The organism is Azonexus sp. GW821-FHT04F04 (genome assembly GCF_059420025.1).
Map to the genome: position 1 here is coordinate 170,797 of NZ_JBWKSX010000001.1, position 111,357 is coordinate 282,153.

The window sequence follows — 111,357 nt, forward strand, 5'->3', positions numbered from 1 at the left end:
GGCCGACCTTCTGCTTGCTCTGGAGGTGGCCGAGGCTCTGCCTGAACGCTACTTCATTCTCGATTTGTCAGCCGATCTGCGCCAGCGCCAGCAGGAAACGATCGCAGCGACGGCGCCCCATCTTTTGCCCCGGGTGGAGTGGCTGGATCGCTTGCCTGAGCATTTTTCCGGCGCTGTCGTTGCCAATGAACTACTTGACGCCATGCCTGCCCACATCGTCGCCTGGCGGGAAGATGGAATTCTCGAGCGCGGCGTTGTCGTTGACGAGTCTGGTGGTTTCACGTGGAACGAGCGCCCGGCAAGCGGCGCCCTGCTTGCTGCTGCCGAAGAGATCGGTGAGCAATGCAGCCTGCCACCGGGGTTCGAGAGTGAAATCAGTCTCGCCACGCGGGCCTGGGCGGCAGAATGGGGGCATCGCCTGGACAGGGGGGCGCTGCTGCTGATCGATTATGGTTTCCCGCGCCGCGAGTTCTATCACCAGCAACGTGGGCGCGGAACCCTGATGTGCCATTACCGTCATCATGCGCACCCCGACCCGTTCTATTTGCCGGGTTTGCAGGATGTTACGGTCCACGTCGATTTCACTGCAATTATTGCCGCAGCCCACGCCAGTGGGCTTGAATTGCTTGGCTATGCCAGTCAGGGACAGTTCCTGCTCAATTGCGGGATTCTCGACTGCCTCGCTGCAATTCCTCACGCCACGCCGGATTACATTCGAGCTGCCAGCGCGGTCGGCAAGTTGCTGATGCCGCACGAAATGGGCGAGCTGTTCAAGGTGATCGCCATCGGTCGTGGACTGGATGAGCCACTTCTCGGCTTTGCCAACGGCGATCAGAGCCGTCGTTTGTAGCTGTAGCTATTAACGCTTGGCCAGCTCGCGGAAACGATTGGGCTGGCCGAGAACAAGGCGACCGAAATCATCCAGCAGCGCCTGGTCGACAAACTGTGGCCGGACGTTGTAGAGGGCGCTACCGAGTCGTTCGAGGTTGCGTGTTTCGAGGGTGATGACGCCCTTTGAAAAATCGGCCCGCCAGCGTGCGCTGACGCTGACTTCACTGCGAATTTCAAACTCGGCGCGTTCGACATAACTGCGCTCGTTCTTGAATTCCTTGTAGGTGAACGGCAAGCCGAAGTCAAAAATCATCGCCCGGAATCGCTCTACGGACGGCCCGTCACGTTCGACATGGAGCGTCGTGCTGCCGCTCAGGTGATACGAGAACGTGACCAGCTCGACCAGCGCGCCGGCGCTTTGCGACTGGGTCCGGTAGTCGGCGAAGCCCTCTTGCCAGCTCAGCTGATTCAGTTCGAACTGTTCGATCAGCGGGTAATCGCGCGGGACATCCGGCTTGATGATGTTGAGTTGCTGAACCAGTTCGTGCAGATAGAAGAAGAGGTGTTTCAGCGCCTGGTCGATTGCCTCGTTGATCGAGGTGCGTTCGGCCAGGGCGCTATGGATTTCACGCTGTCGTACTTCAGCTCGCTGTCGTAGCTGGTCGAGGAAGCTGCTGCCGGGTTCCGGGTTGTTTTCTTTTTTGGGGGGCGGCTCGGCTGTCTTGGCTCCGGCAACTTCAGCTACTTTGACTTCGAGTGGTTTGGCGGCGGGTCTGGCGGGCGCGATCTCCGGGAAAACGAGTGTCGGGTCAGTCATGCCGGCGCCGGAGTTGGCCAGATATTCCCGACGTGCGCGCCGTTCAGCGGCATCCAGATCGAAAGTCTCAATGTCGGCCAGCAATGCGGCTTCAAGCTCGGCGATATCCCTGCCCGTACCGGTCTTGCGCTCGCGTTTGGCGCGGATGGCTTCGAGAATGGCTGACAGCGGTCCGGGTTTTTCGGAATTACTCATTGAATTGGCGAATAGTTCGACTACAGTGGACCAATAATGTGTCCGAATTGGAGTGAGTGCAAGATGGATGTTTCTTCTGTAGGCAGTTTGACCTCCGCCATGTCGCCCGTGGAGATCAGGGACGCCGCCAATACGGCGGTTCTCAAGAAGGCGATGGACATTCAGGCCCAGAATGCGGCGCAGCTGCTGGAGGCCTTGCCGCAAGTGCCGAGCAACCCGCCGAACCTGGGCAACGCGGTCGACGTCAAGGTTTGATTTCGGCCAGCCAGTCACGCAAGGTGGCCGCGACAAGCGGCCATTCTTTTTCGTGGGTTACGGCGTGGCCCATGTCGCGGAAAATATGGACGTGTTCGCCGTAGGTGTGCCCGGTGGTCTGAACCAGGAAAGCAGGCACCAGGACGTCGTCTTCGGCGCCGAGGATGAGCATCGGCGGCCGATGCATGGCGTAGAGGTTGGGCAGGCTGAACATCGACATATCCCATAGCGCGCGGTGCGATTCCGGTTGCATCCGGCTCAGCCAGGCGGCCAGCATCGTTTCATCGACCTCGCCGGCAAACAACGCTTCACGCAACGTTCCGGTGTCGGTGTATTTGCCGTCCATGATCTGATTGATTTCCTGGAACAGCTGCGGCTTGTTGAACATCAGGTGGAACTGGGAGGCGATCAGGCCTTGCGGTGGCACCGAACAGACCAGGGCGACGGCCAGGGCTTCGCGATGTTCGAGATATTTCTGGACCACGAAGCCGCCCATTGAATGACCGATCAGGACCGGCGCTTCGCCCAGCCAGTCGACGATGGTCTTGACGTCATCGACGTAATCGCCAATCGAATGCCAGTTGATATGTTCAACACCTGCGCTACCGGCGTGGCCACGCAGTGACAGGGCGTAGCAGGGGTAGCCGGCCTTGGCGAGAAAAGGCATGAAGGTTTCGGTCCACATCCAGCCGCCGGCAAAGGCGCCGTGCACGAACAGTAGTGCTGGTTTGGTGGTCTTGCGGGAAGGCAGGCAGGAGAAGACTTCGAGGCCTTCAACGATTTGAGTTTTTAGCATGGGGCTCTGTTCAGGGTGAGGCGTGATTTAATGCGGCTTTCACCCTGCGGTACAAGGCAAATGCTGAAGTGGATTCTGACGCTGGTCGTGGCGATTTTCTTGCTGGGCATCATCGGCCCGCATCTGGCGCGCTTTATTCGGTTCGGCAAATTGCCGGGAGATTTTGCATTCCGCTTTCGTGGTCGAAGCTACACGTTTCCGGTAGCGACCACGATCATTTTTTCGTTATTGCTCTGGCTGCTCTCCCGAGTCATTTAACAATAGCTTGAGCGCATCGACCCGTGCGGTGTAAATGCGTTCGGGAATTTTGGCCTTGTCCGTACAGGCCTGCGCGATTTTTCCAGCTTCGACGGCGTTGACCGCAGCGAGTGCTGCAAGCAGGTAGCGCGGGCTGTCGTAGGGGCGGTTTTCCCAGCCGAGTCGGCCGGTGTAATCGCACAGGCAGGCATCGAGCAGTTGCTGGAAGCGTTCCGGCCGGCGGAAGGCGTCGGTTTTTTCAAATAGCGTGACGATGGTGCTGGCCTTCAGGTCGGCGGCGCGATGAACGTTGCCGTGATAGCGCGCCATGAGTAGCGCGAGGTCGCGACAGTCGCTCGGCACGCGCAGGCGGGCGCACAGTTTTTCGCTCAGGGTCACGCTGCGCTCTTCGTGGCCGATATGGCGCGGCAGGATGTCGGCCGGCGTCGTTCCCTTGCCAAGATCGTGGGTCAGCGCGGCAAAGCGAACCGGCAAGGCGAAGCCGCGTTTTGCCGACTGGTCGACGACCATCATGGTGTGGATGCCGGTGTCGATTTCAGGATGGTAATCGGCGCGTTGCGGTACGCCGAACAGAACATCGAGCTCGGGCAGCAAACGCGCCAGGGCGCCACACTCGCGCAGAACTTCGAACATCCGTGACGGCTTGTCTTCCATCAAGCCCTTGGCCAGCTCCTGCCAGACCCGTTCGGCGACCAGGTGATCGACTTCGCCGTTGGCCACCATGTCGCGCATCAGCGCCAACGTTTCCGGGGCTACCGAAAAATCGCTGAAGCGGGCGGCAAAGCGGGCAATGCGCAGGATACGCACCGGATCTTCGGCAAAAGCCGGGCCGACATGCCTCAGGATTTTGGCCGATAAATCGGGTTGACCGTGGAAAGGGTCGATCAGCGTGCCATCGGCCGCTTTGGCCATGGCATTGATGGTCAGGTCGCGGCGGGCGAGGTCTTCTTCCAGCGTAACATCCGGTGCGGCGTGGAAAGTAAAGCCATGGTAGCCATGCCCGGACTTGCGCTCGGTGCGGGCCAGCGCGTATTCCTCCTGGGTCTTCGGGTGGAGGAAAACCGGGAAATCCTTGCCGACCGGACGGAACCCCTGCTTGAGCAGGGCTTCCGGGGTGGCGCCGACGACGACGTAATCGCGGTCGGCGTTGGGCCGGCCGAGCAGTTCATCGCGGACGGCGCCGCCAACGATGAATATCTGCACAGTCGGTGGCGCGCCCTCAGCGACCGGCGCGATAGCGGAAGCCGTCGAGCTTGCCCTTTGGCGTGTTGAGCGCGATGTAGGTCGGTGCGATGGCTTCCAGCGCCGTCGGGTTCCAGTTGGCGGGCTGCTTGCTGCCAGCTTCGGCCACGCTGTCCTTTTCCATCGAGCGCAGGTTGTCCGGCGACAGCATCGGGCTCGGCGCCAGCCACATCAGGCCAGCCTGCAGGTAGGCCCAGCCTTCGGACAAGGGAACGATGGTGGCAGTGCTGCCAGCCAGCTTTTTGGTGTAGTCGACCAGTTCGCGCAGTGTGTAGGTCTTCGGGCCAACCAGCTCGTAGACCTGGCCGTAGGTGGCGACATCATTCAGGCTATCGACGAAGGCATCGGCGACATCGGCCGCCCAAACCGGCTGGAAGCGGGCATGACCGAAACCGAGCGGGAAAAACGGGACTTTCTTCAGAATGCTGGCGAACATCGACAGGAAGGAGTCGCCGAGTCCGAAGATGACCGACGGGCGGAAGACGGTGACGTCCAGCTCACCCTGGGCAGCGAGCACGAGGGCTTCGCCGTCGCCCTTGGAGCGCAGGTATTCGGATGGGCCTTTGGGGTCGGCGTTGAGCGCGCTCATGTGCACCAGGCGGCGGACACCGGTAGCCTTGCAGGCAGCTATGATTTTCTTCGGCAGTTCGACGTGGGCATTGGCGAAATCGGCGCTGTAGGGCAGGACGACATCGCGGCTGTGCAGGATGCCAACCAGGTTGATCACGGCATCGTGGCCACGCATCAGTTCGGCGAGGGTTTTTTCGCAGTGGATATTGGCTTCCGGCATGCTGACGCCCGGCTGCATGATCAGCGCCTTGGTGCGTTCGCGGCGACGTGTCGGGACGGTAACTTCAATACCGCGCTGCGACAGACGGTTGACGATATAGGTACCGACGAAACCGCTACCCCCCAGCAGCAAGACCTTTTTGATGTCCATTTGAAATCCCGAAAGCTGAATACGTAAAACCCGGATTTTAAGGCAATTTGCCGCTTTCCGGGCAGACCTGTGGCCGATGGCCGCTGACTGGTTGTCCTCAGCCGCCCGTCGTTTGCCGCAAGGCGGCGCTGGCCGCTGTTTCAAACAGGGAGCTGGCCGAACTGATGTGGGCCTCGCCATCCCGCAACTGGCGGTCAAGTATGGCCGGATGGACGGCCATGGCCAGCGCAGAATCGGGATTGATCAACAGCATCCGTTGGCTGGTCGGGCTGATATGGCAGACTCGTGCGACGCGTTTTTCGCCACCGGGCATGAGGAATTCGAGCCAGTCCCCTTCTTTGCAAGGCAGATGGCGCGCAGGTGCCGGCTGGAACTCGGCAAAATCCAAAGTCGCCAGAACCGCTTCGCCAACACGCAGTTCGCCGCTGATCGGTGCACTGGCTGGCGCGAAAATGCCACTGGGGAAAAATCCGGCACTCGGGTCATCACTGACGACGGCTGCGGGGAGCGCCCGCAGCGCCCGGGTCTGCAGTTCGAAACACTCGTCGAGGAAGGCTGACTCCGCTTCGGGCGAAAGACCGACGCGCTTCATCCCTGCCCTCAGGCGCTTCAGAATGTCGGGCAGTCGGCGGGCCAGCGTTTTGCGTTCATCGCTGTCAGCCTTGGGCTGAATGGTCCACAGCAGATCGTCGATCAGGGCAAGGCTCTCCTGCCACTCGCTGCTCTGTTCGCCATGATCGAGCCAGACGGCTTGTAGCAACTGTCTGCCGGATTGTTCGATAAAGTTGCGGATGACCTTTGGCGGATTGGTCGCGATGAATTTTTCGATGGCAGGTCGCACTTGGCTGGCTGCATCGTCGCCGCGCTCAAGCTGCTCGATCAATGGCAGGTAGGGCTTGGTGGCCTCGACAATCGTCGCACCGCGTTCGGCCAGCAGCGTATCGAGCTGGGCTCCTGCCTTCTCGAAGGCGGCCATGTCGCTGGTATTTTCGCTGCGCAACCGGGTGGCGATTTCAAACAGGCGGGCGCACACCGGGTGACGGGCCGATACGTCACTCGGCAGGCCGAGTACGGCCTGCCCCATGCGGTCGATGACCAGTCGGGCCGGGTGTTGCTCATTGGCGAACAGCGAGCTGTCCTTCATCGCCACCTTGAGCAGCGTGATCTGCAGGCTGGAGATCACTGCTTTCAGGGTGTCCGGCAGGGCCGGATTGGCGAAAATGGACTCAAAGATCATGGCCAGTGTATCGATGGCCAGGCTTTCACCGGCCGTCGTCGGAATGCCGAGCTGGGCAGACTTGAGGACTTTGGGCTGGCTAGGGAAGTCACCGTCAGGGGTGAAAAGGGCCGGAATCATGCCCTCCGCCGTTCTGGCCGGCGCAAACTTCTGGTCGAAGGCGCCTTGGCGATCAAGTTCGTCCAGACGCAAAACGAGGCGTTCGAGCGTTGCCTGGTTGAGTAGCGAAGCCGCAGCGCCGCCGCTCACAGGCATTTGCGGCGAATCGGCGAGGCCGGGTACTCGGGCGAGTAGTGATTGCTGCAGGGCAAGGAGCGCGTTTTCGCGAACGCCGGGACCTGCGTCGGGTGTTGTCGGGCTGTCCTGGCTGCCGATAATAGTCGGCTGGGCGGCGTCGATCCCCTTGCGATCCATGAAGTCGTTGATCTCGGCATAGAGGGCCGGCAGACCCTCGAGCAGGCTGGCTTCGATGCGGTCGAGCAATTCCAGCTTGTTGTCGATGGCGAAGGCACCGGCCGCCGCGAACATGGCGGTCAGACCTTGAGCGATACCTTTCGGTCCGACCGGATTGGCACTTTTTGGCAGATCCGGGCGCTTGAGCAAGGTGACGAAACGCAAATGGGTGCGCCACAGGCTGCCGCCGGTCGATTCGAACAGCCGGGCGCTCATGTCGTCGAGGCGGATGCCCAGTTCCAGATCCTCTTCGCCGACCAGGGTGATGCGCGAAGCGGTCAGCCCGTCGACTTCTTCCGCGAAGGCGCCGCGTCGGCTGGTCGAGGCCATTTCATCGAAATAGGCGGCTGCGCCGTCCTGAATGGCCTGGATGGCCGGGGCTGAGAGCAAGCCGCTATCCTGCAGCAAGGCACCGAGGTGCTTGAGGAAAAGGGCCCGAGTGTCGCTCAGGAGATGAAATGAGTCGGACTGCACCGCCATGTCTGTTTCCTAGGGTAGGTCTGCGTCTTTCATGCCTTCGGCGGTTTTGGCACCAACCACGCCGAGGCGAGTTTTCAGGGAATCTGGCTTGCCGTTGAACTGGGCAGAATAATAAACCGCGTTGCTCATCACTTTCTTGACGTAATCGCGCGTTTCGCTGAACGGAATGGTCTCGGCGTAGATGGCGCCTTCGAGCGGCCGGTCGGCGCGCCATTTCTTGGCCCGGCCGGGACCGGCGTTGTAGGCGGCGGAGGCGAGGACCGGGTGGTTGTCGAGGTTTTCCATGACCAGACGCATGTAGCTGGTACCGAGCAGGACATTGGTTTCAGTGTCGTTGACGCGGCCGTGGCTGAAATCGCGCAGGCCGATCTTTTTGGCGACCCATTTGGCGGTGGCTGGCATCAACTGCATCAGGCCGGAGGCGCCGACGTTCGATTTGGCGTTGGTAATGAACCGGCTTTCCTGGCGCATCAGGCCGTACACCCAGGCGTCGTCGAGCGACTGGTTTTGGGCGGCCGGGCGCACGGTATCGCCGTAGGGGGCGAGGAAGCGCAGTGAGAAGTCGTGTTCGCTACGGGTCTTGTCGGCGGTATTGATGGCGCGATCCCATATCTGGTTGCGCTTGGCCAGGTTGGCCGCGGCAAGCAGCTCGCGGTCATCCATGCCGCGTAGCGACCAGATCCACTCCTTGACTGCCTCGGTGCGCAGATCGAGGCGGAAGAAGGCCAGGGCGCGGCGGATGCCCGGGTTGTCGATGGCCGCTTTGGTTTCTTCGGCGGTTGTTGCCGTGGCCTTGGGGGGCAGCGTGATCTTGCGGTCAAGTTCCTCGTCGGCCAGATTGCCGTAGAAATTGGTCTGGCCGGCGATTTTCTCGAACAGGGCGTCGGCCTCTGTCGTGCGCCCGCCGGATTTGAGGGCGCGGCCGAGCCAGTAGATCCACTCCGGCCGGGCAGCGAGTTCAGCCGGCATGGCCTCAATGGTGTCGCGGACAACCCCCCATTCCTGGGCGCGCAGGGCGGCACGTACCTTCCACTGGGCGCCTTCATCGGACAGCGGGGCTTTGCCGGCATTGGCATACCAGCCAACCGTTTCGGTCAGGTGCTTCTTGGCGCCGTGCAGGGCGATCTGGCTCCACGCCCACTGGCGTTCGGAATCCTGCAATTTGCCTTTGATCTTTTCGAGTTCGCCGGCGGCGATGCGCGGGTCACTGGCGGCGAGGCGCGAGATGGCGAAAGCGGCGAGTTCGCGCCCGGCCTGGCTGGTCGACCAGTTTCCCGGCTGGCGGACAAGGTAGCTCATGGCGCTATTGATGGCGCTGTCAAAAGCCTTGCTGTCCGGCATCTGGCTTTCGGGCAGGTAATTGAGCGTGGTTTTGGCCCAGCCCGGGCGATTGGCTTCGACCTGGCGGCGGGTGCGCGCCCAGACTTCATCGGCGGTAATGCGCTGGTTGCTGACGAGCGCATCTAAAACCGGCCGGCAAGGTTCCGGTGGCTCGAGCATGGTCAGCCACAGCTTTTCGGCCTCGGCGAGTACCTTGCGGTCGTCGCGGGCGAGACGGGCCTGCTGGCTGTAGCAGACGATATCGGGTTCGGGGGCGAGCATTTTGGGGAACTCGGCATCTACCTCGTTCCAGGTCAAACGCTTGCCGAGCCAGCGTATCCAGTCGGCGCGCAGCTTTTCGGCGACGTAGCTGCCTTCGTTGCGTTGCAGGAAATCACGCAGGTTGTTCGGGTCGCCCTTCTCCATCCACATGCGTAGCCGGTAGCTCTCGACGTACACGGCCAGTTCATGGTTGCCGAGCTGGCTGCTGGCGCGCTCCAGCTTGTTGATGTCACCGGCCCGGAAAGCGTCGCGGGCGGTCAGGAAAGCGGCGTCGCCATTGCTCTGGGCAAGGACTGAAAACGGGAGTGCGAGGGCGATGAGGATGAGGCGAAACTTCATGCTAGATTAGTGCCATGGTTGAACCGAACGAGGATAACACGGCCCGGCGCCGGGCATTGCGACGCGACATGGTGGCGCGACGTGCGGCGTTGAGCGAGGCGGAGCATGGCGGGCTCTCGGCGCGCATTGTCGAACACTTGCTGGCCGCCTTGCCGGTGCCCCGCGTCGTCGCATTCTGCTGGCCGATCAAGCACGAGCCGGATGTCCGGGCGGTGGTTGAACGGTGGGCGATGTTCGGGGCGCAGGCAGCCCTGCCGGTCGTGGTCGTCGAGGAGGCGCCGCTGGCCTTCCGCCTGTGGACGAATGAAACGCAGCTGGAGCCGGATCGCTACGGGATTCCGACGCCGGTGGCTGGTGATTTCGTGCGGCCCGATCTGATTTTGCTGCCGCTCAACGGTTTTGATGCTGCCGGATATCGACTTGGTTACGGCGGCGGCTATTTCGACCGGACGCTGGCCGCGCTCTCCCCTCGCCCGCTGGCCGTTGGCGTCGGTTTCGAGATCAATCGGCTGGACAGCATCCGGCCGGAAAACCACGATCAGCGTCTCGACTGGATCGTCACCGAGGCCGGCAGCTTCAAAATTTCAGCCGCCTGAGCTGCCACACGGCAAAGCTTGTCGCCAGCCCGGCCAGCATGACCAGCGTGGCCTGGCGGAAATCGTAAAGTCCCGTTTGCAGGGCGAGATTCAGCGTGTAACTGTGGTGCAGGGCAAGGAGCAGCGTGCCGATGCTTAATGCCACCCACAGGCGCCAGCGCTCGCGCGGCAGATCGCGCTGCAGCGAAGATTTCAGCGCAAAACCCCCGATCAGCGCCTGGCTCAGGGCGGCGACGAACAGGAAATAGAGGCTCAGCAGGTAGGTGTTCATGCGGCCCGGCAGGCGGTGGTGAATCGCTTGAGCGCTTCTTCGAGCGTGCTGCGCGGGCAGCCGAAGTTGAGCCGCAGCCAGCCTGGTGCACCGAAATCGGCGCCATCGGAGAGGCCGAGGCCGTGCGCTTCGAAATGTGCGGCGGGCCTGGCCAGCCCGAGCTCGCGGACGTCGATCCAGGCCAGATAGGTGGCCTCGACCGATTTCATTTTTGGCCCTTTTTCCCGGTTGACCGTGGCAATCACCAAATCGCGGTTGCCGCGCAGATAACCGATCAATTCGCGGTGCCAGTCGCCGCTGTCGCGGTAGGCCGCTTCGCAGGCGGCCAGCCCGAGGACGTTCACGTGCGGGACGATGCCGTGCATGGCGTGCTCGAAGCGGTGGCGCAAGCTGGCGTCGGGAATCACCGCGAAAGCGCAGCCGAGGCCGGGAATATTGAAGGTTTTCGACGGTGCCATGAGCGTGATGCTGCGCTTGGCCGCTTCTGGCGACAGGCTGGCGAAGGGGATGTGGCGCTTGTCGGCGTCGAGGATCAGGCCGCAGTGGATTTCGTCGGAGCAGACGATGAAATCATTGGCTTCGGCCAGCGCGGCCAGTTCGAGCAGTTCATCGCGGCTCCAGCAGCGGCCGACCGGGTTGTGCGGGTGGCAGAGCAGGAACAGATCGGTGGCTGGCGTCAGCGCAGCTTGCAAGGCGGCATGGTCAAAACGCCAGCCGTCGTCGGTGCACGCCAGTTCGGCTCGGTTGAGTTTGCGGCCGGAGAAATGCGGGGCGGAGAGGAAAGGCGGATAGATCGGCGTCGCCGTCAAAATCTCGCCGTCGACGGCCCGGCAGGCAACGTTGAGCCCGGTGACCAGCCCCGGCAGCCAGACGATCCACTCGGCTTCAATTCGCCACTGGTATTCGCCTTCAAGGTGAGCGAGCACTGACTCTGTGAGCGATGGCCACGGTCCGCCATAACCGAAGACGCCGTGCTCGATGCGCCGGTGCAGGGTTTCGATGACGGCCGGTGGCGCGGCGAAATCCATGTCCGCGACCCACAGTGGCAGGACATCACGCCCGGCGTACTTGCTCCATTTGATGGAGTCGGAGTGGCGCCGGTCGATGGGCTGGTCGAACGGGCTCAAACTTCGAGGTGCTGAAAGAGCACGGTCGACAGGTAGCGTTCGCCGCAGGACGGAATAATGACGACGATGTTCTTGCCGGCATTCTCCGGGCGTTTGGCGACTTCCACCGCGGCCCAGCTGGCGGCGCCGGAGGAAATGCCGACGAGCAGGCCTTCTTCGGTTGCCATGCGGCGGGCCATGGTCAGCGCGTCGTCGTTCTTGACGCGGATCACCTCGTCGTAAATGGCCGTGTTGAGCACGGCCGGGACGAAGCCGGCGCCGATGCCCTGAATCGGGTGCGGGCCTTTGGTGCCTCCTGAAAGCACCGGCGAGGCGTCGGGTTCGATGGCGATGATCTGCACCTTCGGGTTCATGCCCTTGAGTGCCTCGCCGACCCCGGTCACCGTGCCGCCCGTGCCGACGCCTGCGATGAAGATGTCGACCAGCCCGGCCGTGTCGCGCCAGATTTCCTGGGCCGTGGTGCTGCGGTGCACGGCCGGATTGGCCGGGTTCTCAAATTGCTGCGGGATGAAATAGCGGCTGTCGGCGGCGGCCAGTTCGGTCGCCTTGTTGATGGCGCCACCCATGCCGTCCGGTCCGGGGGTCAGGATCAGCTCGGCGCCGTAGGCCTTGAGCAGCAACTTGCGTTCGCGGCTCATCGTTTCCGGCATCGTGAAAGCGCATTTGATGCCGCGCGCCGCGCAGACCATGGCCAGCCCGATGCCGGTATTGCCCGAGGTCGGCTCGAGGACGACGGTATCCGGGCCGATCTTGCCGGCCGCCTGGGCGGCATCGAGCATGGCGACCGCGATGCGGTCCTTGACGCTGCTACCGGGGTTGAAGAATTCCAGCTTGGCGAGAACCGTTGCGCCGCAACCGGCGGTGACGCGGTTGAGCTTGACCAGCGGCGTGTTGCCGACCAGTTCAGTGACATCGTTGGCGATTTTCATGGGAAGGCTCCGGAAGGGGATAAGTGATTGTAGGCGAGTCTGCGCTTGTCGTGGGTGGGGCAGCAGCCAGCGCGGGCATCGTGCTATTTCTTCCGGTAAATCTGGTCGAAAGTGCCGCCGTCGGTGAAATGGGTCTTCTGCGCCGTCAGCCGCGTGCCGCGCGTGTCGACCACCTTGTCCACCACGGCCACCGGTGGCTCGGCGAGGATGGACAGGCAGGGCGACGGCGCTGCCGATGGAGATGACCCCGGAAAGCAGGGTGAATCCCACGGTCAACCGGGAAAAACGGCTAAATTTGAACATGCTGAACTCCAGTCCTTTGAAATAATTTTGTGATGACTGAAGCCTGGATTGCGGTCAATTTTCTGAAAACGAATTGAGTTTGACATACACATAACCAAAGCGAATTAATGCGTATGGCGTTATCCGCGAAGGCTCGTGGCGAACCTCCTGCGTATGACGTTTGGCTGATTGACGGCCGCTTGTCGCCCTGACATTGTGGCGTCTTCGGCAGGCTCATGTCATGGGCTCGATGCCGAGCAGGTCAGCCCCACCCCGGGATGGCCCAGGCTGAAAGGAATCCGGAGATGCGCAAACTTCTCACCCTTGGTTTCGCCACCTTGCTCGCCGCTCCGGTGCACGCGGCAACCACTGCCTATGATCTCTACCTGCTTGCCTGCGATGGCGCCAGCGACTGCCAGCGCGTGGCCAATGTTGAGCTCGGGCCTGACGGGCACAAAAACGAGCACCCGACACCAGGTATCCAGGTCCGCATCGAACAGCTATCGGTCCTGCCCGAAGCCGCTGTCGTCCGCATGGTCATGACCCTCAATCCGACGCAACTGGGTGTAACGGGTGGGGCGGGCGGTCAGGTCAGCATCGAAGTCGACTCGACCATCATGCGCCACAGCTACTACAGCCCCGTTGTCGTACTTTCGACTACCGGCAAGGTCTACCAGCTCTGGGGGCGGCAGGTGACGAGCGGCGCAGCGGCGAAAAATCTGGCGCAGCGGTAGACCTCCGTCCGCCTTGGCTGCGGGGATGCGGACGCCATAGCAGTAGCTGAAGGTTTTCCTGCGCGATTGCTACGGTCAACCGGGAAAAGTGGCGAAAATTGAAATCGGCCACCGGCTCAGGCCGAGGGCGTGCCCAGGCAATCGGCGAGCAGATCCTGCAAATCGGGGTGGGCGGCGGCGCTGATCAGCAGGCTGTCACGCAGCGGGCGAAGCGGCTCGGTGATGGCTGCCGGTGCTGTTTCCCAAGCGGTGAGCATGGCCCACGGGTCCAGCGTGAGCAGGACGGCGGCGAGGCTGAGGGCCAGCCGACGTTCGACTGTCGCCCGCGGTGCCGAGCGGCGGAGGCTGGCATAGAGCTGGTGCCAGACGAGCCGGGCAGCCTGCGGCAGGCGGACGGGAATGCAGTGCCCGCCAGCGAGCAGCGCGCCGGACGCGGGGGCGGCGCGCAGGTAGGCGTGGTCGGGCGTGGTGGTGCCTGACCAGGCTAGCCCGGGCGTCGATACGGCAGCGCCAAAGCGGGGGCCGGCAACAAGAATGTCAGCCGGCATGGCCGGCAGGCCGGGCAAGGTGATGGCGGCGTGGGGAGCAAGCGGGTTCGTGGTGTCGTTTACCGTTTCGGCGCTGGCTTCGGGGGCGGCGCCGAGGGGGAGCGTGGCGGCCAGTGGCTGGCTCAGGAAAGCCTCAGGCGCCAACAGTTCAAGGTACGGCGGGATAGCCAGCTCGCCAGCAGGTTGACGAAGACGGGCGCCGAGTTCGTTGAGCCAGGCGATGCAGCCGAGGTTGCCGGCGAGCAGCAGCCCGCTTTCGAAGGCGCCGAGGTTGTGCAGTTCGACCAGAGCGCGGGCGCTGGCCTTGTCGGCGACGTGAAAGCCGAGCTTGCGCAGCATGCTGACCTGGCGGGCGGTCGATTCGGCAAAATCCATTTGCGCCCGCATGGCGTTTTCGGCCGCGCTATCACCCTCCCGGCCGACCAGTGTTTCGGCTTGCTTGCCGGGCACCGGGTAATAGACCCGGTACCAGTAGGCGTAGCCGGTGCCTCGGCGCAGTTGCAAGGTGCCCGGAGTACCGGGTAGCAAGGCGCCAACGGTGAGTGACTGCTCTCTAAGCGCGGTATATTGCTGGCGAAAAGCAGGCTGGTTCGGGCGAAAGAGCGCCGGGGTTTTCATGGCTTACCCAATAAAAAAGAATATTGTAGGGTAAGTATAATGCAGTCGAAAATGGTTACCCAATGAAATTGTCGGTTATGGGGTAATTTGGGTCAAAAAGACCGGTTTGCCACGGTCAACCGGGAAAAACAACCCAAACTGAAATGGCTGACCGGGTCCGAGTGGGCTCTTCCTTGTTTAATTCACTGCCCGAATTTCCGCCCAAACCAACGCCTTGGCGCCGATGGATTAGGATGGCGACTTTGCCGATTCCCCTGCCCTACCTGATGTTTGACGATTCTCCCCGTGCCGAATTTCTTGGCGGTGTTCGCGCCGAGCTGCCCTTGCTACTCGGCGTGGTGCCGTTCGGGCTGATTTTCGGGGTGCTCGGGTTGGCGGCGGGTTTGCCCGGTTGGGCCGTGGTCCTCAGTTCATCCCTGATTTTTGCCGGCTCCTCGCAGGTGGTGTTCGCCCAGCTTTGGGGCGGAGCAACGCCGCCGCCGGTGATGGTGGCGACGGTGGGTGTAGTCAATCTGCGCCACCTGCTCTACAGCGCTGCGGTGGCCGACTATTTGCGCGACCTGCCGTGGCGCTGGAAGTTGTTGTTGGCCTATCTGCTGACCGACGAGGCGTTTGCCGCAGCGATTGGCCGCCTGCGCGACGGCCCGGCGACGGCGCATCGTCACTGGTTTTTGTGTGGTACGGGCTTTACCTTGTGGTCAGGCTGGCAGTTGTCGACGCTGGCCGGAGTCCTGCTCGGAGCGGCGATTCCCGAGAGCTGGTCGCTCGACTTTTCCATTGCCCTGACTTTTATAGCCCTGTTGGTGTTGTCCGTGCATCGGCGCAGCGATGCGTGGGCAGCGATTGCTGCGGCGGCGGTGGTACTGCCGGCGTTGGTTCTGCCGCACAAGCTAGGCCTGCTGGTGGCGGCCGGGGTAGGCATCGTATTCGGTTTGTTGATGCGTCGCTTCGACGGGAAAAAGCCGTGAGTACGACCATGCTGCTGCTGACCATGGCGGCCTGCGGCCTGGTGACTTTCCTGATTCGCCTGTCCTTCATTGCCTTCGGCCATCACCTGCCGGACGATCCGCGCATCGAGGCGGTCTTGCGCTACGTGCCGCCGGCCATCCTCGGCGCCCTGATCGGGCCGGAGATTTTCATGATCGGCGGCAATCTCAATGCCACGCCGGATAACCCGCGGTTGTGGGCAGCGCTGGTGGCTTTGCTGGTCGCCCGTTTGACGCGCAGCGTGCTGGCGACGATAGCGGCGGGGATGGGGGCGTTGTGGGTGGTTCAGGCCTGCTTGGCCTGAGGATGCTGAAGTTTAGATTTTGGGCCATTTTCCCGGTTGACCGTGGAAGCCAACCGGGTGGGATTTCTTAGCCCAAAAACAGCTTGTAAGCCGGGTTCTGACTTTCGTCCCAGTGGGCGTAGCCGAGCTTGGTCAGAAATTCCTTGAACTGCCCCATGTCGCCTGGCGGCACCTGCATGCCGACCAGCACGCGGCCGTAGTCGGCGCCGTGGTTACGGTAGTGGAAGAGGCTGATGTTCCAGCCGGCGCTCATCTGGGTCAGGAAATTCATCAGGGCACCCGGTTTTTCGGGGAATTCGAAGCGGTAGAGCAATTCGCGCATACCCTTTTCGCAGACCGCCGGGGCGTGGCCGCCGACCATGTGACGGATATGGTTCTTGGCCATTTCGTCATCGGTCAGGTCGAGCGTCGGGTAGCCGTGCTTTTGCAGGCTGTCGACCAGCTTCAGCGATTCCTTGCGGTCGGCAACCTGGACGCCGACGAAGACGTGGGCTTCGCTGGCGGTGTGGTAGCGGTAGTTGAATTCAGTGACGTTGCGTTTGCCGATCAGGGCCAGGAATTTTTTGTAGGCGCCGGGTTTCTCGGGCAGCGTGACGGCGAAGACGGCTTCGCGCTGTTCGCCGAACTCGGCCCGCTCGGCGACGAAGCGCAGGCGGTCGAAATTCATGTTGGCGCCGGAAGTCACCGCGATCAGGTTCTTGTCCTTGAGCTTGTGCTGCCGGGCATACTCTTTCGCGCCGGCCACGGCGAGAGCGCCGGCCGGTTCGAGAATCGAGCGGGTGTCCTCGAAGACGTCCTTGATCGCGGCGCAGATGGCGTCGGTGTCGACGAGGATGACTTCGTCGAGGTATTCCTTGCACAGGCGGAAGGTTTCCTCGCCGACGAACTTGACGGCGGTGCCGTCGGCGAACAGGCCGACCTGATCGAGGCGAACGCGCTTGCCGGCAGCCAGCGACTGCTTCATCGCATCGGCGTCGAAGGTTTCAACGCCGATGACCTTGATTTCCGGACGCAGGCGCTTGATGTAGGCAGCCACCCCAGCGGCCAGTCCGCCGCCGCCGATGGCGCAGAAGACGGCGGTGATCGGGCCGTTGTGGCGCGAGTGCTGCCGCAGGATTTCCATGGCGACGGTGCCCTGCCCGGCGATCACTTCCGGATCGTCGAAGGGATGGACGAAAGTCAGCTTCTCGGTTTTCTCGAGTTCGATGGCGTGGGCGTAGGCTTCATCATAGGAATCGCCATGCAGCACGACTTCACCGCCGCGCGAGCGCACGGCATCGATCTTGATGCCCGGCGTCGAGGTCGGCATGACGATGACGGCCCGGCAACCCAGCTTCTTCGCCGACAGTGCGACGCCCTGGGCGTGATTGCCGGCCGAGGCGCAAATGACGCCGCGTTTCAGTTTTTCGGCCGACAGACTGGCGATCTTGTTGTAGGCGCCGCGCAGCTTGAAGGAAAACACCGGCTGCATGTCCTCGCGCTTCAAAATAATCTTGTTGCCGACCCGGGCGGAAAGGTTGCTGGCCAGGTCGAGCGGCGTTTCGATAGCCACGTCATAAACCTGTGCGTTGAGAACTTTTTCGAGATAATCCGGGTGCATTTGGCGCAACTCATTAAGGCAAAAGGGAGATTCTACGGGTGGAGTGGCTAAACGTCACGGCGGAAAGCGGTCTCTGGGGCCTGCTGGCGGCCAGTTTTCTCTCGGCCACGGTGCTGCCCGGCGGCTCGGAGGCGTTGCTGTGGGGCTTTTTGCGCCTGCATCCGGCAGAGTACGGCCCGGCGCTGATGCTCGCCACGCTCGGCAATACGGCCGGCGGCATGACCTCCTGGTGGTGCGGCCGCTACCTGCCGCGCTGGCAAAAACTCGAAAACCTGCCGCATCGCGACAAGCTGGAACGCTGGGGCAGCCCCACCTTGCTGCTCGCCTGGGCACCGGTGATTGGCGATGCGTTGTGCCTTGCCGCCGGCTGGCTAAGGCTGCACTGGCTGCCCTGCTGCCTGTTCATGGCGATCGGCAAGTGGGCCCGCTACTGGCTGGTTGCCCAGACGGCGGTGAGTTGATGGTGCGGATGTTGGTGCCTGGCGCTATGTGCCACCGGCGACTCGGGGGTCGGGTACTTTAGGCAGCGGTTCCGGCACGTGGCGGACGAAGCCCTGAGCGTAGTCGACGCCAATTTCCTGAACGATGCGGTCGACGGTGGCGTTGCAGACGTATTCGGCGACGGTGATCAGATCATGGGCGCGGGCCAGTTGCACGATGGCTTCGACGACCGCGTAGTCGCGGGGATCCTGGTCGATATTCTTGACGAACATGCCGTCAATTTTCAGGAAATCGATCTTGAACCGTTTGAGGTAGGCGAATGACGAGAGCCCGCTGCCAAAGTCGTCGAGGGCCAGCGTGGCGCCAATGGCATGCATTTGCTCGATGAATTCGAGTGCCTGGCCGAGGTTGGCGACGGCGCAGCTTTCGGTGATCTCGAAGCAGAGCATGGCGGGGTCGATGCCATGCTGTTCGATCTGCTGGCGGACGAAGGCCGGGAAATCGTTGAGGCTCAGGCTGGCGCCCGAGACATTGACGGCAAGGTGGCGGAACGGAAACGGCTGGCCGCTCTTTTGCCAGTCGCTCATGTATTGACAGACGTTCTCGACCACCCAGCGATCAATGTAGGGCATCAGGTTATAGCGCTCGGCGGTGGCGATGAAGCGGCTCGGCGAATTGATCTTGCCGAGCGGGTCGGAAAGGCGGAGCAGCACTTCAGCGGTGACCGGCAGCCCGGGCTTCAGCGGTTCCTGACGCTGGTGAAAGAGCAAGAAGCGCCCTTCCGAGATGGCCCTCGTCAGTTGCGGCATGGTTCGGAAGTCTTCGCTGCGCTGGCGATACCAGTCGTCGCTCGGGGTGTAGATCTCGACGCGATTGCGCCCTCTTTCCTTGGCGGCGTAGCAGGCGGTGTCGGCAGCGATCAGCAGATCGGTCACGCTCATCATGTCGGGGCCGGAGCGCACGACGCCAATTGACGCGCCGAGCCGGAAGCTGCGACCATCCGAGAAAAACGGGAAAGCGCAGATCTCGGCGATCAACTGGGTGGCGCGGTGTATGGTTTCCTGCGGACTGCTGTTGCGCATGACGATGCCGAATTCGTCACCGCCCAGCCGGGCAAGGAAACCGTAGGGAAAGCGCTCTTCGATCATCCGCGTCAGGCGGATCAGAAGTTCGTCGCCGGCGGCGTGGCCACAGGTGTCGTTGACGACCTTGAACTGGTCGAGGTCGAGGTAAAGCAGGGTCGCCGGATCTTCTTCCAAGTCTTCACTTTTGAGAACTGTTTCGAGATGAGTCTCGAAGGCGCGTCGATTGAACAGTCCGGTCAGCGAGTCATGGTTGGCCTGATACGAGAGATCGGCAATGCGCGCTTTGACGGCGTCGGTCATCATGTTGAAGTTCTGCGCGAGGATCGCAACCTCGTCCTTGCCGGAAATCGCCATGCGCTCTTCGTAATGCCCATTGGCCACGTTAATGCTGGCCTTGGCCAGGGTGACCAGATGCCGGGTCAGCAGGTAGCCAATGATCGACAGCAAGACGAGCGACAGGACAATTTCGGCCAGCGCGATCAGGCCGCTCTGCCAGAGCAATTCGGCCGAGGCCTTGTCCATGAAGGCGGTGGACATGCCGTAATGGATGTGACCGTAGATCTGGCCAAGGTAGTCGACGGGAAAACGGACGTGCCGGATCTGCCCCTCGCTCCGGTTGATCAGCGGCAAGGCCTCGCCAGGCGGCCACCCGGACGAGGCGAGGATGCGGCCATCAGGATCGGTGACCGCCAGATAAGTGATGTCGGAGGCCTTGCGCCAGCCATCGAGAATGTCGCGCAAGGTGGCGTAGTCCCGGGAGGCCAGCGGTACCGCAACAGCCGTCTTGTAGGCCAGCTCGACAGCCTGGACGCGCGCATCGAGTTGTTGGGAAAGATGGTGCTCGATCAGGCGTACGCTGTTGCTGACCAGCAACGCCAGCATCAGCGCCTCGATCATGACGCTGGCGAGCAGCAATTTGGCCCGCAGCGAACGCCGGATATTGAACATCATGACGGGTGCCCGAGCAGAGCCTTGGACAGCGTGACATAGGGGGCGAGCGACTCGAGGTCCTCGGGCGTAATCGCCGCGTAGTCCTCATAGCCGGTGTCGCGGAAGAAGGCCTGGCCTTGCGCGGTGGTTCCGAATTTGAGCAATGCAGCGCGAACCCGCTTGAGCTCGGCCTTGCCCAGTCGATGGTGGGCGAGCGTCATCAAATGCGGGACGCTGACGTCGATGGGCAGAATGCTGACCTTGGCCCTGACATCCTCCGGCACCTGATGCAGCGGGGTGTGTGTCGTCAGGGCGGCATCCAGCTCGCCGACAGCCACGGCGGCGACAGCGGCGCCATGGGTAGCGCGTTCGAACAACTGGTAATCGCGGCCCATCTGCATGCCGTGGTCGAGCAACCATTTGACCCCGCCAATCGAGGAAATCGAAAGCCGGCTGGACAGCCCGATGCGCTTGCCTCTCAGGTCGTCTAGAGAACGGATGCCGGAGTTCGGACGAACGACGAAGACCGGCTGTAGTACAGCCTTGTAGCGAACCAGTGCTTCGTAGGACTGCAGGCACATTACGCCGAAGTGTGGACCGGTGATCAAAAGGTCGTATTCGCCGGCCAGCGAGCTGTTGAGAAAGGTGAAGTAGTCCGCGGCGGTAAAAAGCTCGATCGGCCGCCCCAACTCGATCTGCAAATATTGGCGCAAGGGCTGATGCGTTTTGAACAGCGCCAGCGTCGAATTGAAGGGCATGATGCCCAGACGAAGCGGACGGGACTCCACTCCTTCCGCCAGCAAGCTCCGCGTGAAGGGCAAAATGCCTAGCCATCTGAGGATGTGTCGCCGATGCATTTAGAATACCTATAACTTTTGGAATATTTTACTCCCCTCATCAATATAAGTAGAACATTTGGGGCTAATTTCTGTCGGAAGGTACCCGTGCTCGTTGCGTACCCCTCCGGTACGCTAAAATTCCACCTTTAACGCTATTGATTCTGGTCGCCTCATGACTGCTCGCTTGCGCGAAATACCTTACAACTACACTTCGTTTTCCGATCGCGAGATCGTCATCCGCCTGCTCGGCGCCGACAACTGGGCGGTCCTGGACGAACTCCGTTCCGAGCGCGTCACCGGCCGTTCGGCGCGCATGCTTTACGAAGTGCTGGGCGACATCTGGGTCGTCCAGCGTAACCCCTATCTGGAAGACGACCTGCTCGACAATCGCGAGCGGCGCGATGCGCTGGTCAACGCCCTGCACCACCGGCTCAACGAGGTCGAAAAGCGGCGCGAAGCGACCGAAGGTGAGGACAAGGAACGGGCGGCCAAGGTCAAACGTCTGGTTGACGCGGCGCGCATCGCGGTCAACCGCTTTGCCGAACGATTTGGCGAAACCTGGGATCTGCGCCGCAAGGTCACGCGCATCCTGAGCAAGCACACGCGCAAGGACAACATCGCCTTCGACGGCCTGGCCCGCGTTTCGCACGTCACCGATGCGACCGACTGGCGTGTCGAATACCCCTTCGTCGTCCTCAATCCGGACACCGAGGAGGAAATCGGCCACCTCGTCCGCGGCTGTATCGAAGCCGGCCTGACCATCATCGCCCGTGGCGGCGGTACCGGCTACACCGGCGGTGCCGTGCCGCTGACGCCGTACGCGGCGGTCATCAACACTGAAAAGCTGATCGACATCGGCCCGGTTGAAGAACTCGTGCTGGCCGGCCATGAAACGCCCTACGCCACTATCCGCACTGGCGCCGGCGTCGTCACCGACCGTGTTTCCGAAGCTGCTTCGCTGGCTGGCCGCGTCTTCGCGGTCGATCCGACCTCGGCCTCAGCCTCCTGCATTGGCGGCAATATCGCCATGAACGCCGGCGGCAAGAAGGCCGTGTTGTGGGGCACCGCGCTCGACAACCTGGCTTGGTGGAAGATGGTCGATCCGGACGGCAACTGGCTGGAAGTCGAACGTGTCAATCACAACTTCGGCAAGATTCACGAGCAGGAAAACGTCGAATTCCGCCTCAAGCGCTTCGACCCGAGCGGCAAGAAGCTGCTCGGCGAGGAAGTCTTGACCCTGCCGGGCGCCGCCTGCCGCAAGATCGGGCTGGGGAAGGACGTCACCGACAAGTTCCTCGGTGGCATTCCGGGTGTGCAGAAGGAAGGCACCGACGGCATCATCGTTGCTGCCCGCTGGGTGCTGCACAAGATGCCGCCGGTGGCACGGACTGTCTGCCTCGAATTCTTCGGCCAGGTCCGCGAAGCCGTGCCGGCCATCGTTGAAATTACCGACTACTTCAAGCCGGGCGGGGCCGGGCATGCCGCCGGCGTCCAACTGGCTGGTCTGGAGCACCTCGACGAGCGCTACGTGAAGGCCGTCGGCTACGCCACCAAGGCCAAGCGCCACGGTCGGCCGAAGATGGTCCTCATCGGCGATCTCGTCGGCCACGACGAAAATGCCGTGATGGCCGCCGCCTCCGAAGTCGTCCGCATGTGCAACCTGCGCGCTGCCGAGGGTTTCATCGCGGTCAACGCTGAAACACGCAAGAAATTCTGGCTCGACCGTTCGCGCACTGCCGCCATTTCGCGCCACACCAACGCCTTCAAGCTCAACGAAGACGTGGTCATTCCGCTGCCGCGCATGGGCGACTACTGCGACGGCATCGAACGCATCAACATCGAATTGTCGACGCAGAACAAGCTGGCGCTGTGCGACGCCCTTTCAGAATTCCTCAAGGGCGACCTGCCGCTGCATCGCGGTGATACGACCTTAGATACCGATGTGCTGATCGGAGACCGCCGGCAGGCCGCTCTCGATTACGTCGAGGCCGTGCGTTTGCGCTGGGAATGGCTGCTGGAAAACCTCGACTTGCCGCTGGCCGAAGCAGAGTCGCGTTTTGCCTCGTATGGCGTGGTGGCCGGCGAACTGACCAACCGGGCCGAAAACCCGACGCTGTTCCACCGCCTGCAGGATTACTCGGTGCGCACGTCGTGGAAGCAGGAACTGCATGTCCGACTGGCCAAGATTTTCGACGGCGGCGTTTATCGCCCGATCATCGAGCGCATCGAAGCGATCCACAAGGAAGTGCTGCGCGGCCGCGTCTTTGTTGCGCTGCACATGCACGCTGGCGACGGCAACGTGCATACCAACCTGCCGGTCAATTCCGACAATTACGAAATGCTGCAGACGGCCAACAAGGCAGTCGAACGCATCATGCACATCGCCCGTGGGCTGGATGGCGTGATTTCGGGCGAACACGGCATCGGCATCACCAAGCTGGAATTCCTGACCGAAGAAGAACTCGGCCCCTTCCGCGCCTACAAGCAGAAGGTTGATCCGGAAGGCCGCTTCAACAAGGGCAAGCTGATGCCCGGCGGCGATCTTGGCAATGCCTACACGCCATCGTTCAGTCTGCTCGGTACCGAGTCGCTGATCATGGAACAGTCGGAAATCGGCAAGATTTCGGACATGGTCAAGGACTGCCTGCGCTGCGGCAAATGCAAGCCGGTCTGCTCGACGCACGTGCCACGGGCCAACCTGCTCTATTCACCGCGCAACAAGATTCTGGCGACCTCCCTGCTGGTCGAAGCCTTCCTTTACGAAGAACAGACCCGGCGCGGCATCTCGCTCAAGCATTTCGACGAATTCAACGATGTTGCTGACCATTGCACGGTCTGTCACCGTTGCGTCAAACCTTGCCCGGTCGACATCGATTTCGGCGATGTTTCGGTCGCCATGCGCAATTTCCTGCGCAAGCAGGAGAAAAAGCGCTTCAGCCCCGGCACCTTCGCCGCGATGACCTACCTCAACCTGAAAGATCCGGCAACCATCAAGCTCATGCGTTTCGGCATGATGGACTTCGGCTTCAAGGCCCAGCGCCTCGCCCACAAGGCGGCCAAGGCGCTTGGTTTCGTTCAGGATGGCCGCGCCCATCCGCCGGCGACGGTTGGCGCGCCGACCGTCAAGACGCAGATCATTCACTTCCTCAACCGCCCGATGCCGGGCAATCTGCCCAAGCGCACCTCGCGCGCCCTGCTCGACATTGAGGATGACAAGGTTATCCCGGTCATCCGCAATCCGCGCAAGACGACTGAGGAATCGGATGCCGTCTTCTACTTCCCGGGTTGCGGTTCCGAGCGCCTGTTCTCGCAGGTTGGTCTGGCAACGCAGGCCATGCTCTACGAAACCGGCGCCACCACCGTGCTGCCGCCGGGCTACCTGTGCTGTGGCTACCCGCAGACGGCCTCGGGCGATGAAGACAAAGGCCTGAAGATCACGACGGATAACCGTGTGCTCTTCCACCGCGTGGCCAACACGCTGAACTATCTCGACATCAAGACGGTGATCGTTTCTTGCGGCACCTGCATGGATCAGCTGCAAAAGTACCAGTTCGAGAAGATCTTCCCGGGCTGCCGCCTGCTCGACATCCACGAGTACCTCATGGAAAAGGGCGTCAAGCTGGAAGGTGTCAGCGGCACGCGCTACATGTACCACGACCCCTGCCACACGCCGATGAAGGCCTACGCACCGCTGGCTGTCACCAAGGCGTTGATGGGCCAGGAAGTGCCGCTGACCGACCGTTGCTGCGGCGATGCCGGTTCCTTCGCCTATTCCCGGCCCGATGTCGCGACGCAAGTCAAATTCCGCAAGCAGGAAGAAATCGAAAGCGGCGCTGCCAAGCTGCGGGCTGACGGTTTTACGGGCGACGTCAAAATTCTGACTTCCTGCCCGGCCTGTCTGCAGGGCCTGTCCCGTTACGATGATGACGCCGGCACCAAGGCTGATTACATCGTGGTCGAACTGGCCAAGCATCTGCTCGGCGAAAACTGGATGGCGGATTACGTCGGCAAGGCCAACACGGGCGGGATCGAGCGGGTTCTCCTTTGATTTTTGCCCATTTTTTCCGGTTGACCGTGAAATAGCAGGTTCTTTTGCTATCGCGACTTGTGATATTTATTCTCCGGTGTAATCCTTTCACGGAAAACCGGAGTCAGATAACGTGGGTAGCGAAAATCAGTCTTGTGAATTGTGCATGAACCCCGGCGGAGCCATTCTTTGGCAGTCGGGGTCCTGCCGCGTCGTGAGGGTGGATGATCCGTACTACCCGGGCTTTTGCCGCGTCATCTGGAACGATCATGTTCGCGAAATGACTGATCTTGAAGCAAGCCAACAGGCGCTTCTGATGCGCGTTGTTTTTGCCGTCGAATCAGTCGTGCGACAGTTATTCAATCCGGATAAAATCAATCTGGCCAGTTTTGGCAACATGGTTCCCCATGTTCACTGGCACGTCATCCCGCGCTGGCAGGACGACAGACACTTTCCGGAACCGGTGTGGGGAAGCGTCCGGCGGGAGGGCCTGACGCCACGGCCGGCGGTCAGTGACGCCGTTCTGGCGCAGGCTGTCGCCGCAGCGTTGGCAAATATCGAATAAGGCTGGGGATCATGAATTCAACCGCCATGGAAGTACCCGTAATTTCAGATCTGCAAAGCGGGATGAACTATCTCTCGCAGTTGTCGCTGGCCAATCCGATACTTGCCGAGCGACAGTTGATGTGCTTCATCGACTCGCTGCTCCTGGCGCCGCCCGAATCCGGAATTTTGTTGGCGCTGCTTGAGCAGGCGCGGGCACCGATGTGTTTTGTCGAAGAAGAAATGGCGCGGCGTTACCACAACAAGGCGCTGCCTCTTGCTCCTGAAGAGGAGTCCTATTTTCAGCAGGTTGTGACCGCCTGGCGCAAGATGGGCAAGGCTTATGCGCTGTCTGCCCGACTCGAGGAGCCGGATGCGGAGAATGCTCAGTATGTGACCATGATGGCGACGATTCTGCATCGCTGCCTGTATTACACAGGAATGGTCATCCTTGAGCACTACCGCGCCCGCCGCGATTTGCCGCCGGGAATCTGGCTGGACTTGCACGGTTACTATGAGACGGCCGAGGAATGGGGCATTGCCTACACGCCGGTCGAGGACGCCCTCGAAAACAGCCTGCAGGCGACACATTGCGCTGCCGCCTACACGACGTTGCTGCTCATCGACATTGCCAGCCCCTACAGCAACAGCGTGCGCAATCTGAACCTGATCCGGCGCTGGGCCGGCATGTGGGCACCATTGGTTTCCATTCACAAGCTGGAAGACGATCTCGAGGCTCCGGCCTACGTCATCGAATTGATGAAAGATGCGCCGCTGCATCCGACGGCTGTTGCTGACGAGCCGTCCGCCGATACACGGCGCCTGGACACCACACGGCTCGGTTTGCAGATCAATCACATGCTGAGCCAGTTGCGTCAACGCATCACGCCATCCCAACTCGGTCTGGGCGAGGAAACCAGCGGTCACGTTATCGGCTTGCTCGATCATCTTTCCCGTCCCTGGACTCAGTCTGCCTCGCCGCGTCGTTTCCGCCGTTTCGCCACCGAGGGAATTGCTCGCGTCGCGGTTGGCTTCGAGGCGATCCACTTTTGCATCACCGGCAAGGAGTTCGAGCAGCCGGATTCGGCCGCCGCCTTCTCGCGCGGCGAATTCGACCAGTTGTTCACCTTTGGTGAGCGTGTTGATTCGGAACAGACGCCGGCCATCCGGCCCTTGGTTACGTTCCCCATTGACGAATGGTCGGTGATCAATCATTCGGCGAATGGTTTCCGGCTGGGTCGGAGCTGCGCAGGAATGCGGATATCGCACGGCCAGCTGATGGTGGTCTGTCCACACGATGGTGATCATTTCCTGCTGGTCCAGGCAACCTGGCTGATGCAGGAAGACAATGGCGGACTGATCGTCGGCGTGGCAACTCTGCCCGGCATGCCGGCCGGCATTGCCGTTCGTGTTGCTGCGTTGAAGGCGGGCAACAACGAGCGCTTCGTGCGCGCCTTCCTGCTGCCGCCGGTGCCGGCGATCAAGGAAGAAGGGTCGATTGTCCTTCCGCCGGGGATGTATCAGGCCAGCCGGATACTCGACGTATCGTCTGGAGAAGAGACTCCCTGGCAGATAAGGATGAACCATGTTCTTCAGCGCGGCACTGATTACGATCGAATCAGCTATCAGGTGATTTGACTTGTCCCGGCGTAGCTCTGCGGCGAGTGCGCTAAACTAGCGTCCTCATTCTGGAGAAAACTATGGCTGGTATAGATCAAGACACCCCGATACCGAGCGAAATCAAGCTGCACAAAAAATCCCGCCGGCTGGAGCTGATCTACGCTGATGGCGAAAATTACTCGCTGGATTTCGAGTTTCTGCGTGTCTATACCCCCTCGGCTGAGGCCAGAGGGCATGGTCCCGGCCAGGAGACTTTGCAGACGGGCAAGCGCGATATTGATCTCGAACGTATCGAGCCGGTTGGAACCTATGCCCTGCGCCTGGTCTTTTCCGATGGTCACGACAGCGGCCTTTATTCATGGGACTTGCTTTACAACCTGGGCAAACATCACGACGAGCTCTGGCAAGAATATCTAGCGCAAATTGAAAAGCAGGGACTATCGCGCGATATTGACACTTCATCACGTCCAGCAGCGGGAAGCTGCGGCCACCACCACTGAAATCATGAACAACGAAAAAACCCATTTTGGTTATGAAACTGTTGCCGAGCAAGAGAAAGCTCGGCGCGTTGCCGACGTATTCGATTCGGTCGCCAGTCGCTATGACCTGATGAACGATCTGATGTCAGGCGGCATGCACCGTTTGTGGAAAGCTTTCACCATCCAGCGCAGCGGCGTTCGCGAAGGTTCACGTGTTCTTGATGTGGCGGGGGGGACCGGCGATCTTGCGCTGGCTTTTGCCAAGCGGGTCGGCAAAAGCGGTCAGGTTTGGCTGACCGATATCAACAATGCAATGCTTGCCCGCGGCCGCGACCGGCTCCTCGACAAGGGGTACATGCTGCCGGTTGCGCAATGCGACGCGGAGAAACTCCCCTTCCCTGATGACTGGTTCGACTGCGTCACGGTCGCCTTCGGATTACGGAACATGACTCACAAGGACGCAGCCCTTGCTGAAATGCGACGCGTCCTGCGCCCCGGTGGTCGTCTGCTGGTGCTGGAGTTCTCTCAGGTCTGGAAGCCACTGGCACCGCTCTACGATTTTTATTCTTTCAAGGTTATCCCGCGCGTTGGCCAGCTGGTTACCAACGATTCGGACAGCTATCGCTACCTCTCGGAATCCATTCGAGTCCATCCTGGGCAGGAGGAACTAAAAGCAATGATGGAGCAGGTCGGTCTGGAAAAAGTCGAGTACTTCAATCTCGCTTTGGGCGTTGTCGCCCTCCATCGCGGGTTCAAGTTTTAGGTTTTGCAATCAATGGATGTACTCAATTCACTGGCCATTCGTGTCCTGAACCATCTGATCCAGGCCGAAAGTTGGGCGCAGGGCCGACTGGCAGCGCATTCCGGGGCGCAGGTGCTGATTGAGTCTGGTCCATTCATGGTCAGAATAGGTATTGATGAATCCGGCTTGTTCCGGGCAGGTGACCTGACACATGAACCCGATGTCAGTATCACCTTGCCCCCCGACGTACCGGCCCGTTTGTTATTTGACCGCGACTCGTTGTTCTCCTCGGTAAAACTCGGCGGCTCCGCTGATATCGCTGAGAGCCTCGCATTTGTTTTACGTAATTTGCAATGGGATGCCGAGGCTGATATTGCTCGGTTGATTGGGGACATTCCGGCTCGTCGTTTTGTCCAAATCGCTCAGGCGATGGCTGAGGCAATGCGGCAATCCATCACCAGAGTTACCGAGAATTTTTCGGAATATGTGGTCGAAGAGTCGGGTGTTTTGACACCTAGCCGGGATCTTGCTGAATTCGGCAGAGCAGTCAATAGCTTGCGGGATGATGTCGGGCGACTTGAAAAACGGATTTCCCGTCTGTAATATTTTTTGCGAGTGAAACAAAAAAGGCAGCCTAGGCTGCCTTTTTTGTTCCGGAGTCCCGGAATTAGTGCGTGTGCTTGCGCAGACGCTGGATTGCTTGCAACTGGGCGACAGCTTGTGCCAGTTCTGCTTCAGCAGCAGCGTAATCCATTTCAGCGTTCCGATTGGCAAGTGCTTCTTCGGCGCGCTTCTTGGCTTCCAGTGCCTTGGCTTCGTCCAGATCGTGCGCACGAATCGCGGTATCAGCCAACACGGTAATCATGTCGGGCTGAACTTCCAGCATGCCACCGGAAACATACACCAATTCAAACTCGCTCTGGTTCGGTACCTTCAAACGAATGGTACCCGGCTTGATGCGAGTCAGAAGCGGTGTGTGACGCGGAAGAATGCCGAGTTCCCCGGCTTCGCCGGGAAACACTGCGATTTCCACCAGACCGGAGAATATCGATTCTTCAGCACTGACGACATCACAATGAACAGTCATAGCCATTACTAGCTCCTATACGGCGTTGCGTTATTACAGCGTCTTGGCCTTTTCGAGGACTTCCTCGATACCGCCAACCATGTAAAACGCCTGTTCCGGCAGGTGGTCGTACTCGCCAGCACAGATGCCCTTGAAGCCCTTGATCGTTTCCTTGAGGGAAACAAATTTGCCCGGCGAGCCGGTGAAGACTTCAGCAACGTGGAACGGCTGTGACAGGAAGCGCTGAATTTTGCGGGCACGGGAAACGGCCAGCTTGTCTTCCGGAGACAGTTCGTCCATACCCAGAATCGCGATGATGTCGCGCAATTCCTTGTAACGTTGCAGATTCATCTGCACGGCACGGGCAACGGCGTAGTGTTCTTCACCAACGACTTGCGGGTCGAGCTGGCGGGAGGTGGAGTCGAGGGGATCAACAGCCGGGTAGATACCCAGCGAGGCGATGTCACGCGACAGCACGACCGTGGAGTCCAAGTGCAGGAAGGTGGTAGCAGGCGACGGATCGGTCAAGTCATCGGCAGGCACGTAAACGGCCTGGATGGAGGTGATCGAGCCGACCTTGGTGGAGGTAATACGCTCTTGCAGACGGCCCATTTCTTCAGCCAGCGTCGGCTGATAGCCCACGGCAGAAGGCATACGGCCAAGCAGTGCGGAAACTTCCGTACCGGCCAGCGTGTAGCGATAGATGTTGTCGACGAAGAACAGAATGTCGCGGCCATCATCACGGAAACGCTCGGCCATGGTCAGGCCGGTCAGCGCAACGCGCAGACGGTTGCCTGGTGGCTCGTTCATCTGACCGAACACCATCGCAACCTTGTCGAGAACGTTGGAGTCCTTCATTTCGTGGTAGAAGTCGTTACCTTCACGGGTACGCTCACCGACGCCAGCAAACACGGACAAGCCGGCGTGCTGTTTGGCGATGTTGTTGATCAGCTCCATCATGTTGACGGTCTTGCCAACGCCGGCGCCACCGAACAGGCCGACCTTGCCGCCCTTGGCGAACGGGCAGATCAGATCGATAACCTTGATGCCGGTTTCGAGCAGGTCGATGGACGACGACAGTTCGTCGAACTTCGGAGCCATCTGGTGAATTTCACGCAACTCGTTGGAGTCGATCGGACCAGCTTCGTCGATCGGACGACCCAGCACGTCCATGATGCGGCCGAGGGTGCCCATACCGACCGGCACGGAAATGCCAGCGCCGGTGTTGTTCACTTTCATGCCACGACGCAGACCGTCGGAGGAACCCATGGCGATGGTTCGAACGACGCCGTCACCGAGTTGTTGTTGTACTTCGAAGGTCAGGCCGTCTTCTGCCATGCCGTTTGCTTCAGCAGCATCCAGCTTGAGGGCGTCGTAGACCTTCGGCATCGCGTCGCGTGGAAAGTGGATGTCCACCACGGCGCCGATACACTGAACGATTGAACCTTGACTCATATTCAAATCCCCAAAAATAAAAATCTACGCGTCACACCGCGGCGGCGCCGCTGACGATTTCCGAAAGTTCTTTCGTAATCGCAGCCTGACGGGCCTTGTTGTAAACCAGCTTCAAGTCGCCGATAACGGTCTTGGCGTTGTCCGATGCCGACTTCATGGCAACCATCCGGGCAGACTGCTCGGAGGCCATGTTTTCAGCAACGGCCTGATAAATCAAAGCTTCGACATAACGGATCAGCAGATCATCGATAACAGCCTTGGCATCGGGTTCGTAGACGTAATCCCATTTGTGCGAGGCAGTACCGACCGTCGTGCTGGACAGCGGAAGCAGCTGTTCGAACACCGGCTCCTGTTTCATCGTGTTGATGAAGCGGGTATAGCCGATATACAGCGCGTCAATCTCGCCCTTCATGTAGGAATCAAGTTGAACCTTGACCGGCCCGATTAGCTTTTCCAGGTGGGGCGTATCGCCCAATCCGGTGACATGCGAGACGACTTTCGCGCCAGCACGTTGCATGAAGCCGAGACCTTTGTTGCCGATGCAGGTAGCCTGAATCTTGTTGCCCTTGGACTCGAACTCCTTCATCTTGGTCACGGCCAGACGAAGAAGGTTTGAGTTCAGACCGCCGCACAGCCCCTTGTCCGAGGTGATCAGAATCAAGCCGACAGCGGCTTGTTCACGATTCACCAAGAACGGGTGGCGGTACTCGGTGAGAGCATGAGACAGGTTGCCTGCAACGCGCCGGATCTTCTCGCCATAGGGACGGGCAGCCCGCATCCGGTCCTGCGCCTTGCGCATTTTGGATGCGGCCACCATCTCCATGGCCTTGGTGATCTTGCGCGTGTTTTCGACGCTCTTGATCTTGTTGCGAATTTCCTTGCCGCTAGGCATGGCGTTCTCCTAGATCAGACCCAGCTGCTCTTGAAAGCGACGATGCCGGCGGCAAGTTGCTTCTCGGAATCGGCGCTCAGATCGGCCGTCGTCTCCATGGTGTTCATGAGGGCAGCACAATTTGACTTGAGGTAACCGATCATGGCCTTTTCGCACTCCAGAGCACGCTTGACTTCGACATCATCGAAGTAGCCCTTGTCGGCTGCGTACAGCGTGACAGCCATTTCGGAGATGCTCATCGGTGAGTACTGTGCCTGCTTCATCAGCTCGGTCACCAGGCGACCACGTTCCAGCTGCTTGCGGGTTGCTTCGTCAAGATCGGAAGCAAACTGGGCAAATGCTGCAAGTTCGCGGTACTGGGCGAGAGCCAGACGAACACCGCCGCCGAGCTTCTTGATCAGCTTGGTCTGGGCTGCACCACCGACGCGGGACACGGAGATACCGGCGTTGATAGCGGGACGGATACCGGCGTTGAAAAGGTCGGTTTCAAGGAAGATCTGACCGTCGGTAATCGAGATCACGTTGGTCGGAACGAAAGCTGACACGTCGCCGGCTTGCGTTTCGATAACCGGCAGAGCGGTCAAAGAACCGGTCTTGCCCTTGACTTCGCCATTGGTGACTTTCTCGACCCACTCTTCCGAAACGCGAGCTGCGCGTTCGAGCAGACGTGAGTGGAGATAGAACACGTCGCCCGGGTAGGCTTCACGACCCGGCGGACGGCGCAGCAGCAGGGAAACCTGACGGTAGCCCCAAGCTTGTTTGGTCAAATCGTCATAAACGATCAGTGCATCTTCGCCGATGTCGCGGAAGTATTCACCCATCGTGCAGCCAGCGTACGGTGCGAGGTACTGCAACGCAGCAGATTCCGAAGCCGGGGCGGCAACGACGATGGTGTTTGCCATCGCGCCGTGCTCTTCTAGCTTGCGAACGACGTTGGCAATGGTGGAAGCCTTTTGACCGATAGCAACATAAACGCAGAACAGACCTTTGTCTTTCTGGTTGATGATGGCGTCGACCGCAACAGCCGTCTTGCCGGTCTGGCGGTCACCAATGATCAACTCGCGCTGGCCGCGGCCAACAGGAACCATGGAGTCCACACACTTCAGCCCGGTTTGCACTGGCTGGGAAACCGACTTACGCCAAATAACGCCTGGCGCAACCTTTTCCAGCTTGTCGGTCAGCTTGGCATTGATCGGACCCTTGCCGTCGATCGGCTGGCCGAGGGAGTTGACCACGCGGCCAAGCAGCTCACGACCAACAGGAACTTCCAGAATGCGACCGGTCGTCTTGACGATGTCGCCTTCGGAGATGTGTTCGTATGCACCAAGAACCACAGCACCGACGGAATCACGCTCAAGGTTGAGCGCCATGCCAAAAGTGTTGCCGGGGAATTCCAGCATTTCGCCCTGCATAACGTCTTGCAGGCCGTGCACACGGCAGATACCGTCGGTGACGGATACCACGGTGCCCTGCGTGCGCACTTCCGATGCGCCTTGCAGGTTCTGGATCTTGCTCTTGATCAGTTCAGAAATTTCGGAAGGATTCAACTGCATGAAATTCTCCTAGTTGTTCAGCGCCGTAGCCATGGCGTCGAGCTTGCCGCGGACTGAAGCATCCAGCATCTGGTCGCCAACGATTACCTTGATGCCACCAATCAGGGTCGGATCAACCGACACCGAAGTTTCGAGCTTGGTCTTGAATACGGCTTCGAGTTGGGGCAACAGGGCTTTCACCTGGTTATCTTCGATCGGAAAAGCCGAAATGATTTCGGCTTGCTTGCTACCTTCCTCCGCGCGCTTGTAGCTTTCGTACAAACCCGCGATTTCCGGCAACAATCCCAGACGGTCATTGTTGGACAGTAGCTGGATGAAGTTCGCCAGCTCCGCATCTACCGCCGTACCGCAGGCAGACCGGAAGAGGTCGACCAGTTGCGGGGCCGCCACATTGGGATCGCCGATAGCCGCACGGACGTCGGGACTGGCGGCCACCTGGGCGAGCGTTGATACTTGCTCGGCCCACTTGGCCAGATTGCCACTTTCCTTCGCCGCCCGGAACAGGGCTTCGGCGTAAGGACGGGCGATAGTGACGGATTCAGCCATCGCTTACAGGTCCTGTTTCAGGGCGACCAGCATGTCAGCATGCGCGGACGCGTTGATTTCCTTGCGCAGGATCTTCTCCGCACCGGCAACCGCCAGTTCGGCAACACGCTCACGCAAAGCTTGCTTGGCGCGTTCGACTTCCTGATCGATTTCTGCTTTGGCACCGGCGACGACCTTGTCGGCCTCAACCTTGGCAGTGCCCTTGGCTTCTTCGACGATCTGTTGCGCACGCTTTTCGGCTTGAACGATGAGGTCCGAGGATTTCTCCTTGGCTTCCCGCAACGCGTCAGCGGAACGCTTGGCAGCGAGTTCTTGCTCGTGCTTGCCTCGTTCAGCTGCAGCCAGGCCATCAGCGATCTGTGCTTGACGGTCTGCCATCGCTTTTTGCAGCGGCGGCCAGACATACTTCATCGTGATCCAGATGAAGAGAGCAAACCAGATTGCCTGGCCAATCAGTGTAGCGTTGATATTCACGCTAACCTCCTGGTTATAAGGGTTTCAGGGGCGCGGATTAATGCGACAGCAGAGCCAGGAACGGATTTGCGAAGAGCAGGAACAGAGCGATACCAACACCGATCATGGTCACGGCGTCGAGCAGACCGGCGACGATGAACATCTTGACTTGCAGCGTGGGGATCATTTCCGGCTGGCGAGCAGCACCTTCCAGGAAACGGCCACCCAGGATACCAAAGCCAATAGCGGTACCCAGAGCGCCGGCGCCGATCAGGATGGCTACAGCGATAGCGGTGTTGGAGAGGACGGTTGCGAGTTCCATGTTTACTCCTCAGTAAGGTAGGTTTGTTGCGGGGTTAAAGTTAAAAACTACTAAAAAGACTGCTACTACGACTTAGTGCGACTCTGCCGCCATCGACATGTACACGATGGTCAGCATCATGAACACGAAGGCTTGCAGGGTAATGATCAGGATGTGGAACAGTTCCCAAGGCAAAGCCAGCGGCAACTGATAGATTCCGAGCAGGGCAATCAGAATGAAGACCATTTCACCGGCGTACATGTTGCCGAAGAGTCGCAGGGACAACGAGATCGGTCGGGCGATTTCTTCAACGATACGGAACAGGAGGTTGATCGGCGCGAGTTTGAGACCAAATGGAACCGCGAAAACTTCATGCATGAAGTGGCCGAAACCCTTGATCTTGAGGCCCATGAAGAGCGAGATAAAGAAAACGGTAATCGACATTGCAAACGTCAGATTGGGGTCGGTGGTCGGGACAAATTTGAAGGGCATTTCGTGATTGCCGGTTGCCGCCTGGAGCGCGACGGGCAGGAAATCTACCGGAATCAAGTCCATGGCATTCATGACGAAGACCCAGACAAAAATGGTAATGGCCAGCGGCGTAACCAGCGCGCTCTTGCCATGGAAAGTATCGCGTACCTGTTGGTCAACCAGACCAACTACCATCTCGACAAAATTCTGCCCGCCGGACGGAACGCCGGAGGTGGCTTTGCTAGCCATTAAGGCCATGAAGCCGAAAACCACGAGACCCAACAGGCCGGAGACCAGCAAGGTGTCTATATGAAAAGTCCAGAAACCGCTACAAACCCCATCCACCTTGGCGCTGTCTGCACAGACAGCGAGATTGGTCAGGTGGTGTTGAATATAACCAGTTGTGCCGCCTTCTGCGCTCATGTTTTCTCCAGTCAGCCTAGCGATTCTTCAGCAGTGCCATCCAGTAGATGACAAAGGTTGATGCGTATCCAAGGAAGAGCGGAAGAACCGCCACTTCCTTGTACCCTAAAAACACCAGCGCAAAGCCGGCGAGAGTCAGCAAAAACTTGAATCCCTCCCCAGCGGCTTGCGCCTGATAAACCTTGACCGGGTCTGTACTCGAACCCATTCGCAATGCTCTCAGGACGTAGCCGAGATTGGCGATGAATCCGATTGATCCCCCGATCAGAACCGAGACTGCTGCATTGACGCTAACAAACAGGCCTGCCGCAATGGCTAGGATGGTTGTCAACGCTGCTTGGCGGCTGAGTATCCAGCTTACCTGCGGATGCAAGACATGCCTCGATCAATAACCGTGCGAGTGTAACGGAGTCTTATAGAGGAGTCAATTTCCGCAGTGCAAAAATTGAGGGTTTTCCCGTACTTTCTGTGGGTTACGATTAGTGACATGGCTTACGAATTCAGTCGTGAAATGAGGCCGTCGAGTTGATCCAGGCTCGAAAATTCGATGGTGACTTTGCCAGCGCCCTTTTTGTTGGAGCGAATGGCAACGTTGGTACCCAGGCCGTCGGACAGGCGTTCCTGCAGGTTTAGCAGGTCGCGATCGATGGTTTTTTCGGGCGCATGCCTGGGTGGATTCAACAGTTGCTGGACCAATCGTTCGGTTTCGCGGACTGATAGTCCCTTTTGCACAATACGCTGAGCAACGCCGACTTGCTGGCCGCTGGAAATTGGCAACAGGGCACGGGCATGGCCCATGTCGATCCGGCCGGTCATCAGCAATTCCTGAACCGGTGCGGTCAGTTGCAACAAACGCAATAAATTCGAGGCGGCGGGGCGAGAGCGGCCAACGGCATCGGCGGCCTGCTGGTGGGTCAGGCCGAATTCGTCGATCAGGCGTTGCAGGCCTTGTGCTTCTTCGAGCGGGTTGAGGTTTTCGCGCTGGATGTTCTCGATGAGCGCCATGGCCAGTGCCTGTTCGTCCGGAATGCTGCGAACGAGAACTGGAACTTCGGTCAGCCCGGCGAGCTGGGCGGCGCGCCATCGGCGTTCGCCAGCGACGATTTCGTAGCGCTCGGAACCGGGCGAGCTATCCACTGCGCGGACCAGGATCGGCTGCATGATGCCCTGCGCCTTGATCGAGGCAGCCAGTTCGGCCAGCGAATCCTGATCCATGTGGGTGCGCGGCTGGTACTTCCCCGGACGCAGACGTTCGACCGGCAGATTGCGTTGTTCGTCGCCCTGTGGCTTGTCGCTACCGGAAAGCAGCGCGTCGAGGCCGCGGCCGAGTCCTTTCATCTTGATCATTGGGCGACCCTTTCAAGAATTTCCTGGGCGAGCGCGCTGTAGGCCTGCGCACCCTTCGAGTTTTTGTCAAAGGCGATGACTGGCTTGCCGTAGGACGGTGCTTCGGCCAGCCGGACGTTGCGCGGCACGATGGTCTTGTAGACCTTGTCGCCGAAATGGCTTTCGAGTTCGCTGGAAACCTGTTGGGTCAGCGTGCTCTGGCTGTTGTACATGGTGCGCAGCAGGCCCTCGATTTCGAGGCGCGAATTGAGGTGGTGGCGCACTTTGCGCAGCGTTTCGACGAGATCGGACAGGCCTTCCAGTGCGTAGTATTCGCACTGCATCGGGATCAGCACGGAATCCGCAGCGACCAGGGCATTGACGGTCAGCATGTTGAGCGCCGGTGGGCAGTCGATAAGCACGAAGTCGTATTCGGCGTGGTTTTGCGCCAAGGCTTTTTTCAGACGGTATTCGCGTTGGTCGAGCTCGATCATTTCGACTTCGGCGCCGGCCAGTTCGCGGTTGGCGGGCAGGATGTCGAAGTCGAAAGCGGTCGCGATGCAGACTTCGAGTAGCGTCGCGGCACCGATCAGCAATTGATAGACCGTCGGCAGTGCCTCTTTCTTGGTAATGCCCGACCCGGTCGTCGCGTTGCCTTGCGGGTCCATGTCGATGAGCAGGACGCGCTTGCCCTCGGCGGCCAGCGACGCCGCCAGATTGACTGCGGTGGTCGTCTTGCCGACGCCGCCCTTCTGGTTGGTTATGGCGAGTACTTTCATGACCCGGCTTTCAAAATGATCAAATGTCGTTCGGCATTCAGCCCTGGTACGCAGAGCCGGATGATTGCTTCAACCGAAATGTCGGCCGGCAAAGCATTGAGTTCGTCGTCCGGTCGCACGCCTTTCATGGCCAGCCAGCGACCGTTCGGGGCCAGCAGATGGCGGGTCAGGCTGATGAAAAGGCCGATTTCGGCAAAGGCGCGCGAGCTGATCTGGGCGTATTGTCCCTGCATTTCCTCGACCCGGGCGTGGTGCACCGTAACATTCCTGAGCGCCAGTTCGATGGCTGCTTGTTGCAGGAAGGTGGTTTTCTTTTGCACGGTATCGACCATGCTGACTGAAAGTTCCGGTCGGGCGATGGCCAGCGGAATGCCGGGCAGCCCGCCGCCACTGCCGACATCAAGTAGATTACCGGCGCCGACGTGCGGCAGGATGGCCAGCGAATCGAGCAGATGGTGCGAAATGGCCTGGGTCGGGTCGCGTAGCGCGGTCAGGTTGTAAGTCTTGTTCCACTTGAGCAGCAGGTCGCGGAAGGCGAGCAGCTTGCTCTGCGCCTCGGCTGGCAGCGTTATGTCGAGGGCGGCCAGGCCGCTGGCAAGGGCGTCCTGGCTCATGCGGCTTGCGACAGGTTGTGGCGCTTGAGGTGGATCAGTAGCAGCGAGATTGCGGCCGGCGTGATGCCCTGAATGCGCGAGGCCTGACCGATGGTCTGCGGCTTGTGCTGGGCCAGTTTCTGTTTGACCTCGTTGGACAGACCGGCCACCGTGGCGTAGTCGAGCTCGATCGGCAGCACTGTGTTTTCGTAGCTGGCCGACTTGGCGACTTCCTCGGCCTGACGGTCGATGTAGCCCTGATACTTGGCGGAGATTTCGAGCTGCTCGACGACCGCCGGGTCCATTTCGATTTTGGGCAAAATTTCTGGTTGACCGTGGAGAGGCAGCGTGAGCAGCGCTGCGTAGCTGACTTCGGGCCGGCGCAGCAGTTCGAACAGGTTGTATTCGTGTTCGATGGCTTTGCCCAGCACGCGGATGCAGTCTTCGGCCGGGGTCAGCTTGGGATTGACCCAGGTCGATTTCAGGCGTTCCTGCTCGGTAGCGATGGCGTCGCGTTTCTGGCAGAAGGCGGCCCAGCGGATATCGTCGACCAGGCCGAGTTCGCGGCCTTGTTCGGTCAGGCGCAGATCGGCATTGTCTTCGCGCAGACTCAGGCGATATTCGGCCCGGCTCGTGAACATCCGGTAGGGGTCGGAAACGCCGCGCGTGATCAGGTCGTCGACCAGCACGCCGAGGTAGGCTTCGTTGCGTTTCGGGCACCAGCCGGCTTCGTCGCGGACATAGCGCACAGCATTGATGCCGGCCAGCAGGCCCTGCGCAGCGGCTTCTTCGTAGCCGGTCGTGCCATTGATCTGGCCGGCGAAGAACAGGCCGTTGATCGCCTTGCTCTCCAGCGTGTCCTTGAGGCCGCGCGGATCGTAGAAGTCGTATTCGATGGCGTAGCCGGGGCGCAGGATGTGGCAGTTTTCCATGCCGCGGATCGAACGGACCAGCGCCAGTTGTATATCGAAGGGCAGGCTGGTCGACACGCCGTTCGGGTAGATTTCGTGTGTGGTCAGGCCTTCCGGCTCGAGGAAGACGTTGTGCTGATTCTTGTCGGCGAAGCGGTGAATCTTGTCCTCGATCGACGGGCAATAGCGTGGCCCGACACCTTCGATGACGCCGGTGTACATCGGCGAGCGATCCAATCCGCTGCGGATGATGTCGTGGGTCTTCTCGTTGGTCTCGGTGATCCAGCACGGCAGTTGGCGCGGGTGCTGAGCAGCGTTGCCGAGGAAGGAAAAGACCGGCATCGGGTTGTCCGAATGCTGTTCTTCCATCACCGAAAAATCGATGGTCTTGCCGTCCAGGCGCGGCGGCGTGCCGGTTTTCAGGCGGCCTTGCGGCAGGTTCAACTCTTTCAGCCGGGCCGCCAGCGAGTTTGATGGCGGATCGCCCATGCGCCCGCCGGTGTAGTTCTCCAGCCCGACGTGGATCTTGCCGTTGAGGAAGGTGCCGGCGGTCAGGACGACGGCCTCGGCCATGAAGCGGATGCCCAGCTTGGTCACGGCGCCAGCGACGCGCTCGCCCTCGACGATCAGGTCGTCGCAAGCTTCGGCGAAGATGGTCAAATTGGCCTGATTTTCCAGTCGACCGCGGATGGCTTGCTTGTACAGCACGCGGTCGGCCTGGGCGCGGGTGGCGCGCACGGCGGGACCCTTGGAGGCGTTGAGAATGCGGAACTGGATACCGGCCTCATCGGTCGCCGCTGCCATGGCGCCGCCCAGCGCATCGACTTCGCGCACCAGATGCCCCTTGCCGATGCCGCCGATCGACGGATTGCAGCTCATCGCCCCGAGCGTGTCGAGATTGTGCGTCAGCAGCAGCGTGTTCGCACCCGCCCGTGCCGCGGCGAGCGCAGCCTCGGTGCCGGCGTGGCCGCCGCCGACGACGATGACATCGAAACGGGTGGGATAGAGCATGGGTTTGGCTTTGTTGCAGCGCAATAGCGGACTGCGGATTTTACTTCAGGGCGCTGAAAACTCGAAGGTTTTTGCCACTTCCTTGCCCTCCCCTGCGAACTCAAGTAAGTTTGCGAAATGAGTACAAGCCAAGCCAAAGGGCCCAGCCCTCTTGATAACGAGGAGATGCTGCTGGTTTTGCAGCAGTCGCTGACCAAAAAGAGGGTTCTGATTGTTGATCGCCATTCGCCGGCGCGCGACTCGTTGCGTCTGATGCTCGGTGCGTTGGGCGTGACACTGGTGCACGGGGCTGGCAACTCGGCCGAGGTCATCCGTCAGGTCAAGGCCAACCGTTTCGACATCGTGCTTTCCGACTTCGTCCTCGACGACGGCCGCGACGGCCAGCAACTGCTCGAAGAGTTGCGCCACGCCCACCTCATCCCGTTGTCGACGGTGTACATGATCATCACCAGCGAGCGCGGCTATACCAACGTTGTTTCGCTGGCCGAACTGGCCCCCGACGATTACCTGATCAAGCCGTTTACCGCCGACCAGTTACAGGCCAGGCTGATCAGATCGATCTACAAAAAACACGTACTGCGCCACATCTACGAGCAGATCGAGCGCGGCGCCCTGCAGGAAGCCATCGCTGCCTGCGACCGCGTCATCCATCAGCAGCCGCAATACATGTACGACGCCCTGCGGTTCAAGGGTGATCTGCTGCATACGCTGGGCAAGACCCATGAGGCTGAAGAGATTTTCCGGCGTGTCCTCGAAGGGCGCGTCGTTCCTTGGGCCAAGATGGGGCTGGCAATGGCCCTGCGCGACCGGGGGGCGCTCGACGAGGCCGAACAGCTGGCGGAACAGGTCACCGTCGAGGCGCCTGACTACCTGTCGGCCTACGATTTCCTGGCTTCGGTGCACGAAGCACAGGGCAAGCTGGAGGCGGCCCAGCAGACCCTGCAGCGGGCGGCCGATGCTTCGCCGCACAATACCGTGCGGCAGCGGCTGGTCGGCGATGTGGCCGCCCGCAACAACGATTTGCTGGCGGCCGAAAAGGCTTACGGCAAGGTCATCGAGCGGAGCAAGGGATCGAGCCTGCGGACGGTGGACGACTTTGCCAACCTGTCGCGCGTGCTGGTCGAGCGGGGCAACGTAAGCGCCTCGCGCAAGATTTCGGCGGAGATGAAGCGCGAATGGCGCGGCGACATGCAGGCCGAGCTGGCGGCGCTGGTGACCGAAAGTCTTTGCCTGAACAGCGAAGGCTCGGCCGACAAGGCTCAGCATCTGGTCGATCAGGCGCTGGCCTTGCAGAAAATGATCAGCGAAGAGGCGGCCGAGAAAGGCAAGCATGTGTCGCAACGGCTGGCGGTCGATCTGGCCCACGCCTGCTACGCCACCGGCAAGCCAGACGAGGCGGCGAAGATCATGCGCCAGGTGGCGGCCGAAAACCATGAGGACAGGAACCTCATCGACCACATCACCAGCGTTTTCGAAAAAACCGGCCAGCCCGATGCCGGCAAGGCGATGCTCGAACAGGTCGGCAAGGAGATTGTCGAGCTCAACAACAAGGGCGTCCTGGCGGCCCGCAGCGGTGACCTTGAAGGCGCTGTCCAGCTACTGATCCAGGCCGTCGAGCAGGTGCCCAACCTGCAGTTTCTGGTCAATGCCGCCAAGGCCATTTTTGCCTTGATGGACAAGAAAGGCTGGGATGAAGCATTGGCAGCCAGGGCACTCGACTATCTGCAGCGCGCCCAGCGCAAGGACCGCAAGAGCGCCAAAGTGGCTTCGGCCCGCGAGCTGTACGTCACGGTCGCCAAGAAATACGGTATTGCCACCGACAACACTTGAAAAATCAGGGCGGCAACATTTTGAAACCAATTTGTTGCGCCGCTGACTCATCCTTTCTCGTGCTGGCGCGTTGATTACACACCGGCCCGCCTTTTCGTGCGGGTGGCGCTTTTCCTTCGGGAGTCCACGATGCTGCAATCCATGCAAAAAATTCTTCTCGCGCTGACCATGGCGGTTGCCCTGCCCGCCCTGGCGCAGAGCGATCCACCGGCCCGCGTCGGGCGTCTGGCCCATATTGAAAATCAGGTCGATTTTCGGGTTGACCGTGGCGATCAGGGCGGACCGGCCACGCTCAACTGGCCGATCAGCAGCGGTGCCGTGCTGGAAACCGGCCAGCGTGGCCGGGCCGAGGTGTGGATCGGTTCCACCGCCTATCGACTGGCCGACGACAGCGAGGTCGAGTTTCCCGTCGTCGACGATGCGCGAGTCGATGTCCGCGTCAGCGGCGGCAGTCTGGCAGTCAGCATTCTCGACCGCGACCAGGTTGATGACGTGGTGATCGCCACGCCGGATGGCAACGTCCGTTTCCTGACGCCGGGGCGCTATCGCATCGACGTCTTCGCTGATCGCAGCGAACTGAGCGTGCAGGCCGGCCGTGCCGTTTTCGATGACGGTCAGCGGGCGACGCCGGTTGCTGCCGGCCAGAAGGTCAGCCACTGGAGCGATGGCAACGAGCAACTCGATGCCGACCGCAGCAACGATGCCTTCGACCGCTGGGTCGCCAATCGCGAGAATGTGACGCTGGCCAGCCAGTCGCGCCGCCACGTTTCGCCGCACATGACCGGCTATCAGGACCTCGATGCCTACGGTGACTGGCAGACGGCGCCCGACTACGGTTCCGTCTGGTACCCGCGCACCGTGGCCGACGACTGGGCCCCCTACCGCTATGGCCGCTGGGCCTGGGTTGCCCCCTGGGGCTGGACCTGGATCGACCAGGCGCCATGGGGTTTTGCGCCTTTCCACTATGGCCGTTGGGCGATCATCCATGGCCGCTGGGGCTGGATCCCCGGCCGTCTCGTCGCCCGCCCGGTATATGCTCCAGCCCTCGTCGCCTGGATCGGCAACCCGGGCTGGAGCGTCAGCTTCAGCTTCGGCGCCGCCCCCGCTGTCGGCTGGTTTCCGCTCGCGCCGCGCGAAGTATACGTCCCGGCACATCGGCACAGCCCCAACTATGTTCGCCAACTCAATGTCGCTTACGTCCGCGACGTCAGTGTGATTGATCGTGCCGTGCATGGCGGTCCGCAAGTTCCGTTTGCCCATCACCGCTTGCCGCGTGCCGTCACCGTCGTGCCGGCCAACATGGTCCGCGAAGGCCGTTCGATCACGGCCCGTGAAATTCGCCGTCCAGACCGCCCGGAACTGGGGCGTGCTCCGCTCGCCCGCCAGGCACCGAGCGCCGACTGGCTGGCTCCGGCTCAGGGAGCGGTTCGTCCGCGTAACGACGAACGACGCGAACCGATCAACCGGCCGCGCCGCGATTTCGGCATCCAGGGTCCGAGTGGCCAGGAGCGTGGCGCACCGCGTTCGGAACCGATGCAGCGGGGCGCCGAACGTCCGGCTCTCCGCCAGCAAATGCCGGAAGCAGGAAATGGCCGCGATGGCGAAGCGCGCCGTGAAAGCAGGCATGGCTCGCCCGACAAGCGCCCGGGAAATGAAAATCGGGGGCGTCCGCTTGACGTTGCCCCAGCCAGCGGGCCGCAACATCGTGAGGCTGTGCCGCCGGAAATGCGTCAGGCGGTGCCGGATGCCGCCCAGACTCAGCCACTCGACGGGCGCCGTGGCAGTTTCCGCCGCCCGGCCGAAAGTCAGCCCGGGCTCGAAGGTGGCAGAACGCCGGTTCAGGATGCTCCGCCGATCCGCCGCGAGATGTCGCCGCCGGAACAACGTCAGCCAGCGCCTGACGTTGGCAGGTCCCCGCCCGTCGATGTGTCACCGCTGCAACGTCGCGAAGGTTTCCGCCGTCCGGGTGAAGCGCGCCCCGAAACGGAGCTGCGTGGCCGCTCACCTGAGGCCGCCCCGGTGCCAATGCGCCGCGATATGCCAACGCCCGAGATGCGGACAGAAGAGCGTCAGCCCCGGCCGATGACGGCGCCACAGGAAAGGGAGCAGCGTCGCGAAGCGCGGGAAATTCAGCGCGTGGAACCTCCGGCGCCGCCCCCCCGCGAACGGGAAGCACCTCAAATCATGCGCCAGCCGGAAATGCAGAGGCCGGCTCCGGAAGTCAGGATGCCCGCCCCGCCACCGGTGCGCGAAATGCCGCAACCACGCGCTGAGCCGCCGCGTCAGGCGCAGGAGTTGCGGGCACCGGCCCCTATGCCGATGCCGCAGCAACGGGCTGAGCCACCGCGTCCGGAATTCCGTGCACCGCCGCCTGCCCCGGCACCGATGCCCCAGCCGCGAGTTGAGCCGCCGCGTCAGCCGGCGCCACCGCAAGGTGGCCAGCCGGAACAACGCCGTCGTCACGGCGATGACGACGACCGTCGTGGGCGTTAAGCCTTAAATCTTGTGACCGAGGCCGAGGTAGGCCTCGATCACCCGTGGGTCGGCGGCCAGTTCGGCGCTTGGCCCGGCCAGCGACACCTCGCCGGTTTCCAGCACATAGCCGTAGTCGGAAACCTGCAGGGCGGCGCGGGCGTTCTGCTCGACCAGCAGGATGGCGACGCCGGTCTGCTTGAGCGCGGCGATGATGCGGAAAATTTCCTTGATGATCAGCGGAGCCAGTCCGAGGCTGGGTTCGTCGAGCATGAGCAACTTGGGCCGGGCCATCAGGGCGCGGCCCATGGCCAGCATCTGGCGTTCGCCGCCGGATAGCGTGCCGGCCAACTGGGCGCGGCGTTCCTCAAGGCGCGGGAAGAGCTCGAAAACTTCATCCATCGTTTCCATCTGGTCGCGGTGGCCAGTGCGGTAGCGATCGAAAGCGCCGAGCAGCAGGTTGTCCTCGACGCTCATTTCGGCGAACAGCTCGCGTTTTTCCGGGACGAGTGTCATGCCGTGGCGGACGAGGTGCTCAACCGAGCGTTCCGGCCATTGGGCCTGGCCCATGTAAATGATCTCGCCCTTCGAAGGCAGCAGGCCCATCAGGGCCGAGAGCAGCGTCGTCTTGCCGGCGCCGTTGGGGCCGATAACGGTGACGATCTCACCGCGCCGGATGGTCAGGCTGACCTCGTGCAGCGCTTCGACCTTGCCGTAGGCGACGCGCAGGTTTTTGACGTCGAGAATGACCTCGTGGTCGTGCAGGTGGGCGTGTTTGGTCATCATTCCACTCCGCCGAGATAGGCTTCGAGCACCTTCGGATTTTGCTGGACCTCCTCGGGCAGACCTTCGGCGATCTTCTCGCCGAACTCCATGACCACGACGCGGTCGGCCAAACCCATGACGAAGTCCATGTCATGTTCGACGAGCAGGATGCCCATGCCTTCGGCGCGCAACTTGCGAAGCAGTTCGGCCAGCGCCTGTTTTTCCTTGTAGCGCAGGCCGGCGGCCGGTTCGTCGAGGAGCAGCAGGCAGGGGTCCGAGGCCAGGGCGCGGGCGATTTCAACAATCCGCTGCTGGCCAAGCGCCAGACTGCCGGCCGGGTCGAACATGTGTTCGGAGAGGCCGACGCGTTCGATCTGACGCGCCGCCTCGGCCAGCAGGCGGTTTTCCTCAGCGCGGTCGAGGCGCAGCGCGGCCGCGATGACGCCCTTGCTACCGCGCAGATGGGCGCCGATGGCGACGTTTTCGATGACCGACATCTGGCCGAGCAGGCGAACGTGCTGGAAAGTGCGGCTCATGCCGCGCCGGGCGATTTCGCGGGCAGCCAGTTCAACGGTCGATTCGCCGAGGAAGGCGATTTTTCCCTCGCTGGCCGGGTCGACCGCAGAAATGCAGTTGAACATCGTGCTCTTGCCGGCGCCGTTCGGGCCGATCAGCGCCATCACCTCACCGGCCTTCACGGTCAGCTCCATGTTGTTGTTGGCGACCAGGCCGCCAAAACGCTTGGTCACCTCGCTGGCGTCGAGCAGCAGGCCGCCGGCTGCGGTCGACGGGCGCTTGGGCAGAGTTTCGGCCGCGGCAATGGTGCGCTGCTGCGGACGGGTAGGCAGCAGTTTGACAATGACCGGCCACAAGCCGACGCGCGCTTTTTGCAGCACGATGACCATGGCGATGCCGAAGACGATGATTTCAAAATTGCCGCTCTGGCCGAGAATCTGCGGTAGCCAGTCCTGCAGCCACTGCTTGAGGACGGTGATCAGGCCGGCACCGAGCACGGCGCCCCAGACATGCCCCATGCCACCGACGACGACCATGAACAGATATTCGATGCCCTGGGTCAGCGAGAACGGCGTCGGATTGACGAAGCGCTGCAGGTGGGCATAGAGCCAGCCCGAGGTGCTGGCCAGCAGCGCGGCGATCAGGAAGATGACTATCTTGGTGCGCTGGGTATTGACGCCCATTGCTTCGGCCATCACGACACCGCCGCGCAGGGCGCGAATCGCCCGGCCCTGGCGCGAGTCGAGCAGATTGCGGATGGCGACGATGGCGAGCAGCACGACGAACCAGATCAGGTAGTAAAACTGGTTGCCGGACTTCAGTTCCCAACCGAACAGCGATACGGCGGGGATGCTCGTTATGCCAGTGTGGCCGCCGAGGAATTCGACGTTGCCGAACAGGAAATACAGGCTGATGCCCCAGGCAATAGTGCCGAGCGGCAGGTAGTGGCCACCCATGCGCAGCGTGATAAAGCCGAGGAAGAGCGCGACGGCGGCGGTGATGGCCAGTCCGATGAACAGCGTGAGCCAGGGTGACAGCCCGTAGGTGGTGGTCAGGAAGGCCGTCGTGTAGGCGCCGAGGCCGACGAAAGCTGCCTGCCCGAACGAAGTCAGGCCGCCGACGCCGGTAAGCAGGACAAGCCCGACAGCAACGATGGCGTAAAGGCCGATGTAGTTGAGCAGGGTGATCGAAAACTCGGGCAGGAGACGCGGCGCGACAAGCAGCAGGCCGATGAAGACAGCGAAAGGCAAATGGCGCAGCCAACGCCGGTTGGCCCGTTCGGGTCGGGAGTCGGGATTTACCTCGTCGGTATGTTCATCATCGTCCTCGACATGACGTGCTGTCAGCGAACGCCAGAGCAGCACCGGGATGATCAGCGTGAAGACGATGACTTCCTTGAAGGCGCTGGCGTAGAACGATGAATACGATTCAAGCAGGCCGACCAGGATGGCACCGAGCGCGGCGAGCGGGTAGGAAACCAGGCCGCCGATGATGGCGCCGACGAAGCCCTTGAGGCCGATCAGGAAGCCGGAGTCGTAGTAGATGGTCGTGATCGGCGCGATCAGGATGCCCGAGAAGGCGCCGATGGCGGCGGCCAGCGTGAAGCACAGCTTGCCGGCGAGGATCGGTGGAATGCCCATGAGGCGTGCCCCGGTCCGGTTCATCGCGGTGGCGCGCAGCGCCTTGCCGTAAATGGTCCGCTCGAAGAAGAAATAGAGGCCGATGATGAGCAGGGCCGAGGCGACGACGACGAGGATGGTTTGGCCTTGCAGCGGAGCGCCGGCCAACTCGAAACTGAGGTCGGTAAAGGCCGGCGTGCGCCAGCCTTCGGCGCCGAAAAAGAGCAGGCCGAGGCCGATCAGGGCCAGATGCACGGCGACCGATACGATGAGCAGAACGAGCACCGGCGCACTGGCCAGCGGCTGGAAGGCGACGCGGTAGATCATTGGCCCGAGGGGGACGACGAGCATCATCGACACGACGACCTGCGCCCACAGCGGAAGTTGGGTCGGCGGCATGGCGAACAGGGCGCCGGCGAAAAGCAGCGGAATGCCGACGTTGATGATGAGCACCGGCGGCAATCGGGCGTAGCGCTTTTCGCGCATCAGATGGACGCTGTCGAGGACGGCTACCGTGACGCCCAGCCCGAGCAGTAGCCAGACCGTGCCGGGAATCTGCCCGGCCTGCAGGGAAGCCAGCGTCAGAGCGCCGAATGCGACGAATTCGCCCTGCGGAATGAAAATGACGCGGGTGACGGCAAAGACGAGCACCAGCGCAAGGGCGAGCAGGGCGTAGATGGCGCCGTTGGTGATGCCATCCTGGCCGAGAAAAAGGAGAATCTGGAGGTCCATGCGACCTTGCTTGCGGGAGGGATTTAAAAGTCACTCCCGTGCCAGCGGGAGTACAAGACGGCGCCCGCCGAGGCGGGCACGGCAAATTACTTGATCAGCTTCCAAGTATTTTTTTCGATGCGCACCATGACACGGGCGCGCTGGTCGAAACCAAGGTGGTCGCTGCTGCTCATGTTGAAGACCCCGTGGGCGCCGGGAAGGTTTTTAGTGGCTTCCAGCGCGTCGCGCAGGGCGGCGCGGAACTCCCCGGTGCCCGGCTTGGCTTTCTTCAACGCGACGGGCGCGGCATTGGCGAGCAGGATACCGGCATCCCACGCGTAGCCGCCGAAAGCGTTGATGCTCCCCTTGCCGTGTACCGCTTCGTATTTGCCGACATATTCGGTGGCTGATTTCTTGACCGGATTGTCGGTCGGTAGCTGGTCGGCAACGAGTACCGGGCCAGTGGCCAGTACGGTGCCTTCACAATCCTTGCCGCAAACACGCAGAAAGTCGTTGTTGGCAACGCCGTGCGTCTGATAAATGGTGCCCTTGTAGCCTTTTTCCTTGAGCGACTTCTGCGGCAGCGCAGCCGGGGTGCCGGCTGCACCGATCAGGATGGCGTCGGGCCTGGCTGACATAGCCTTGAGAACCTGCCCGGTGACCGAGGTGTCGGTGCGATTGAAGCGCTCGTTGGCGACGACCTTGACCTTGCGCACCTCGGCCAGCTTCGAAAACTCTTTCCACCAGCCTTCGCCGTAGGCATCAGAAAAGCCGATGTAGGCAACGGTCTTCACGTTGTTGTTGGTCATGTGCTCAATGATGGCGGTCGTCATCTGGGTATCGTTCTGCGGCGTCTTGAATACCCATTTGCGCTTGGCATCCATCGGTTCGACGATGCGCGCCGAGGCTGCCATGGCGATCATCGGGGTTTCCGCTTCGGCGGCAACGTCGATCATGGCCAGCGAATTCGGTGTCGTCGTTGAGCCGATGATGAGGTCGACGTTGCTTTCGCTGATCAGCTTCCTGGCGTTCTTGACCGCTGTCGTCGTGTCGGACGCATCGTCGAGGACGATGTAATTGACCTTCTGGCCGGCGATGGTCTTCGGCAGCAGGTCGATGGTGTTCTTTTCGGGAATGCCGAGGGAGGCAGCCGGGCCGGTAGCCGACAGCGTTACGCCGATGTTGATGTCGGCCAGCACCGTCGCGGCCAGCGTAGAAAGCAGTGTGCCGATCAGTGTTTTCTTCATTTTTGTCTCCCTAACGTGAATCCGTTTTGCAAAGGTAAAAACCTATTGCCAAAAGGGCTTTCACGCAAGCCGACTGGTCAAGAGGGCGTGATAAAGTCCGTTTTTTGCGCACAGCAGGATCAGCCATGTTCTCTGGAATCATCGCGGCGGTTGGCCGCATTACGCACCTCACCCCGCGCGAGGTCGGCTACCGTCTGCATGTCGATGGCGGCGGCCTCAAACTCGACGATGTTTCGCTCGGCGATTCGATTGCCCACAACGGCGTTTGCCTGACCGTGGTGGCCCGCGAGGGCAATACCTTTGCCGTCGATGTTTCGCCGGAAACCCTGTCGTGCACCGTCGGCCTCGATGCGCCCGGCCCGGTCAATCTGGAAAAGGCGCTGCGCCTCAACGACGTGATCGGCGGCCATCTGGTCTCCGGCCACGTTGACGGTGTGGGTGAAGTGCTGCGTTTCGACCCGGTCGGCGACAACCGTCTGCTCGAAATCCGCGCCCCGAAGGAAATCGCCAAGTTCATCGCGCGCAAGGGATCGATCGTCGTCGACGGCACAAGCCTGACGACCAACGAGGTCAAGGGCACCGATTTCACGATCAACCTGATTCCCCACACGCTGGAAAACACCACGCTGAATCGCCTCAAGCCGGGCAGTAAGGTCAATCTGGAAGTGGACCTGATCGCCCGCTACTGCGAGCGTTTGCTGGCTGCCGAGCGCGAGTAGGCGCCATGCCCTACCGGTTGGCGGTCGTTGCGCTGCTTGCCGCCCTGCTTGGCGCTTGCGCCGCCTACGGCGGCTTCGGGTTGCCAGCCGGCGCCGCGCGGGTCGAGGACATGGAACGCGTCATGGGGCCGCCGGCCGTGCGCTGGCGCGAAACCGATGGCGGCGAGACGCTGGTCTATCCGCGTGGCTCGATGGGTTATCACACCTTTTTTGTCCGTATTGACGCCCGGGGCACCGTGCTGAGTCAGGAAAACGTGCTCGATACCCGGCACTTTGCCCGCATTCGGGCGGGCATGACGACCGACGAGGTGGTCCGCATCCTGGGGCCATCCGTGGCCGCATGGACCGTTTATTACGAGGCGCGTGACGAACTGGTCTGGGAGTGGCGTTATTGCGACGACTGGAACGAACCGGCCCGTTTCGACGTGTTGTTTGACGGAACCTCGCGGCGGGTGCGCTCGACCCTGGCCTCGCCGGAAAGTCTGCGCGGTAGTTTCGGCGACGATGACCACCGTAGTTGGTGCAGTCACTGAATTTGTCCGCCGTGGCAAATCCTCGCTTGAAAAACCCCCACCCCGCCCCCATAATTCGAAGCATGGTTGTAATTCCGGCAATCTGGAGGCGTTCTGGACAGGGGTTCGATTCCCCTCACCTCCACCCAAGAGCATTCCGCTGAGTGTTTTTGGTTGGGGGTGTACTGGCTTCGACAGGGCGGGCAAAGGTGCGCAGGCAACTCGTCAGGCGATCGACGTTAATGAAGCAAATCCATAATTGCCAATGATGAGCAATTCGCTATTGCCGCCTAAAAACGGTTAGCCGGGGCCGCTGAAGCCTTGTTACTCAAGACAGCCGGCGGGGACTTCGGTCCCCGTCGTCACGTCCGGCTTTTGTTTTTAGTTGTCGAGCCGGAAGACGATGGGCACGAGGACCGTTGCCTCGATTGCCTCGTCGCCCCGTTTGGCCGGCACGAAGCGCCAATTTGCTACGCCTTGCCGTGCCGCCTCGTCCAGCCTGTCGAAATTACTGCTTTTTTCGATGTCGACCGTAGCAGCCCGACCGTCCGGCATGACCCGAACCTTGAGCAGCACCTTGCCCTCCTCTCCCAGTCGCCGCGAAAGCGAAGGGTATTTTGGCTCCGGATTGTTCAGGTAAGCGGCGTTGAAGCGGGCAGGGGTTACTACGGGCTGGGCTGACGCGGTTATGTGTGTGGTGGCCGGTTGTGAAACGGGTGGGGCGGCAACCGGGGCAGGAACTGAAAAGGCCGGTGGAGCGCTGGCCTGTTCGGCAGCCAAGGCGATGACCGGGGGTGCTGTCCGGGCTGGCTTTTCCCGCGGGGCGGGTTTGGGCGCCGCGACCTTTTCCGGTGGCGCCGGCGGCACGGCCTGAGCCGCCGAAACACTCTCGGTCAACTGGACCTGAACCGGGGCGGGCGGCATCACTTCAAGTTGGTCGACGCTCAGCGTCAGCGGATAGAGCAAAACAAGTACGTGCAACGCCAGCGCGATCAGCAAATAGCGACCGCTATGCAGCCACTCTGGAGATTTCGGCTGGGGGAGACGGGGGCCGGCAGACATCCTCCGATTATATCCGTGGCCCCTGTGACAATTTGCCGCATCGGCAACGATGACCTGAATGCATACAATCCGTGCCTTGTTAAGTTTTTGTTTTTCAACGTTTTTTGATATGGATCAAGCGCCTCCTGTGACTGCGGTTGTTTTGCCTCCACTCGACTGCCAGGAAAAGCCCTTGTCCCGTGGCGAACACTTGGCGAATGCGACGATGGTCGTGTTGCTGCACGTCATGCTGGCCTACGCCATGTTGTACGTCTCGGTCAAAAATGAATTGATTCAGTTGCCACAGAGCATCAGTGTGCGCTTGCTGCCGATGATCGAAGAGAAGCCGGAGCCAGCCAGGCCATTGCCACCTCCGCCCAAGCCGCAAGTGCGCAAGCAACCGGTGCCCCTGCCGCAGCCGGTCCTCGCCGTGGCCAGTCCGACGGCGACGAGCAGCTTTACCGTCGCGCCACAGCCACCGGTCCCACCACCTCAGCCGGTCGTTGTTCCGCCGGCACCAGCCCCGGCGGCTGTGGTCGCTGCCCGTTTCGATGCCGATTATCTGCACAACCCGAAGCCGGTTTATCCGGCGCTTTCCCGGCGCATGAACGAAGAAGGCAAGGTTTTGCTGAAGGTACGCGTCAGTGGGCAAGGTGCCGCGCTCGATGTGGCCATTTCGAAATCCAGCGGCTTCCCGCGACTCGATGCGGCGGCAGTCGACGCCGTCACACGCTGGCGTTTTGTACCGGCCCGGCGGGGCGATGAAGCAGTTGATTCTTCGGTGATCGTGCCGATCACCTTCGCACTTGAGTAAAAAAGGAAAAACATGCACGAGCAAATGGGCATCGCCCACTTCTGGAGCCAGGGCGATCTGGTTACCCACATCACTGCCCTTATCCTTGCCGCGTTGTCGCTGGCTTCGTGGTCGGTGATTCTGAGCCGGCTGATGTCGGCCTGGCGCGCCTCGCGCTCGCAGGAGCGGGCACTGGCTGCATTCTGGGACGCAAATTCGCTGCCCGAGGCCCTTGAAACCCTGCGTCGTGACGATCCGTCCGGTATCTTCGCCGGTCTGGCGCTGACCGGCGCCCATTCCGCCCAGGCCCACCAGCAGAACGCCGCGCGCGGCATCGGTGCCGGGGTCAATGCCAGCGAATTCGTGACGCGTTCGATGCGCTCGCACATCGTCCATACTCAGGCAAGGATCGAACGGGGCCTGACCTTTCTCGCTTCGGTCGGTTCGACCGCCCCTTTCATCGGCCTGTTCGGCACGGTCTGGGGCATCTACCACGCGCTGGTCGGTCTCTCCGGCGCGACGCAGGTGGTCCTCGACAAGGTGGCCGGCCCGGTCGGCGAGGCGCTGATCATGACGGCAGCCGGCCTCTTTGTTGCGATTCCCGCCGTGCTCGCCTACAACGCCTTCACCCGGGCCAACCGCCTGGTCGCCGTCCAGCTTGATGGCTTTGCCCATGACCTGCATGCCTACCTGACGACCGGCGTACGCGTCGGCGGCAATGTCAATCTGGTCGACATCGGCGCCGCCCGCGCCAGCCGGCAGGCCTGATCATGGCCTTCGGAAGCTTCGACGAGGCGGGCGTCACCCAGCCGATGGCCGAAATCAACACGACGCCGCTGGTCGACGTGATGCTCGTGCTGCTGGTCATTTTCATCATCACTGCGCCGCTCTTTCATCAGGCAGTGCCGATCGATCTGCCACAAGTTAACGCCACCAAGCTCGACGACAAGCCGGAAGTGATTCAGCTCGCCATCGATGTCGACGGCAAGGTCTTCTGGAATGGCGAAGCCATCCACCGTGATGCGCTCGACGCCCGTTTTGCCGCGGCCAGCGCCCGTCAGCCGGAGCTGCACCTGCGGGCTGACCGCAAGGTGGCTTACGAAAAGGTGGCCGACGTCATGGCCGCTGCCCAGCGCACCAGCATAGTGAAAATTGCCTTTCTGACCGAGTCGGCGCGCTAGACGCCGCGGTGTTTCAACGCCCGCTAGCGGGCTAATTTATGGGGGTTTCGAAATTGGGTCACCGGACGTTCAGATTCAACGGTATTTTCCTGGCAGTCGTCGCCGCCTTTTCGCAACTGCCAGCCGCCCAAGCGGCCGAGCCGGAGAGCGACAAACAACTCGGCGAAATGGTCATCAAAAGCGACAAGCCGGCAGTGCCAGCCAATGTGCCATCGACCACCGAGAGCGTGACGGCCAAGCAGATCGCCGAAAGCGTCAACTCGGTGTCCTCGGCCGGCGCCCTGCAATACGTGCCGAGCGTCCACGTCCGCGAGCGCTTCATCGGCGACGTCAACGGCGGCCTGGCCATGCGCATGTACGGCGTCAATTCGAGCGCCGAAACCATTGTTTACGCCGACGGCCTGCTGCTCTCCAATTTCCTCAGCAACAGTTGCTGCCCCGGCCCGCGCTGGGGAGTGGTGTCGCAGCACGCCATCGACCGGGTCGATGTCATGTACGGTCCGTTCTCGGCCCTCTATCCGGGGAATTCGGTGGGTGGCGTGGTGCTCATGACGACCCACATGCCGAGCAAACTGGAAGCCCACGCCCAGCTCGATGTCTTCAACGAGCGTTTCAAGCTCTACGGCACCGACGACAACTTTACCGGCGGCCATGCGGCGGCAACGGTGGGCAACAAGGTCGGCGACTGGTCATTCTGGCTGAGCGCCGATCGTCTCGATAACCACAGCCATCCGACCGATTTCACGGCGGCGACGGCCAAGGCGACGCCTGCCGCAGTTGGGCAATACACTGAGGTCACCGGCGCCCATGTCGACCGCAATATTGCCAACGCTGTCCGGGTCAATACGGCGGCGGTCAGCGCCGATCACACGGTCAAGAACGACGGCACACTCAAGGTGGCCTACGATTTCTCGCCCAGCGTGCGTGCCACCTACACCTTCAATGTCTGGCAAAACACCTCCGACAAGCTGGTGGACAGCTATTTGCGGGATGCGGCCGGCAACACGATCTATGGCTCGACTTCGGCAGCAGGTGTCTACCGCTACCTGCGGATCAACGGCCTGGACTATTCCGTCACCGCACCGAGCGTCAGTCATTCCGAAGCCGAGTATTTCATGCACGGCCTGTCGGTCAAATCGCAGACCGGCGGCACCTGGGACTGGGAGCTGACGGCCAGCATCTTTGACCAGAACAAGGACGTGACCCGCGCTTCGTCGGGCAACTTCGGTACGACACCGAGTACCTCAGCGACGGCCGGGACGATCACCATCCTGGACGGCACCGGCTGGCAGAATCTTGATTTGCGCGGCGAATGGCGGCCTGGCGGCAATCTGCAGAGCGAGCATCAGGTCAGCTTCGGCTTCCATACCGACAGCTACACGACCAAGTCGGACCAATATACGCTGGGCGCCGGCAACTGGCTGAACAGCGCAGCCGGCACCCTCAACACCAATTCGCGTGGCGTGACCTCGACCGATGCCATCTATCTGCAGGATGCCTGGCAGATGTCGCCGAACTGGAAGCTGGTGGTCGGCGGCCGAGCCGAAAAATGGACGGCTTCGGAAGGCAGCAATTACGCTAACAGCAACAACGTCACTTATCAGGACAAGACGGTTCGGGCTTTCTCGCCCAAAGCGTCACTTACCTGGCTGCTCTCCGATGACTGGTCGCTGCGCGGTTCCTACGGCCGTGGCGTGCGCTTCCCGACGGTCAATGAACTGTTCAAGAATGTCGGCATCAAGACGACCGGCGGCGGCAACCCGACGCCGGCCGAAATTGCCGCCTTCACGGCACCGTACAACGTTGCCCTGACCAATAACCCGAATCTCAAGCCGGAGACCGCCGAGTCCTGGGAATTTGCCCTCGAACGCTTCCTGCCCAACGGCGTGTGGCGCACCTCATTGTTCGGTGAGGAAAAGCGCAATGCGCTGGTTTCTCAAACGGATATCACCACCTTGCCGGGCTTCGTCATCAGTAGTGTGCAAAATATTGACCGGGTGCGCAGCTACGGCATCGAGACCTCGTTGCAGTCGCGCGACCTGCTGATCGACGGCCTCGATTTGTCGGGCAGCATCGCCTACATTCATTCGCGGATTGCCGAAGACCGCGCCAACCCGGGGCTGGAGAACACCGAACTGCCGCTCATCCCCGACTGGCGCGCCTCGCTGCTCGCCGTCTATCACGCTTCGGATGCCCTCTCGTACAGCCTCGGCTGGCGCTACAGCGGTCGCCAGCACAGCGGGCTGGCCAATGCGACAACCGGGGCCTATCCCGATCCCAACCCGAACGTCTATGGCGGGCGCAGCAGTTTCAGTGTCTTTGACGCCAAGCTGCTCTACCGAATTGACAAGCAATGGTCGGCCTCGGTGGGCATCGACAACATCACCAACGTCAAGTACTACACGCTGTATCCTTACTCGCAACGAACCATATTTGCCGGCATCAAGTTCGATCTGTAATCCATGCGAGCTGACATGAAAACATTTGCTGGTCACGCGCTGGCCCGCTCCTTGATCCTCGGTCTTGGCCTGTTCGCCACGCTCGGCTTTGCCGCCGATGGCATGCCCGGCATGGCCAAGGGCGCCCGGCCGGAACTCGGCTCATCGGCCATCTTCGCCCCGGATGGCAGCCTGCTCGTGGCGGCCAAGCAAGGCGAGCACGTGATGATTTACCGCAGTGCCGACGAGGGCCATACGTGGTCGGCGCCGGTTGCGGTCAACGCCCAGCCGGAGGCGATTTCGGCCGATGGCGAGAACCGCCCGAAAATCGCCTTCGCGGCCGATGGCGGGTTGCTCGTGTCATGGACGCATCCCTTTCCCAAAGCGAATACCGGATCGGTCCGCCTGGCGCGTTCGGATGATGGTCAACGTTTTGCGCCGCCACTGACCGTGCATCAGGACACGGCGATCATCACGCATCGCTTCGAGTCGATGCTCGCCTTGCCTGACAACCGGGTCATCCTGGCCTGGATCGACAAGCGCGATCTCGAATCGGCCAAGGCCGACAAGACGCCTTACCGCGGGGCGGCTCTTTACGCCGCGCTATCGACCGATGGCGGGCGCAGTTTCCAGCCCGAATACAAGCTGGCCGACCACTCCTGCGAATGCTGCCGGGTGACCAGCGCCATCGACCGCGACGGTGCGCCGCTTTTCATGTGGCGCCACGTTTATGCGCCGAACGAGCGCGACCACGCGATTACCCGCCTGAAGCCGGACGGCACGGCGGAGAGCGTTCAGCGCGCCACTTTCGATCGCTGGAAGGTCGATGGCTGCCCGCACCACGGCCCGTCGCTGGTCGTCGATGAGAAGGGAATTCTCCACGCCGTGTGGTTCAACCAGAAGGACGGCGAAGGACGCGTCTTCTACGGTCGACCGGAAATTTCGGGCAAAAATGAAGTCGACGGCCAGCGTACGGTTGGCGGCCCGCGGGCGGCGCATGCCGATATGGCTGCGGCCGGCGGCAAGCTGGCGATTGCCTGGAAGGAATTCGACGGCGAGCGGACGCAGTTGCGCGCCATGATTTCCAGCGACGGCGGCCACAGCTTCACCGATATCGCCCTCGCCAGCACCGACGGCGCCTCCGATCAGGCGCGGGTCATTCGGCGCAAAGACAAACTCTTTACCTTCTGGCGCACCGAAAAAGAAGGCTTCCGTTTATTTCCATTGCCATGATTCGTCGACTATCCGCCCTGATTTTCCTGCTCGCCGCCGGGCCCCTGGCCGCTGCCGAATTCACGCCGCTTGATCGTCTGGCGGCCAGGAAATTGCTCAACCCTGAAAGCCATCAGCAAGCGACCATCGTCGCCCTGTGGTCGTCCGACTGCAATTACTGCAAACAGAACCTGAAATTGTTGTCCAGCCTGGCCAAAAGCAACAAGAAGCTGCGCCTCATCACGGTCGCCGCCGAGCCCGAAAGCGCCGAGCTCGGGTTGATGCTCAAGCCATACGCGCTGAGCGGGCCAAGCTATGCCTACGGCTCCGACAACCCGGAAGCCATTGCCTATGCCATCGACCCGAAATGGGGCGGCGAATTGCCGCGGACTTTCCTGTTCGACGGGCGCGGCGGCAAGGCAGTTATCGCCGGAGTCGTCTCGACAGCCGCCGTTGAAAAGGCGACCGGCCTGCGCTTCTGAACTTAGGCCACCACCGCCAGATCAACCCGGAAACTGCGTGTGGCGTGTACGCCTTCGACCTTGATCGGCAGCAGGACTTTGGTCCGTTCCAGCGTCTTGATGATGCGCGAGATGGTTTCGAAGCGCAGGTCGGTGATGTCGGCAATATCCTGCCGCGTCGGCAGCACGACCTGACCGGCGCTGTCGGTGAATAGCCGGATCAGGCCAAGGACCCGATCCGCCGCCTGGCCGCCGCGTAGCGCGACGACTTCGGCCGCCCGTTGCTGGGCCTGGGCGAGCGAGGCGAGCAGCGATTCGCCGGCCAGTGCGCCGGCGCCCTCTGGCCACGGCGATAGCTGGCACTGGGTCAGCGCCGTCGCCGAGAAGGTGTAGCAGCCAAAGAGCAGCGTTTCGCAGCCGAGGATGTCGCCGGGGACGGCGAGGCTGGCAAACGAGGCGTCGCTGGCTGACCTGACGTTGTCGAGCCGGACGACGCCGCTGTTGAGCCGCCAGGCCAGGCCATCGGCGCCGGCGTGATAGATGCCTTCGCCGGCCGCCAGTTGGCGCCCGGCGCGCTGGGCGCCGGGGGGATTGCTACGGTCGACCGGAAAAAACAGGCTAATTTGAAAACTCCTCGCTCAGTCGAAACTGACCTGGGCCTTGAGCCATAGCGTGCGGCCCGGCTCGTTGATGCGGAATGTCTGGTCGTAGCCGGTGACGGCGGCGCCGCCGCGGCTGATGTGTTCGGCGTAGGTCTTGTCGAACAGGTTGTCGACCCCGGCCGAGACGAGCACGGCGCGGCTCGGCTTGTAGCTGGCGTTCAGCGAGAAGACGCCGAAACCGCCGGTGGCGCCGATGTCCTGGCCAACGATGTTGCCCTTGTTGAGGTCGTAGCGTTTTTGCCCGGCGACCAGGCGGAGCAGCGAGCCGACCGACCAGGTGCCATTGTTCCACGCCAGGCCGAGGCGGCCTTCGAGCGGCGGGATCTGGGCAAGCGGGGTGCCGTCGGTCTCGTTTTCACCGCGGACATAGGCCAGCGAGCTGTCGATTTTCCAGTTGCTGTCGATCTGGTAGGCGGCGCCGATTTCGCCGCCCCAGGTATGGGCGTCGATGTTGCGGACGATCGATACGGTGCGGGCCGGCGTCGCCTTGACGACGCCCGACTGGACCAGAATGTAGTCGTCGATCTCGTTGTAGAAACCGGAGGCCGAGAAGGACAGCGCGCCGAGGTTGCGGATCCAGCCGATGTCGAGCTGGTTGGTCTTCTCGGGCTTGGTGTTGAAGGCGCTGGTCGAGTCGGCGCTTTCCTTGCTCGCCGACACCGTTTCCCAGTAATCCGGGAAACGCTCGCTGTGGCCAAGGCCGGCGTAAAGCGTCGAGCCGGCCTGCAGGTCGTGCTCATAACGGGCGAAACCGCTGGTCAGCGTGCTGTCGCGGCTCTGGCCGGCGGTCGGGTTGGCGACGGTAGTGGCGCCCATGCCGGTGCCGAGGCGCAGCGTGGTGCGCTGGTCCCGGGCTTCCCAGCTGTCGCTGCGCAGGCCGCCGATGATGCGCCGGGCGTCGGACAGATGCCAGGTCGCTTCGCCAAACAGGCCGAAGTTGGTGAAATTGGCATCTTCGGCGCGGCTCAGTTGCTCAAAAGCCGGCACCGCGGTCATCGAGGAGGCGCTGCGCAGGGTGTGGATGTTGCGCTGGTAATCGGCGCCCAGCGTCAGTTGCAGCATGTCGGTCGGGCGCAGGGCGACGGCGAGGCGCCCGCCGGTCGTTTCGCGGTCCGGGTTGCTGACCATGTACATGCTGCCGGCCGGCTTGGTGCGCAGCGTGTAGTTGTCCATGACGTGATCGACATAGTTGTAATAGACCTGTGCTTCGATTTTCTCGATCAGGCTCGATACCTGGCGCGTTTCGAACTTGAGGCCGACGTTCTGGCGGTCGAACTTGACGCCATCCATGGTCCGGTCGCCGTAGGCCGCTTCGCCGTCGCTCTTGAGCACGGAGAGTTCGAGGCGGGTGTTGTCGTTCGGCGTCCAGCCCAGCGTCGCGCCGGTGCTCCAGCGCGTGTAGGCGGAATTGACCTTGTTGCCGTCGCCGTCTTCGTAGTCGTCGCTGCTCGACCGCGTGCCGTTGATCTGGGCGTAGAACTCGGGCGTCCCGGCGCGGGCGTCGATGACCTGGTCGTTGCGGCCGAAGCTGCCGGCGGTCAGGCTGCCGTTGAAGCGGTAGCCGGTTTGCGCGAAGCGCCGGATGTCGCGCTCGAAGAGCACGGTGCCGGCCGAATTGCCCGGGCCGTGGCTGACCGTTTGCGGGCCCTTGAGAATGGTCACGCGATCGTAGGATTCGGGGAAAACGTAGGCGGTGGGCGGGTCCATGCGGTTGCCGCAGCCGCCGAGAATGTGTTCGCCATCAAGCAGGATGTTGAGGCGTGAGCCGGCCATGCCGCGCAGCACCGGGTCGCCGTCGGTGCCGCCTTTGCGGATGACGCTGAAGCCGGGCACGGTTTTCAGGTAATCGGCGCCGTCATGGGCCGGGATCGGTTGCTTCGGGGCCTTGGGGTCGGTGACCACCTTGAGCGGTTCGTCCATTTGCGCGGCCGTGACGACGACGGTGTCGAGTACGGTGGTTTGCGCCATGACCGGCAAGCTGCCGGAAAATGCGACAGCCATTGCGGCGGCCAGCGGACGAAGGTGGTACCCCATGAAACTCTCCCTGAATTATTGGTATTGGTGTTTAAACGCGCGCTGATTGTCCGGGAGTTGGCGGGCGGCGGGAATGCGACAAATTGTCGCGCGGCAATTTGTCTAATTCCAATGGAGGCAGTGGCGCCGTAGGATTCGACGCTTCTTTTGCCGCGCCGGAGTCAGTCCATGTCAGGAATGCCGATCCGTTTTCTTGTCGCCCTTTGGCTCTCGGTGACCAGCCTTTCCGTCATGGCCGGCACGGCCGATGACGACTTGCGGACGGCCGCAAAGTTGCACAAGGCCGGCGATACCGGACGGGCGGTGGCGATCTGGACCGACTTGGCCGCCAAGGGAAATGTCGATGCCGCCTACAACCTGGCGGTGATTCACCAGTACGCTGACGGCGTGCCGCTCGACTATGCGGCGGCGCTGCGCTGGTACCGGCAGGCAGCCGAGCTGGGTGACAAGGTGGCGCAGATGCAGATCGGCCTGATGTACCAGATCGGTCAGGGCGTGGCGGCAGACGAAGCCGAGGCGCACCGCTGGTTTACGATGAATCGCAAACACCATCTGCATCACGAACATGAGCCGCAAATGGTCGCCTGGCGAGAGCAGGCGCTGGCCTTGATCGAGGAGCGCGACCGCCGCGAACAGGTGGCGGCTTCGCGGGCAAGCTCAGCCCTGGTTGTCGCCGAACTCAGGCACAGGGCCGGGATGGATGCCGGGCGTCCGACCGAAACGGCGGCGCTGGACGCAGCGACGACGATACGCTGAGCGCGGCCGGCATTTCAATTTTGGGCGTTTTTTCCGGTTGACCGTGGCATCCGCATCGGCCGGCTGTTTGGTGCGCCAGCCGCCCGGAAACCGCCTTAGCTGGCGGTAACGCCGTTCAGCTTGTCGAGCGCTTCACGCAGTTTTCCCGGTTCGTCGAGGCGCAGCATCTTGCGGACGTTGGGGGCGATTTCGTTCACGTCGGATTTGAGCACGCGGTTTTTGACCTTGAGAATCTGCGACGGGTGCATCGAGAAAATGCGCAGGCCCATGCCGAGCAGCAAACGGGTCAGGTCAGGGTCGCCGGCCATTTCGCCGCACACCGAAACCGGGATGTTGGCTTTTTCCGCCATCGACAGCGTGTGGGCGAGCAGCATCAGCACGGCCGGGTGCAGCGGGTCGTAGAGGGCGGCGACCTGCTCGTCGGAGCGGTCGATGGCCAGCGTGTATTGGATCAGGTCGTTGGTGCCGATCGACAGGAAGTCGAGGCGGCGCAGGAAGATGCCGATGGCCAGCGCGGCGGCGGGGATTTCGATCATGCCGCCGACCTGGATGTTTTCGTCGAAAGTCACCTTCTCGCCACGCAGGCTCGATTTCGCCTGCTCGAGTGCGGCCAGCGTCTGGTCGATCTCGTGGGCGTGGGCCAGCATCGGGATGAGCAGCTTGATCGGGCCGTGTTTCGAGGCACGCAGGATGGCCCGCAGTTGCGTCTGGAACATCCGCGGCTCGGCCAGCGACAGCCGGATGGCGCGGCGGCCGAGCGCCGGGTTGGTCTGCACGCGGTCGCCGGCGCTGCTGTTCGGGCGCAAGTCCTTGTCGTTGCCGAGGTCGAAGGTGCGAATGGTGACCGGCCGGCCGCCCATGCCCTTGACCACCTTCTTGTAGGCCTCGTACTGCTCGCGCTCGTCGGGCATGTCGCCGCGGTCGAGAAACAGGAATTCGGTGCGGAACAGGCCGATGCCTTCGGCGCCGCAATCGAGCGCCATCGGTACGTCGCCGGGCAGTTCGATATTGGCGAACAGCTGCACCGGGATGCCGTCGATGGTTTCCGACTTGGCTGTCTTGAGGCGCTTGAGCTTGTTCCTTTCGAGTTCGATCTGTTCCTTGCGCAGCTGGTATTCGTCCAGCACGCGTTGGTCCGGATTGACGATGACGACGCCGCGCATGCCGTCGACGATCAGCAACTCATCGTCGCGGATCAGGCCGCGGGCGTTCTCCAGGCCGAGCACGGCGGGGATCGCCATGCTGCGGGCGAGAATCGAGGTATGCGAGGTGGCGCCACCGACATCGGTGATGAAGGCGGCGAAACGGTGGTCCTTGAAGGCAATGGTGTCGGCCGGCGAAAGGTCGTGGGCGACGATGATCAGCGCCTCTTCCTTCGAACTCTTGGCCGCCTTCAGCGTGGCGCGGCGGGGGTGGCCAAGCAGTTCCTTGACGACGCGCTCGACCACCTGCACGACATCGAACTTGCGTTCGCGCAGGTAGAGATCGTCAAACTGCTCGAACTGGTCGACCAGGTGCTCCATCTGCTGGACCAGCGCCCATTCGGCGTTGCACCGGCGCTCACGGATGATGTCGCGCGGCTTGACCGCCAGTTCCGGGTCTTCGAGGAACATGGTGTGGATGTCAATAAAGGCGTTGAGCTCGGCCGGGGCGTGCTCGGTGTTCTCCTTCATCTGGATGAGCTCTTCCTTGACCGCCTTGATGGCGTCGTCGAAGCGCTCTATTTCCTTGTCTATCATGCGCGGCGTCAGCGTCAGGTGAGCCACCTCGAGCGTCGCATGCGACATGAGCATGGCCCGCCCGATGGCGATGCCGCCGGAAACCCCGAGACCGTGCAGGATGAAGCTCATGGCGGCTTATTCTCCCTCGCCGAAATAGTCGGCGATCAGGGCGAGCAGGGCTTCCATGGCTTCGGCTTCATCGGGGCCGCTGGTTTCCAGCGTTACCTTCGAACCCTTGCCGGCGGCCAGCATCATGACGCCCATGATGCTCTTGGCGTTGATGCGGCGGGTGCCCTTGCTCATCCACACCTCGCACTTGTACTTGCCGGCCATCTGGGTCAGCTTGGCGGAGGCGCGGGCATGGAGGCCGAGCTTGTTGATGATTTCGGTTTCGGTCGTGATCATGGTTTTCAGTGGTCCAGCATGTTGATGATGCCGTCGCGGCCGCCATCGCGGGCACGGACAAGCAGGGTTTCCATGCCCTTGTCGCGGTAAGTCAGGGCGCGCAACAGCATGGGCATATTGACGCCGGTCAGACCTTCGATCCGGCCACGTTCAAGCAACTTTAGCGCAAGGTTGGCCGGAGAGGCGCCGAAAATATCGGTCAGGATCAGCACCCCGTCCCCCTTGTCGACCAGGGCGAGCATGTCGCGCGCCATCGGCAGCATGTCGAGCGGATCATCCTGCGATGTGAGACCGAGCTGCATCACCTGCGGCGGGCGCTTGTTCAGCACATGGCTGACGTTCTGGACGAGCGCCTCGCCATAGCTGCCGTGGGTGATGAGAAAGATGCCGATCATGCCCGGGATTCTAACCCGAAGCGCATTTACCGGCGGCTGACGATCAGTATGCCGATGACGACCAGCGCGGCGCCGGCCAGCTGGGCCAGCGAAATCGATTCGCCAAGCAGCCACCAGCCGAAACCGATGGTCAGGATCGGTCCGACCATGCCGAACAGCGAAGCCCGGCCGGCGCCGATCCGGCGTATCGCCGCCGACTGGGCAAAGACCGGGACGATGGTGGCGAACACGGCCATCGCCAGCCCCCAGCCATAAACCGGAAGCGGCTGGATGAAGGCGGTGAGCGGGTGCGAGGCTGAGAAGTGCGCCAGCGTCACGGCCGACGAAACGAGCATGGCCAGCGCCGAAAAACGCATGGCGCCAAGGCGGGCGATCATCGTCCCGCTGCCCGACAGATAGAGCGCATACGACACGCTGGAACCGAAGACCAGCGCGCCGCCGATCCACACATCGCGCGCATCGCCGAGGCCAAGGTCGTGCACGAAGGCGAAGCCGATGCCGAGATAGCACAGCGCCACGGCGATCACTTCGCGGCGGGTGAAGGGCTTGCCCTGAAAGAGCACGCCGATCAGGATGGTCAGCGTCGGGTAGGTAAAAAGAATGAGCCGTTCGAGGCCGGCCGAAATGTATTCCAGCCCCCAGAAGTCGAGAATGCTCGCCCCGTAATAGCCGAGGCAGCCGAGGGCGAACAGCTTGAGCCAGTCGTCGCGCGTCAGGCTGGCGCCGGCCCGCTGCCCGGCCAGCCCGACCCACAGGAAAACCGGCAGCGCAAAACCCATGCGCAAGGCGAGCAGCGTGATGGCATCGACGCCGTAGGGATAGGCCAGCTTGACGAAAATTGCTTTGAGCGAAAAGCCGAGCGCCGCGATGAGCGCCAGACCTGCACCATAAGCATTCGATTTTTCCAAAACCATTCCCGGGTTGATGTTGGCCAGATGCCATTAAAAGCGCCATTGGCTGGCTGGGCAATTGGTATTATTCAAAGCAAGCATTCGTTATGGACGAAACCGTGCGCTACGACCTCCCTGACCTGCGGCTTGTCGCCGCCATCGCCGATTCCGGCAGCCTGACCCGTGCCGCCGAACAGGTGCATCTGGCGCCGTCCTCGGCCAGCCACCGGCTGACGCAACTTGAAGCTGCCCTCGGCGTGCCGCTCTTCGCCCGCCATGCCCGTGGCCTGACGCCGACGGCGGCCGGCGAATCGCTGCTCCGCCACGCCCGGCAAGTCTTCGCCCAGCTCGAACAGATGCATGCCGATCTGGCGCCCTACGCCAGCGGCCTGAACAGCCAGGTCACCGTGTTTGCCAACACCAACGCCATCAACTGCTTCCTGCCGGAAGACCTCGGTGATTTCCTGCGCGAACATCCGCGCGTCCGCGTCAGCCTCGAAGAGCAGCCGAGTCCGGCAATCATTCAGGCCGTGGTGGCCGGGCAGGTCGATATTGGCGTGGTGGCGTCGGAAGTCGGCCTGACCGGCGTCGAAACGCGCCCGTACCGGCAGGACCGTCTGGTCCTCATCGTCGCCCCCGGCCACCCACTGGCCGACAAAAACGAACTGGCTTTCGCCGATGTGCTCGGTGAGCCCTTCGTCTGCCTGCACGCCGGCAGCGCCATCCATACCTTCATGATGAACCACGCTGCCCGCCTCGGCAGCCGGCTCGACGTGCGCATTCAGGTGCGCAGTTTCAGCGCCGTCTGCCGCATGGTGGCGGCCGGCGTCGGTATCGGCATGGTGCCGCGCTCGGCCACGGTCGACGGCATAAAAACGATAGAAATCACCGACCCGTGGGCGCCGCGCGATTTGCAACTGTGCGTTCGTTCGCGGGCCGTACTGAGCCCGGCGGCGGCCGCCCTCTTCGACCATCTGGCCGGCAAGGGCGGCGCTGAAATTACAGCGGGCGCTTGACGGTCAGCGCACCACGAATCTGGCCCTTGCTGTAGCCGGTGGCCTGATCATGCGGGTAGCTCTCGGCCAGCTTGGCCTTGAGGCCGGCTTCCATGCCATCGACCGCGCCGTGGCACTTGAGGCAAACGTCGCCGACCGGCAGCGCCTTCATGTAGCGGAAGACCTGTTTGCCGTCGATGCTGACGATCTCGCTCTTTTCCATCGTGTCGATCTTCTCGCCATTGGCAGCGCGAATGTTGAAGTCGGCGAGCTGGCGAACTTCCCACAAATCCGGCGTGCCGCGCTCGGCATTGCGTGTCTTGAGGCTGACGCGACGGATGTCCCAGCCGGTTTCCTGGCGCTTGGCCTTGATCAGTTCCGGCGCCTGTTCCTTGCATACGGGAATCGCCCCGGCGACGCCCTTTTCGGCGACAGCTTCCTGCATGGCATTGACGACTTTGGGGACGACTGGCAGTACGGCTTTTTTCGTTTCGGCGGTCAGCGCACCGATGTCCTGAGCCAGGGCAGGTAGCGCGGCAAGCAACAGGGCGATGGGGAGAAGTGCTTTCATGGCGGACTCCAATCTAAATTAGGAAACGCTTATTTTACGCCCGCTTGATGACAGTTCGGCGTTTTCCCGGTTGGCTAAGTCCCGACACCATTCATGCCTCCGGCGGCGCCTGGGCGGCCATGATCTGCGGCAGGTTCCCTTCGATCCAGTCGGCCAGGGCTTCGACCTTGAGGGCGACTTGGTGGCCGAGCGGGGTCAGGCTGTATTCGACGTGGGGTGGGACGACCGGGTAGGCCTTGCGGGCGACGAAGCCGTCGCTTTCGAGCCATTTCAGGGTCTGGGCGAGCATGCGTTCGCTGACGCCGGCCGTCTTGCGGCGCAGGTCGCTGAAGCGGTGGGTGCCGCCGAGCAAGGCGACGAGGATCAGCACGCCCCAGCGACTGGTGACGTGTTTGAGGACGTCTCGCGACGGGCATTTTTCGGCGAACAGGTCGCCGCGCCGCATCTGCGCCGACAGTGTGGAAGATGCCTCGGCGACTTGGGTGTTGTCGTTGTGCATTGGTACTTACCTTTATGTGCGTACTTACTAAAAATTAGCATGGTTGGTATTCTGCCATTTCTCCTCAACCAACCCAAGGAATTTCAACCATGATCGCCATCACCGGAGCCTCCGGCCAACTCGGCCGTCTTGTCATCGAAGCGTTATTGAAAGAATTGCCGGCCACTGAAATCGTTGCCGCCGTGCGCAATCCGGATCGGGTCGCCGACCTGGCCGCGCGCGGCGTACATGTCAGGCACGCCGACTACAACCAGCCGGCTATGCTGGAAGCCGCCTTTCGCGGGGTGGACAAGCTGCTGCTCATTTCTTCGAGCGAAGTCGGCAGCCGCGTCCCGCAGCACCGCGCCGTCATCGAAGCGGCCAGCCGCGCCGGGGTCAAGCTGATCGCTTACACCAGCCTGCTCCATGCCGATACCTCGCCGCTCGGGCTGGCCACCGAACACAAGGCGACCGAGGCGTTGCTCAAGGATTCCGGCCTGCCGTTCGTGCTGCTGCGCAATGGCTGGTATTCGGAAAACTATCTGGCCAGCGTGCCGACGGCATTGCAGTTCGGGGCGCTGATCGGCAGTGCCGGCGATGGCCGGATCGCCTCGGCTGCCCGGGCCGACTATGCTGCCGCTGCGGCCACGGTGCTGACCGCCGACAACCAGGCCGGACGGATATACGAACTGGCCGGCGATGCAAGCTATTCACTGGCCGAGCTGGCCGCCGAGGTGGCGCGCCAGTCCGGACAGCCCGTCGTCTACCAGAATCTGCCCGAGGCTGAATTCAAGGCGGCGCTGGTTGGTGCCGGATTGCCGGAGGGCTTTGCCGGCTTGCTCGCCGACTCCGACGCGGGCGCCGCTCAGGGCGCGCTTTTCGATGACAGTCATCAGTTGAGCCGGCTGATCGGACGCCCGACGACGCCGATTGCCGCGCAGATCAAGCCGGTGCTTGACGCACTGCACAATATGCCGGCAAAATGAATCCATGATTTCTGCTATTTCCCTGTTCGTCCTGAACGCCCCGTGCCGCCGCATTCTGCGTGCGTGGCGCGTTGCTGTTTGTCCGGGGCCCGGGGTGAGATAGTCGAAGTTTTCTGACCTGATTCAAGCAAAGGCCGCGGATTTAAACCCGCGGCCTTTTTGTTTTCTCTTTGTATTTTCCGTCACCGAAAGGAAGTGCCATGACCCGTATCGCCCAATCTGCCTCGTTGGCTGAAGTGCGCGACAACATCGATCGCCTGGATCGCCAACTGGTGGCGTTGATTGCCGAGCGTGGCGCTTATGTCCGGCAGGCGGCTGGCTTCAAGAAGACCGCCGAGGAGGTGCCAGCGCCGCAACGCGTCGCCCAGGTAATGGCGAAAGTAGATGCGCTGGCCGTTGAGCTGGGCGCCGATCCGGCCGTGGTCGATGCGACCTGGCGCGCCATGATCGCCGCCTTCATCGACGCCGAGCGCCTTGCCCAGGCCGCGTTACATCCGCCCTCGCCGCAACCGCACTGAACCGGAGAATACTGTGTCCATACCCTTCGCCTATCTTGGCATCATCCTGATCTGGTCCACCACGCCACTGGCCATCCAGTGGAGTACCGAGGGCACCAGTTTTGCCCTCGCCGTCTTCGCCCGCATGTTGATCGGCGTCCTTGTCGCCGCCGCCGTCGTCATCGCCTGGCGCATCCGTTTTCCGCTGCACGACCGGGCGCGCCGCGCCTATCTGGTCGGCGGCCTTGGCCTGTTTTTCGCCATGGCGCTCACCTACTGGGCGGCACGCTATATTCATTCCGGGCTGATTTCTGTCCTCTTTGGCTTGTCGCCGCTGGCCGCCGGTCTCCTTGCCGCGCTCTTCCTGGGTGAGCGCTCACTGACGCGCCTCAAGCTGACCGGCATGTTGCTCGGTGCGCTCGGTCTGGCGACGATTTTCATCCACGGCGACAGCCTTGGTCACGAAAATGCGCTGCCCGGTCTGGTCGCGCTGCTCGTCGCTGTCTTCATTTACTCCGGCTGCCTCGTCTGGCTCAAGCACATCGGCGACGACAGCCCGCCGCTGGCCACCACCGTCGGTACGCTGACCGTCGCCCTGCCCTTCTTTGGCTTGGTCTGGTATCTGACCGATGGCCGATTGCCCGAGATGGTCCCGCCACGGGCCGGGGCGGCCATCGTGTATCTCGGCGTCTTCGGTTCGGTGATCGGTTTCGCGCTCTATTACTACGTGATCAAGCACCTCGAAACCTCGAAGGTGGCCCTCATCACGCTGATCACCCCGGTCATCGCGCTGCTGCTCGGCCACTGGCTCAACGGCGAGAGCATCGGCCTGCGCCTGTGGTTCGGCACCGGTCTGATCCTGCTCGGGCTCAGCGTGCATGAATGGACGATGCTGGCCAGTCTGCTGCGCCCGCCGCGAGGTGAGCCGGAGGCTGTGGGATAGCTTCTCCGTCGAATTCCACGGTCAACCGGGAAAAAGGCCCAAAAATGAAATGGCGCAGAAGATCCTGCGCCATTGTGGTGAAGCGGTCCGGGCGGCAGATCGGCGCCCGGACTATTCTGAATCAGCCGCGACGACGACGCGCGACACCAGCCAGCAGGCCGAGACCGGCCAGAAGCATCGCCGCAGACTCGGGTTCAGGCACGGCCGAAATGCTCACCGAACCACTGTCCTGCACGGTGAAGGCCAGTGGTGAGGGGGCGAATTTGCCTTCCGGACAAGCTTCGGCAAGGCCGCAGGCGACGCCGGCGATCATCGGGCCATCGGCGTCGATCTGCTGATTGAACAGGGTGAGCTGAAGCTGGATGTTCGAGAGCGTTGCCAGATCGGTGCCGGCCGAATTGAACAGATAACCCGACGCAAAGCTGCCGACAACGCCAACGGCGTTCACCACAACCAGCCCCTGACTGTTTGCCGGGTAGCCGTAGGTAACGTCGAAACTGGCGATATGGATGCCATTGTCGGCACCGTAATTAGTCGCCATCGAGCCGAAGTCGCGATTCGAATCGGAGAAAAGCTCGATCTTCCCGGTCGTCAAGCGCAGGGCGCTCGGGTCAACAATGCTGCCGGAGCCGGAAACCGAATAGGAAACGGTGATTTCATTGCCGGCGAACGGTGAACTGCTGCCCGGGCTGAACGCCTGATAGGCCCCATGTTCGATGAAGGTGAAAATTCCGGGATTGATCGCATCCGGCAGCATTTGCACAAAGCCGATGCCACCAACATTGAGCGTCGAAACCGCGCTGGCGCCACTTGCCCCGCTGCCCAGCGGATTGATCTGCCAACCGTCGGCCGCTAGGGCTGATTGTGCCGAAAAGGCGAGGGCCAGAATGCTCAGGCCGTGTTTGATTTTATTTAACGATTGCATGACGTTCGGGTTTCTTTCTTGTGTATTGGACGGCGGCCCTGACTTGCTTCTGAGCCGTTTGAAGGGTATCTGGCGATCGGAATCAACACCATCCTGATATGCCAAATGGAAAATGCCGGGCGAGTTTATCGCCGCCGCGGCAAATCATGTTGATATATGTCATTTGCGATTCACCGTGCCCGCCGCCGATGGGCGGGATCGGCACGAATTGCACGAGGCGACGGGGGGCAGTGATAGCCACGGTCAACCGGGAAAATGGCCCAAAAATGAAAATGGCGCAGGAGGTTCTGCGCCATTGCCAGGGGGAGGAATCCCCGGCAAAGGCCGGGGACTATCAGGGTTAGTCGCTCAGCGCCGCCCACCCAGAATCGACCCCAGCACCCCGCGCAAAATCTGCTTGCCGATCTCCCGGCCAACCGTTCCGGCAACGCCGCGCGCGGCGCTTTTTGCAGCGCTTTCGAGCACACCTTCACGGCGTCCGCCGCGCGGGCCGGTGGTGCCGCCGAGCATGTCACCGATGGTGCCGAAGATGCCGCCGGACTCTTGCGGTGCCGGTTCGGGCTGGCGGGCTTGCGGAGCAGGTTGGCGACGCACGGGTTCCTGGTTGGCGCTATTGCCCCAGTCGCTGTCATTGATATTACCGCCGGCCGGCGGGGCGGGGATGGCGCCGGGGGCGGCTTGGGTGGCGGCGGGTTTGCCGCGCAGGATTTCGTAGGCGGATTCGCGGTCGACCGTGGTGCCGTAGGTGGCAAGCAGCGGGCTCGATTTGATGAAGGCCTGGCGTTCGTCAGCGGTCAGCGGGCCGAGGCGGGAGGCGGGCGGGAAAATGAGGCCGCGTTCGACGATGGTCGGCCGGCCTTTTTCGTCGAGGAAGGAAACCAGCGCTTCGCCGACACCGAGTTCGGTGATGACCGTGGCGGCGTCGAATTTGGGGTTGGCGCGCATCGTTTCGGCTGCTGCCTGGACGGCTTTCTGATCGCGCGGGGTGAAGGCGCGCAGGGCGTGCTGGACGCGGTTGCCGAGCTGGCCGAGGATTTTTTCCGGAACGTCGAGCGGGTTCTGCGTGACGAAATAGACGCCGACGCCCTTCGAGCGGATCAGGCGGACGACCTGCTCGACCTTGTCGGTCAGCGCCTGGGGTGCGTCGCTGAACAGCAGGTGGGCTTCGTCGAAGAAGAAGGCGAGCTTGGGCTTGTCGAGATCTCCGGCTTCGGGCAGTTGCTCGAACAGTTCGGAGAGCAGCCAGAGCAGGAAGGTGGAGTAGAGGGCCGGGGCCTGGACGAGCTTTTCGGCTGACAGCACGTTGATGACGCCGCGGCCGTTTTCGTCGACTTTCATGAGGTCGTTGATGTCGAGCATCGGCTCGCCGAAGAACTGGTCGCCGCCTTGTTGTTCGAGCGTCAGCAGGCCGCGCTGGATGGCGCCGATGGAGGCCGAGGCGACGTTGCCGTATTCGGTGGTGAACGTCTTGGCGTTGTCGCCGACGTGCTGGACCATGGCGCGCAGGTCCTTGAGGTCGAGCAGGAGCAGGCCTTGATCGTCGGCGATCTTGAAGACCAGTTGCAGGACGCCGCCTTGCGTGTCGTTGAGGTTGAGTAGGCGGGCGAGGAGCAGCGGGCCCATGTCGGAAACGGTGGCGCGGATTGGAATGCCGTTTTCGCCAAAGACGTCCCAGAAAGCGACCGGGTTGGCGTAGGGGACGAAGCCTTCAAGGCCGAGATCGGCGATGCGCTTGAGCAGCTTTTCCGAGGGGTTGCCGGCGGCGCCCATGCCCGAGAGGTCGCCTTTCACATCCGCCATGAAGACCGGGACGCCGGCAAAGGACAGCCGTTCGGCCATCGATTGCAGGGTCACTGTCTTGCCGGTACCGGTGGCACCGGTGATCAGCCCGTGGCGGTTGGCCATCTGCGGCAGCAGGGCCGGGTAACCGTCTTCGGATTTGGCGAGGTACATGGGTTCGGACATGGCAAAAGGCTCCAGCGGGAAAAGTATTCCGGCATTCTAGCAATGCCGTGATGGCGCTTTGTTAAATAGCGTAAGTTGGCCTGCTACGCCGGCCTGACGAGAAGCCGCCGGGCGAGTAAAATCACGCCTTCTTCGTTATTTGCATTCAGGGAAAACAGCATGGCTGGTCATTCCAAGTGGGCCAATATCCAGCACCGTAAAGGTCGCCAGGACGAGAAGCGCGGTGCCGCCTTCTCGAAGATTGCCAAGGAAATTACCGTTGCGTCCAAGATGGGCGGCGGTGACATCAACTTCAACCCGCGCCTGCGCGTCGCGGTCGACAAGGCCAAGGGCGTCAATATGCCCAAGGACAAGATCGACACGGCGATCAAGAAAGGCACGGGCGAACTCGAAGGCGTCGAGTACATCGAGATCCGCTACGAAGGCTACGGCATCGGCGGCGCGGCGATCATGGTTGATTGCCTGACCGACAACAAGGTGCGCACGGTGGCCGAAGTTCGCCACGCGTTTTCCAAGTTCGGCGGCAACATGGGTTCCGACGGTTGCGTGGCATTCCAGTTCAAGCATTGCGGCCAGATGATCTTCGCTCCGGGCACGGACGAGGGCGCCCTCATGGACGCCGCCATCGAGGCCGGTGCCGACGACGTGACGACCAACGACGACGGCTCGATCGAAGTGCTGACCCCGCCGAACGACTACATGGCCGTCAAGGATGCGCTCGAAGCCGCTGGCTTCAAGCCGGAGTTCGGCGAAGTGACGATGAAGCCAGAGGGCGAAAACGTCTTTACCGGCGAGGAAGGCGTGAAGATGCAGAAGCTGCTCGACGCGCTGGAAAACCTCGACGACGTGCAGGAAATCTACACCACGGCAGTCATCGAAGACTGACGTGCCGCGAGGCGCGTCGCCCTCGGGGGCGCGCCTCGCCCCTGCCTTGCCGTTGCAGCCAAAGGACTTCCATGAATCTTCGTTCGCTCACCCTTGCCCTGTTCGCTGCCACGCTGAGTGTTTCGGCCTCTGCCGGCCAGTTGGCCTGCCCTGAGCTGGCCGCCGCCGTCCAGGTCAATGCCTGCCCGAGCGAAGAAGAACTCAAATTCACCTACAACGGTTATTGCAGCGACAACGCCAAGGCTTACGCCAATCAGACTGATTCATGCGTTCGCTACGCAGACTATCGCCAGATGAAGAACACGGCGCGCTGGGAATCGAAGGATGGCGAGTTCGACGGTTATGTCTCCTGCGATCTGCCGGCCGACAGGTTCAAGGCGCTCAAGGCGACGGGCATGAAAGTCGTGGCGCAGGGCAAGCTGACCAAGCTGGTGTGCACTTACCCGAGCGGGATCAATTTCACCCACCGGACCAAAGGCGCCTGCAAGCTGCTCGATGAAAAAGCCTGCGCCGGCGATGCGGCCAATTGCCAGGCGAGCTGCGACTGAAACCTGAGACGCCCGGCGCGCGGCAGGCCATGACCTTGCCCGTCATCATCGACATCGAAGCCTCCGGCTTCGGCAAGGGCAGCTATCCGATCGAAATCGGCTATTTCATGCCGGATGGCAGCTCGTTCTGCACGCTGATCCGCCCGGAAGCAAGCTGGACGCATTGGGACAGTTCGGCCGAGGCGGTGCATGGCATCGCCCGCGAACAACTGGCCAGCCATGGAAAATCCGCCGTCGATGTCTGTCTGGCCCTCAACCGCAACCTGCGCGGCCAGCACGTCTATTGCGATGCCTGGTCCTACGACTATGTCTGGCTCAGCCTGATGTACGACGCGGTCGATCTGGTGCCGTCGTTCGTTTTTCGGGATATTCGCGAGCTGCTGAGCGAGTGCGAGAAATCGCTGTGGCACGCCACCCGGTCGCAGGTTGAAGCGCGCCTGGCGCTGCAACGTCACCGGGCCAGCGGCGATGCGCGAACCCTCTTTGAAACCCTGCTCGAAGCACGCCGGCAATGTACCGGCGACCTTATCGTCTGAGCGGCCATGCAACGCTTCTACCCCATTCTCTTCGTCTTTCTTTGGAGCACCGGCTTCATCGGCGCCAAGCTCGGCCTGCCTTACGCCGAGCCGCTGTCCTTCCTGCTCAGCCGCTACGGGCTGGTCATCACGCTGATGCTGGTCATTGCGCTGGCGACCCGGGCGCCCTGGCCGGAGAAGGCGCGCGACTGGTTGCACATCGGCGTTTCCGGCGTGCTCGTCCATGCCGTTTATCTCGGTGGCGTTTTCGTCGCCATCAAGCACGGCCTGCCGGCCGGGGTGACGGCGCTGGTCGTCGGCATGCAGCCGCTGTTGACGGCCTTTGGCGCCGGCTGGCTGCTCGGCGAGAAAGTAAGCTCTCGCCAATGGGCCGGGCTCGGGCTCGGCTTTGCCGGCGTCGGCCTGGTCGTTTCGGGGAAACTCGGTGACGGCGCACTGGGGCCGATGCTGATTCCGGCGGTCGTTGCGCTGCTCGGTATCACGGCCGGCACGCTGTACCAGAAACGTTTCTGCCCGAAATTCGACCTGCGTACCGGCTCGGTCATCCAGTTCGTCCCAACCGCCATCGTCACGGCCATCGCAGTCGCCGTTTTCGAGGATTACCGGATCGAGTGGAACGGCCAGTTCATCTTCGCCCTCGGCTGGCTCGTGCTGGTCCTCTCGCTCGGTGCCATCAGCCTGCTCAACCTGCTGATCCGCAGCGGCAGCGCGGTCAATGTTGCCGCCCTGTTCTACCTGACACCACCGACAACCGCCCTGATCGCCTATTTCATTTTTGGCGAAAATTTGACGTTGACCGCAGCATTCGGCATGGTCGTGGCCGTGAGTGGCGTTTATCTGGTGGCGAGGACGAAATGAGCATCACCGCACCGCGTATTCTTGGCATCGACCCCGGTCTGCGGATCACCGGGTTTGGTGTCATCGAAATGCACGGCAACAAGCTCGTTTATGTCGCCAGCGGCTGCATCAAGTCGAACGACAAGGAGTCGCTGCCCGACCGCATCAAGACGCTGTTCGCCGGTATCAGCGAAGTGATCGCCACCTACGCGCCGAATCAGGCGGCCGTGGAAAAGGTCTTCGTCAACGTCAATCCGCAATCGACGCTGCTGCTCGGCCAGGCGCGCGGTGCTGCGCTCAGCGCGCTGGTTCACGCCGGTTTGCCGGTGGCCGAATACACGGCGCTGCAGACCAAGCAGGCCGTGGTCGGACACGGCAAGGCGGCCAAGGAACAGGTGCAGGACATGGTGATTCGGCTACTCGGCCTGCCCGGTGCGCCAACCGCTGATGCCGCCGATGCGCTGGCCTGCGCCATTTGCCATGCGCATGGCGGGCAAGGTCTCGGGGCGCTGGCGACAGCCGGCTATCGCGTTCGTGGCGGACGACTGGTAGGATGATGACCTGTGTGAAATTACAGTACTTTGTCGAGAAAGAGATCGCCACCAAATGATCGGAAGACTGACCGGCCTGATCGCCGAAAAGAACCCGCCGCAGATCGTGCTCGACCTCAACGGCGTCGGCTACGAGCTCGATGTGCCGATGAGCACCTTCTACAACCTGCCGGCGAGCGGCGAGAAGGTCACGCTGCTCACCCACTTCGCGGTGCGCGAGGACGGTCATTTTCTCTACGGCTTTCTGACGGAAGCCGAGCGCTTCGCCTTCCGCCAGTTGCTCAAGGTGTCCGGCATCGGTGCCCGGACGGCGCTGTCGGTGCTCTCCGGCCTGTCGGTAAACGACTTGGCTGCCGCCGTGGCGCAACAGGAACTCGGCCGGTTGATCAAGGTGCCCGGTATCGGCAAGAAGACGGCTGAGCGCCTGCTCCTCGAACTCAAAGGCAAGCTGGCCGACACCATCGGCGGCGTTTCGCTGCATGCTGTGGCCGACGACGCCAAACAGGATATTTCCAACGCCCTGCTCGCCCTCGGTTACAACGAAAAGGAAGCGGCCGCAGCGATGAAACAGCTGCCGGCCGACATCGGCACCTCGGATGGCATCCGGGCGGCCCTCAAGTTGCTGTCGAAGGTCTGATGATCGAAGAAAACGATCCCAAACGGCTGGCGCAAATTGCGCTGGTGGTGCTCCTCATCATCGGCTGCATCGCGCTCCTGCTGCCCTTCATCGGTGCCGTGCTGTTCGCCTTCGTGGTCTGGATGTGCACCTGGCGCTTCTACGCAGAAAAATTGCTGCCGCGGCTTGGTGAGCGTGATACGCTCGGCGCCTCGCTGATGACGCTGGCGCTGGTTTTGGTCATGCTGTTGCCAACGCTGTTCCTGGCCGGTTCGCTGGCCAACGGCGCCGACAACCTGATCGATTTTCTCAAGCCCTATATCGAGCAGGGCCTGCCGGCCGAGCCGCCGGGCTGGCTGAGCGGCCTGCCTTTCGTTGGCACGGAAATCGAGACCAGTTGGCATCGGCTGGCCAGCAATCGCGAAGAGCTCAATGGGCTGGTCAAGCAGATGATTGCGCCGGCCCGCCAGTTCGCGTTGGCCCTCGGTGGCATTGCGGCCAATGGCCTGCTGCAACTGGCGCTGGTTCTCTTCGTGACCTTCTTCCTCTATCGCGACGGTGCGGCGATCAGCAAGGCGCTCTACATCGGCGCCCGCAAGCTGGGTGGCGAACTCGGCGAAAACATGATGGACAAGGCGCGCGGCACGGTCGTTGGCGTCATGCTCGGCATCGTCGGCACGGCGGCCGCGCAGGGTACGGTGGCGATGCTCGGTTTCCTGATCGCCGGCGTTCCGGCCGCCATGCTGCTTGGTTTTGCCACCTTTTTCCTGTCGATGATCCCGGTCGGCCCGCCGCTGATCTGGGGTGGTGCAGCGGCCTGGCTGTACAGCGAAGGGCAGACCGGCTGGGCGATTTTCATGGTGCTCTACGGCCTGTTCGTGATCAGCAGCATCGACAATTTCGTCAAGCCGATCCTGATCGCCCGTGGCGCCGGGCTGTCGATTCTGCTCATCGCCCTCGGCGTGCTCGGTGGCGTGCTGGTCTTCGGCTTCATCGGCATCTTTCTCGGCCCGGTCTTGCTGGCGCTCGGTGACATGCTGCTGCAGCGCTGGCTGCGTGAGGAACGAACATGATCGAAACCGACAAACTGAGTCCGGTGGCCATTCCCACGGTCGACCGGATAATTGCCCCGAATTCGAAATCGGCCCAGGAAGAGGCGCTCGAGCGCGCCCTGCGCCCCAAGCGGCTGGCCGACTACACCGGTCAAGTCAAGATCCGCGAACAGCTCGAAATCTTCATCCAGGCCGCCCGCAATCGCAGCGAATCGCTCGATCACGTGCTGCTCTTCGGCCCGCCCGGATTGGGCAAGACGACGCTGGCCCACATCGTCGCCGCCGAAATGGGCGTCAATCTGCGCCAGACTTCCGGCCCCGTGCTTGAGCGCGCCGGCGACCTCGCCGCCATCCTGACCAATCTCGAACCGCACGACGTGTTGTTCATCGACGAAATCCACCGCCTGAGCCCGGTCGTCGAGGAAATCCTCTACCCGGCGCTCGAAGATTTCCAGATCGACATCATGATCGGCGAAGGCCCGGCCGCCCGTTCGGTCAAGCTCGATCTGCCGCCGTTCACGCTGGTCGGCGCGACAACCCGGGCTGGCATGCTGACCAACCCGCTGCGCGACCGCTTCGGCATCGTCGCCCGGCTTGAGTTCTACACGGCCGAAGAACTGAAGAGCATCGTCAGCCGTTCTGCCGCGCTGCTCAACGCACCGATCGACCCGGAAGGCGCCTTCGAAATCGCCAAACGTTCGCGCGGTACGCCGCGTATCGCCAACCGCCTGCTCCGTCGCGTTCGCGACTACGCCGAGGTCAAGGCCGACGGCAATATCACACGCCAGGTGGCCGACGCCGCACTGGTCATGCTTGACGTCGATTCGGCCGGGCTCGACATCATGGACCGCAAGCTGCTGTCGGCCATCATCGACAAATTCGGTGGCGGCCCGGTCGGCGTGGACAACATCGCGGCCGCCATCGGCGAAGCGCGCGACACCATCGAAGACGTGCTCGAACCCTACCTGATCCAGCAAGGCTATCTGCAGCGTACGCTGCGCGGCCGCATCGCGACCCCCGCCATCTATCGCCATCTCGGTCTGGCCGAGCCGGCCAGTGCTGTCGTTCGCGATCTGCTGGCCGATAGCTGATCAGGCCGCGTTGTCGCTCGGTGCGGCATCACCGGCCAGGCAGACGCGATTCCGCCCGGCGGCCTTGGCGGCATAGAGTGCTGCATCGGCCCGGTTGACCGTATGGTCAGTCGACTCGGTGCCATCGAACTGAGCCACGCCGACGCAGATCGACACCCGAATCGCCGGCGTGTTCGGGCAAGGGACGCTCTCCGCCACCGCCAGCCGGAGTTTTTCGGCGATCTGGCGACCCTCTTCGGCGGCGCAGCCGGGCAGCACCATGAGAAATTCCTCGCCACCCCAGCGCACGGCGAAATCGGCGGCTCGCAGCGTCGAGCGCAACCGGTGCGCGACGCTGGTCAGGACCTCGTCGCCAACCCGGTGGCCATAGCGGTCGTTGATGCTCTTGAAGTGGTCGACGTCGGCCAGCAGTACGGTGATGGCTTGCGGGTTGCGCCGATAGTTGGCCATCAGTTTGTCGATCAGGATGCTGAAAGCGTGGCGATTGAGGAGGCCGGTCAGCTTGTCGGTGGAGGCCATTTCCTCGATTTTCGACTGGTAGCGGCCAAGGGCGAGGTGGGTCAGGAAAATGACCACCAGCGTGACGGCCAGGCTGATCGCCAGATTTATGTAAAGTGTCTGGCGAATGCCGGCCAGCGAAACGTCCTCGTTTTGCTCGACGAACAGGTACCACTTGAGTTCGGAAACGTAATTGACGTTGAGAATGTGGTTGTCGCCGCCATCGAGGAACTGATAGGAGCCGCTTCGTTCGGCCAGGATACGGTCAAGAATCGCGGCCAGCCCAGGTCGACTGCGCAGATCGGGAGCCAAGCCTTTCTGGCCGCCGTAGAGGACGACGCGACCGGTGGCATCGGCAAAGTAGATCGTGCGCTGGAAGCGGGCCTGATATTCCTGGATCAGGTGGCGAACCGAATCGACGGTCAGGCCGATGCCGGTGGCGCCGATGTATTGCCCGGCAAAATCGGAAACGCGGTAATTGATGAAAATGGTCAGCGCATCGCGGTTGGCGAGATCGGGGTCGACATTGATTTCGTAGTCGTCCTGCATGTTGCGGACACGGTAGTACCAGGCATCGCGCGGCTCCGTTTCGGATACCTGTTTGAAAGCACCTTCGCTGGTGTAGTAATTGCGGGTCTTGTCGGAGACGAAGAAGCTGCTGAAGGCTTTGTTGCGCAGTTTGACCTCGGCCAGGTATCGGGCCAGTTCGCTGTCATCCTTTTCGCCTCTGAGCACCCAGTCGCGCAAGAAGGTGTCGTGGGCCATGGTCGACGAAATGAGGACGGGCCGGACCAGATCCTTCTGGATTTCAGAATAGATGTTGCTGGAGGTCAGCGGCAGATCCTGACCGATGATGGCGCTGCGGATGGCATCTTTGGAAACGAAGTAACCAAACAGCGTTGTGGCGAAGAAACCACTGCTGAGAAGCAGGCTCAACAGCAGGATCAGGCTGCGTCGATCACCGATTTTGAAATGACGGGGCATGGGGGCAATTATGTGGGACGGCTGTCGGGAACGCCATGCCTTCCCGTTTTATGTTGAGGATAAAATATCGGTCTGGAAACAGATCGTTACAAAACAATGTTGCGGCGCAATGTAAAATCCCGGGATGAAATACGAGCCGAAGCCGAACGCCTTCACCATTCCTGTCCGCGTTTATTACGAGGACACGGATGCCGGCGGCGTCGTTTACTACGCCAATTACCTCAAATTCTTCGAACGCTGCCGTACCGAGTGGATGCGTTTTGCCGGCCATGACCAGTCGGCCCTGGCCGCCGAAGCCGGCATCGGCTTCGTGGCGCGCAAGGCGAGCTGCGAGTATCTCAAGCCGGCACGTCTTGACGACGAGTTGATTGTCGGCCTCGAAGTCGAAAAACTGACCCGTGTCCGCGTTGTTTTCCGCCAGCACGTCCGCCGCGGCGACGTCGAACTGGTTACCGGCACCGTCGAAATCGCCTGCGTCAACATGGCTACCATGACGCCCTCCGCCATTCCCGAATTCCTGCACAGCAAACTGGAAGCGCTTAAATGAACGTCACCCAGGATCTTTCCATCCTCCATCTTATCCTTCAGGCCAGCGCCGTCGTCCAGGCCGTCATGGCCCTGTTGGCCGGCGTTTCGTTCATGTCCTGGTACTACATTTTCATGAAGTGGTTTGCCGTCAAGCAGGCGCGCGCCAAGACCGAGACCTTCGAGCGCGACTTCTGGTCCGGCGGCGACCTCAACAACCTGTTCAACAGCGCGGTCAATGACCGTCACCACGCCGGGTCGATGGAACGCATCTTCGAGTCCGGCTTCCGCGAATTCACCAAGCTGCGCGGCCAGAAGAACCTCGAATCCAAGGACATCGTCGACGGCTCGCGCCGTGCCATGCGCGCCACGTTCCAGCGCGAAATGGATTCGCTCGAAGCCCACCTCGCCTTCCTCGCTTCGGTCGGATCGGTCAGCCCGTACATCGGCCTGTTCGGCACCGTCTGGGGCATCATGCATGCCTTCCGTGGCCTGTCCAACGTCGGTCAGGCGACGCTGGCGTCCGTCGCCCCGGGCATCGCCGAAGCGCTGGTCGCCACGGCTATCGGCCTGTTCGCGGCGATTCCCGCCGTACTGGCCTATAACCGCTTTTCGCATGACATCGACCGTCTGGCGACGCGCTACGAGTCGTTCATGGAAGAGTTCTCGAACATCCTGCAAAGGCAGATGCGTTAAGCCATGCGCCAACGTCGTCTGAAAAGCGAAATCAACGTCGTTCCCTACATCGACGTCATGCTCGTCTTGCTCGTCATCTTCATGGTGGCGACGCCGATGATGACGACCGGTTCGGTTGAATTGCCGAGCACCGGCACGGCGCCCCAGAAACCGCCGAAATACATCAAGGTTGAGGTCGGTAGCGATGGTGCCCTTTCGGTCTACAACGCCGATGGCAAGGCGACGAAGATCAAGGGGATCAAGGCCTTGAAAGGTGAACTGACTTCCCTGAAAGAGGCCGATGAGAAGATCGCCGTGCTCATCGCCGGCGACAAGGAAACCCAGTACAAGAACGTCATCGAGGTGCTCGACGAGGTCAAGCGCATGGGTTTCGACAAGGTTGGCCTGGAAACCGCCAGCAAATAAGTGGACATGATCCTCGACAAACCCGAAGAGCCCGGCAAGAAGTACGCGCTGGCGTTCACCATTTTGGTGCACGTGGCCTTGCTCGCCTTCCTGTTTTTCGGGGTGCAGTGGAAGCGCAGCAAACCGGAGGTCATGGAAGTCGAGTTGTGGTCACCGCGGCCAATGCCGGCGCAATATGTTCCGCCGCCTCCGCCACCACCTGAGCCGGAAGTGAAGCCGGAGCCGCCAAAACCGATACCCAAGGTCGAGCCGAAGCCCGAGCCGGTGCTGAAAAAGCCGGAAATCGTGGTCAAGGAAGAAAAAAAGAAGCCGGGGCCGAAAAAGCCCGAGCCCAAACCGGAACCGCCCAAGCCGGAGCCGAAAAAACCTGAACCCAAGCCCGAGGTCAAACCGCCACCCAAGTTCGATTTCGGCAAGGAATTGGCTCAGGAAACGGCAAATCTGAAACCACGGCCGAACACCCAGCAGATGACCAATGCCGCAGCGGCTGAAGCCGAGCAGCGGGCGTCGGCTAACAAAAAGGGATTGGCTGATTACGTGAACAAAATTCGCGGCAAGGTGCGCGGCAATATCATCTTGCCGCCCTCCATCCAGGGCAATCCGGAAGCGGTTTTCGAGGTTAGTCAGTTGCCGACCGGTGAAGTATTGGCCGTAAAACTGAAGCGGCCCAGTGGGAATGCTGCACTGGATAGAGCTATTGAGACGGCAATATTGAAATCATCTCCATTACCCAAGCCGGATGATCCATCGCAATTCTCGCGGGAGCTGAAAATTAATTACAAGCCCTTTGAAGAGTAAAATCGCGCGACCCCTTTTGAAAATGAATGCAATGTCCCTAATTTTCCGTTTCATTTTTCTGCCTTTTTTCCTGTTGACCGTGGGATTTGCCCAGGCCCAGCTGTCGATCGAGATTACCGGCGCTGGTGCCAACCGCATTCCAGTGACGATTGTCGATTTTCCGGGTGATCCGGCCGCATCCCGCGTCATTACCTCGACGGTGCGCGCCGATCTCGAGCGCAGCGGGCTGTTCAAGCTGATCGATCACAGCAATCTGGCTTTCGACGAAAACGCGCCGATCAACCACGCTGACTGGAAGAGCAAGGGTGCCGACGCACTGGCTGCCGGCAGCATTGCGCGCAGCGCCGACGGTCGCATGGAAGCCCGCTTCCGCCTCTACGACACGCAAAAAGGCGTGTCGCTGGGCGGTGCCGCCTATGTCACCAGCAATGCCCAGCTGCGTGCCGCCGGCCACCGCATCGCCGATTTCATCTATGAAAAACTGACCGGCGAAAAGGGTGTCTTCTCGACGCGCATCGCCTACGTCGTCAAGGCGCGCGGCCAGTTCCTGCTGCAGATCGCCGATTCGGATGGCCAGAATGCGGCGACCGCGCTGACCTCTACCGAACCGATCATTTCCCCGGTCTGGTCGCCGGACGGCGGTCGTCTGGCCTACGTTTCATTCGAGAAGAAAAAGCCGGTCATCTACGTCCATTCGCTGGCTTCCGGCCAGCGCCAGATCGTGGCCAATTTCAAGGGTTCCAACTCGGCACCGGGCTGGTCGCCGGACGGTCGCAAGCTGGCTGTCGTCTTGTCGAAAGATGGCTTCTCGCAGCTCTATTCGGTCAGCGCCGATGGCAGCGGCCTGCAGCGCCTGACCCAGTCGTCGGGTATCGACACCGAGCCACGCTATTCGGCCGACGGCGGCACGATCTATTTCACCTCCGATCGCGGCGGCAGCCCGCAGGTCTACCAGATGGCAGCCACCGGTGGGGATGTCCGTCGTGTCACCTTCGAGGGTAGCTACAACGTCTCGCCGCGTCCGTCGCCGGACGGCAAGAGCCTCGCATTCATCAGCCGCCGTGAAGGCCGCTTCCAGCTCGCCGTGATGGATCTGGCCAGTCGCCAGGTCCAGGTGGTGAGCGACTCGAACAAGGACGAATCGCCAAGTTTCGCCCCGAATAGCCGCATGATCCTGATCGCCACTGATGTTGGCGGGCGCGGCGTACTATCGGCTGTCTCCAGCGATGGCAGGATCAAACAACGTCTCACGGTCGCCGCAGGTGATGTTCGCGAACCGGCCTGGGGCCCCTACTATCAATAATCCTCACATCCATCCGGAGAACTTTGTGAAAAAACTGCTTATCCCCGCCCTGCTGTCCGCCATCCTCGTCGGTTGTTCGACCACCCCGCTGCCGGAAGATACCGCCGGCGCCCCGGTCGAGTCCCGCAGCGGTGCCTCCACCGGCGTTGCCTCGGTGACCGCCGGCGGTGTTGACGCCAACGGCCTGCCGCGCGAACTGACCGATCCGAAGAGCAAGCTGTCGCAGCGCAGCATCTACTTCGACCTCGACAAGTATGAAGTCAAGGACGAGTACAAGGATCTGGTCGCCTCGCACGCCAAGTATCTGAGCGCCAACAAGGGATTCAAGGTTCTGCTGCAAGGCAATACCGACGAGCGCGGCAGCCGCGAATACAACCTGTCGCTCGGCCAGAAGCGGGCTGAAGCCGTCAAGCGTTCGCTGACCCTGCTCGGCGTCTCGGAAGCCCAGATCGAATCCGTCAGCCTCGGCGAAGAAAAGCCGAAGGACGCCGGTCATGACGAAGCTGCCTGGTCGCAAAACCGTCGTGCCGACATCCTGTACAAGGGTGCTGACGGTCGCGGCGAGTTCTAAGCATCATGCGCCCGGTTCGAATCGCCCTTTTTATCGCCGCGCTGGGGGCCGCCCAGGCCCACGCCGGCGTGTTTGACGACGAAGAAGCGCGTCGCCAGGTTGCCGATCTGCGGATCAAGACCGAGGCGCGATTCGACCAGCAGGCCAAGGGCCAGCTGGATCTGGCCAGCCAGATCCAGCGCCAGGCCGACGAGATTGCCCGCCTGCGCGGCCAGATCGAAACGCTCAACTATGAGCTTGAAACAGCCAAGAAGCGCCAGCAGGACTTCTATCTCGATCTCGATACCCGCCTGCGCAAGTTTGAAACGACCGACAGTGCGAATGCCACGGTCAACCCGGAAAACGCGCCAAATTCCAAACCGGCCACCGACCCGGCCAAGGAAAGTCAGGACTACGAAGCCGCTCTGAACCAGTTCAAGGCCGGCAAGTACAAGGAGGCCGCCGCCGGTTTCGCAGCCTACGTGCAGAAATATCCGGCCAGTTCGCTGGCTCCCAATGCTCAGTACTGGCTTGGCAACGCCTGGTACGCCCAGCGTGACTGCAAGCGCGCCATCGAGGCGCAGAGCGTGGTCACCACCAAGTACGCCGACAGCCCCAAGGCGCCCGATGCCTGGCTGGCCATCGCCACCTGCCAGCAGGAAATGGGCAACCCGACGGGCGTCAAACGCTCGCTGGAAACAGTCATTACCAAATACCCGGGTACCCCGGCTGCCGATGCGGCACGCGATCGCCTGAAGAAGAAGTAATTGGCTTTGCGTCTCACCGAAATTTTCTACTCCCTGCAGGGAGAAGCGTCGCGCGCCGGCCTGCCGACCGTATTCGTCCGCCTGACCGGCTGTCCCCTGCGTTGCACCTGGTGCGATACGACCTACAGTTTTACCGGCGGCGAACCGGCGACAATCGAATCCGTGCTGGTTGAAGTCGGCAAGTACCCGGCCCGCCAGATCTGCGTCACCGGCGGCGAGCCGCTGGCGCAGAAAGACTGCCTGCCGCTGCTCACGGCGCTCTGCGACGCCGGCTACGACGTCTCGCTGGAAACCTCCGGGGCGCTCGATGTCGCAGGCGTCGACCCGCGCGTGGCGCGGATCATGGACCTCAAGGCGCCGGATTCCGGCGAGTTGGCCCGGAACATGTGGAGCAACCTGGATGTGCTCAACCCGCGCGACGAGATCAAGATCGTCATCGCCTCGCGCAGCGACTACGAATGGGCTCGCGATGTCCTGCGCGAAAGACAGCTTGATCGCCTCTGTCCGGTGCTTTTGTCGCCGGCCGGCGGACTCATCGAGCCCCAGTCACTGGCCGACTGGATCCTCGAAGATGGCCTCAACGTGCGCTTCCAGCTGCAGTTGCACAAGCTGCTTTGGGGTAACATGAAGGGAAAATAAAGGAGGAGACGGTCATGGAAAGTAATCGCCGCAAGTTTTCCCGCATTCCCTTCCAGGCCGAGGCCAGCCTTTTCTTGCCCGATGGCGAATACGTCGTCGAGGTGCTCGATCTCTCGCTCAAAGGCGCGCTGATCCATCCCAATGCCAACGTCTTCATTACGGTTGGCACCAACTGCACCCTGAAAATCCGCCTCGACCATTCCGGGTCAAGCATCCGCATGGACGCCACCATCGTCCATCATATGGCCAATTACTACGGCCTGGCGTGTCGTGACATCGACCTCGACAGCGTTACCCATCTGCGGCGGCTGGTCGAGCTCAATCTGGGTGATGAAGATATGGCGGAGCGGGAATTCTCCCTTCTGACGCACGATTGACTTCGGCGGTGATCGAGGCGCTTCAATATTAGCGCTTGCTGAATAACGCAGACATTCGCCATAATCCGTTTCGGAGCCCCCGATCATTCAAACCAATTCACGGGGGTAACATGGTTCTGGGAGGATCCATGGCCGAACGACGTCATTACCGTTGTTCGGCGCCGTGCAGGATGGACCCGCCCTTTGGCAAGCTTGAGTCTCATGACGTCTGGCCATCTTGTTGAGCATCCATGCTGTTTGAGCGAAGGCGCTCCGGAAGCTCCTGTTCGTTCAATCGGGCTGTGCGCGATTCAGCATGCGATCTTTGAAAATGCCGGCCGTGCAATCATCCTGACCGATCCTGATGGGCTGATCGTCTATTTCAACAGGGCCGCCCAGAAACTGCTTGGCTACACCTGGGACGAGGTGGTGTATCGGACGACCCCGATGATCTTCCATCTGGCCGATGAAGTGACCAGTCGGGCCGAGGCCCTGGCGGCCGAATTGCAGCGACCCGTGGCGGCCGGATTTGACGTATTCATTGCCAGCCTGGGAATCAAGGCGCAATACGATGCAGACTGGACAATGGTTCGCAAGGATGGCTCGCGGCTGCCGGTGAGCCTCGCGGTCAGTGTCTTGCACGATACGCAGGGACGCGTGCAGGGTTATCTCGGCATTGCCGCGGATATTTCAGTTCGGCGAAAGCTCGAGCAGGACTTGCGTATCGCAGCGATTGCCTTCGAATCACAGGCTGCGATTCTGGTCACCGATGCCAGCCAGCGCATCCTTCAGGTCAATGCTGCATTTACCCAACTGACCGGCTATTCTGCTGACGAGGCGGTCGGGCAGACCCCCAAGTTGCTCAAGTCCGGGCGCCAGGAAAATGCGTTTTATCAAGACATGTGGGACGCGCTTGTGCAGGAAGGGCATTGGCAGGGCGAAATCTGGAATCGTCGCAAAAATGGCGAAATTTATCCCGAATGGCTAACCATCAATGGCGTGCGTGATGCCCGTGGCGAGATCACCCATTACGTCAGCACGTTTTCCGACATCAGCAATCTCAAAGTGGCGGAATCGGAAATCCATAACCTGGCTTTCTACGATCCGTTGACCGGGCTGCCCAATCGCCGTTTGCTGCTCAACCGCATCAACAAGGCCAGTGCTGCCGGCAAGCGGAGCGGCAAATACGGCGCTTTGCTGATCATCGACATCGATCATTTCAAGACCTTGAACGATACGCTCGGTCACGACGTTGGCGACCACCTGCTGGTTGAGGTGGCGATCCGTCTGGGCGACTGCATCCGCGAGGGAGATACGGCTGCCCGTCAGGGCGGAGACGAATTTGTCGTGATGCTCGAAGAGTTGGGCAGCGATCCGGAAAGTGCCGGCATCCAGGCCGAAATGGTCGCCGAGAAAATTCGTGCTGAGCTCGGCAGGCCCTATTTTCTGGGCGAGGATACCGAATATGTGCGCACGGCGAGCATTGGCATCAGCCTCTTCCTGGGCCAGGAAAAATCGACCGAGGTGCTGCTCAAGCAATCCGATATTGCCCTCTACAAGGCCAAGGATGCCGGTCGAAACACCATACGATTCTTTGACAACGCGATGCAGACGGCACTTGATGAACGGGCTGCGCTGGAGGCTGGTTTGCGGCGGGCGCTGGCGCGGGGGGAACTGCTGCTGCATGTTCAGCCACAGGTCGATGCCCAACGCCGGCTGATCGGCGCAGAAGCCCTGCTGCGCTGGCAACCGCCCGGCCAACCGATGGTGCTGCCGGGAGAATTCATAGCTCTCGCCGAAGAGACCGGGCTGATCGTCGAAGTCGGACTATGGGTCCTCGACACGGCGTGTGCCGGTTTGCGCCGCTGGGCCAATGATCCGCGGACGAGTAGTCTGTCGATGGCGGTCAACGTCAGTGCCCGGCAGTTTCGTCAGGCCGAATTTGTCATGCAGGTTTGTGACGCGCTGAACCGCCATGGCGCAAATCCGTGCCTGCTCAAACTGGAACTGACGGAAAGCCTGCTGCTCGACAATGTTGAAGATACGGTGGCCAAAATGCAGGCCCTGCGGGCAACGGGCGTACGCTTTTCACTAGACGATTTCGGTACTGGCTACGCCTCGCTGGCTTACCTGAAGCGATATCCCTTCGAACAACTCAAGGTCGATCGATCCTTCATCAGCGATATCACGCACAGCGCCGATGCAGCGGCCATCGTCCGGGCGATCATCGCCATGGGCAATACGCTGCGCCTTGGGGTGGTGGCTGAAGGTGTCGAGGCCAGCGTTCAGCACGACTATCTGGTTGAACACGGCTGCTGTCAGTTTCAGGGTTACCTGTTCGGTAAACCGATGTCCTTCGCCGATTTTGATGCGGCTCTGGAGGGATTGTCCGGGCAGCAGTTGGATGAGTGCGATGACTGGGTGATCTAGATCCCGAGATAGCGATGCCAGATGTCGTGATCGGCATCCAGATCGGCCGATGTGCCGTGCCAGACGACCTGCCCGCGCTCGATAATGGTGTGGCGGTCGGCCAGCCCGATCAGTTTCTCGACATATTTGTCGACGACCAGAATGCTTTGCCCATCGGCCCGTAGCCGGGACAGGCAGGCCCAGATTTCCTCGCGGATCAGCGGGGCCAGCCCTTCGGTCGCTTCGTCGAGAATGAGCAGGCGCGGGTTGGTAACCAGCGCCCGGCCGATGGCCAGCATCTGCTGTTCGCCGCCGGAAAGTTGGTTGCCGAGGTTTTTCGAACGTTCGAGCAGGCGCGGGAAGAGGTCGTAAACCCGGGCCGGTGTCCATGGCTCGCCGACGCCGCGCCGGTTGGCGAAAAATGCCACCAAATGCTCGTCGACCGTGAGATTCGGGAAACACTGACGCCCTTCCGGCACCAGCGCAATGCCGGCCCGGCCGATGCGGTCGGGGCGCTGGCCATCGATGCGTTCGCCGGCAAAGCGGATCGTCCCTGCCTTGACCGCCTGCAGACCGCAGATGGCGCGCAGGGTCGTCGTCTTGCCCATGCCGTTGCGGCCGAGCAGCGTCGCCGCTTCGCTTTCGTTCATGCTCAGGTCGAGGCCGAACAGCACCTGGCTTGGGCCGTAAGCGACTTCGAGGCCACTGATTTCAAGCAAGGCGCTCACAGATCGTCTCCGAGATAGGCGCGGCGGACTGCCGGGTTGGCGCGCACCGCTTCCGGCTCGCCGGTGCAGATCAGCTGGCCGTTGACCAGCACCGAAATGCGGTCGGCCAGCCGGAAGACGGCGGCCATGTCGTGCTCGACGAGCAGGATGGTGACGTGGCGGGCCAGGTGTTCGATGAGTTCGACCATGCGCGCCGATTCTTCCGGGCCGGTGCCGGCCATCGGCTCGTCGAGGAGCAGCATTTTCGGCTTGGTGGCCAGCGCCATGGCCAGTTCGAGCGCCCGTTGTTCGCCGTGGGCGAGGTTGCCGGCGACGGCGTTTACGCGGTGTTCGAGGCCGACTTGCACGAGATATTCGCGTGCTTCGTCGAACAGCGCTGCCTCGCACCTGACTGGCTTCCAGAAGCGGAAACTGCTGCCGGCATCCGGTCGCCCCTGGACAGCCAGCGCGACGTTGTCGAGGGCCGAGAGGCCGAGGAAGACGTTGGTGATCTGGTACGAACGCGCCATGCCGGCGGCGACCCGCTGGTGCATGGCCAGTCGCGTCACATCCTGGCCGGCAAAATGCACGCCGCCCGAATCCGGTTGCAGGGCGCCGGAAACGTGATGGATGAAGGTTGTCTTGCCGGCGCCGTTGGGGCCGATCAGGGCATGGACTTCGCCGGCCTCAACGCTGAAATTGACGTCTTTTAGCGCGTCGACCGCAGCAAAGCGGCGCGATAGCTGGCGAACTTCGAGCAACGCTTCAGCCATGTTTTTTCCCGAACAAGGCGGCCACGCCCTTCGGTGCAAAGAGCACGACGCCGAGCAGGATCAGACCCAGCGCGATGTGCCAGTGCGGCGTGAAGCCGACCAGTACTTCCTCGAGGCAGAGCAGGATCAGCGCACCGACCGCGCCACCATAGAGGTAGCCAACGCCGCCGATGATGACCATGACGAGCAGCGTGCCGGATTGCGTCCACACCAGCAGGTTGGGGCTGGCCAGCCCGGTCAGGTTGGCGAGCAGGGCGCCGGCCAGCCCGGCCAGGGCGCCGCCGAGCGCGAAGCAGATCAGGCGATAGCGGAAAACCGGGTAGCCGAGCGCTTCCATGCGCGTCTCGTTTTCGCGGATGGCCTGGATGACCCGGCCGAAACGGGCGTCGGCCAGCCGGCCAAGAAACAGCATTGCCACGGTCAACCCGAAAAAAGCCGCAAAATAGAAATGCGTGTCGTCGGCCAGCGAGACGCCGGCCAGCGTCATCCGGCCGACCAGCGGCAAACCGTCATCACCGCCCCAACTGCGGGCCGAGATGAACAGGTAATAGGCCATCTGGGCGAAAGCCAGCGTGATCATGATGAAATAGACACCGCGCGTGCGCAGGCTGATGGCCCCGACGGCCAGCGCGAAAATCCCGGCAACGGCCATGGCCAGCGGAAAGGCGATGAGCGCCTCGTTGATGCCGGCTTGCTGGCAAATCGCCGCCGCGTAGGCGCCAATGCCGAAGAAGGCCGCATGGCCGAGCGAGAACATGCCGCCAAAGCCGAGGACCAGATTGAGGCTGGAGGCGGCCAGCGCGAAGATCAGGATGCGCGTGGCGAAGCCGATGTAGAACTCCTGGCCGAAGGCAGTCAGGCCAAACGGCAAGGCGGCCAAAAGCAGCAAGAGCGCGACGGCCACCGGCTTCTGATACGGAGCGGCACGGTAGAAAGCCATCAGGCGCGCGCCGGGAAAAGGCCTTGCGGCTTGAAGAACAGGATGCCGGCCATGAGCAGGTAAATCAGGATCGAGGCCAGCGCCGGGCCGAGCGTCGAAGCAGCGTCAGCCGGGAGCAATGCGCGCAGCAAGGTCGGCAACAGCGCCCGGCCGAGCGTATCGACCGAGCCGACGATCAGGCTGCCGACCAGCGCGCCGCGAATCGACCCGATGCCGCCGATGATGATGACGACGAAAGCCAGGATCAGCACGCTCTCACCCATGCCGACCTGAACGGCGAGCAGCGGCCCGAGCAGTCCGCCGGCCAGCGCACAGAGCGCCGTACCGAAAACGAAGACGGCGGTGAAAAGCGCTTGCACGTTGATGCCGAGCGCTTCGGTCATTTCCCGATTCGACGCACCGGCCCGCACCCACATGCCGACCCGGCTTTTCGCCACGACCAGGTAGAGCAGCCCGGCAACGGCGAGACCGAAGGCGATGATGACCAGCCGGTAGGCTGGATAGAAAAAATCACCGATTTCGACCGGCCCGGCCAGTGCATCCGGCGGATTGAGCATCACCGGCTGGGCGCCCCAGATGACCCGCACGGCTTCATTGGCAATGAGGATCAGCGCGAAAGTGGCGAGTACCTGCGACAGGTGGTCGCGTTTGTACAACTGGCGGAACAGCGACAGCTCGAGCGGCAGTCCGAGCACGGCCGCGCCCGCCACCCCTGCGCCCAGCCCGATCCAGAACGAATCCGCCGCCTGGGTGGCTGCCGCAACGAAGTAAGCGCCGACCATGTAGAGCGAGCCATGGGCCAGATTGATGCAGTCCATGATGCCGAAGACGAGCGTCAGCCCGGCCGCCAGCAGAAAAAGCATGAGGCCGAACTGGAGGCCGTTGAGGGCTTGTTCGAGGATGAGTTGAGTCATGGGGGAAACCCCGTCATTCCCGCCGATGCGGGAACGACGGTTGAGGCGATCACTTCATCTTGCAGGATGCAACGTAGGCATCCGCATGATTGGTGAAAATGGTGCCCATGGTCTTGTTGGTGACCCGGCCGCTGGCGTCCTTGCCGATGGCGCGCAGGTAATAGTTCTGCACCGGGTAATGATTGGTGTTGAACTTGAAGTCGCCGCGCACGGACTTGAAGCGTTTGGCTTCGAGCGCCTTCTGCAGCGCCGCCTTGTCTTCGACCTTGCCCTTCACGTCGCGCACGGCGCCGTCCATCATGAGCGCCGCGTCGTAGCCCTGCGAAGCGTAGAGCGAGGGCAGGCGGTTGTATTCCTTCTGGAAGTCGGCGACGAAGCGCTTGTTTTCGGCGTTATCCATGTCGTGCGCCCAGTGCGACGAGTTGAACATGCCCATCATCGAGGGGCCGACCGCCTTGATGACGTCCTCGTCAGCCGAGAAGCCGGGAGCGAACAGTTGCGTGTCGCGCGACAGGCCGGCGGCGACGAACTGTTTGACGAAGTTGATGCCCATGCCGCCGGGCAGGAAGAAGAACAGGGCGTCGGGCTTCAGGCTGCGGATCTGCGCCAGTTCGGCCGCGTAGTCGAGCTGGCCGAGTTTGGTGTAAACCTCTTCGGCGACCTTGCCCTTGTAGTAGCGCTTGAAGCCGGAGACGGCGTCCTTGCCGCCCGGGTAGTTCGGGGTGACGATCACGACGTTCTTGTAACCCTTGTCCTGGACGATCTTGCCGACGGCTTCGTGCAGGTTGTCGTTCTGCCAGGCGACGTTGAAGAAGAAGGGGTTGCACTGCTCGCCGGCGTATTGCGACGGGCCGGCATTGGCCGAGATGTAGAAGGTCTTGTTCTCGAAGACGCTGGGGCCGACGGCGAGCATGATGTTGGAGAAGACGATGCCGGTCATGAAATCGACCTTGTCCTTCTTGAGGAAGCGGTCGGCCGCCTGCTTGGCGATGTCCGGGCTTTGCTGGTCATCGGCGATCAGCACTTCGGCCGGCAGGCCGCCCAGTTTGCCATTGAGTTGCTTCATCGCCAGATTGAAACCGTCGCGGATGTCGACGCCAAGGCCGGCACCCGGGCCGGACAGCGTGGAGACGAAGCCGACCTTGATCCGGTCCGCAGCGTGGGCGGAGCCGGCCAGCATCAGTGCAGCGGCAAGGACAGTCAGGCGAAGCGACATTCGTATCTCCAGTCAGGGGGCGCAATACGGCAAATTGTAGCGCAGGAACAAGCAGATACCGGGTCAAAAGGGGCCGAAATTCAGGTATATTCGCGCCCCATGATGAAGCCAGCCGTCGTTCTCCTTTCCGGTGGACTTGATTCCGCCACTTGCCTCGCCATTGCCCGCAGCCAGGGTTTTGACTGTTATTGTCTGTCGTTCAACTACGGCCAGCGTCACTGTGCCGAGTTGCAGGCGGCCGAGCGGGTCGTCAAGGCCCTCGGCGCCGTCGAGCATCGGGTGCTCAATCTCGGGCTGGCCCAGTTCGGTGGCTCGGCCCTGACCGATACCAACATCAATGTCCCGATCGACGGTGTGCAGCCGGGTATTCCCGTCACCTACGTGCCGGCGCGCAACACCATCATGTTGTCGCTGGCCCTGGCCTGGGCCGAGGTGCTGGGCAGCCGTGACATTTTCGTCGGCATCAATGCGGTTGATTATTCGGGCTACCCGGATTGCCGGCCGGAGTACCTTGCCGCTTTTGAGAAGATGGCCAATCTGGCCACGCGGGCCGGCGTCGAGGGCGTCAAGTTGAGCATTCATGCGCCGCTGATCGACCTTTCCAAGGCCGACATCATCCGCACCGGCGCGGCGCTCGGCGTCGATTACGGACTGACCGTTTCCTGTTACCAGGCCGATGAACTTGGCCGGGCCTGTGGTGTCTGCGATTCATGTCGCCTGCGTGCCGAAGGTTTCGCCGCCGCCGGTTTGCCCGACCCGACCCTTTACCGAGCCTGATCATGGAAATTGCTGCCCTGTCGAATACCGTTCTCTGGCTGGCTTTTGCCGTTTCCTTCGTGTTTGGCGCCATCGGCCAGAAAACCCATTTCTGCACCATGGGGGCAGTTTCCGACATCGTCAATATGGGCGATTGGGGCCGCATGCGCATGTGGCTGCTGGCCATCGGCGTCGCCATTCTGGGTGCTGGTGCGCTGCACTCGGCGGGGTTGATCGACCTCGGCAAGTCGATTTATCGGACACCAAATTTCACCTGGCTTTCCTACATTGTCGGCGGTCTGACTTTCGGTATCGGCATGGTCTTCGCCTCCGGTTGCGGCTCGAAGACGCTGATCCGCATCGGCGCCGGCAACCTCAAATCGTTGGTCGTTTTTCTGGTGCTCGGTCTCGTTGCTTACATGACCATGCGCGGCGTGTTCGGCGTTTTTCGTGTCAATGTGCTGGAAAAAGCGACGATCACTTTTCCCGGCGGCCAGGATATTCCGGCGCTGCTGATGGCCGCCGGCCTGGAAGCGAAGACGGCGTTTTGGCTGGCCGTGCTCGCCATCGGTGGCGGCCTGACTGCATTCTGTTTGCTCAATCGCGATTTCTGGACGCTCGACAATCTGCTTGGCGGTCTTGGCACCGGCCTGGCCGTCGTTGCTGCCTGGTACATCAGCGGCCACCTCGGCTATCTGGCCGAACATCCGGATACGCTCGAAGAAGCTTTTCTGGCGACCAACAGCGGCCGCATGGAGTCGCTGACCTTCGTCGCACCGCAGGCTTATACGCTGGAATTGCTGATGCTGTGGTCCGACACCAGCCGTACGATGACTTTTGCCATCGCCACGGTACTTGGCGTCATCGCCGGCTCGGGGACCTGGGCCTTGCTGACCGGAAATTTCCGCTGGGAAGGCTTCGCCAGCGTTGAAGATACGGCCAGCCACCTGATCGGCGCCGCCCTGATGGGTTTTGGCGGCGTGGTGGCGATGGGGTGCACGGTGGGTCAGGGGATCTCCGGTTTTTCGACCCTGGCGCTCGGCTCCATCGTCACCTTCCTGGCCATCGTCGCCGGCGCCGCGGCAACGCTCAAGTTCCAGTACTGGCGCGTGATGCGCGAAGCCTGACCGGCATTGCCACGGTCAACCGGAAATTCTGGCCAAAATTGAAACTGCTCAGTTGCCTTCGTTTTCCTTGAGTTTCTCGATGATCAGCGGGAAGGCGCCCGAGCCGATCAGGGCGATGGCCGAGACGATGAAGGCCAGGCCGGCCATCGGGTCGTCGAGCACCGGATGAATGCTGGCGCCAAAGCCGGCGAGGCTGATCGCGCCGGGAATGGCGCAGAGAACGCCCAGGGCGGTCAGGGCAACAAAAGAGAATGGGTAGCGGCGCATGGTGTGAGTGTAGACGAGCGCCCGATTCGGCGCGATGATAGGCCGCTATTTTAACGTTTCAGGAGATGCTCATGAACCGTCGCGATTTTTTGCGTTCAGTCGCCGCCATCTCGGCGCTGGGGGCGGTCGAGTTCACCCCGTGGCAGGCCGTGAGCGCCTTCGCCCGGGAGGTCGATGACTTCGTCCGTGGCCCGGCCATCAAGGACTACCCGCTGCGCCAGATTTCGCGGCACGTGTCGATCATCTTCACGCCTGACGCTTTCCCGACCCCGGAAAACCAGGGGATGATGAGCAATGTGACCTTCGTCAATACGAGCAAGGGCATCGTCGTCGTCGATACCGGCGCTTCGGTGCAGATCGGCGAAATGTCCATCCGGCAACTGGAAAAGCATCTGAAAAAGCCGGTCATCGCCATCATCAACACGCATTATCACGGCGACCACTGGCTCGGAAATCACGCTTACGTCGACCGCTTTGGCGACAGCCTGCCGATCTATGCCCATCCCGGCACCATTCAGGCGGTCAAGGGCATTCAGGGCAGTCTCTGGCTGACGCTGATCGAAAAGTCGACCAATCAGGCTTCGCTCGGCACCCGCATCGTGCCGCCCAATACCCCGCTCGAACATGGCGCGGTGCTCAAGTTCGGCGATGTCACGCTGCGCATCCATCACTACGGCACCGTGCATACCCCCTTCGACCTCTGTGTCGAGGTTGTCCAGGATGGCGTCACGCTGGTTGGCGACATCGCGATGGACCGACGCATTGCCAACATGGACGATGGCTCCTACCTCGGCACCTTCAAGGCCTATGACACGCTGATCAAGAAAACGGGGACCCGGATCTGGCTGCCGGCGCATGGCGAACCGGGCGAGCATGTGCTGAAGTGGAACCGCGAGCTGTTCGAGGGCATCTACCGTCCCTGCGAGCAAGCCGTCAAGGATGGTCTGGCGCTTGAGGATGCCAAGGCGCTGGTTCTCAAGGATCCGCGTGTGGCCTGTCGGGCGAAGGAAACCAAGGGTTTCGAGGCGAATATCGGCAAGTACGTCAGCATCGCCTATCTGGAAGCCGAGGCGGCCGGTTTCTGAGTCATCTTCGGCGCTGTCGAGCCCGGGGCTCAACTGCTCTGGCGGATGCTCTCCGGCAAGCGCGCCTGCAGCCACTTGAGCATGATTACAAACAACTTGTCCGGATCGACCGGCTTGGCGATGAAATCGTTCATGCCGGCGTCCAGGCAAAGTGTGCGGTCTTCGGCAAAGGCATTGGCGGTCATGGCGATGATCGGCGTTTCGGCGTAACCGTCAATCTCCCGGATGGCTTGGGTGGCGCCCAAGCCGTCGAGCTCAGGCATCTGCATGTCCATCAGGATCAGGTCGTAGCGGCGGTTGATCGCCATGTCGAGGGCTTGAGCGCCGTCCCCGGCAATATCGACCGTGAAGCCGAGCATTTCCCGGAGCAGTTCGAGGGCAACCTCCTGATTGACCCAGTCATCCTCGGCGACAAGGATGTGGCAACCCGGAAATTCGGCCCGCAAGGCGTGCTCGGCGGCGACGCCGGACTGATGCATTTCGGCAGATTCGGCAGGCGCCGCCTGGGCCCGACGCAAGCGAACGGTGAAGGTGAAGACGCTACCGGCCCCCAGCGTGCTGACCACCTGAATTTCGCCACCCATCAGGCGAACGAGCCGCTGGCAGATGGGGAGACCCAGCCCGGTGCCGCCATATTTGCGCGTCGTCGAACCATCGGCCTGCTCGAACGGGTTGAAGATGCGTTCGACCGCCTCCGGCGCAATGCCAATGCCGGTATCCCAGACCGACAGCTCAAGCAGAACAGACTCGCCGTCATCCTCCGCAATGCGGGCGACGACGCGAACTTCGCCGCGCTCGGTGAATTTGATGGCATTGCCAGCCAGATTGAGCAGAATTTGTTGCAGGCGCAGGGGGTCGCCGAGAAGCTGCAGTGATTTGAGACGCGAATCGATATCGAGAATAAAACGCAGGCGGGCCGATTCGGCGCGGGGGGCCAGCAGACTGGCCAGTTCATCGGTCAGGGCGTCGACCATGAAGGCAGTCTGTTCTAGCGTCATCCGGTCGGCATCGATTTTCGACAGGTCGAGAATATCGTTCAGCAGCTGCAACAGGTGGTTGGCAGCATTGTCGATTTTGCCCAGCTTGTCCATCTGGCCTGGATCCTGATTGTTGCGCCGGAGCATGTAGGTCATCCCGATGATGGCGTTCATCGGTGTCCGCAGTTCGTGGCTCATGTTGGACAGGAATGTGCTCTTGGCGCGGCTGGCCGCCTCGGCCGCCTCCTTGGCCAGGGACAAGGCCTGGGTTCGCTCCTGCACCGTGTCCTCAAGATGATCGCGCTGGTCAGCCAGTTGTCCGTCGCGCTCGGCGATCTCGCTGAGCATGCTATTGAAGGCATTGCCCAGATGGCCGATTTCGTCATCCGAATAGATCCTGGCTTGCCGCGTGTAATCCTTCGATTCGGCTACGAATTGAGCCGTATCGGTCAACGACCCCAGCGCAGCGAGAATCGATGCCAGCATTTGCCGGGCGATGGCGAAGGCGATAACGAACGATATGGCCAGTGCCAGCAAGGACAGTGTCAAGTTCCAGGCGATCGCCCGCCAGACGGCGTCAAGACTGGCTGAAATGGAGACTGTGCCGACCACTTCATCGTCCGAGCGGATGGGTACGGCAACGGTGACCGACGACCAATCGGCATAGACCGCCCGTTCACGGTGCGGCTTGTCGCCAAGGCCGACCTGGGCCGGTAACGGCCGTTCAGCATCGTAGCGATAGTGAAAGTCGGAGGTGATACCAATCAGACGTACCGCCAGCACATCCTTGTGTTCGGCAAACGAGCTGAGCAGGCGTTTGGCGCCCATGACATCGCGGAACTCGATGACGGCCGAAGCATTGAAGGCGACGACGTCGGCCATCGCAAACAACTCGGTTGTTTTGGCCTGTCGCCGCTGATCGATCTCGCGCACGGCAAAGGTCAGGAAGGAAAGCAGCAGGCCGACGCCGAGTGAAGCCGCAATGGCCAGCGCGATTTTTTTCCGGATGGTCTGGCGAGCGTTCATCGTTCACCTCCAATCACCCGGTTGGCCAGTCGCATCATTTGCGAACTCGGGGTCAATCCATGTCGGGCCAGCGTGTCCGCATTGACAATGAATTGCACGCGGCCGCCGGTCCGCAGAAGCTCGATGCCGCCACCTGATCGGGCAAAACCATCAGCATTGCTGGCCGCCAGAATAGGCATCCCTTGTATCCAGCGTAAAACCGCACCAATGCGTGCCTCTTCGACATCGGGGATGTAGAGCAACTGGCAGTGTTGCATGTCGTCGGGGCTGCTGACCCGGCGAATGCGCAGTTCCTTGCCGCCGATCACGCGTCCCTCATGGTTGCTCAGGTACGGCCCCAGCGTATCGCGGCCAAACAGACAGATGGTAGCCGTGTTCCGGTTGCTGGCCGGCCACTCGACATATTTCAGGAAATTGACGAGATAGGCGGATTCCAGTTGCGGCTCGGAATCAGGTTGGGCAAAAGCCAGCGAAACGCTGGTGAGCAGCAGGGCTGCCAGCCAGCGAAGCGGACGGTTTCGCAGAGAACTGAAGGCGGCAGCGCGCACGATCAGAATTTCCAGCGTGCCGACAAAAGTAGCGACGGTTCGATGATTACGGGCGTCGCGGGAACGTAATCAGTGACATATTCAGTGCGTCGGGGCCCGATCAGATTGCGCCCGGTCAGGGCCAACTCGATATCCTTGTTGAGCTTGTACGCATAGCGCAGATCAAGCGTCACATAACCTGGGACGCGGATTGTCGTGGTGTAGGGCGAAAGCGTGCGATCAATGCTTGATGAGCCCCGGATCCAGGCATCGAACTGTTGACTCGACGATATATTCCATTGCGAGCGTAGAGAACCATAGTGCCGAGCCGTGCTGCGCTCTTCTTTCAGGCCCTGACCCTGAGCAATCGGATTGGCCGAATCGTCCATGTTCACATGCGTGAAGGCATACGACAACTGCACCCGCAACGTTGGCGCCAGAAGCCAGTCCACACTTAGTTCTGCACCGCTCAGCCAGCCATTTCCCCCGTTGGTGCGGTCCAGGTTTTGAACCGGGAGGAAGAATCCTCCGCCTATCGCTATCGCACCGTTCCCACCAAGTGAGCTCGTTACGATGTCGGAGTAACGGTATTGGAATACGGTGGCATCAAAGCTGAGTTGTTGCGTCAGCTGACTGCGGTAGCCCAGCTCGAAACCTTCCATGGTTTCTTTGTACAGTGGCTGATTGCCCGGCTGCGCATTGAGTACGACGGGGAAGGGGATGCTCGCCGTTGGCGGCTGATAGCCGACGTAAATGCTGACGTCCTGTTCGCCGCGTGACGGCATCCGCGGGGCTTTGGCATACTTGGCCCACAGCGTATCGCTGCGGGTTGGCGTCCACATCAGCGTCGCGCTTGGAGAGAAGGTGTTACCGCCCAGATTGGTCTGATCCCAGCGAGCGCCGAGGCCGAGTTGCAGGCGATCATCGACCAGCGTCCAGTTGTCGTGCAGGAAGACGCCAGTCGTATGTTGCGTGAATGCCGGTTTGGCGACGGAAATGACGTATCTCGACCATACTTCATCGGAAACCAGCCGGTGGGTTGCTCCCCACAGGAGATCGTGGCTGCCAAAGCTGTAGCGTCCCTGATAGTCGAGGTCGAACTGAGTGTTGGTGACTTCGAAGACGTTCTTCAATTCAATCGAGGTGCTGCCTACCGATGTTTGCAACGATGATTCGACGCCCTGCTCGCTCAGCCAGCGATAGCGCGCGCCTACGGTCTGGCTGGCGACCTTTTGCGTAATAGGGACCGAAGTCAAGGTTTGGAGGTTGGCCAGGTTGGGCGCGATCGGGTAGAGATCGCCTACCGACGAACTGCCGGCATTGGCCCAGACGCGGAAATCGCTGCCGCCAGACAGCGAACGGTCGAAGCGAAAATCGACCACGCCGTTGCTCAGGTCATCTTCGCTGTAACTGTCGTTGGCGAGTTGTCGCGAAGGCTCGGCATGACGTCCCTGGGCAGACAATTTCCATGTCGTGTCGGCATCGAGGCTGCCACCGACCCGGGTGTACAGCTGACCCAGACCATTGCTTCCTATCGCTCCGGCCACCATGCCGCCCGCCTGTGTGCGCGAATGGCGGCTGATGATGTTGATCACCCCGTTGACGGCATTGACGCCCCACATGGCTGCGCCCGCGCCGCGGATAACTTCGATTCGCTCGATATCCTCGAGGGGGATCGGGTCATATTCCCAGACCGTTCCTGAAAAGAAGGGATGATAGACGCTGCGGCCGTCAATCAGCACCTGCAGCTTGTTGGCAAAACGACCGTTGAAACCGCGCGCTGATACGGCATAGCGTCCGCTGTCGATCTGCGCCACCTGGATGCCCGGCACCATGCGCAGTACATCCGGCAGAGCCAGGGCACCTGAACGGCGGATGTCCTCGGCGGTAATGACAAAGGCAGCGGCGGGAACGTTGCTCAGGCTCTGGTTGCGCCGCGAAACGGACGAAACTTCGGTTTTTGTCAGGTCTTCCAGGTTGAGATCGTCATCCTGGGCAGCGTGTGCAGGATGCCATGCGACGGCCAGGGTGATGGCTGTTGCCGCACACGAAACTTTCAAGGCATTCCGAAATTTACTGTTGCGAAACAATGTGTTTTGCGCGGCACTTGGATAAGTAGTGACTATGCCATTGGTCAGGCTTCATATCAATCGGCTAATTCACGATATAGGTGCATGGAACAGCGTCGGCAGCCGTTTATGCCAAAAAAAAGCTGGCCGGATTGCTCCGGCCAGCCCTGGATGCGGCTTTGTTGGTTACTGGACTTGCTGAATGCCGGCCAGAACCCAGCCACGGCTGTTGTCGGTTGGCTTGGTCATGTGCCAGATTTCGTCGAACGGAGCCGGTGCGGCGCCCTTCTCTTCACTGATCAGGCCGGTGAAGCGGATGCTGACGATGTAGCGGTTGGCTTCTTCGGCGACATCAAGCACTTCGCCGTTGAGTTGGGCGACATCGGTTTCTTGCTTGGCGTTGCCGCGCTCGCTCATACCCATCTTGATCTCGGCGAACATTTCCGGAGAGGTGAATTCGCGGATGTCGTCAAGATTTCCGGCATCGTTCGAGGCCTGCAGACGGATGAAGTTGACCTTGGCGTTACGCACGAAGCTCTCGACGTCGAAGTCCGCCGGAATGTTGCCGCTACCGGTGGAGGCAGCAACCGAGGCGGCGGCAGAACCGCCGGCCGGCATGAAGTCGGGTTGACGTGGGGCGTTGGCACCGTAGTTGGCGCCTGCGCCGGCATACTGCATGCCACCTTGCTGGGTCGCTCCGGCCTTCTTGCGCATGAAATAGCCGACGACCATGACGACAGCCATGATCAGCAGGCCGATCATCATCATGTTGGCCAGGCCTTCGCCGAAGCCGAAATGCGAAGCCAGCGCGGCCAGGCCGAGACCGGCGGCCAGGCCAGCCAGCGGGCCCATCCACGAGCGCTTGGGTTGTGCGGCGGCGGCGCCAGGAGCGGCGGCCGGCGCCTGCTTGGCAGCCGAGGGAGGGGCGCTGGGGGAAACCGACTGGCGTTGCATGCCGGCCGAGCTGCCGCCACCGAGGCGCTTGGCTTCAGCGTCACCGATTTGCAGCGTAAAGCCGAGCACCACTGCAGCGGCCATCAGTACGAAATTCTTCATGGTTGTCTCCGTGTGGAAAAGTTGCAAGCCATAGTGTATCTGCTTCCTGTTGCAGAAAAACTAATCCATGCCTGCATTATTGTTCGTGAAAACCGAAGTGTCAGGCTGTCGTAAACAGACCGGCAACGGCTACTGGATTTGATGGAAAGTAGAAATGGACATAGGAGGCGGTCAGGCGGCCTTGCCGGAAGATCGCTTCGCCATCACGGCCATCGGTCGTGGTGGCGCGGACGAGTGGGGTGAGCGGCGTTTCGCTTTTCGAGTAATGGAAAGTGTGGCCGGCGAGGCGGCCTTCGGGGAGTTCGACGAATTGTGTACCGAGCGCGGCGATGCGCTTTTGCATGACCGAACGCCCGGCTAGCAAACCGCCAAAACGATGACTGACGCCGGCCTTGTCCACGACTTCCTTGAACAGGCTCATCATGCCGCCGCATTCGGCGAGCAGCGGCTTGCCGGCGGCGATATGGTTTTTCAGGGCCAGCCATAGCGCGGCGTGCCGACTCAGGGCGTCGGCATGGAGTTCCGGGTAGCCGCCGGGCAGCCAGACGGCATCACAATCGGGTAGCGGGTCGCCGGCGACTGGCGAGAAGAAACGTAACTCGGCACCGAGAACCTGCAGGGTTTCGAGATTGGCCGGATAGATGAAACCATAGGCGGCGTCGCAGGCGACGGCGATACGCTGGCCGGCGAGCAGCGGATTAACGTCAGGTGCTGGCGTGGCCTCGAAATTGACCGGTTTTGGCAGGTCGACCGTGGCACTGGCCTGCAGTGCATCGGCCAAGGCATCGAGGCGGGCTTCGAGATCGGTTATTTCCGCTGCCTGAAGCAGGCCGAGGTGGCGTTCGGGCAGGCTGTCGCTGCTCTTGGGCAGGGCGCCGAACCAGCCCATGACGGCTGGCAGGCTGTCGCGCAGGAGTTGCGCGTGGTAGGCGCTGCCGACGCGATTGGCCAGCACGCCGGCAAACGGCAGGCTGGGCCGATAGCTGGCCAAGCCGTGGGCGACGGCACCGAAAGTCTGGGCCATCGATCCGGCGTCGATCAGGGCCATGACCGGAATGGCAAAGCGCTCGGCGATGTCGGCCGCTGACGGTTGGCCATCAAAGAGGCCCATGACGCCTTCGACGAGAATCAGATCAGAGTCGGCTGCGGCGCGAGCCAGTCGCCAGCGCGCATCGTCTTCGCCGCACATCCCGAGATCAAGATTCTGGCAGGGGCGACCGCTGGCGAAGGCGTGAATTTGCGGGTCGAGAAAATCCGGGCCACATTTGAAGACGGTGACACGTCGGCCTTGCCGCGCGTGCAGTCGGGCCAGCGCGGCGGTGACGGTGGTCTTGCCCTGGCCGGAGGCAGGGGCGGCGATGAGCAATGCAGGACAGGCGGTCATTTTTCTTCCTTGCTGGTAACCGGTTCGATCAATACCAGTTTCCCCGTCTTTGGGTCACGGAACACTTCGCCAACCCGGTCATAGCCGGAGCCCTGCTGGGTGATGCCGGTGGCCGGGCGTTCGATCTGCTGGCCTTTCTCGACCGGCTTGGGCACCTTGAGGGCGCTTTGCGTGCCGGCGGCCAGTGCGGCGAGCAGGCCGCAGGCGAAGACGAGCATGACGTCGACCAGATTGACCAGGCTGGCGCGCGGGTCTTCGTCGTGGTCATCAAAACGGGCATCGAGCCGGGCGTAGAGGCGCAGGCGCTTGCGGGCTTGCGGGTGCTCGTGTGCTTCGCTCATTCCATGTTCTCCAATACTTCTTCGTACCAGCGGCGGCGCAGCTTGCCGATGACCAGACCGGCGATGCCGGCGACCAGGCCGAGGACGGTGGCGTCGAAGGCGACGGTGACGGCGCTGGCCAGTTGCGCCGGATCACCCTTGCCGAGCGCGGCCAGGCCGGGTCCGAGCGGGATGATGGTAGCCATCAGGCCGAGCATGGGCGGGATGCGGGCGAGCAGGTCGGCGCGCTCCAGCCGATGGCGGGCGATGGTCTGCACACGCACTACATTGCCGGCTGCCTGCAGTTTGGCGAGACCGGAAAAGCGCTCGCCGACGGCGATGCCGGCTTCGATCAGGGCGATGGCACAGGCCAGCAGCAGAGCGGCCAGGGCCGGGGCGAGCAGCCAGGTGACCGCATCGTGCAGCCAGGCAAAGGACAGGGCTTCGTTCATCAGGGACTCCTTGGGTTAGGCGCTTGGGTCAAGCATTCCGCCGGCCGAGCCACAGGCCGACGGTGAACAGGCTGAGACTGCCGGCCAGCAGGCCGAGCAGCTTGAGGGTGTGATCGATGAGGCTGGGGGTAGTGATTTCGGGGTCGCGCAGTTCGTAATAGCGGGGACTGGCTTCGGCCGGTTCAGGCGTGTTCGACGCGGACTCGGCAGCGTCTGAACTTTCCGTTTTTTGCTGTTTTTTCCGGTTGACCGTGGAAGTCGCTGCCGTAGCATCGGGCGCCGCATTGGGCGCGCTGACCAGCTCGCCACGCGCCCTGGCCAGTGTCACGCCGAGCGCCTGCGCGTCGGCGGCGTCGAGTTGCGGGGCCAGCCATTGCCACATCGGGTGATTCGGCGCCGCATGGCCGCTGCCGGGCAGGCCGTTCTTGGCGACAAGGCGGGCCAGTTCGCCGCCCATCTGCCTGATCGTTGCGGCATCGGTTTTCCAGAAACCCTTTTCGGCGGCGACCATGAAGATGGCCAGCATGTGCGCCTTGACGTGGGCGTTGTGGCCTTGGCCGAGGAATTGCGGCAGGCCAAGCCTTTGCGCATCGTCGAAGTAAACGGCCTTCACTTCATCCCACGCCCAGTTCTTGACCAGATCGGGGCGCGTCACCTGCCAGCCCCACAGGTTTTCGAGGAATTCCTGGCCCATCGTCCGTGCCCCGGCGTAGCCGTGACCCATCAGCGGCTTGAGCCAGGCGGGATTGAGGAAGCGGCCGCGCAGTTCGCCGAGCAGGGCGCTGGTCAGCGGTTCGACATCGGCCCGGCCAGGCTCGGCGTGTTGCAGGATCAACGCTTCCGGCGGCTGGCCGGTACGGCCTTCGATGGCCAGCGACAAGCCGCCGAGATAATCGAAGGCGTCGTTGTTGTCGAGCAGGCCGTAAAGGTTGCTGGCCCGCCCGTGGTAGGTGCGTTTGATGCCGTCGAGCGCCGTATCGAAGGCGGCGTGGGCGGCCTCGCCGGACTCGTCGAGGCCGTAGGCGTGGCCCATGCGGTTGCGGTAGGCGCGGCCGATTTCGTCGCGCTCGCGCCAGGCACCGGAACGCTCGGTCAGGCGATTGACGCCCGTGCCGTAAGCGCCGGGCGCATCGCCGAAAATGCGTTGGGCGGCGGCGCGGCCGGCTTCCTTCGTCGGCAGGCCGGTTTGTTCAAGGGCGGCCAGACGGGCCAGCCATTCGCGGGCAACGCGGTTGTCGGCGGCCGGTTCGTGGCCCCATGGCGCGGTCGGCACTGGCGCCAGGGCGGCGGCCAGCGCTTCCTTCAGTTCCGGCCGCTGCTCGGCCAGGCTGGCGGCAGAGGCGGCGAGCGCCAAGCGGCCAGCGCGGTCGATCAGGTTGTTGAGATTGGGATAAAGGTCGCGGAACAGGCCGGAGGTGGTGACGATGACATCGCGGCGAACGACGCCGGGCTTGAGGCGGACGTCGGTGACGATGCCACGGGCGTTCCACACCGGCTCGGTGCCCATCAGGGCGAGCGCGAAGGCGACCATGACGCCTTCGTCGCGGACGGCGTCGGAGGCCCACAGGATGACGCCTTCAGAACCTTGCCCGGTCTTGTCGCGAGCCAGCGCCTTTTGCGCCAGATCACTGCCCAGCCGGTAGCCGAGGTGGGTGGGCAGGATGTCGCCATCGACCGCGTGGAAGTTGCGCCCGGTGGGTAGCGACTCGGGTGAGCGCAGCGGGTCGTTACCCTTGCCGGGCGGAATGTAGCGGCCGTCCAGGCCGGCCAGCAGGCCCTGCATTTCAAGGCGCGGCGAGTCGATCAGTCTTTGCGTGGTAGCCGGGTCGTCAATGCCGCCCTGCTTCATCGAACCGAGCATCAGATCTAGCGCTTGTCGGCTCCAGTTGCGGCCGAATACGTGCAGGCCGTAGGGCATGAACTTTTCCTGCAGCTTGGTCAGGTAGTGGCCGACCTCGTGGGCCAGCAGGTCGTCGTCGGCCGCTTCGAAGCCGATGCCGCGTACGTCGAGCACATCGGCCATCGAGGCTTCCAGTTCGGTCTTGAGGTTCAGTTCGACGACCTTTTCGCGCATCGTTCGGGCGGCCTGCGCCTTGAGCGATTCGGAGGAAGCGGCCTCGTAGCTCTCGACGATCTGTCGCAACACCAGCAACTGGTCGTAGAGCGGCGTCGCGGCGAGCGGCGGCGTCAGGTGGTCGACGATCACCGCCAAGCCGCGTCGCTTGGCTTGTGTCCCCTCGCCGACACCATCGACGATGTAAGGGTAGATCCCGGGCAGGTCGGCGGCGATCAGGCTCGGGTAATCGTCGGCCGCCAGACCGACGGCCTTGCCGGGCAGGAATTCGTAGGTCGAATGGCGGCCGACATGAACCACGGCATCGGCTTGGAAGCGGTCGCGCAGCCAGTGGTAGAAGGCGAGATACTGGTGCGGTGGCGTGACGCTGGTATTGGCGTGCAGCAACTCTTCATCGACCTCCCAGCCACGCGGCGGCTGCGGGCCGATGAAGATGTTGCCGAAGCGCAGGCCGGGCACCAGCAGCTTGCCGCTATCGACCATGATCTTGCCCGGTGCGGCGCCCCAGCCCTTGAGCCCCTCGATGCCGTAGCCGGTCAGGCGTTTGGCCAGGGGCGCGAGGCTGGCGCAGCGCTGGCCGGGGCGATCAGCGAGGCAAGCCTGATAGCCGGCTTCGAGTGCGTTGAGGTCGCGGATGGCCTGTTGGCGTTTGGGGTGATCGGCCCCTTCGACAAGGTGATGCAGCTCCTTGAGCGCGGCATCGACCCGCTTGCGGCCGACGCCGCGCTCGTTGGCCGCTTCGGCTTCGAGCGCCTCGGCGTGCAGGCGGCCGAGCGGGCCGTCGCGCATTTCGCCCTGAACGCGGGCCGGCAGTTTGGCGAACCAGGTGGCGTAGTCGGCAGCCGGAACGTGAGCCACGGAACGGGCCAGTTCGCGCAGCGCGGCGCGATCTTCCGGCAGGTTGACGCCGTGCGCCATGATGTCGTCGAGCAATGCTTCCGGTGAGGCGGGCAGGTTGCCGACCGTATAGCCGGCGGCCTTCAGGGCATGCAGCATGTCGAACAGCGATTGCGGCACATCGAGGTTGTCGGCGCCGATGTTCTGGCGACCCGGTGGGTGGTTGTAGTAGATCACGGCGACGTGCTTGTCGGCATTGGCCTTGGCGCGCAAGGCAAGCCAGCGGCCGGCACGGCTGGCGAGGCGGTCGACTTCGGCGGCCAGGACGACGGGCGGGCGGGTTTCGATGCCGGTCAGCTTGTCCGGCAGCGCCTTGCCCAGGGCTGAAACGACGATGGGTTGGCCGATGCCCTGCAATTCCGGCAGCGCGACACGGTATTGCACCGAATCGGCCGGCAGGCCGTCCGGCGACAGGCGCCATTGGGTAGCCGTGCGCTCGCTCAGGCGAATGGCCTTGAAGACCGGTACGTCGAGTTTCCTGAAGGCGGCGCTAACGGCATCGCGGCCCTCGGCAGCGCCGACGACGAAATCCTGCAGCACGACCAGCGCCGCCGGCCTGGCCGGGGCGATCAGTTCGGGCAGACGTTCGAGCGCCTGGCGCGAGGCGCCGCCCCAGCGGGTGAGCACTTGCACGCAGGGCTGGCCCTGTTTTTCAATGGCCTGACAGAGCGCGGCCGGGGCGCTGCCCTCCATGTTCGAAAGGTCGAGGACGACGACGGTGGGCGCGGCTTTCAGGCCAAGCTGGCTGGCCTGCCCCCAGGCTGCGGCGTCGCTCAGCTCGTGCTCGCCGACGCGCAGGCGCAACGTAGCTTCCGGCCTCGGCGTGGCGAGCGGCCGTTTGGGCTCGAGCAGATGGGCGAACAGGGCCTGCGTGTTGTCGACACCGCCGGCCTGCCAAAGGCGCCGGGCGGCCAGCCAGTGGCGGGCCGCGGGGTGTGCTTCGGCAGCGGCCAGGGCATCGGTGGGTGGGGTTTCCAGTGCCAGCTGGCGCAACGTTTCGGCCGGGAAGCCGGCCAGACTGCCGGTCGCATCGCGGCTCATCAGGTTGAGGCTGGCTTCGCCGTTCATCGCCAGCACCGGCGTTTGCGGCCGGGCGTGGCGCGCCAGCACGTCTTTGAGACGGCGTGCCGGATCGCCGAACACTGAAACGGCCAGGACGCTGTCGGCCCTGCCCAGCCATTGGGCAACCTGCTTGTCGCTGGCCGCCATCAACTGGGCCGGCGTGCGCAGTGCGATGCGGTCCTGCGGCTGGCGGGCGAGATGGCGGTGCGCTGCTTCGATGGCGGTCGGCGCAGCGCGCTCGGTGACGACTGCAAACAGCGTCGCCGCCTCGGCCAGCAAGGGGGTGGCCAGGACCAGCAGGCTGGCCAGCCGGCGCAGGGTACTTGTCGGGTTCATCGAGCCGGCTGGCTGAAGCCTTGGCGGCGATCCCAATCGACGTAGAACAGGCGGCTCTGGCTGGTGCTGAACGAGTACAGCCGCTTGCCACCGGCCGCGACGACGCTTTCGCCGAGGGTGAAATCGAGCTCAGGTTCGCGCCCGGTGCGGTTATTGACGATCAATGGCAGGCCGGTCTCGGCGCTGCGTCGTTCCCACAGGTCGTCCGGCCCCATGCCGTCGACCGGCGGCCAGTTGGCTGGGGCGAGCAGGATGGCGGCGCCTTGCTGGCGGTAGCTGGCGGCTGGTTCGGGCTTGTAGGTGTCGGCGCAGATCAGCAGGCCGACCGGGATTCCGTCGACCATGAAAGGCGCGCCGCCGCTGCCGGGCGTGGACCAGCTTTCGGCTCCGCCATGCACGCGCTGCTTGCGGTAGGCGCCCTGAATGACGCCGTCGCGGTCGATGGCAACGACGCTGTTGTGCAGTTTGCCGCTCTTTGCGTCGCGCTCGGCAAAGCCGACGAAGAGCGCCACCCGGTTGTCGCGGGCGATGGCGGCCAGCGTGCTGATCCAGGCGTCGGGAAAGGGGGCGATCCAGTCGGTGCCGATGCGGCTGGCGAAGTTGTAGCCGGTTTCGGCCAGTTCCGGCGTCATGATCCAGTTGGCGCCGTGGCTGACCGCCTCCTGAATGCCGGCTTCGATGCGGGTGCGGTTGCCGGCGATGTCGCCGGGGATCGCGTCGAGATGAAGCAGGGCGATGCGCAGCGCGTCCGGCGCTTTGGCCGGAGCGGCGGCAGGCGTTGCGAAACGCTTGGCACCCGGCAGGAAAAAGCCGTTTTGCTTGCCGAGGGCTTCGATTACCGCCTGGTGGCTGGCCTTGCCGATCAACTCGCCGATCCGGCTGTGGCCGCCGGTGTAGCTGGCCTGCGGCCCTTGCATGCCGGAGACGACGATGATGCTGTCGGTACCGGTCCCCGTCGCCTGCACGGTCTTGGTGTAAGTGCTCGGTACGTTGAGGTCCTGCAGCGCCGCCGTCTTGCCTTCGGTGACGGTGATCAGAGCACGTGCCATTGCCGCGTCAGTCAGGCGGATATTGGTCAGCAGCATGATGTTTATCGTGCCGGCCGGCTCGTTGCCTTCAATGTAGGTGCCGGCATCGACGCCGGTGCGGATGGCGTTGCTGCGGGCACCGGCCGTCGCCAGCACGGTGACGGTGAGCGGGCCGTAGCTTTGGGTGACGACCGCCAGGTTGTCGAGATCGGCGGCCGTAGACATCCCGGCGACCACCGATTTGTCCAGCTTTAGCTGGGCGGCCATGTTCTCATGCACATGCTCGGCATAGGCTTTGCCGCCCCGGCCATCCTGGCCCATGAAGCGCATGCCGAGTTTTTGCCAGAGTAGCGGGTGGCCGGCGTGGTTGAGCGCGGCCCGGGCATCGAGCAGGCCGTCCGAGGTGGATAGCGCGCGTCGCGTTTCGGGGAAGGAAACGAGCAGCACTTTTTCCCAATAACCATCGCGTTCGCCGCGGATGATCCGGCCTTCGGCCTGGATATTGACCGGGATGTCGATTTCGCCCGCCCAGGCGGCAGCGGAAAAGAGTAGCAGGAAGACGAAACGGCTCAGGTTTTTCATCGGCTTGGACTCAGAATTCGAGGCCGGGCATGGCCTTGATGCCGCTCTGGAAGGCGTGTTTTTCCATGCCGATGTCGCTCACCGTGTCGGCAACGTCGCGCAGGGCTTGCGGTGCACCGCGGCCGGTGATGATGACGTGCTGCATGGCCGGGCGGGCGAGGAGTTGGGAGATGACGGTGTCCAGATCAAGCCAGTTGTATTTGAAGGCATAGGTCATTTCGTCGAGGACGACGAGGCCGATTTCCGGATTGCGCAGGTGGCCGCAGGCGATTTCCCAGGCGGCTTGGGCAGCTTTGGCATCGCGGTCCTTGTCCTGCGTTTCCCAGGTGAAGCCTTCGCCGCCGACATGCCAGGCGACATTGGGTTGCTGGCGGAAGAAGGCTTCTTCGCCTGTGTCCGAGCGACCTTTGACGAACTGGACGACGCCGACCTTGAGGCCATGGCCGAGGGCGCGGGCGACGACGCCGAAAGCGGCGCTCGACTTGCCCTTGCCGTTGCCGGTGTTGATGACCAGTACGCCGCGCTCTTCCTGCGCGGCGTCGATCTTGCCGTCAATGACGGCTTTCTTCTTCTGCATGCGTTGTTCGTGAGTGACGGTCATGGTGGCTTTCTGGGTCAGGATGGGACGATTTCCACGGTCAACCGGAAAAATCGGCCAAAATTGAAATGGCTTATTCGGGAATGAAGCAGCGATGGCCGCGATCTTCGATCTGGCGCAGGCGATAGCCGTACAGTTCGGACAGCGTATCGGCCGTCAAAATGCGATCGACCGTCCCGATCTCGGTGCGGCCGTCACCATAAACCAGCAGCGCCCGGTCGCAGAAACGGTGGGCCAGCGCCGGGTCATGCAGGACCATAATGACGCCGGCGCCGCAATCGCGGGCCGTGCTGGCGAAGAGTTCGAGGACGGCCATCTGGTGATTGAGATCGAGGTGCGCCAGCGGTTCGTCGAGCAGATAGAGCGGCGCCGCCTGGGTGAGCAGCGTGGCGATGGCCAGCCGCTGGCGTTCGCCGCCGGACAGCGTGTGGATCTGGCGGGCTTCCATGCCGTCCAGCCCGACGGCTTGGAGCGCCGCACGGGCCAGTTCGGCATCGTGCTTCGATTCCCAGTCCCAGCGCCCGAGATGTGGGTGGCGGCCAGTCAGCGCCGTTTCGAGCACACTCGAACCGAAAGGATCGGACTGGAACTGGCCGAGCCAGGCACGGCGCAAGGCAGCCTCGCGGGCGTGCAGCAAGGCCGCATCTTCGCCGTCGAGGAGCAGTGCCCCACCGGCCGGCGGGCGCAGGGCGGCGAGGGTCGACAACAGGGTCGATTTCCCGGCACCGTTGCGACCGAGGATGGCAATGCGCTCGCCGCTGGCGACGCTCAGGTCGACACGGTCGACCACCGTTTTGCCGCCGATTTCGACGACCAGTTGTTTGGCTTCGAGCAGCGGCCGGGTCATTTCGGCTGCCGCGAAAGCAGGAAAAGGAAGACCGGCACGCCGATCAGCGCCGTCAGCACGCCGACCGGCAACTGCTGCGGCGCGATCAAGGTGCGGGCCAGCGTGTCGGCCAGCACAAGCAACGAACCGCCGGCCAGCACCGAGGCCGGCAACAGCAAACGCTGGTCGTTGCCGGTGGCCAGCCGCACCAGATGCGGCACGACGAGGCCGACGAAACCAATCGAGCCGGCCGTCGTCACCGAGGCGGCGGTAGCCAGCGAGGCGAGCAGATAGATGGCGTAGCGCAGCCGACCGACCGCAACACCCAGCGCCTGCGCCTGCATCAGGCCACGTGACAGCAAATTCAGTTCGCGGGCGAAGGGCATGGCCAGCACCAATGCCACGGCCAGTGCGGCAAAGGCCGGCCACCACTGGGCGCTCTGCCCGAGGTCGCCCATTAGCCAGAACAACATGCCGCGCAGCTTGTGCTCGTCGGCGATGCTCAACATCAGCGCGACCAGCGCGCCGCAACCGGCGGCGACGATGACGCCGGTCAGCAGCAGGCGGGTCTGCGTCCAGCTCCCGTCGCCGTGCGCCAGCCCGAAAACCAGCAACATCGCGGCGAAGGCGCCGACAAAGGCCAGC

110 protein-coding genes, 1 other RNA gene and 1 pseudogene (2 of these 112 cut by a window edge) are annotated in these 111,357 nt (G+C 62.0%); 52 read left to right on the plus strand and 60 right to left on the minus strand.

All coding sequences use genetic code 11. The features are described from left to right. Window positions 1-850 carry the 3' portion of a class I SAM-dependent methyltransferase gene (locus AC07TV_RS00810; protein WP_494646493.1) on the plus strand. The gene continues 311 nt to the left of window position 1, outside the view, so 850 of the gene's 1,161 nt are visible here — the last part of the coding sequence; the start codon falls outside the window, past its left edge; it ends in the stop codon at window positions 848-850. Window positions 851-859: 9 nt separating this feature from the next. Here AC07TV_RS00810 and AC07TV_RS00815 read toward each other — a convergent pair whose 3' ends face one another. Further along, complete coding sequence (locus tag AC07TV_RS00815; protein WP_494646494.1) at window positions 860-1,843, minus strand: hypothetical protein; 984 nt, start codon at window positions 1,841-1,843, stop codon at window positions 860-862. A gap of 63 nt (window positions 1,844-1,906) precedes the next feature. Here AC07TV_RS00815 and AC07TV_RS00820 point away from each other — a divergent pair, with 63 nt between their 5' ends. Further along, complete coding sequence (locus AC07TV_RS00820) at window positions 1,907-2,098, plus strand: YjfB family protein (protein ID WP_494646495.1); 192 nt, start codon at window positions 1,907-1,909, stop codon at window positions 2,096-2,098. Here the strand turns inward: AC07TV_RS00820 and AC07TV_RS00825 are convergent. Beyond that, on the minus strand, window positions 2,088-2,894 hold the full coding sequence (locus AC07TV_RS00825) for an alpha/beta hydrolase (RefSeq protein WP_494646496.1): 807 nt from the start codon (window positions 2,892-2,894) through the stop codon (window positions 2,088-2,090). The genes AC07TV_RS00820 and AC07TV_RS00825 overlap by 11 nt on opposite strands. A gap of 60 nt (window positions 2,895-2,954) precedes the next feature. On the opposite strand from AC07TV_RS00825, the gene AC07TV_RS00830 reads away from it, so the two are divergent. Next, on the plus strand, window positions 2,955-3,152 hold the full coding sequence (locus AC07TV_RS00830; RefSeq protein ID WP_226403111.1) for a DUF2905 domain-containing protein: 198 nt from the start codon (window positions 2,955-2,957) through the stop codon (window positions 3,150-3,152). Here the strand turns inward: AC07TV_RS00830 and AC07TV_RS00835 are convergent. The 4 genes from AC07TV_RS00835 to AC07TV_RS00850 all read right to left on the minus strand — a co-directional run bounded on the left by AC07TV_RS00835 (window position 3,120) and on the right by AC07TV_RS00850 (window position 9,445). Further along, entirely contained in the window at window positions 3,120-4,355 is a 1,236-nt protein-coding gene (locus tag AC07TV_RS00835; RefSeq protein WP_494646497.1) for a multifunctional CCA addition/repair protein, read from the minus strand. The two genes, AC07TV_RS00830 and AC07TV_RS00835, sit on opposite strands and share 33 nt — an antisense overlap. Before the next feature lie 16 nt (window positions 4,356-4,371). Then, complete coding sequence (locus AC07TV_RS00840) at window positions 4,372-5,334, minus strand: complex I NDUFA9 subunit family protein (protein WP_494646498.1); 963 nt, start codon at window positions 5,332-5,334, stop codon at window positions 4,372-4,374. Window positions 5,335-5,431: 97 nt separating this feature from the next. Further along, window positions 5,432-7,504: a DUF1631 family protein gene (locus tag AC07TV_RS00845; protein ID WP_494646499.1), complete on the minus strand. Its 2,073-nt coding sequence runs from the start codon at window positions 7,502-7,504 to the stop codon at window positions 5,432-5,434. Between the two features lie 9 nt (window positions 7,505-7,513). Continuing rightward, a complete protein-coding gene (locus AC07TV_RS00850) occupies window positions 7,514-9,445 on the minus strand; it encodes a lytic transglycosylase domain-containing protein (protein ID WP_494646500.1) in 1,932 nt (643 codons plus the stop codon). Between the two features lie 14 nt (window positions 9,446-9,459). Here AC07TV_RS00850 and AC07TV_RS00855 point away from each other — a divergent pair, with 14 nt between their 5' ends. Then, a complete protein-coding gene (locus tag AC07TV_RS00855) occupies window positions 9,460-10,041 on the plus strand; it encodes a 5-formyltetrahydrofolate cyclo-ligase (RefSeq protein ID WP_494646501.1) in 582 nt (193 codons plus the stop codon). On the opposite strand, the gene AC07TV_RS00860 is transcribed toward AC07TV_RS00855, so the two are convergent. The 4 genes and pseudogenes from AC07TV_RS00860 to AC07TV_RS00875 form a co-directional block, all read right to left on the minus strand. Then, window positions 10,022-10,312, minus strand: coding sequence for a hypothetical protein (locus tag AC07TV_RS00860; RefSeq protein WP_494646502.1), 291 nt, complete (start codon window positions 10,310-10,312; stop codon window positions 10,022-10,024). The two genes, AC07TV_RS00855 and AC07TV_RS00860, sit on opposite strands and share 20 nt — an antisense overlap. Continuing rightward, on the minus strand, window positions 10,309-11,439 hold the full coding sequence (locus tag AC07TV_RS00865; RefSeq protein WP_494646503.1) for a MalY/PatB family protein: 1,131 nt from the start codon (window positions 11,437-11,439) through the stop codon (window positions 10,309-10,311). The genes AC07TV_RS00860 and AC07TV_RS00865 overlap by 4 nt, the downstream gene beginning before the upstream one ends. Beyond that, on the minus strand, window positions 11,436-12,368 hold the full coding sequence (gene cysK, locus AC07TV_RS00870) for a cysteine synthase A (RefSeq protein ID WP_494646504.1): 933 nt from the start codon (window positions 12,366-12,368) through the stop codon (window positions 11,436-11,438). Before cysK ends, AC07TV_RS00865 begins: the two co-directional genes overlap by 4 nt. 83 nt (window positions 12,369-12,451) lie before the next feature. Next, window positions 12,452-12,589 (minus strand): annotated as a pseudogene (locus AC07TV_RS00875) (sulfate ABC transporter substrate-binding protein); the annotation flags it as partial. A gap of 366 nt (window positions 12,590-12,955) precedes the next feature. On the opposite strand from AC07TV_RS00875, the gene AC07TV_RS00880 reads away from it, so the two are divergent. Then, window positions 12,956-13,384, plus strand: a complete 429-nt coding sequence (locus tag AC07TV_RS00880) for a hypothetical protein (RefSeq protein ID WP_494646505.1) — start codon at window positions 12,956-12,958, stop codon at window positions 13,382-13,384. Between the two features lie 116 nt (window positions 13,385-13,500). On the opposite strand, the gene AC07TV_RS00885 is transcribed toward AC07TV_RS00880, so the two are convergent. Beyond that, window positions 13,501-14,550, minus strand: a complete 1,050-nt coding sequence (locus AC07TV_RS00885; RefSeq protein WP_494646506.1) for a nucleotidyltransferase family protein — start codon at window positions 14,548-14,550, stop codon at window positions 13,501-13,503. Between the two features lie 233 nt (window positions 14,551-14,783). Between AC07TV_RS00885 and AC07TV_RS00890 the strand changes: the two genes are divergently transcribed. Both AC07TV_RS00890 and AC07TV_RS00895 read left to right on the plus strand, forming a co-directional pair. Next, complete coding sequence (locus AC07TV_RS00890; RefSeq protein ID WP_494646507.1) at window positions 14,784-15,518, plus strand: AzlC family ABC transporter permease; 735 nt, start codon at window positions 14,784-14,786, stop codon at window positions 15,516-15,518. Then, window positions 15,515-15,841 (plus strand): AzlD domain-containing protein, encoded by a 327-nt coding sequence (locus AC07TV_RS00895; protein WP_494646508.1) that lies wholly within the window; start codon window positions 15,515-15,517, stop codon window positions 15,839-15,841. The genes AC07TV_RS00890 and AC07TV_RS00895 overlap by 4 nt, the downstream gene beginning before the upstream one ends. Window positions 15,842-15,908: 67 nt before the next feature. On the opposite strand, the gene ilvA is transcribed toward AC07TV_RS00895, so the two are convergent. Beyond that, window positions 15,909-17,441, minus strand: coding sequence for a threonine ammonia-lyase, biosynthetic (gene ilvA, locus AC07TV_RS00900; protein WP_494646509.1), 1,533 nt, complete (start codon window positions 17,439-17,441; stop codon window positions 15,909-15,911). Between the two features lie 38 nt (window positions 17,442-17,479). Here ilvA and AC07TV_RS00905 point away from each other — a divergent pair, with 38 nt between their 5' ends. After that, on the plus strand, window positions 17,480-17,902 hold the full coding sequence (locus AC07TV_RS00905) for a YqaA family protein (protein WP_494646510.1): 423 nt from the start codon (window positions 17,480-17,482) through the stop codon (window positions 17,900-17,902). 24 nt (window positions 17,903-17,926) lie between these two features. Here the strand turns inward: AC07TV_RS00905 and AC07TV_RS00910 are convergent, their stop codons facing one another. Both AC07TV_RS00910 and AC07TV_RS00915 read right to left on the minus strand, forming a co-directional pair. Next, a complete protein-coding gene (locus AC07TV_RS00910; RefSeq protein WP_494646511.1) occupies window positions 17,927-19,918 on the minus strand; it encodes a putative bifunctional diguanylate cyclase/phosphodiesterase in 1,992 nt (663 codons plus the stop codon). Then, window positions 19,915-20,685, minus strand: coding sequence for a phosphate/phosphite/phosphonate ABC transporter substrate-binding protein (locus tag AC07TV_RS00915; protein ID WP_494646512.1), 771 nt, complete (start codon window positions 20,683-20,685; stop codon window positions 19,915-19,917). Before AC07TV_RS00915 ends, AC07TV_RS00910 begins: the two co-directional genes overlap by 4 nt. A gap of 223 nt (window positions 20,686-20,908) precedes the next feature. On the opposite strand from AC07TV_RS00915, the gene AC07TV_RS00920 reads away from it, so the two are divergent. The 6 genes from AC07TV_RS00920 (at window position 20,909) to AC07TV_RS00945 (ending at window position 28,750) form a co-directional block, all read left to right on the plus strand. After that, window positions 20,909-24,784, plus strand: coding sequence for a DUF3683 domain-containing protein (locus tag AC07TV_RS00920; RefSeq protein WP_494646513.1), 3,876 nt, complete (start codon window positions 20,909-20,911; stop codon window positions 24,782-24,784). 145 nt (window positions 24,785-24,929) lie between these two features. After that, window positions 24,930-25,328 carry an HIT family protein gene (locus AC07TV_RS00925; protein WP_494646514.1) on the plus strand — a complete coding sequence of 133 codons (399 nt, stop codon included), beginning with the start codon at window positions 24,930-24,932 and terminating at the stop codon, window positions 25,326-25,328. A gap of 11 nt (window positions 25,329-25,339) precedes the next feature. Beyond that, entirely contained in the window at window positions 25,340-26,944 is a 1,605-nt protein-coding gene (locus tag AC07TV_RS00930; RefSeq protein WP_494646515.1) for a cyclic-di-GMP receptor FimW-related protein, read from the plus strand. A 62-nt stretch (window positions 26,945-27,006) separates the two neighbouring features. Further along, complete coding sequence (locus AC07TV_RS00935) at window positions 27,007-27,426, plus strand: gamma-butyrobetaine hydroxylase family protein (protein ID WP_494646516.1); 420 nt, start codon at window positions 27,007-27,009, stop codon at window positions 27,424-27,426. 4 nt (window positions 27,427-27,430) lie between these two features. Continuing rightward, on the plus strand, window positions 27,431-28,168 hold the full coding sequence (gene ubiE / locus AC07TV_RS00940; RefSeq protein ID WP_494646517.1) for a bifunctional demethylmenaquinone methyltransferase/2-methoxy-6-polyprenyl-1,4-benzoquinol methylase UbiE: 738 nt from the start codon (window positions 27,431-27,433) through the stop codon (window positions 28,166-28,168). Window positions 28,169-28,180: 12 nt separating this feature from the next. Further along, window positions 28,181-28,750, plus strand: a complete 570-nt coding sequence (locus tag AC07TV_RS00945; RefSeq protein WP_494646518.1) for a ubiquinone biosynthesis accessory factor UbiJ — start codon at window positions 28,181-28,183, stop codon at window positions 28,748-28,750. Between the two features lie 64 nt (window positions 28,751-28,814). Here AC07TV_RS00945 and AC07TV_RS00950 read toward each other — a convergent pair whose 3' ends face one another. From AC07TV_RS00950 to mnmG, 13 genes are all read right to left on the minus strand, one after another. Further along, a complete protein-coding gene (locus tag AC07TV_RS00950) occupies window positions 28,815-29,240 on the minus strand; it encodes a F0F1 ATP synthase subunit epsilon (protein ID WP_494646519.1) in 426 nt (141 codons plus the stop codon). A 27-nt stretch (window positions 29,241-29,267) separates the two neighbouring features. After that, window positions 29,268-30,668 (minus strand): F0F1 ATP synthase subunit beta, encoded by a 1,401-nt coding sequence (atpD, locus tag AC07TV_RS00955; protein WP_494646520.1) that lies wholly within the window; start codon window positions 30,666-30,668, stop codon window positions 29,268-29,270. A 31-nt stretch (window positions 30,669-30,699) separates the two neighbouring features. Next, the gene (gene atpG / locus AC07TV_RS00960) at window positions 30,700-31,560 is read right to left on the minus strand and encodes a F0F1 ATP synthase subunit gamma (protein ID WP_494646521.1); all 861 of its coding nucleotides are present in this window, start codon (window positions 31,558-31,560) and stop codon (window positions 30,700-30,702) included. 14 nt (window positions 31,561-31,574) lie between these two features. Continuing rightward, window positions 31,575-33,113 carry a F0F1 ATP synthase subunit alpha gene (gene atpA, locus AC07TV_RS00965; RefSeq protein WP_494646522.1) on the minus strand — a complete coding sequence of 513 codons (1,539 nt, stop codon included), beginning with the start codon at window positions 33,111-33,113 and terminating at the stop codon, window positions 31,575-31,577. A 9-nt stretch (window positions 33,114-33,122) separates the two neighbouring features. Then, entirely contained in the window at window positions 33,123-33,659 is a 537-nt protein-coding gene (locus tag AC07TV_RS00970) for a F0F1 ATP synthase subunit delta (protein WP_494646523.1), read from the minus strand. A 3-nt stretch (window positions 33,660-33,662) separates the two neighbouring features. Further along, window positions 33,663-34,133 (minus strand): F0F1 ATP synthase subunit B, encoded by a 471-nt coding sequence (locus tag AC07TV_RS00975; RefSeq protein WP_494646524.1) that lies wholly within the window; start codon window positions 34,131-34,133, stop codon window positions 33,663-33,665. 37 nt (window positions 34,134-34,170) lie between these two features. Continuing rightward, complete coding sequence (gene atpE / locus AC07TV_RS00980) at window positions 34,171-34,434, minus strand: F0F1 ATP synthase subunit C (RefSeq protein WP_226403060.1); 264 nt, start codon at window positions 34,432-34,434, stop codon at window positions 34,171-34,173. A 72-nt stretch (window positions 34,435-34,506) separates the two neighbouring features. Further along, window positions 34,507-35,307, minus strand: a complete 801-nt coding sequence (atpB, locus tag AC07TV_RS00985; RefSeq protein ID WP_494646525.1) for a F0F1 ATP synthase subunit A — start codon at window positions 35,305-35,307, stop codon at window positions 34,507-34,509. 16 nt (window positions 35,308-35,323) lie between these two features. After that, window positions 35,324-35,680, minus strand: coding sequence for an ATP synthase subunit I (locus AC07TV_RS00990; RefSeq protein WP_494646526.1), 357 nt, complete (start codon window positions 35,678-35,680; stop codon window positions 35,324-35,326). Between the two features lie 119 nt (window positions 35,681-35,799). Further along, the gene (locus AC07TV_RS00995) at window positions 35,800-36,654 is read right to left on the minus strand and encodes a ParB/RepB/Spo0J family partition protein (RefSeq protein ID WP_494646527.1); all 855 of its coding nucleotides are present in this window, start codon (window positions 36,652-36,654) and stop codon (window positions 35,800-35,802) included. Then, on the minus strand, window positions 36,651-37,412 hold the full coding sequence (locus tag AC07TV_RS01000) for a ParA family protein (protein WP_494646528.1): 762 nt from the start codon (window positions 37,410-37,412) through the stop codon (window positions 36,651-36,653). Before AC07TV_RS01000 ends, AC07TV_RS00995 begins: the two co-directional genes overlap by 4 nt. Next, the gene (gene rsmG / locus AC07TV_RS01005; RefSeq protein ID WP_494646529.1) at window positions 37,409-38,026 is read right to left on the minus strand and encodes a 16S rRNA (guanine(527)-N(7))-methyltransferase RsmG; all 618 of its coding nucleotides are present in this window, start codon (window positions 38,024-38,026) and stop codon (window positions 37,409-37,411) included. The genes AC07TV_RS01000 and rsmG overlap by 4 nt, the downstream gene beginning before the upstream one ends. Then, on the minus strand, window positions 38,023-39,927 hold the full coding sequence (gene mnmG / locus AC07TV_RS01010; protein ID WP_494646530.1) for a tRNA uridine-5-carboxymethylaminomethyl(34) synthesis enzyme MnmG: 1,905 nt from the start codon (window positions 39,925-39,927) through the stop codon (window positions 38,023-38,025). Before mnmG ends, rsmG begins: the two co-directional genes overlap by 4 nt. Before the next feature lie 117 nt (window positions 39,928-40,044). Between mnmG and AC07TV_RS01015 the strand changes: the two genes are divergently transcribed. Then, window positions 40,045-41,757, plus strand: a complete 1,713-nt coding sequence (locus AC07TV_RS01015; RefSeq protein ID WP_494646531.1) for a response regulator — start codon at window positions 40,045-40,047, stop codon at window positions 41,755-41,757. Between the two features lie 129 nt (window positions 41,758-41,886). After that, window positions 41,887-44,250 carry a DUF6600 domain-containing protein gene (locus AC07TV_RS01020; RefSeq protein WP_494646532.1) on the plus strand — a complete coding sequence of 788 codons (2,364 nt, stop codon included), beginning with the start codon at window positions 41,887-41,889 and terminating at the stop codon, window positions 44,248-44,250. A gap of 3 nt (window positions 44,251-44,253) precedes the next feature. On the opposite strand, the gene AC07TV_RS01025 is transcribed toward AC07TV_RS01020, so the two are convergent. From AC07TV_RS01025 to AC07TV_RS01035, 3 genes are all read right to left on the minus strand, one after another. Continuing rightward, complete coding sequence (locus AC07TV_RS01025; RefSeq protein ID WP_494646533.1) at window positions 44,254-45,015, minus strand: ABC transporter ATP-binding protein; 762 nt, start codon at window positions 45,013-45,015, stop codon at window positions 44,254-44,256. Beyond that, window positions 45,012-47,861 (minus strand): ABC transporter permease subunit, encoded by a 2,850-nt coding sequence (locus AC07TV_RS01030; protein WP_494646534.1) that lies wholly within the window; start codon window positions 47,859-47,861, stop codon window positions 45,012-45,014. The genes AC07TV_RS01025 and AC07TV_RS01030 overlap by 4 nt, the downstream gene beginning before the upstream one ends. 86 nt (window positions 47,862-47,947) lie before the next feature. Beyond that, the gene (locus AC07TV_RS01035) at window positions 47,948-49,087 is read right to left on the minus strand and encodes an ABC transporter substrate-binding protein (protein ID WP_494646535.1); all 1,140 of its coding nucleotides are present in this window, start codon (window positions 49,085-49,087) and stop codon (window positions 47,948-47,950) included. Window positions 49,088-49,212: 125 nt separating this feature from the next. Between AC07TV_RS01035 and AC07TV_RS01040 the strand changes: the two genes are divergently transcribed. The 3 genes from AC07TV_RS01040 to ssrA all read left to right on the plus strand — a co-directional run bounded on the left by AC07TV_RS01040 (window position 49,213) and on the right by ssrA (window position 50,683). Next, window positions 49,213-49,806 (plus strand): riboflavin synthase, encoded by a 594-nt coding sequence (locus AC07TV_RS01040; protein ID WP_494646536.1) that lies wholly within the window; start codon window positions 49,213-49,215, stop codon window positions 49,804-49,806. Between the two features lie 5 nt (window positions 49,807-49,811). Further along, a complete protein-coding gene (locus AC07TV_RS01045) occupies window positions 49,812-50,339 on the plus strand; it encodes a hypothetical protein (protein ID WP_494646537.1) in 528 nt (175 codons plus the stop codon). A gap of 12 nt (window positions 50,340-50,351) precedes the next feature. Beyond that, window positions 50,352-50,683: a transfer-messenger RNA gene (gene ssrA / locus AC07TV_RS01050) on the plus strand. Between the two features lie 16 nt (window positions 50,684-50,699). Here ssrA and AC07TV_RS01055 read toward each other — a convergent pair. Next, on the minus strand, window positions 50,700-51,380 hold the full coding sequence (locus AC07TV_RS01055; RefSeq protein WP_494646538.1) for an energy transducer TonB: 681 nt from the start codon (window positions 51,378-51,380) through the stop codon (window positions 50,700-50,702). A gap of 172 nt (window positions 51,381-51,552) precedes the next feature. Here AC07TV_RS01055 and AC07TV_RS01060 point away from each other — a divergent pair, with 172 nt between their 5' ends. Genes AC07TV_RS01060 through AC07TV_RS01085 form a run of 6 tightly spaced genes read left to right on the plus strand, consistent with a single transcriptional unit; the run spans window position 51,553 to window position 57,465 of the window. Next, window positions 51,553-52,173 carry an energy transducer TonB gene (locus tag AC07TV_RS01060; protein WP_494646539.1) on the plus strand — a complete coding sequence of 207 codons (621 nt, stop codon included), beginning with the start codon at window positions 51,553-51,555 and terminating at the stop codon, window positions 52,171-52,173. Between the two features lie 12 nt (window positions 52,174-52,185). Next, window positions 52,186-52,920 (plus strand): MotA/TolQ/ExbB proton channel family protein, encoded by a 735-nt coding sequence (locus tag AC07TV_RS01065; RefSeq protein WP_494646540.1) that lies wholly within the window; start codon window positions 52,186-52,188, stop codon window positions 52,918-52,920. Between the two features lie 2 nt (window positions 52,921-52,922). Continuing rightward, window positions 52,923-53,333 (plus strand): ExbD/TolR family protein, encoded by a 411-nt coding sequence (locus AC07TV_RS01070; protein ID WP_494646541.1) that lies wholly within the window; start codon window positions 52,923-52,925, stop codon window positions 53,331-53,333. Between the two features lie 38 nt (window positions 53,334-53,371). Beyond that, entirely contained in the window at window positions 53,372-55,792 is a 2,421-nt protein-coding gene (locus AC07TV_RS01075; protein ID WP_494646542.1) for a TonB-dependent receptor, read from the plus strand. 15 nt (window positions 55,793-55,807) lie between these two features. After that, window positions 55,808-57,004, plus strand: coding sequence for an exo-alpha-sialidase (locus AC07TV_RS01080; protein ID WP_494646543.1), 1,197 nt, complete (start codon window positions 55,808-55,810; stop codon window positions 57,002-57,004). Next, complete coding sequence (locus AC07TV_RS01085; protein WP_494646544.1) at window positions 57,001-57,465, plus strand: TlpA family protein disulfide reductase; 465 nt, start codon at window positions 57,001-57,003, stop codon at window positions 57,463-57,465. Before AC07TV_RS01080 ends, AC07TV_RS01085 begins: the two co-directional genes overlap by 4 nt. Before the next feature lie 2 nt (window positions 57,466-57,467). On the opposite strand, the gene AC07TV_RS01090 is transcribed toward AC07TV_RS01085, so the two are convergent. Continuing rightward, window positions 57,468-57,632 (minus strand): hypothetical protein, encoded by a 165-nt coding sequence (locus tag AC07TV_RS01090; RefSeq protein ID WP_494646545.1) that lies wholly within the window; start codon window positions 57,630-57,632, stop codon window positions 57,468-57,470. Window positions 57,633-57,651: 19 nt separating this feature from the next. Between AC07TV_RS01090 and AC07TV_RS01095 the strand changes: the two genes are divergently transcribed. Next, complete coding sequence (locus AC07TV_RS01095; RefSeq protein ID WP_494646546.1) at window positions 57,652-57,837, plus strand: hypothetical protein; 186 nt, start codon at window positions 57,652-57,654, stop codon at window positions 57,835-57,837. A 245-nt stretch (window positions 57,838-58,082) separates the two neighbouring features. Here the strand turns inward: AC07TV_RS01095 and AC07TV_RS01100 are convergent, their stop codons facing one another. Next, complete coding sequence (locus tag AC07TV_RS01100) at window positions 58,083-60,140, minus strand: TonB-dependent copper receptor (protein ID WP_494646547.1); 2,058 nt, start codon at window positions 60,138-60,140, stop codon at window positions 58,083-58,085. 168 nt (window positions 60,141-60,308) lie between these two features. Here AC07TV_RS01100 and AC07TV_RS01105 point away from each other — a divergent pair, with 168 nt between their 5' ends. Further along, window positions 60,309-60,896: a tetratricopeptide repeat protein gene (locus tag AC07TV_RS01105; protein WP_494646548.1), complete on the plus strand. Its 588-nt coding sequence runs from the start codon at window positions 60,309-60,311 to the stop codon at window positions 60,894-60,896. Between the two features lie 95 nt (window positions 60,897-60,991). Here the strand turns inward: AC07TV_RS01105 and ptsP are convergent, their stop codons facing one another. From ptsP to AC07TV_RS01125, 4 genes are read right to left on the minus strand one after another with little or no spacing between them, the layout of a single operon-like run. Beyond that, the gene (gene ptsP, locus AC07TV_RS01110) at window positions 60,992-62,746 is read right to left on the minus strand and encodes a phosphoenolpyruvate--protein phosphotransferase (protein ID WP_494646549.1); all 1,755 of its coding nucleotides are present in this window, start codon (window positions 62,744-62,746) and stop codon (window positions 60,992-60,994) included. A 6-nt stretch (window positions 62,747-62,752) separates the two neighbouring features. Further along, on the minus strand, window positions 62,753-63,022 hold the full coding sequence (locus AC07TV_RS01115) for an HPr family phosphocarrier protein (RefSeq protein WP_494646550.1): 270 nt from the start codon (window positions 63,020-63,022) through the stop codon (window positions 62,753-62,755). 5 nt (window positions 63,023-63,027) lie between these two features. Further along, entirely contained in the window at window positions 63,028-63,417 is a 390-nt protein-coding gene (locus AC07TV_RS01120; protein WP_494646551.1) for a PTS sugar transporter subunit IIA, read from the minus strand. Between the two features lie 26 nt (window positions 63,418-63,443). After that, the gene (locus AC07TV_RS01125) at window positions 63,444-64,331 is read right to left on the minus strand and encodes a DMT family transporter (RefSeq protein ID WP_494646552.1); all 888 of its coding nucleotides are present in this window, start codon (window positions 64,329-64,331) and stop codon (window positions 63,444-63,446) included. A gap of 83 nt (window positions 64,332-64,414) precedes the next feature. Here AC07TV_RS01125 and AC07TV_RS01130 point away from each other — a divergent pair, with 83 nt between their 5' ends. Continuing rightward, window positions 64,415-65,323 (plus strand): LysR family transcriptional regulator, encoded by a 909-nt coding sequence (locus AC07TV_RS01130; protein ID WP_494646553.1) that lies wholly within the window; start codon window positions 64,415-64,417, stop codon window positions 65,321-65,323. Here the strand turns inward: AC07TV_RS01130 and AC07TV_RS01135 are convergent. Continuing rightward, entirely contained in the window at window positions 65,307-65,873 is a 567-nt protein-coding gene (locus AC07TV_RS01135) for a Tll0287-like domain-containing protein (protein ID WP_494646554.1), read from the minus strand. The two genes, AC07TV_RS01130 and AC07TV_RS01135, sit on opposite strands and share 17 nt — an antisense overlap. Before the next feature lie 91 nt (window positions 65,874-65,964). Further along, entirely contained in the window at window positions 65,965-66,372 is a 408-nt protein-coding gene (locus AC07TV_RS01140; RefSeq protein WP_494646555.1) for a winged helix-turn-helix transcriptional regulator, read from the minus strand. 89 nt (window positions 66,373-66,461) lie between these two features. Here AC07TV_RS01140 and AC07TV_RS01145 point away from each other — a divergent pair, with 89 nt between their 5' ends. The 3 genes from AC07TV_RS01145 to AC07TV_RS01155 all read left to right on the plus strand — a co-directional run bounded on the left by AC07TV_RS01145 (window position 66,462) and on the right by AC07TV_RS01155 (window position 68,777). Beyond that, a complete protein-coding gene (locus tag AC07TV_RS01145) occupies window positions 66,462-67,337 on the plus strand; it encodes an SDR family oxidoreductase (RefSeq protein ID WP_494646556.1) in 876 nt (291 codons plus the stop codon). A gap of 200 nt (window positions 67,338-67,537) precedes the next feature. Next, window positions 67,538-67,855: a chorismate mutase gene (locus AC07TV_RS01150; RefSeq protein WP_494646557.1), complete on the plus strand. Its 318-nt coding sequence runs from the start codon at window positions 67,538-67,540 to the stop codon at window positions 67,853-67,855. Window positions 67,856-67,868: 13 nt separating this feature from the next. Then, window positions 67,869-68,777: a DMT family transporter gene (locus tag AC07TV_RS01155; RefSeq protein ID WP_494646558.1), complete on the plus strand. Its 909-nt coding sequence runs from the start codon at window positions 67,869-67,871 to the stop codon at window positions 68,775-68,777. Between the two features lie 121 nt (window positions 68,778-68,898). On the opposite strand, the gene pepA is transcribed toward AC07TV_RS01155, so the two are convergent. Together pepA and AC07TV_RS01165 are read right to left on the minus strand one after the other, a co-directional pair. Continuing rightward, on the minus strand, window positions 68,899-69,702 hold the full coding sequence (gene pepA / locus AC07TV_RS01160; protein ID WP_494646559.1) for a flocculation-associated PEP-CTERM protein PepA: 804 nt from the start codon (window positions 69,700-69,702) through the stop codon (window positions 68,899-68,901). A gap of 348 nt (window positions 69,703-70,050) precedes the next feature. Next, window positions 70,051-71,667, minus strand: a complete 1,617-nt coding sequence (locus AC07TV_RS01165; protein ID WP_494646560.1) for a helicase HerA-like domain-containing protein — start codon at window positions 71,665-71,667, stop codon at window positions 70,051-70,053. A gap of 159 nt (window positions 71,668-71,826) precedes the next feature. Between AC07TV_RS01165 and AC07TV_RS01170 the strand changes: the two genes are divergently transcribed. The 8 genes from AC07TV_RS01170 to ruvB all read left to right on the plus strand — a co-directional run bounded on the left by AC07TV_RS01170 (window position 71,827) and on the right by ruvB (window position 77,783). Beyond that, on the plus strand, window positions 71,827-72,552 hold the full coding sequence (locus AC07TV_RS01170) for a YebC/PmpR family DNA-binding transcriptional regulator (RefSeq protein WP_494646561.1): 726 nt from the start codon (window positions 71,827-71,829) through the stop codon (window positions 72,550-72,552). Window positions 72,553-72,623: 71 nt separating this feature from the next. Continuing rightward, window positions 72,624-73,100: a hypothetical protein gene (locus AC07TV_RS01175; RefSeq protein WP_494646562.1), complete on the plus strand. Its 477-nt coding sequence runs from the start codon at window positions 72,624-72,626 to the stop codon at window positions 73,098-73,100. Window positions 73,101-73,129: 29 nt separating this feature from the next. Then, on the plus strand, window positions 73,130-73,636 hold the full coding sequence (locus AC07TV_RS01180) for a 3'-5' exonuclease (RefSeq protein WP_494646563.1): 507 nt from the start codon (window positions 73,130-73,132) through the stop codon (window positions 73,634-73,636). A 6-nt stretch (window positions 73,637-73,642) separates the two neighbouring features. Next, window positions 73,643-74,494: a DMT family transporter gene (locus tag AC07TV_RS01185; RefSeq protein ID WP_494646564.1), complete on the plus strand. Its 852-nt coding sequence runs from the start codon at window positions 73,643-73,645 to the stop codon at window positions 74,492-74,494. Next, window positions 74,491-75,030 carry a crossover junction endodeoxyribonuclease RuvC gene (gene ruvC, locus AC07TV_RS01190; protein WP_494646565.1) on the plus strand — a complete coding sequence of 180 codons (540 nt, stop codon included), beginning with the start codon at window positions 74,491-74,493 and terminating at the stop codon, window positions 75,028-75,030. The genes AC07TV_RS01185 and ruvC overlap by 4 nt, the downstream gene beginning before the upstream one ends. Window positions 75,031-75,079: 49 nt before the next feature. Next, the gene (gene ruvA, locus AC07TV_RS01195) at window positions 75,080-75,661 is read left to right on the plus strand and encodes a Holliday junction branch migration protein RuvA (RefSeq protein WP_494646566.1); all 582 of its coding nucleotides are present in this window, start codon (window positions 75,080-75,082) and stop codon (window positions 75,659-75,661) included. Further along, window positions 75,661-76,713 carry an AI-2E family transporter gene (locus tag AC07TV_RS01200; protein ID WP_494646567.1) on the plus strand — a complete coding sequence of 351 codons (1,053 nt, stop codon included), beginning with the start codon at window positions 75,661-75,663 and terminating at the stop codon, window positions 76,711-76,713. Before ruvA ends, AC07TV_RS01200 begins: the two co-directional genes overlap by 1 nt. Next, the gene (gene ruvB / locus AC07TV_RS01205; RefSeq protein WP_494646568.1) at window positions 76,710-77,783 is read left to right on the plus strand and encodes a Holliday junction branch migration DNA helicase RuvB; all 1,074 of its coding nucleotides are present in this window, start codon (window positions 76,710-76,712) and stop codon (window positions 77,781-77,783) included. The genes AC07TV_RS01200 and ruvB overlap by 4 nt, the downstream gene beginning before the upstream one ends. On the opposite strand, the gene AC07TV_RS01210 is transcribed toward ruvB, so the two are convergent. Continuing rightward, the gene (locus AC07TV_RS01210) at window positions 77,784-79,265 is read right to left on the minus strand and encodes a sensor domain-containing diguanylate cyclase (RefSeq protein WP_494646569.1); all 1,482 of its coding nucleotides are present in this window, start codon (window positions 79,263-79,265) and stop codon (window positions 77,784-77,786) included. A 124-nt stretch (window positions 79,266-79,389) separates the two neighbouring features. Here AC07TV_RS01210 and ybgC point away from each other — a divergent pair, with 124 nt between their 5' ends. The 10 genes from ybgC (at window position 79,390) to AC07TV_RS01260 (ending at window position 87,734) form a co-directional block, all read left to right on the plus strand. Then, window positions 79,390-79,812: a tol-pal system-associated acyl-CoA thioesterase gene (gene ybgC / locus AC07TV_RS01215; RefSeq protein WP_494646570.1), complete on the plus strand. Its 423-nt coding sequence runs from the start codon at window positions 79,390-79,392 to the stop codon at window positions 79,810-79,812. Further along, window positions 79,809-80,486, plus strand: a complete 678-nt coding sequence (gene tolQ / locus AC07TV_RS01220) for a protein TolQ (protein ID WP_494646571.1) — start codon at window positions 79,809-79,811, stop codon at window positions 80,484-80,486. The genes ybgC and tolQ overlap by 4 nt, the downstream gene beginning before the upstream one ends. Before the next feature lie 3 nt (window positions 80,487-80,489). Further along, complete coding sequence (gene tolR / locus AC07TV_RS01225) at window positions 80,490-80,891, plus strand: protein TolR (RefSeq protein WP_494646572.1); 402 nt, start codon at window positions 80,490-80,492, stop codon at window positions 80,889-80,891. A gap of 6 nt (window positions 80,892-80,897) precedes the next feature. Further along, a complete protein-coding gene (locus AC07TV_RS01230; protein ID WP_494646573.1) occupies window positions 80,898-81,689 on the plus strand; it encodes an energy transducer TonB in 792 nt (263 codons plus the stop codon). A gap of 22 nt (window positions 81,690-81,711) precedes the next feature. Beyond that, window positions 81,712-82,992: a Tol-Pal system beta propeller repeat protein TolB gene (gene tolB / locus AC07TV_RS01235; RefSeq protein ID WP_494646574.1), complete on the plus strand. Its 1,281-nt coding sequence runs from the start codon at window positions 81,712-81,714 to the stop codon at window positions 82,990-82,992. 25 nt (window positions 82,993-83,017) lie between these two features. Then, window positions 83,018-83,563: a peptidoglycan-associated lipoprotein Pal gene (gene pal / locus AC07TV_RS01240; RefSeq protein WP_494646575.1), complete on the plus strand. Its 546-nt coding sequence runs from the start codon at window positions 83,018-83,020 to the stop codon at window positions 83,561-83,563. A 5-nt stretch (window positions 83,564-83,568) separates the two neighbouring features. Further along, complete coding sequence (gene ybgF, locus AC07TV_RS01245) at window positions 83,569-84,309, plus strand: tol-pal system protein YbgF (RefSeq protein ID WP_494646576.1); 741 nt, start codon at window positions 83,569-83,571, stop codon at window positions 84,307-84,309. After that, on the plus strand, window positions 84,310-84,948 hold the full coding sequence (queE, locus tag AC07TV_RS01250) for a 7-carboxy-7-deazaguanine synthase QueE (protein WP_494646577.1): 639 nt from the start codon (window positions 84,310-84,312) through the stop codon (window positions 84,946-84,948). A 14-nt stretch (window positions 84,949-84,962) separates the two neighbouring features. Further along, complete coding sequence (locus AC07TV_RS01255; RefSeq protein WP_494646578.1) at window positions 84,963-85,325, plus strand: PilZ domain-containing protein; 363 nt, start codon at window positions 84,963-84,965, stop codon at window positions 85,323-85,325. 237 nt (window positions 85,326-85,562) lie between these two features. Further along, window positions 85,563-87,734 carry a putative bifunctional diguanylate cyclase/phosphodiesterase gene (locus AC07TV_RS01260; RefSeq protein WP_494646579.1) on the plus strand — a complete coding sequence of 724 codons (2,172 nt, stop codon included), beginning with the start codon at window positions 85,563-85,565 and terminating at the stop codon, window positions 87,732-87,734. Here AC07TV_RS01260 and AC07TV_RS01265 read toward each other — a convergent pair. The 5 genes from AC07TV_RS01265 to AC07TV_RS01285 are packed head-to-tail and all read right to left on the minus strand — an operon-like array spanning window position 87,731 to window position 92,263. After that, window positions 87,731-88,441: an ABC transporter ATP-binding protein gene (locus tag AC07TV_RS01265; RefSeq protein WP_494646580.1), complete on the minus strand. Its 711-nt coding sequence runs from the start codon at window positions 88,439-88,441 to the stop codon at window positions 87,731-87,733. The two genes, AC07TV_RS01260 and AC07TV_RS01265, sit on opposite strands and share 4 nt — an antisense overlap. Further along, the gene (locus AC07TV_RS01270) at window positions 88,438-89,193 is read right to left on the minus strand and encodes an ABC transporter ATP-binding protein (protein ID WP_494646581.1); all 756 of its coding nucleotides are present in this window, start codon (window positions 89,191-89,193) and stop codon (window positions 88,438-88,440) included. Before AC07TV_RS01270 ends, AC07TV_RS01265 begins: the two co-directional genes overlap by 4 nt. Further along, on the minus strand, window positions 89,186-90,133 hold the full coding sequence (locus AC07TV_RS01275; protein WP_494646582.1) for a branched-chain amino acid ABC transporter permease: 948 nt from the start codon (window positions 90,131-90,133) through the stop codon (window positions 89,186-89,188). The genes AC07TV_RS01270 and AC07TV_RS01275 overlap by 8 nt, the downstream gene beginning before the upstream one ends. Beyond that, entirely contained in the window at window positions 90,133-91,047 is a 915-nt protein-coding gene (locus tag AC07TV_RS01280; RefSeq protein WP_494646583.1) for a branched-chain amino acid ABC transporter permease, read from the minus strand. Before AC07TV_RS01280 ends, AC07TV_RS01275 begins: the two co-directional genes overlap by 1 nt. A gap of 49 nt (window positions 91,048-91,096) precedes the next feature. After that, window positions 91,097-92,263 (minus strand): ABC transporter substrate-binding protein, encoded by a 1,167-nt coding sequence (locus AC07TV_RS01285; RefSeq protein ID WP_494646584.1) that lies wholly within the window; start codon window positions 92,261-92,263, stop codon window positions 91,097-91,099. 99 nt (window positions 92,264-92,362) lie between these two features. On the opposite strand from AC07TV_RS01285, the gene queC reads away from it, so the two are divergent. Both queC and AC07TV_RS01295 read left to right on the plus strand, forming a co-directional pair. Beyond that, complete coding sequence (gene queC, locus AC07TV_RS01290; protein ID WP_494646585.1) at window positions 92,363-93,040, plus strand: 7-cyano-7-deazaguanine synthase QueC; 678 nt, start codon at window positions 92,363-92,365, stop codon at window positions 93,038-93,040. Between the two features lie 2 nt (window positions 93,041-93,042). Further along, window positions 93,043-94,146, plus strand: a complete 1,104-nt coding sequence (locus AC07TV_RS01295) for a YeeE/YedE family protein (protein ID WP_494646586.1) — start codon at window positions 93,043-93,045, stop codon at window positions 94,144-94,146. Between the two features lie 48 nt (window positions 94,147-94,194). Here AC07TV_RS01295 and AC07TV_RS01300 read toward each other — a convergent pair whose 3' ends face one another. Then, on the minus strand, window positions 94,195-94,413 hold the full coding sequence (locus AC07TV_RS01300; protein ID WP_494646587.1) for a hypothetical protein: 219 nt from the start codon (window positions 94,411-94,413) through the stop codon (window positions 94,195-94,197). Window positions 94,414-94,484: 71 nt separating this feature from the next. Between AC07TV_RS01300 and AC07TV_RS01305 the strand changes: the two genes are divergently transcribed. Beyond that, window positions 94,485-95,498 carry an MBL fold metallo-hydrolase gene (locus tag AC07TV_RS01305; protein ID WP_494646588.1) on the plus strand — a complete coding sequence of 338 codons (1,014 nt, stop codon included), beginning with the start codon at window positions 94,485-94,487 and terminating at the stop codon, window positions 95,496-95,498. 29 nt (window positions 95,499-95,527) lie between these two features. Here the strand turns inward: AC07TV_RS01305 and AC07TV_RS01310 are convergent, their stop codons facing one another. The 12 genes from AC07TV_RS01310 to AC07TV_RS01365 form a co-directional block, all read right to left on the minus strand. Beyond that, window positions 95,528-97,501 (minus strand): ATP-binding protein, encoded by a 1,974-nt coding sequence (locus AC07TV_RS01310; RefSeq protein ID WP_494646589.1) that lies wholly within the window; start codon window positions 97,499-97,501, stop codon window positions 95,528-95,530. Then, complete coding sequence (locus tag AC07TV_RS01315) at window positions 97,498-98,049, minus strand: YfiR family protein (RefSeq protein ID WP_494646590.1); 552 nt, start codon at window positions 98,047-98,049, stop codon at window positions 97,498-97,500. Before AC07TV_RS01315 ends, AC07TV_RS01310 begins: the two co-directional genes overlap by 4 nt. Before the next feature lie 2 nt (window positions 98,050-98,051). Beyond that, window positions 98,052-100,088, minus strand: coding sequence for a TonB-dependent receptor plug domain-containing protein (locus AC07TV_RS01320; protein WP_494646591.1), 2,037 nt, complete (start codon window positions 100,086-100,088; stop codon window positions 98,052-98,054). 195 nt (window positions 100,089-100,283) lie between these two features. Then, window positions 100,284-101,153 carry a Tim44 domain-containing protein gene (locus tag AC07TV_RS01325; RefSeq protein ID WP_494646592.1) on the minus strand — a complete coding sequence of 290 codons (870 nt, stop codon included), beginning with the start codon at window positions 101,151-101,153 and terminating at the stop codon, window positions 100,284-100,286. 100 nt (window positions 101,154-101,253) lie between these two features. Beyond that, on the minus strand, window positions 101,254-102,537 hold the full coding sequence (locus AC07TV_RS01330; protein ID WP_494646593.1) for a cobyrinic acid a,c-diamide synthase CobB: 1,284 nt from the start codon (window positions 102,535-102,537) through the stop codon (window positions 101,254-101,256). Further along, window positions 102,534-102,878, minus strand: coding sequence for a hypothetical protein (locus AC07TV_RS01335; protein ID WP_494646594.1), 345 nt, complete (start codon window positions 102,876-102,878; stop codon window positions 102,534-102,536). Before AC07TV_RS01335 ends, AC07TV_RS01330 begins: the two co-directional genes overlap by 4 nt. Next, the gene (locus tag AC07TV_RS01340; RefSeq protein WP_494646595.1) at window positions 102,875-103,309 is read right to left on the minus strand and encodes a MotA/TolQ/ExbB proton channel family protein; all 435 of its coding nucleotides are present in this window, start codon (window positions 103,307-103,309) and stop codon (window positions 102,875-102,877) included. The genes AC07TV_RS01335 and AC07TV_RS01340 overlap by 4 nt, the downstream gene beginning before the upstream one ends. A gap of 28 nt (window positions 103,310-103,337) precedes the next feature. Further along, the gene (locus AC07TV_RS01345) at window positions 103,338-107,678 is read right to left on the minus strand and encodes a cobaltochelatase subunit CobN (protein WP_494646596.1); all 4,341 of its coding nucleotides are present in this window, start codon (window positions 107,676-107,678) and stop codon (window positions 103,338-103,340) included. Then, on the minus strand, window positions 107,675-109,288 hold the full coding sequence (locus AC07TV_RS01350; RefSeq protein ID WP_494646597.1) for an adenosylcobinamide amidohydrolase: 1,614 nt from the start codon (window positions 109,286-109,288) through the stop codon (window positions 107,675-107,677). The genes AC07TV_RS01345 and AC07TV_RS01350 overlap by 4 nt, the downstream gene beginning before the upstream one ends. Before the next feature lie 10 nt (window positions 109,289-109,298). Continuing rightward, on the minus strand, window positions 109,299-109,889 hold the full coding sequence (gene cobO, locus AC07TV_RS01355; RefSeq protein ID WP_494646598.1) for a cob(I)yrinic acid a,c-diamide adenosyltransferase: 591 nt from the start codon (window positions 109,887-109,889) through the stop codon (window positions 109,299-109,301). Between the two features lie 70 nt (window positions 109,890-109,959). Beyond that, window positions 109,960-110,733 (minus strand): ABC transporter ATP-binding protein, encoded by a 774-nt coding sequence (locus AC07TV_RS01360; protein ID WP_494646599.1) that lies wholly within the window; start codon window positions 110,731-110,733, stop codon window positions 109,960-109,962. Next, window positions 110,730-111,357: the 3' portion of a FecCD family ABC transporter permease gene (locus AC07TV_RS01365; protein WP_494646600.1), read on the minus strand. Its footprint extends 350 nt past the window's final position; only the last 628 of its 978 coding nucleotides appear in the window; its start codon lies off the right edge, out of view; the stop codon is at window positions 110,730-110,732. The genes AC07TV_RS01360 and AC07TV_RS01365 overlap by 4 nt, the downstream gene beginning before the upstream one ends.

Bases quoted from the DNA above. Each gene is read 5' to 3' on its own strand.
- AC07TV_RS00815 (WP_494646494.1), bottom strand. From the start codon at position 1,843: ATGAGTAATTCCGAAAAACCCGGACCGCTGTCAGCCATTCTCGAAGCC.
- AC07TV_RS00820 (WP_494646495.1), top strand. From the start codon at position 1,907: ATGGATGTTTCTTCTGTAGGCAGTTTGACCTCCGCCATGTCGCCCGTG.
- AC07TV_RS00825 (WP_494646496.1), bottom strand. From the start codon at position 2,894: ATGCTAAAAACTCAAATCGTTGAAGGCCTCGAAGTCTTCTCCTGCCTG.
- AC07TV_RS00830 (WP_226403111.1), top strand. From the start codon at position 2,955: ATGCTGAAGTGGATTCTGACGCTGGTCGTGGCGATTTTCTTGCTGGGC.
- AC07TV_RS00840 (WP_494646498.1), bottom strand. From the start codon at position 5,334: ATGGACATCAAAAAGGTCTTGCTGCTGGGGGGTAGCGGTTTCGTCGGT.
- AC07TV_RS00845 (WP_494646499.1), bottom strand. From the start codon at position 7,504: ATGGCGGTGCAGTCCGACTCATTTCATCTCCTGAGCGACACTCGGGCC.
- AC07TV_RS00850 (WP_494646500.1), bottom strand. From the start codon at position 9,445: ATGAAGTTTCGCCTCATCCTCATCGCCCTCGCACTCCCGTTTTCAGTC.
- AC07TV_RS00855 (WP_494646501.1), top strand. From the start codon at position 9,460: ATGGTTGAACCGAACGAGGATAACACGGCCCGGCGCCGGGCATTGCGA.
- AC07TV_RS00860 (WP_494646502.1), bottom strand. From the start codon at position 10,312: ATGAACACCTACCTGCTGAGCCTCTATTTCCTGTTCGTCGCCGCCCTG.
- cysK (WP_494646504.1), bottom strand. From the start codon at position 12,368: ATGAAAATCGCCAACGATGTCACTGAACTGGTCGGCAACACGCCGCTG.
- AC07TV_RS00880 (WP_494646505.1), top strand. From the start codon at position 12,956: ATGCGCAAACTTCTCACCCTTGGTTTCGCCACCTTGCTCGCCGCTCCG.
- AC07TV_RS00885 (WP_494646506.1), bottom strand. From the start codon at position 14,550: ATGAAAACCCCGGCGCTCTTTCGCCCGAACCAGCCTGCTTTTCGCCAG.
- AC07TV_RS00890 (WP_494646507.1), top strand. From the start codon at position 14,784: ATGGCGACTTTGCCGATTCCCCTGCCCTACCTGATGTTTGACGATTCT.
- ilvA (WP_494646509.1), bottom strand. From the start codon at position 17,441: ATGCACCCGGATTATCTCGAAAAAGTTCTCAACGCACAGGTTTATGAC.
- AC07TV_RS00910 (WP_494646511.1), bottom strand. From the start codon at position 19,918: ATGATGTTCAATATCCGGCGTTCGCTGCGGGCCAAATTGCTGCTCGCC.
- AC07TV_RS00920 (WP_494646513.1), top strand. From the start codon at position 20,909: ATGACTGCTCGCTTGCGCGAAATACCTTACAACTACACTTCGTTTTCC.
- AC07TV_RS00925 (WP_494646514.1), top strand. From the start codon at position 24,930: ATGAACCCCGGCGGAGCCATTCTTTGGCAGTCGGGGTCCTGCCGCGTC.
- AC07TV_RS00930 (WP_494646515.1), top strand. From the start codon at position 25,340: ATGAATTCAACCGCCATGGAAGTACCCGTAATTTCAGATCTGCAAAGC.
- AC07TV_RS00935 (WP_494646516.1), top strand. From the start codon at position 27,007: ATGGCTGGTATAGATCAAGACACCCCGATACCGAGCGAAATCAAGCTG.
- ubiE (WP_494646517.1), top strand. From the start codon at position 27,431: ATGAACAACGAAAAAACCCATTTTGGTTATGAAACTGTTGCCGAGCAA.
- AC07TV_RS00945 (WP_494646518.1), top strand. From the start codon at position 28,181: ATGGATGTACTCAATTCACTGGCCATTCGTGTCCTGAACCATCTGATC.
- AC07TV_RS00950 (WP_494646519.1), bottom strand. From the start codon at position 29,240: ATGGCTATGACTGTTCATTGTGATGTCGTCAGTGCTGAAGAATCGATA.
- atpD (WP_494646520.1), bottom strand. From the start codon at position 30,668: ATGAGTCAAGGTTCAATCGTTCAGTGTATCGGCGCCGTGGTGGACATC.
- atpG (WP_494646521.1), bottom strand. From the start codon at position 31,560: ATGCCTAGCGGCAAGGAAATTCGCAACAAGATCAAGAGCGTCGAAAAC.
- atpA (WP_494646522.1), bottom strand. From the start codon at position 33,113: ATGCAGTTGAATCCTTCCGAAATTTCTGAACTGATCAAGAGCAAGATC.
- AC07TV_RS00970 (WP_494646523.1), bottom strand. From the start codon at position 33,659: ATGGCTGAATCCGTCACTATCGCCCGTCCTTACGCCGAAGCCCTGTTC.
- atpE (WP_226403060.1), bottom strand. From the start codon at position 34,434: ATGGAACTCGCAACCGTCCTCTCCAACACCGCTATCGCTGTAGCCATC.
- atpB (WP_494646525.1), bottom strand. From the start codon at position 35,307: ATGAGCGCAGAAGGCGGCACAACTGGTTATATTCAACACCACCTGACC.
- AC07TV_RS00995 (WP_494646527.1), bottom strand. From the start codon at position 36,654: ATGATCAAGATGAAAGGACTCGGCCGCGGCCTCGACGCGCTGCTTTCC.
- AC07TV_RS01000 (WP_494646528.1), bottom strand. From the start codon at position 37,412: ATGAAAGTACTCGCCATAACCAACCAGAAGGGCGGCGTCGGCAAGACG.
- rsmG (WP_494646529.1), bottom strand. From the start codon at position 38,026: ATGAGCCAGGACGCCCTTGCCAGCGGCCTGGCCGCCCTCGACATAACG.
- mnmG (WP_494646530.1), bottom strand. From the start codon at position 39,927: ATGCTCTATCCCACCCGTTTCGATGTCATCGTCGTCGGCGGCGGCCAC.
- AC07TV_RS01015 (WP_494646531.1), top strand. From the start codon at position 40,045: ATGAGTACAAGCCAAGCCAAAGGGCCCAGCCCTCTTGATAACGAGGAG.
- AC07TV_RS01020 (WP_494646532.1), top strand. From the start codon at position 41,887: ATGCTGCAATCCATGCAAAAAATTCTTCTCGCGCTGACCATGGCGGTT.
- AC07TV_RS01025 (WP_494646533.1), bottom strand. From the start codon at position 45,015: ATGATGACCAAACACGCCCACCTGCACGACCACGAGGTCATTCTCGAC.
- AC07TV_RS01030 (WP_494646534.1), bottom strand. From the start codon at position 47,861: ATGGACCTCCAGATTCTCCTTTTTCTCGGCCAGGATGGCATCACCAAC.
- AC07TV_RS01035 (WP_494646535.1), bottom strand. From the start codon at position 49,087: ATGAAGAAAACACTGATCGGCACACTGCTTTCTACGCTGGCCGCGACG.
- AC07TV_RS01040 (WP_494646536.1), top strand. From the start codon at position 49,213: ATGTTCTCTGGAATCATCGCGGCGGTTGGCCGCATTACGCACCTCACC.
- AC07TV_RS01045 (WP_494646537.1), top strand. From the start codon at position 49,812: ATGCCCTACCGGTTGGCGGTCGTTGCGCTGCTTGCCGCCCTGCTTGGC.
- AC07TV_RS01055 (WP_494646538.1), bottom strand. From the start codon at position 51,380: ATGTCTGCCGGCCCCCGTCTCCCCCAGCCGAAATCTCCAGAGTGGCTG.
- AC07TV_RS01065 (WP_494646540.1), top strand. From the start codon at position 52,186: ATGCACGAGCAAATGGGCATCGCCCACTTCTGGAGCCAGGGCGATCTG.
- AC07TV_RS01070 (WP_494646541.1), top strand. From the start codon at position 52,923: ATGGCCTTCGGAAGCTTCGACGAGGCGGGCGTCACCCAGCCGATGGCC.
- AC07TV_RS01075 (WP_494646542.1), top strand. From the start codon at position 53,372: ATGGGGGTTTCGAAATTGGGTCACCGGACGTTCAGATTCAACGGTATT.
- AC07TV_RS01080 (WP_494646543.1), top strand. From the start codon at position 55,808: ATGAAAACATTTGCTGGTCACGCGCTGGCCCGCTCCTTGATCCTCGGT.
- AC07TV_RS01085 (WP_494646544.1), top strand. From the start codon at position 57,001: ATGATTCGTCGACTATCCGCCCTGATTTTCCTGCTCGCCGCCGGGCCC.
- AC07TV_RS01100 (WP_494646547.1), bottom strand. From the start codon at position 60,140: ATGGGGTACCACCTTCGTCCGCTGGCCGCCGCAATGGCTGTCGCATTT.
- AC07TV_RS01105 (WP_494646548.1), top strand. From the start codon at position 60,309: ATGTCAGGAATGCCGATCCGTTTTCTTGTCGCCCTTTGGCTCTCGGTG.
- ptsP (WP_494646549.1), bottom strand. From the start codon at position 62,746: ATGAGCTTCATCCTGCACGGTCTCGGGGTTTCCGGCGGCATCGCCATC.
- AC07TV_RS01115 (WP_494646550.1), bottom strand. From the start codon at position 63,022: ATGATCACGACCGAAACCGAAATCATCAACAAGCTCGGCCTCCATGCC.
- AC07TV_RS01120 (WP_494646551.1), bottom strand. From the start codon at position 63,417: ATGATCGGCATCTTTCTCATCACCCACGGCAGCTATGGCGAGGCGCTC.
- AC07TV_RS01125 (WP_494646552.1), bottom strand. From the start codon at position 64,331: ATGGTTTTGGAAAAATCGAATGCTTATGGTGCAGGTCTGGCGCTCATC.
- AC07TV_RS01130 (WP_494646553.1), top strand. From the start codon at position 64,415: ATGGACGAAACCGTGCGCTACGACCTCCCTGACCTGCGGCTTGTCGCC.
- AC07TV_RS01135 (WP_494646554.1), bottom strand. From the start codon at position 65,873: ATGAAAGCACTTCTCCCCATCGCCCTGTTGCTTGCCGCGCTACCTGCC.
- AC07TV_RS01140 (WP_494646555.1), bottom strand. From the start codon at position 66,372: ATGCACAACGACAACACCCAAGTCGCCGAGGCATCTTCCACACTGTCG.
- AC07TV_RS01145 (WP_494646556.1), top strand. From the start codon at position 66,462: ATGATCGCCATCACCGGAGCCTCCGGCCAACTCGGCCGTCTTGTCATC.
- AC07TV_RS01150 (WP_494646557.1), top strand. From the start codon at position 67,538: ATGACCCGTATCGCCCAATCTGCCTCGTTGGCTGAAGTGCGCGACAAC.
- pepA (WP_494646559.1), bottom strand. From the start codon at position 69,702: ATGCAATCGTTAAATAAAATCAAACACGGCCTGAGCATTCTGGCCCTC.
- AC07TV_RS01165 (WP_494646560.1), bottom strand. From the start codon at position 71,667: ATGTCCGAACCCATGTACCTCGCCAAATCCGAAGACGGTTACCCGGCC.
- AC07TV_RS01170 (WP_494646561.1), top strand. From the start codon at position 71,827: ATGGCTGGTCATTCCAAGTGGGCCAATATCCAGCACCGTAAAGGTCGC.
- AC07TV_RS01175 (WP_494646562.1), top strand. From the start codon at position 72,624: ATGAATCTTCGTTCGCTCACCCTTGCCCTGTTCGCTGCCACGCTGAGT.
- AC07TV_RS01180 (WP_494646563.1), top strand. From the start codon at position 73,130: ATGACCTTGCCCGTCATCATCGACATCGAAGCCTCCGGCTTCGGCAAG.
- AC07TV_RS01185 (WP_494646564.1), top strand. From the start codon at position 73,643: ATGCAACGCTTCTACCCCATTCTCTTCGTCTTTCTTTGGAGCACCGGC.
- ruvC (WP_494646565.1), top strand. From the start codon at position 74,491: ATGAGCATCACCGCACCGCGTATTCTTGGCATCGACCCCGGTCTGCGG.
- ruvA (WP_494646566.1), top strand. From the start codon at position 75,080: ATGATCGGAAGACTGACCGGCCTGATCGCCGAAAAGAACCCGCCGCAG.
- AC07TV_RS01200 (WP_494646567.1), top strand. From the start codon at position 75,661: ATGATCGAAGAAAACGATCCCAAACGGCTGGCGCAAATTGCGCTGGTG.
- ruvB (WP_494646568.1), top strand. From the start codon at position 76,710: ATGATCGAAACCGACAAACTGAGTCCGGTGGCCATTCCCACGGTCGAC.
- AC07TV_RS01210 (WP_494646569.1), bottom strand. From the start codon at position 79,265: ATGCCCCGTCATTTCAAAATCGGTGATCGACGCAGCCTGATCCTGCTG.
- ybgC (WP_494646570.1), top strand. From the start codon at position 79,390: ATGAAATACGAGCCGAAGCCGAACGCCTTCACCATTCCTGTCCGCGTT.
- tolQ (WP_494646571.1), top strand. From the start codon at position 79,809: ATGAACGTCACCCAGGATCTTTCCATCCTCCATCTTATCCTTCAGGCC.
- tolR (WP_494646572.1), top strand. From the start codon at position 80,490: ATGCGCCAACGTCGTCTGAAAAGCGAAATCAACGTCGTTCCCTACATC.
- AC07TV_RS01230 (WP_494646573.1), top strand. From the start codon at position 80,898: ATGATCCTCGACAAACCCGAAGAGCCCGGCAAGAAGTACGCGCTGGCG.
- tolB (WP_494646574.1), top strand. From the start codon at position 81,712: ATGAATGCAATGTCCCTAATTTTCCGTTTCATTTTTCTGCCTTTTTTC.
- ybgF (WP_494646576.1), top strand. From the start codon at position 83,569: ATGCGCCCGGTTCGAATCGCCCTTTTTATCGCCGCGCTGGGGGCCGCC.
- AC07TV_RS01255 (WP_494646578.1), top strand. From the start codon at position 84,963: ATGGAAAGTAATCGCCGCAAGTTTTCCCGCATTCCCTTCCAGGCCGAG.
- AC07TV_RS01270 (WP_494646581.1), bottom strand. From the start codon at position 89,193: ATGGCTGAAGCGTTGCTCGAAGTTCGCCAGCTATCGCGCCGCTTTGCT.
- AC07TV_RS01275 (WP_494646582.1), bottom strand. From the start codon at position 90,133: ATGGCTTTCTACCGTGCCGCTCCGTATCAGAAGCCGGTGGCCGTCGCG.
- AC07TV_RS01280 (WP_494646583.1), bottom strand. From the start codon at position 91,047: ATGACTCAACTCATCCTCGAACAAGCCCTCAACGGCCTCCAGTTCGGC.
- AC07TV_RS01285 (WP_494646584.1), bottom strand. From the start codon at position 92,263: ATGTCGCTTCGCCTGACTGTCCTTGCCGCTGCACTGATGCTGGCCGGC.
- queC (WP_494646585.1), top strand. From the start codon at position 92,363: ATGATGAAGCCAGCCGTCGTTCTCCTTTCCGGTGGACTTGATTCCGCC.
- AC07TV_RS01295 (WP_494646586.1), top strand. From the start codon at position 93,043: ATGGAAATTGCTGCCCTGTCGAATACCGTTCTCTGGCTGGCTTTTGCC.
- AC07TV_RS01300 (WP_494646587.1), bottom strand. From the start codon at position 94,413: ATGCGCCGCTACCCATTCTCTTTTGTTGCCCTGACCGCCCTGGGCGTT.
- AC07TV_RS01305 (WP_494646588.1), top strand. From the start codon at position 94,485: ATGAACCGTCGCGATTTTTTGCGTTCAGTCGCCGCCATCTCGGCGCTG.
- AC07TV_RS01310 (WP_494646589.1), bottom strand. From the start codon at position 97,501: ATGAACGCTCGCCAGACCATCCGGAAAAAAATCGCGCTGGCCATTGCG.
- AC07TV_RS01325 (WP_494646592.1), bottom strand. From the start codon at position 101,153: ATGAAGAATTTCGTACTGATGGCCGCTGCAGTGGTGCTCGGCTTTACG.
- AC07TV_RS01330 (WP_494646593.1), bottom strand. From the start codon at position 102,537: ATGACCGCCTGTCCTGCATTGCTCATCGCCGCCCCTGCCTCCGGCCAG.
- AC07TV_RS01335 (WP_494646594.1), bottom strand. From the start codon at position 102,878: ATGAGCGAAGCACACGAGCACCCGCAAGCCCGCAAGCGCCTGCGCCTC.
- AC07TV_RS01340 (WP_494646595.1), bottom strand. From the start codon at position 103,309: ATGAACGAAGCCCTGTCCTTTGCCTGGCTGCACGATGCGGTCACCTGG.
- AC07TV_RS01345 (WP_494646596.1), bottom strand. From the start codon at position 107,678: ATGAACCCGACAAGTACCCTGCGCCGGCTGGCCAGCCTGCTGGTCCTG.
- AC07TV_RS01350 (WP_494646597.1), bottom strand. From the start codon at position 109,288: ATGAAAAACCTGAGCCGTTTCGTCTTCCTGCTACTCTTTTCCGCTGCC.
- cobO (WP_494646598.1), bottom strand. From the start codon at position 109,889: ATGACCGTCACTCACGAACAACGCATGCAGAAGAAGAAAGCCGTCATT.
- AC07TV_RS01360 (WP_494646599.1), bottom strand. From the start codon at position 110,733: ATGACCCGGCCGCTGCTCGAAGCCAAACAACTGGTCGTCGAAATCGGC.